We start from the raw sequence: 111,707 nt of genomic DNA on the forward strand, positions 1-111,707 counted from the left end.
AATCGGAAACCTCCGTGTTGGCTCCGCCCATGACGCCGGCGATGCCGATTGCCCCGGAGCGGTCGGTGATCAGGAGGTCCTCGACGTCGAGCGCACGCACTTTGCCGTCAAGGGTGGTGATCTTCTCCCCTGCCACGGCGCGGCGGACCACGATGTCACCGGAGAGCTTGTCGAGGTCGTAGCAGTGGTTCGGCTGTCCGAGCTCGAGCATCGCGTAGTTGGAAATGTCCACGGGCAGCGAAATGGAGCGGATGCCGGCCAAACGGAGCCGGGAAACCATCCACGGCGGAGTGGGCCGGGTGGCGTCGACTCCGCGGACCGTACGGGCCACGAAGCGGTCGCAACCGGGCTTGCCGTAAATCGGAGCGTCGTCGTTGAGCTTGACGCCGTAACCGCCGGAGAGTGCCGCAGGGGCATTGACCTTGGCGGCCGGATCCGTGAAGACAGTTCCGGTGGCGTGGGCGTATTCGCGGGCGACGCCACGGATCGAGAACGCATAGCCGCGGTCCGGGGTGACGTTGATTTCGGCGGCTTCGTCGTAGAGGCCCAGCAACGTCATGGCGTCAGTGCCGACCTCGGGATCCAGGCCGATGCGGGAGAGCACCAAGATGCCGTCGTGGTCCTCGCCGATGCCGAGCTCGCGTACCGAGGCGATCATGCCCGCGGACAGGTGCCCGTAGGTCTTGCGTGCGGAAATGTGGAAGTTCCCAGGCAGTACGGCGCCCGGAAGGGTAACGACTACCTTGTCTCCCTCGACGAAGTTGTGGGCACCGCAAATGATGCCCTGCACGCCGGAGGGGTGGATGCCCTCACCGGTGAGGGTCTGCTCCTGCCCCTCGGGGACCACGCGGACCTGGCACCAATTGATGGTCTTGCCGTTGCTCTGCGGTTCCTTGACCAGGCTCAGGACCTGGCCCACCACGACGGGACCCTTGAGTTCGTCCGTGGGGCGGTGGACGGCTTCTTCTTCAAAACCGACTTTGACGAGTTCCGCCATGACGTCTTCGGCCGTGGCGTCGGCCGGAACCTGCGCGAATTCACGCAACCAGGAAAGTGGGATACGCACTGTTAGATCTCCATCCCGAAGTGCTCGCTGAAACGTACATCGCCTTCGATCATGTCGCGCATGTCGCCGACCTCGTTGCGGAACATGAGCGTGCGCTCGATGCCCATGCCGAAGGCAAAACCTGAATACTCGTCCGGGTCGATGCCCGCAGCGCGCAGGACGTTGGGATTGACCATGCCGCAGCCGCCCCATTCGATCCAACGGGGGCCGCCCTTGGCGCCGGGGTGCCAAATGTCCAGCTCCGCCGACGGCTCCGTGAACGGGAAATAGTTGGGACGCAGGCGAATTTGCGCCTCGTCACCGAACATCTGCCGTGCGAAGTGCTCCAAAGTGCCGCGGAGGTCCGCCATGCTCAGCTTCTTGTCGATGGCCAGGCCCTCGAACTGATGGAACACGGGCGTGTGGGTGGCATCGAGTTCGTCGGTGCGGAACACTTTGCCCGGGCACAGCACGTAGATGGGCACGTCGCGCTCCAGCATGGAACGGACTTGCACCGGGGATGTGTGCGTGCGCATGAGCAGGTGCGCCTCGGGAGGTTCCACGAAGAAGGTGTCCTGCATTTCGCGGGCAGGGTGGTCCGGCTTGAAATTGAGGGCGTCGAAGTTGAACCACTCGGATTCGACCTCCGGGCCCTCTGCGATTTCCCAGCCCATGCCGACGAAAATGTCCGCCACGCGATCCTGCAGCGTGGACAGGGGGTGGCGGGCACCGGCGCGGCGTCGCCTCGGTGCTGCCGTGACGTCGACCGTTTCCTCCACGAGGATACGGGCGTCGTTTTCGGCTTCGAGCACAGCGGTCCGTGCTGCGAGCGCCTGGTTGACGCGCCCCCGCGACGAGCCCATGAGCTTGCCGGCAGCGGCCTTCTGCTCCTTGGCCAGGCCACCGATTTCGCGGTTGGCAAGGCTCAAGGGCGACTTCTCGCCGGTGTGCGCCAAGCGGACGGCCTTGAGTTCTTCGAGGGAGGATGCAGCGGCAATCGCGGCGACTGCTTCCTCAACGGCAGCGGTGATGGCGGCTTCATCCAGGGGGTTCGGGATGGCAGCGCCCGGCAAAGTGTCAGTCATCTACTGTTCTTAGCTACGAGTCGGAAATGGTCTTCACCCGGCGGGGCCATGGCAAAGGCAGGAGCAATGCTCGCCAGACGCGTCCGGCGGGCACTAACCCCCAGTCTAGTTGAAGGCTTCGGTCCGGATTTAACCCGTGACGCCGCCCTGGCGCCCGGGACTAGCATGGCCTCATGACACCGGTCCGCACCATTCCTGCTAGTGGATGGCTCCCGCGGACAGCTTCGCGTCTACGGGAGTCTCGAGAGCGGTACGCACGACGACGGCGATCCCCTCGCCCATCTCCCGCGCGGCCATGGACGGTGCGGCACTCCCCCGGGGCAGTTGGGCTTCGTCGTAGGGAACGTGAATGAAGCCGCCGCGGGCGTGTGCCGCGACGGCGGCACCTGAGAGTTCGTGCATCAGGGCATAGAACACGTGGTTGCATACATAGGTTCCAGCCGTCTGTGAGACCTCCGCGCGGATTCCCGCGATCTGCAACGCTCTGAGCGCGGACTTCACCGGCAGGGTACTGAAGTACGCCGCAGGACCTGCCGGAAAGACAGGTTCGTCGATGGGCCGGTTTCCCGCATTGTCCGGAATTCTGGCGTCATCGCAGTTGATGGCCACCCTCTCCAAGGAGAGCCGATCGCGGCCGCCGGCAAGCCCGGCGCAGATGACCAGCTCCGGACGCAGCCGCCCGATGGCCTCCCGCAGAACGGCAGCGGATTCACCGAAAACACAGGGCAGCTCGAGCGCCTCCACCTCACATCCTTCAGCGCGCAAAATTTCCCGCGCCACCAGGACGGCGGTCCACGAAGGATTGCTGGAGTCGCCACCGAAAGGCTCGAATCCTGTCAGCAGAATCATGAACCCACCCTAGCAACAGCTGACCCGGCGTCCAGGTCCCAGCTCCGATCTTTCGGCAGGCCTTGACAACCGTTCGAACATATATTCGAATGGAGGCCATGAGATGGGACGCACAGGCACTTTCACCACAACGTGGTCCGGCACCCGGAGACAACAGCAACAGCGTCCTGTCCGGAGCCGCCCCAGCTCCGGACGCCCTGCTGCCGCTGGCCGGGCTTGTGCGTTCCGTCTCAACCCCCGAATTCTCCGGAGTCACCTTTCATGAGGTCACCGCCAAATCGGTGCTCAACAAGGTGGCGTCCGGTTCCCAAATGCCCTTCGAATGGACCGTCAACCCATACCGCGGATGCAGCCATGCCTGCGTCTACTGCTTCGCCCGCAAGAGCCACACCTATCTGGAGTTCGACTCCGGACACGATTTCGATTCCCAGGTGATAGTGAAGATCAACGCGGCAGAAGTCTTGAGCAAGGAACTCTCCAAGCCGTCTTGGGGGCACAATCATGTCGCCCTGGGCACCAACACAGATCCATACCAGCGGGCCGAGGGCCGTTACCAGCTGATGCCTGGCATCATCCGCGCGCTGGCTGATTCCGGCACGCCATTCTCCATCCTCACCAAGGGAACCCTGCTTGGCCGCGATATCCCACTACTCAAGCACGCTTCCAGCCAGGTACCCGTGGATTTGGGCATCTCCTTGGCCATGACAGACGAAACCCTCGCCTTGGCTGTCGAACCGGGGACTCCGGCACCCCGCGCCCGGCTCAAACTCATCCGCCGGCTGCGCGAGGCAGGCCTGCCCTGCGGAGTCATGGCCATGCCCATCCTGCCTTGGCTGACGGACAGCGATGACGCCTTGGAGTCGCTCTTCACGGCCCTGTCCGGGGCTGGTGCCACGGGAGTGACTGCCGGGGCGTTGTACCTGAAGCCGGGCACCCGCGAATGGTTCATGCAGTGGCTGGCGGCCAACCACCCCGGCCTCGTGGGCAAGTATCGGCGTCTCTACGGCCAGGGCTCGTATGCCTCGAAGGAATACAGGACCTGGCTGAGCGGCCGCATCAACTACTTCAAGGCCAGCCACGGCTTTTCAGGCAGCAACGGTTTCAGCCACAGGAACGCCGCTACAGGCAAGGAAGCGGCTGCTTCCCTCCCACCGGCTGGCCAGTCAACGCTTTTCTAGCCAAGCAGCCCTGAATCCGCCCGTTCCAGCAGGGCCCGGACAATCGGCAGGTCAGCGGGAATCCAGGGCAACGCGAACGCCTCGTCGCCGCTACCAAGCGGGACCCAGCGAAGTTCATCGTGGTCCTGGAGCGGACGCGGTTCGCCGTCGAGCAATTCAGCGAACCACACCCTCATGACGGCACGCTCGTTCAAAGGCCACCCGGCATCGTCGTCCGCCACCACTTCGGCCCCGAGCCGGACTGTGATCCCGAGTTCTTCGATCAATTCCCGGTGCAGCGCGTCTTCGAAGGACTCTCCGGCTTCGAGTTTGCCGCCCGGGAACTCCCACATTCCGGCGAATTGCGGTGGAGCGCTGCGCCTGGCGACCAGCAACCGGCTCGGGTTTTCAAGGGAATCGACGACGGCGGCGCCCGCCACACTTATCAGTCCAGTCACCGCAACAGTCTATTGGCCGCGGGTCGAGGGATCCTGCCTATGGAAGTTGTCACATGCAGGGACATTCGCCGGAGTCTCCCACTAAGCTTGAAAGTCGGATTTAATCCCGTTCGTGCGGCCTCCCGCTCACCCCCAGAAACAGGACAATGACCACCACTGCAGTCAACAAGACCTCCAAAAAGACCGGAAGCCGCCACGTGGCCCTGGCCATCTTTGCCCTCGCCATGGGTGGATTCGCCATAGGGACCACGGAATTCACCATGATGGGCTTGCTCAAGGAGATCGAGCAGGGACTCAACATCAGCACTCCCGAGGCCGGGAACCTGATTTCCGCCTACGCTTTGGGTGTGGTGGTGGGCGCACCGATCTTCGCGGCGCTGGGCGCCCGGCTCCCCCGCAAGCAACTTGCCTTGGGACTCATGTTGTTCCTGTCCATAGCGAACCTGACGTCCTTCATTGCACCGGACTACGGAACCATGGTGATCACGAGGTTTGCCTCCGGACTGCCCCATGGTGCCTTCTTCGGGATTGCTGCCGTCATCGCAGCGAGCCTGGTTGCCCCCACCAAGCGGGGCTGGGCGATTTCGATGGTCATGGGCGGGCTCACTATCGCCAACGTTATCGGCGTTCCCGCTGCCACCTGGCTTGGTCAGACCTTCGGTTGGCGCTTGCTCTTCGTGGTGGTGGGCATCATCGGCTTGGCCACCAGTGTGCTGCTGTGGAAGTTCGTCCCCTTTGAGCCCGCACACCCCGAGGCGAGCATTCGCCGGGAACTTGGCGCCCTCAAACGCATCCAAGTCTGGCTGGCACTGCTGATCGGAATCATCGGTTTTGGCGGCTTCTTCGCCACCTATACGTACATCGCCCACACCATGACATCCGTGGCCGGCATCCCGCAGTCGCTGATACCCCTGGTAGTGGCCCTCTACGGACTCGGTATGGTGGCGGGAAATATCCTGGGCGGCCGGATCGCCGACAAATCCGTCATGGGAACCATCTACCGCGTCCTTCCGGCAATCGCGCTGGCCTTGGTGGTCTACGCCATCGCGGCCCAGTGGGCGTGGTCGGCATTCATCATGGTGTTCATCGTGGGCGGCATCGGTTCCATGCTCATTCCGCCCTTGCAGACCCGGCTCCTCGACGCTTCGCCCGACGCACCGTCTCTGGCTTCTTCGCTCAACCATTCCGCGCTCAACATCGCGAACGCCCTTGGCGCGTTCCTCGGCGGCGTGGTCATCGCATGGGGTTGGGGCTACGTGGCCCCCGCCCTCGTTGGCGCCGTCCTGGCAGTTCTGGGCCTCGGCGTCGCCGGCGTCAGTGGCTGGTTGGAACACAAGAAGCCGCTGGCTGCATAGGCCGCGGAACTGCCTAAACCTGGACCCGCTCCACGTCCGGTTCAAGGTAGATGACCCGGGCAATCGGCACGGCGGCGCGGATCCTGAGTTCGGCGTCGTCAATCGCCTTGGCGATAGCCTGGCCGGTATCAGCTGCGCCCACACTGATCTTCGCCGCAACCAGCAACTCTTCCGGGCCCAGGTGCATGGTCTTGAGGTGGATGATGCGCGTGCCATCGGACTCAATGGCTTCCGTGATGCGTGCGTTGTCCTCTTTGGTGGCGGATTCACCAAGCAGCAAGGACTTGGTTTCCACCGCGAGCACCACGGCGATTGCCACAAGAAGCAGCCCGATCATCCCTGTGCCCGCCGCGTCCCACAAGCCGTTGCCCGTGATGAGGGTCAGGCTGACACCGAACAGCGCGAAGACGAGGCCCAGGAGGGCTCCGAAATCCTCCAAGAGGATCACGGGCAATTCCGGTTGCTTGGCATTACGGATGAACTTGATCCAGCTCTGGTTGCCACGCAAAGGATTGGACTCCTGGATTGCGGTGCGGAAAGAGAACGACTCCGCCACGATCGCACTGAGCAGCACAGCCAGCGGCACCCACCAGAAATCGCCTTCAATGGCATGCGGGTGCTGGAACTTCTCCCAGGATTCGTAGAGCGCGAAAAGGCCGCCAACGCTGAACAGCACGATCGAAACGATAAAGGCGTATATGTAACGCTCACGGCCATAGCCAAACGGGTGTTCGGGACTCGCCGCCCGTTGTGCCCGCTTCCCGCCAAGCAGCAGGAGCAACTGGTTGCCGGAGTCGGCCACGGAGTGGATCGCCTCGGCCAACATGGACGATGACATGGTCAGGACGAATGCGACGAACTTGAGCACAGCGATCGCCAGGTTGGCACCCAATGCCGCCACGATTGCCTTGCTACCGCCATTTGCAGCCACGAAAGCTCCACCTCTTCTTCGGTTCAGGGATGTGAGTGAATTGCAGGAACGGACCGCGGCGTCACCTTCCTGCAAGCAATACCGTACCTTGGCGAAATTGTCAGGAAGCCTGCTGGGAGCGTGCGCTGGCGTAGAGGCAGACAGTAGCGGCTGTGCCGAGGTTCAAGCTTTCAGCCGAGCCGTAGACGGGTACCGCAACACGATGGTCTGCGAGTGCCAGTTCGGAGTCTGAAAGTCCTTGTGCTTCGTTGCCGAACAACCAGGCCGTCGGGGCCTCGAGTGCGTAGTCAGAGGGAGCCACCGACGCACCTAGACGGCGTGCGGCGTTCTCATCCTGAAGCTTGTCCAGATTGAGGGTGCCGTAACCGTCCGCCGCCAGGATCCCGATGCCGCGCTCCTTGCAGAGGGCAACGAGTTCCTCCACGTCGGCACCCAAGACAACCGGCAAATGGAAGAGGGAGCCCGCGGTGGACCGCACTGCCTTGGGGTTGTAAATATCCACGCTGGAGGCCGTCAGGACCACAGCATCCGCCCCGGCAGCGTCGGCGGCCCTCAGCACTGTTCCCGCGTTGCCAGGATCCCGCACCTGGCACATGACGGCGATCAGCCGCGGTCCGGCGTCGAGCACCGATTCAAGGCTCACGTCCACAAAACTGCAGACGGCCACAATGCCCTGGGGATTCACGGTGTCCGCCATGGCGGCCAGGACATCGTCATTCGCCAGCCGCAAGGCAACGCCATCGGCGAGCTCGGCCAGTTCAGGGAGTCGGTCCAGGCAGCTTTCGCTTGCGTAAAGTTCGTGCACGACGCCGGGTGCCCCCGCCGTCGTCCGCTCACGATGCAGGACCAGTGCTTCCCGAACAGCTTGGGGGCCTTCAGCGAGGAACCTGCCCCGCTTTAAACGGGCCGGGCGCCCTGCAAGCTTTGCGACATCCCTGACCCGATCAGCTCGGGGGTTGGACATCGGAAGTTCTTGCGGGCGCCCGGTTTCGTTCATATAAAGAACTTTAGTGGCTATTGCCACTGTCCCTTGAACTGCGGTTACGCGTACTACTCAGCAGCCTCAACGGCCGGCTTCTTCGCAGCCTTGGCCTTGGGAGCCTTGGCAGCGGATTCGTCCTCGGAAACGGAAGCCTTGACGGCCGGAGCAGCCTTGGCAGCCGCAGAAGTCTTTGCAGCAGCCTTCGGAGCAGCTTCGGCCTTGGCGGCCGGAGCGGAGGTGTCGGCAGGCAGGGAGTCCTTGGCGACCTTGACCAACGCGGCAAAAGCGTTGGCGTCAGAAACGGCCAGCTCTGCCAGCATGCGGCGGTCAACCTCAACCTCAGCGGCCTTCAGGCCCTGAATGAGGCGGTTGTAGGTCAGGCCGTTGGCGCGGGATGCAGCGTTGATGCGCTGGATCCAGAGGCGACGGAAGTCGCCCTTCTTCTTGCGGCGGTCGCCGTAGCTGTACACAAACGAGTGCAGCAGCTGCTCTTTTGCCTTGCGGTACAAGCGAGACCGCTGACCGCGGTAACCCTTGGCCCGTTCAAGGACAACCCGACGCTTCTTGTGGGCGTTTACCGCCCGCTTCACACGTGCCACGTGCGTACTCCTTCAAAATTCTTATCCCAAGCTGCTACTGCCGGAAACCCGGCCGGCCTGAGAAGGCTTTGGTGTAGTCGGCGGCTACCGGATGGCAGCAACCAGAAAACTTGGAACTTAGATGCCGAGCATCTTCCTGATGACCTTGGCATCGCCCTTGAAGACGATCTTGTCGCCGGCAAGGCGACGGGTCAGGGTGGAGGACTTGTGCTCCAGGTAGTGGCGGCGGTTTGCCTGCTGACGCTTCAGCTTGCCGGTACCGGTCAGCTTGAAGCGCTTCTTAGCACCACTGTGGGTCTTCATCTTCGGCATGGGAACCGATCTCCTTACGTATCCGCAGACTGGGTCTGCAGTTCTTTCGTGCAACCACCCCATAGGAGGTGACCGCTGCTTTCGTGCCGGGCGGAGGGGATGCCTCCTGCGGCGTGACTAGTTGGTCTTGCGTGCCGCAGGCTTGGGAGCAGCCTTGGGGGCTGCCGGTCGAGCTGCAGGCTTCGGAATCGCAGGCTTGGCCATCGGTTTCGGCACCGGTGTAGCGGCAGGCTTGGGGGCAGCCGGTACAACAGGCTTCGAAGCTGCCTGCTCAGGAGCTTTCGCCGGAGCCGGGGCCTTTGCTGGCGCCGGTGCCCTTGTTGGCGCCGGTGCGGCAACCGGAGCTGCTTCAACTGCCGGAGCCTCTACGACTGCCGGAGCCTCTTCCACGACTGGAGCCTCTTCGACAACCAGTGTCTCTTCAACAGCAACCGCTTCCTCAACAACAGGAGCAGCCTCTTCAGCTTCGGCAACCTCGGCCTCAACGGATTCCGGCGCGGTTTCCATTGCCACCGTGTCCTCGGCCTGGTTTTCCTCTACCTGGGTCAGGAGTTCCGCCGGAACCAGGTCCGCGAGGGACTGCGTCAAGGGAGCATCCTCGCCTGAGAGGTCGATCCTGCCAGCGGCCTTGGCTTCATTCTGAGCCTTGGCTTCTGCGCGCTGCGCCGCACGGCGGGCCTCGGCCTTTGCCTCGGCTTTGTTCTTCAGCGGGCCGATCACCATGACCATGTTGCGGCCATCGATGCGCGGGCTGGACTCAATCACGCCAACTTCGGCAACGTCCTCGGCAAAGCGCTGCAACAGGCGGATGCCCATTTCGGGGCGCTGCTGCTCACGTCCGCGGAACTGGATCATGGCCTTCACCTTGTCACCGGCGCCCAGGAAACGAAGCGCGTGGCCGCGCTTGGTCTCGTAGTCGTGGGTATCGATCTTCAGGCGGAAGCGGATTTCCTTCAGAACCGTGTTGGTCTGGTTCTTGCGGGCCTCACGGGCTTTGACAGCGGCTTCGTACTTGTACTTGCCGAAGTCCATCAGCTTGCACACCGGAGGCTTGGCCTGCGGTGCAACTTCAACGAGATCCAGATCAGCCTCGGCAGCAAGACGCAGAGCGTCCTCGATACGGACGATTCCAACCTGTTCGCCGGCAGGGCCGACCAAACGCACCTCGGGGACGCGGATACGCTCATTGATTCTTGGCTCGCTAATGTCAAAGCTCCTGTTGTTGTGATGAGTATTCCACCGGCAAATAGGGAAGGCCCCCAATTGCTGGCGCAATCGAAGGCCTCGAAAGATCGGATACAGCCCCTCGATAGAGGCGTTCGCACCGTCCAAGGCTTACCTTGAACGGTGTCCGACCAGGTACCCGGCAACTTACATCCCCGAAGGGAAACGGCTGACGCGGGTGGGAGAGAACTCCGCTTGCAAACTGAAAACCAATTCTACAGAAATCGTCCGCCAACCGCACATTAACGATGGGTGGCCGAATACTGCGTGAGCCATAGAAAAATGGCGACTTCCAGTCGGTCTGTGACAAGCTTACCAGCATGAGCACTTCAGACAGCAATTCCCTCGACCACGAGCCCACTGGTACTGACGCCGGAGTAAGCCAGCAGATCCGCGACATTTCGGAAGTTCCGGCCGTTGAGGTCATCACCACCGGCGCCGTTCACCTCATGAGCGCAGCGGCTGTCAAAGTGGGCTTGGCCGACGACCCCGAGGCTGAGGAACTCAAGGACCTGGACGAAGCCCGCAAACTGATCACTGCCTTGGCCGGGCTGGTTACGGCCGCCGCACCGGAAATCGGTTCACAGCATGCCGGCCCCTTGCGCGATGGCCTGCGTTCCCTCCAGCTCGCATTCCGCGAAGCTTCGCTGATCCCGGACGAGCCAGGCAAGGGCCCGGGCGAAAAGTTCACCGGCCCGGTCAACTGACCCGGACCCACTTGTTTGACCGCGACGGCGGGCTGGCCTTCCCGGCCAGCCCGCCGTCGTCGTATCCTGGCGGTTTAGGCGAGGCAGCCCCGTTAGCGGCGCAACTCAGTTAGCGGGATCCCCCGCGCCGGCCTGGGCGATGGTCATGATCCTGCGCCGACGCAGCTGGAGGAACAGCCCGGCAAGGCACAGCACCACTCCCGCTGTTCCGATGGCGACGAAGCCAGCCCACGGTCCCACCCCGTCGATAAAAAGCCCGGCGACCGGCGAACCGAAGGCCACGCCCGCAGTCAAGGCCGAGCCATACCAGCCCATTGCCTCGCCGCGCCGGTCCTCATCCACGATGTCTGCGACCTTTTCAGAAGCTGCGGACAGCACCGGCGCGCAAAGCAGACCCGGCAGAAGGGACAACAAGGCAAGGGTCCACGTGTCCCCGGCGAAGCCCATCGGAATGGTCAGGGCCGCCATGCCCAGCAGGAGCAGGATCGGTGAGACGGGCCGGTGCATCGCTCCGTAAATGAGTCCGCCGACTACCGATGAGGCGCACCAAAAGAAGAAAACAATTCCGATCTCGCTCTCGTGCCCACCGCGCTGCAATACCGCCACGATTCCGACGTCGGTTCCGCTCAGGACCATGCCCGATCCTGCGGCAACGGCGAACACCGCGGCCACTGCCGCAGTGAACCATGTGAAGTTCCTCGCCATCTTTCCCCGCAATCCGGAAGGCTGGGAAACCGCCTGGGCCATCTCCGAAGCAGCCTCCTGGAGATGGGCTGGAGCCGATGCCACAACGGCAGCTTCGGCGGCGTGGAGCTCGTCGGCGTCGCGGTCAGCCGTTTGGCTGGCATCCAGGACATCATCGCTGCGGGTGGGCGGGTTGAACCACAGAAGGAAAAGCCCGGCGGCCGACGTGCAGACGCCCACGATGGTCAGGCCCAGGACGGTGAACCCGCTCGTGGCCACAACCGCGCCCACTGCGGGGCCGATCATGAAGACCACTTCGGTGGCAATCGAGTCCAAGGCGTACGCGGAACGCCGTTGCTCACCATCTACCAGGACGCCGAGCGACTGGCGGATGACACTGAAGATCGGCAGCGTCAGCAGGCCGCCGACAAAGACGAGCGGCAGGATCCATTCGTAGCTCACGTGCGGGACAACGGACCAAATGACCAGCTCCGAGACCACGGAAGGGATGAGCGCCTTGCGCAGGCCGACAGTGTCCACGCGGCGGCCTCGCCACGGAGCGCCAATCGCAATCCCGATGGTGAATACCGCGGCGGCAGCACCGGCGGCAGCGTAACCCTTGCCCAAGGTCAGCACGATGTGCAGGGTGAGCAGAACCCCTGCTGCCGAGTGCGGTATTCGGGCAACCATGCCCACCAGCAGGAGACGCCGCACGGACGTGATGGACAGCATCTCCCGGTAGAGAGAGAAATTCACGAGCTACATCCCCTGTTCTGCCGACGGCAGGACAAGGACGTTCCCCCTGTGCCTTCGGCTACTGTGCCGCCCGCTGCAAGCTGACTTCGATCGAGTCAACCCGCTCGGCGAACAATTCGTTCTGCGCCCAACGCCCGTTCAGTCCGGAGACCAGATCCTGGATCGCAGCGGCATCCAGGCCGTCTTCGAGGTACAGCACCACGCGCAGTTCGGGTCCCGGCCCCCCGCCGGCCATGGTCAAACCATCGGCCGTAAGCGAAGCTACCCCGGCACCTGGCCGGATCTCGAGGCGCCGCACTGCCGGGTACGTCCCGGCCAAGGAATTGAGAGCAGACTCCAGTTCATCATCAAGGTACGACGGCGTCCAGTCGCGCTGTTGTGCCAGTGACCACATGGCGGGCCGGCGCACCACGAAGGTAACATCCGCGCCGGGATCCAAGACGAGCAGCTGGGCTCCCTCCGAGACGGCAGAGAGTGCTGCCCGGGCTGCATATACAGCCACCGGACGGGCCTGCGGGTGCCAGGCTTCCAGTGCGGCGGCCGACGTGAAGACAGGCATGGCCGTGCGGCCATCCGGCGCCTTCAGTGTCACGAGCGCCATGTCGGCCTGCTTGTCCGCGTGGAGACCACCCACGCCCTCGGCTTCCTCAGCGAGCTGGGCCACCACCGGGACAAAGACCCTGGCCGTTGCCAACGAAGCCACCACACCTGCTTCGCTTCCTGTGCCGGCAAGGAGGGCCGAGACTGCGGCGAGGTACCCGGCGTCGGCGGTTCCGTCGTCGTCCTCGAAATTGTGGATCTTGGCGGCATCACCGCCCAGGTTCCGGCCCGCCCAGGGCTGGCCGGCAGAGTCGCCTGCTCCCCCGGCGCCCGCGAGGGCAGCCGCGATGTGCCCGGGCAATTGCCGGGCGGCCGGGGTTGAACCCTTGCTGGCAACCGGGGACTGTGGATCCTGGGACATCAGCGGCGGCCGGCGACGTCCAGCGCTTCCGGGAGCGTGAAAGCACCGGCATACAGCGCCTTGCCAACGATCGCTCCTTCAACGCCGAGCGGCACCAGCTCCCGCAGGATCCGCAGGTCTTCCAAGCTCGAGATGCCGCCGGACGCAACCACCGGCTTGCCCGTCTTTTCCACCATCTGGCGCAAGAGTTCGACGTTGGGGCCCTGAAGCGTTCCGTCTTTCGTGACGTCGGTGACCACGTAGCGGGCGCAGCCGGCGTCCTCAAGGCGTGCCAGCACCTCCCACAGATCTCCGCCTTCTTTGGTCCAGCCGCGGCCCGCGAGCGTTGTGCCGCGGACGTCGAGCCCGACGGCGATCTTGTCACCGAAGCGGTCGATGGCCCGGCGGGTCCATTCCGGGTTCTCCAAAGCGGCGGTACCGAGGTTCACGCGGGCGACGCCGAGCTCGAGCGCACGCTCGAGGGATTCGTCGTCGCGCAGTCCGCCAGACAGCTCCACTTTGACGTTCAGCTGCGAGACGACCTCACTGATGAGCTCAGCGTTGTTGCCGCGGCCAAAAGCGGCGTCCAGGTCCACCATGTGCACCCAGTCGGCACCGGCGTTCTGCCAGTTCAGGGCTGCTTCCAGCGGGGTGCCGTAACTGGTCTCCGAGCCCGCTTCTCCCTGAAGGAGGCGGACGGCCTGGCCTTCCACTATGTCGACGGCGGGCAGGAGTTCCAGAACGGGCAGTTCGGAGGCGGTGGTCATTGAAGTCCTCGGTGTTGTGGGGACGGGCGTCAGTTGCCCGGCAGGTTATTTGGCAGGCGCAGTTATTTGGCAGGCAGGGTGAAGAGGTAGGCCGCCAGCAGTGCCAGACCGGCCAGGACATAGAACGAAATGGAAACCCAGGCAGGGCGTTTTTGCTGACGGAAGGAGATTCCTCCGCCCACCAGCAAACCGGCCAGGCCCATGAAAATGATTGACCACATGTCAGGCAGTTGTGCCCGTCTCGGGTGCCGGAGAGTGCGGACGCAGGCTCTCGACCCAGTTGCGCAGGAGCCGGGCTCCGGCGTCGCCGGACTTCTCCGGGTGGAATTGGGTGGCGCACAGAGGACCGTTTTCCACGGCGGCGATGAACGGGGCGCCGTGTTCGGACCAAGTCACCTTCGGCGGCGCCATGCGGGGCTGGATGACGTCGAATTCCCACTTCTGCACGCCATAGGAGTGCACAAAGTAGAACCGTTCGTGCTCGACGCCGGCGAACAGCTTTGAGCCTTCCGGCACGTCCACGGTGTTCCAGCCCATGTGGGGGACAACGGGTGCAGGGAGGAGTTCCACCTTGCCGGGCCACTCGCCCATGCCTTCGGCCTCCGTTCCGTGCTCCACGCCCGCCTCGAACAGGACCTGGAGCCCAACGCAGATGCCCAGGACGGGCCGGCCACCGGCAATACGACGACCGATCATCCTGATGGCATCCACAGCCTTGAGTTCGCGCATCACCGTTTCGAAGGCGCCCACGCCCGGAACCAACAGGCCGTCGGCGTTCAGGACGTCTTCAGGCTTGGCGCTCAGCGTGACATCCGCGCCTGCACGTTCAAGCGCCCGAACGGCAGAGCGGACATTTCCCGATCCATAGTCCAGGACAGTTACTGTCGGCTTTCCCTCAGGCGAGACAATGCGGCTTGCAGCCTTCGGGTCCACTATGGCGCCATCCTTGAGGATCTGCCCACTCACAAGGCGCCCTTGGTGGACGGAATGCCTTCGACCCTGGGATCGGACTCGACGGCGGAACGGAGTGCACGTGCGAAGGCCTTGAACTGGGCCTCCACAATGTGGTGCGGGTCCCGGCCGGCCAGCACGTTCATGTGGAGGCAGATGCCGGCGTGCAGGGTGATCGCCTCAAAGACGTGGCGCGTCAGCGAACCGGTGAAGTGTCCACCGATCAGGTGGTATTCCTGGCCAGCGGGCTCCCCACCGTGGACCAGGTAAGGACGCCCGGAAACGTCGACGACGGCGTGGGCCAGTGCTTCATCCAACGGAACGGTTGCCTCACCGAAGCGGCGGATGCCGGCCTTGTTGCCCAGCGCGGTGCGCAGCACCTCACCGAAGGTGATGGCAACGTCTTCCACCGTGTGGTGCGCGTCGATGTGGGTGTCCCCAGTGGCCTTGACGGTCATGTCGATGAGCGAATGCTTGCAGAGCGCCGTCAGCATGTGGTCGTAGAACGGCACCGTGGTGCTGATGTCCGAGACCCCGGTGCCGTCGAGATTGATTTCAACCAGGACCGAGGACTCACTGGTGGTGCGTTCCATGCGTGCTGTCCGGGCGGCCGCCGTGCTGGCGCCGTTTTCGCTCATTGAGATGTCCTTAGGAGGAAGGAGTGGTGGGACTGGTTCAAGTCTAGGCCGATGCGGCGACTTGGCCGTCCAGCAAGGCTTCGAGCGCCTCAAGGAAGGCAGTGGTCTCCGGCTCGGTACCGGCCGTGACCCGGAGGTGGCCCGGTATGCCGACATCACGGATGAGGACTCCACGATCCAGCAAGCCTTGCCACAAGGCGTGCGGGTTCTTGAGCCCGCCGAAGAATACGTAGTTGGAATCCGAAGCGGCGGGCTTGAGCCCCATCCGGGTCAACTCGTTCACTATGCGGTCCCGCTGGATCTTGATGTCTTCGACGTCCGCCATGAGGGCCTCGCGGTGCCGCAGTGCGGCCAGCGCGGTTGCTTGGGTGATCGCCGAGAGGTGATATGGGAGGCGGACCAAGCGGATCGCGTCGGCAACCTCGGGGGCCGCCGCCATGTAGCCGATGCGAGCACCAGCAAGGGCGAAGGCTTTGCTCATGGTCCGGGAAACGATGAGACGCTCACGGCCGGGGAGGAGCGTCAGCGCGCTCGGAGTGTTGTCGTGGGCGAACTCGTGGTAGGCCTCGTCCACTATCACAATCGCCTGGCTTGCTTCTCCGGCCTCGTAGACGGCCTCGACGACGTCAAGGCCAAGCCCCGTGCCGGTGGGGTTGTTCGGAGAACACAGGAACACGACGTTCGGCTGGATCTCGCGAACCTGTGCGGCGGCGGAGGCTGCGTCAAGGCCATAGTCTTCAGCCCGAACCCCGGCGATGTATGCGGTGTCCGTCCCGCTGGCGAGCAAGGGGTACATGGAGTACGTGGGCGGGAAGCCAAGAGCGGTGCGTCCAGGGCCGCCGAAGGCCTGGAGGATCTGCTGCAGAACCTCGTTGGAGCCGTTCGCCGCCCAGATGTTCTCTGCAGCCATTCCGTGACCCAGGTACTCGGCCAGGGCCTCACGCAATTCGGTGAACTCGCGGTCCGGGTAGCGGTTCAGTCCCGTGGCGGCCGCCGCCACGGCTTCGGTGATGGCCGCTTGGACATCCGCGGGCACGCCATGGGTGTTTTCATTGACGTTGAGCAAAATCGGAACATCAAGCTGCGGCGCGCCATAGGGGCTCAGGCCGCGGAGGTTGGTCCGGAGGGGAAGTCGGTCAAGTCGCTCAAGCTGGTCACTCACCATGACAGTTTAAGGTGCGGCGACTGATGCCCTGAAACTGTGACGGCCCGGCGCACGTTCAGAGGTCCCGTCAGCCCGGCCGAAGTTGCGGTTAACCCGGCCGAAGTTGCGGTTAGGTGGCAGGAATGAACAGTTGCTGGCCCGGCACGATGTGACCGTCCTGCAGGTTGTTCAGCTGGATAATTTCGGCAACGACGTCGCGCGGATCCCGGGAAGGTGCGGCCGTTCCGGCAATCCCCCACAATGACTGGCCCATTTGCACCGTGACGCTCGTACTGGAGGTGGGCTGCAGCTCGGTGGCTGAATCAGCGGCCTTGGCTGGCGAATTCAGAAATCCCGCCAGGCTCAGCAGCGCTGCAACCAAGAGCATTGCTGGAACACCGAAGAAGACCATGCGGCCCCGGCGCGTCAAGCGAAGCCGGCCCGGTGCCGTACGGCGGCCGGATGTGTGGTTGATGGTGATAGCGGACATGAGCTGAGCCCTTCTGAACAATGCCGCGTTCCGGAATCTCTGGAGTGCGGCTGCCAATTCTTGCCTTCAGTCAGTGCTTACAGGGCGGTTGTTCGTTCATGTCTTCGAACGATTCGAACGAACACCTGGACCCGCTGCACTTTTATAGAATATATATTCGAACCTTGCTATGACATTTTTAGCACTTATCAACGAACGATGTCGAGACTCGCTAGAACAAATGTTTGATAAACGCCTGTGCCTGCCCTACGTTTGAGTGAAGAAGCAAGCACTGAATCAGTGCAACAGGAGGGTCTGACATTTCAGGCCAACAGTCCCGGCAATCGCACTCAGCGCAGATCGGGCGGAACGGAAGGGCGTTGGCGAACATGGCAGCGAAAGCCACTGGCAGCGGATCGGCCTCACCGCGGAGCCAGCAGCCGCAGAAGGCTCCCAAGAGCCTGACTGTCCGCCAAAAGAAGATCCTGGAGACCATCCAGCGTTCAGTGAACGATCACGGCTACCCGCCGTCCATGCGCGAAATCGGGGACACTGTTGGCCTGGCCAGCTTGTCCAGCGTCACGCACCAGTTGTCGCAGCTCGAAAAGCTCGGCTATCTTCGTCGCGATCCCAAGCGTCCGCGGGCGATGGAAGTCCTCATGCCATTGACCTTGGATGGCGGCTCTGTCATACCGGGCGTTGAAGCGCCGTCGAAACTCCGCAGCGCCGGCGGCTTGGCCGTCACCGAGCTTGCCAGTGCCAGCGATACGGCCATGGTGCCCCTCGTTGGCCGCATCGCCGCTGGTGGACCCATCTTGGCGGATCAGACAGTTGAGGACGTCCTGCCACTGCCCCGCCAGTTGGTAGGCCATGGCGAGCTCTTCATGCTGAAGGTCGCCGGTGATTCCATGATCGACGCCGCAATCTGCGACGGAGACTGGGTAGTAGTACGGCGCCAGAATGATGCGATCAACGGCGACATCGTGGCAGCTCTCCTGGACGACGAAGCCACCGTCAAGACCTTCCGTCAGCGTGACGGCCACACGTGGCTGCTCCCCCAGAACACTCAGTACGAACCCATTCTGGGCGACCACGCCACGATCATGGGCAAGGTCGTCTCAGTGCTGCGCTCACTTTAAGACGCGCCCACTTTGGGTGCGCCCACTTCCAAGACATCCGCTTCAGGCCTTGGCGGACTCGGCGTAAAGCCGTTCGAGCGCGCCCCGTACAACCGTGCGGTCCGTGGTGGCCCAGAAGGGCGGCAAGGATGCCCGGAGGAAGTTACCGTAACGCTCGGTCGAAAGCCGTGAATCAAGTACTGCCACCACGCCTTTGTCACCGTTCGAACGGATGAGACGGCCGGCGCCCTGGGCAAGCCGGATGGCCGCGTGTGTGGCAGACACCGCCATGAAACCATTGCCTCCGGCCTGCGCTACGGCGCGGGACCGTGCTGTCATCAGGGGATCGTCCGGACGCGGGAACGGGATCCGGTCAATGACCACCAACCGACATGAACCGCCCGGAACGTCGACGCCTTGCCAAAGGGACATGGTGCCGAACAGGCAAGTGTCATCCTCCTCGGCAAACTGCCGCACCAGGGCGGCCATGGTCGACTCACCCTGGCACAGGATCTCGACATCCAGGCGTGAACGCATCGCGTCCGCGGCTTCCTCCGCCGCCCGTCGGGAAGAAAAGAGGCACAAGGCTCCGCCGTGGGAGGCCTTGATGAGCTCTTCGAGTTCGTCTAGCGCCTCGGGCGAGGTGCCGCGTCCGGGCTTTGGCAGGTGCCTGGCAACGTACAGCATGCCCTGCTTGGGGTAATCGAACGGCGAGCCGACGTCCACGCCAGTCCAGCTCGGAGCGCCTTGCCCGGTCAGTCCCAGTCCTCCCGCGGTGGCCTCGAAAGCGGAACCAATAGCCAAGGTGGCCGAGGTCAACACGACGGTATGGCCCGCGAAGAGCCCTTCCCGGAGGCGGCCTGCCACGCTGAGGGGAGCGATGTTAATGAGCGCAGGCGAATCCTCGTCAGGCGCCGTGTAGCCCTGCTGCGGGTCAAATGTACTGTTCCGGGATAGCCACACGACTTCCTTGTTTTCCCTCGCGGAGAGCAGCCTCTCGCACAGTTCCAGGATCAACATCAGCCGTGAGCGCGCGAGCTGGCGTCCGCCGTCCACCGCGTTGGACGAATCCCCTTTCGAATCGGAAAGCGCCGCCCGGCAGGCCTCCCGGAGCTGGTCCACGCAATCAAGTTGTTCGTCGTTGAGCCCATTGGGCAGGAGACCGGAAGCCGCGCCGGCAATTGCAAGCTCCAGGCGGTCCGCTGCGGCGTTCAGTGCGTCCACGGTGATGGCGGTGTGTTTGCGGGCACTGGAGGCGGCAGCATGGATCATTGCCACGGACAGCTGCCCCGAAACTGCACCAGTGACGCGGTCCTGGAGTTCGTGGGCCTCGTCGACCACCACGACGTCGTACTCAGGCAGCACGGCCAGGCCTTCGAAAGCGCTGACGGCGAGCATCGCGTGGTTGGTGACTACGACGTCGGACTCCGCGGCGCGGTGGCGGGCCAGCTCGCTGAAGCATTCCTCCGCCATCGGACACCTCTGCGCCCCGAGGCACTCCATGGACGTGACGGATACCTGGCGCCAGGCCCGGTCCGTCACGCCCGGCATGAGCTCGTCGCGATCCCCGGTTATGGTCTTCCCTGCCCACTCCCGCAGCCTCAGCACTTCCTTGCCGAGCTGAGACGAGGGCCCGCCGATCGCGGCCGCGACATGGGGAACGCTGGTGTCCTCGCCGAGGGAGAACAATTGCCCTTCGGCAGGTTCCTCGCTGGGAAATCCGCCCTCCAACTTGTGCCTGCACACATAGTTGGCCCGGCCCTTGACCAACGCGATGCTGACCGGCCGCTCCAGCTCTGGATTGATGGTTTCCAAAAGCCGCGGCAGGTCCCGGCCCACGATCTGCGTCTGAAGGGCGAGGGTGGCCGTGGACACGAGTGCGGGCTTATTGCTCTCCATCGCGTGCGCGATCAAGGGAATCAAGTACGCGAGGGACTTGCCTGTGCCCGTTCCTGCCTGCACCAGAAGGTGCTCACCGGTCTCGATCGCCCGAGCCACGTGTTTGGCCATCTGGTGCTGGCCGGCGCGGTTTTGGCCACCCATACCGGCGACGGCTTTGTCCAGGAGTTCAAGGGCGGTCCGTTCACGCACGGTTTCGCCGCGTTCCCCCGCTTCCGGATCAACCATTGCTGACGAACGACTCCAACTCGGCGGCCAGGTTCTCATGGACCATGGCCACCACTCGGGTGCCTTCTTCCTCATGCTCAAGGCTCAGGATTTCGGCATCGGTGTTGTGCAGCTTGTTGATGAGCTCCCCACGGTTGTACGGAATCAGAACCTCAAGGCGCACACCGGGACGCGGAATGGCCGTGCTGATGGCGCCAAGAAGCTCAGCGATGCCCTGTCCTGTGCGGGTGGACACCACCACATGGCGTGGTTCTTTCTGCTTGAGCCTCTCGACAACAAACGGATCGGCGACGTCTGCCTTGTTCAAGACGATGATTTCCGGGATTTTCCGGGCATCCACTTCGCTGAAGACCGTACGGACGGCCGCGATCTGGCCCTCCGGATCCGGGTGCGAGGCGTCCACGACATGGAGGATCAGATCGGCGTCGGCTACCTCTTCCAGCGTGGAGCGGAACGCCTCAACGAGTTGGGTGGGCATCGAACGCACGAAGCCCACCGTGTCCGATAGCGTGTAGCCGATCCCGTCCGGGGTCTGGGCTTTGCGGACCGTTGGATCCAGCGTGGCGAACAGGGCGTTCTCCACGAGGACGCCCGCGTCCGTCAGGCGGTTGAGGAGGGAGGACTTTCCCGCGTTGGTGTAGCCGGCGATGGCGACCGAAGGAACGGCATTACGACGGCGGTTGGCCCGCTTGGTCTCACGGGCCGGCTTCATCGCGGCGATTTCACGCCGCAGCTTGGCCATCCGCGTGCGGATTCGACGACGGTCCAGTTCGATCTTGGTTTCACCGGGACCTCGCGAACCCATGCCTGCTCCGGCACCGCCCACCTGGCCACCGGCCTGGCGGGACATGGAATCGCCCCAGCCACGCAGGCGCGGCAACAGGTATTCCAGCTGCGCCAGTTCGACTTGGGCCTTGCCCTCGCGGCTCTTCGCATGCTGCGCGAAAATATCGAGGATCAACGTGGTGCGGTCCACCACCTTGACCTTGACGATGTCCTCCAGGCCGCGCCGCTGGGACGGCGCCAATTCGGCGTCGACCACCACCGTGTCCGCGCCGGTGGACGACACGATGTCCTTGAGCTCCAGGGCCTTGCCTGAGCCAAGGAAGGTGCCAGGGTCCGGCTTCATGCGCCGCTGGACGATCCCATCCAGGACTTCCGAACCAGCAGTCTCGGCCAGCGCCGCGAGTTCCCTCAATGAGTTCTCGGCGTCGGCCAGGGTGCCTTCGGTCCAGAGGCCGGCCAGCACCACGCGTTCAAGGCGCAGCTGCCGATATTCGACTTCAGTGACATCTTCGAGTTCCGTGGACAGACCCGCAGTGCGGCCCAAGGCCCGGCGCTCAGCCAGATCCTCTTGATCGCCGTCGTAGATGCTGTGTTCCTCGTCCAGCCGGGAAATCGCCTGGGCCTTGCCAAACACGCCCCTGGGTTCGTCGCGTTCCTGCACTATGGCCGGTGCGTCCTTGGAGAGAATCCGGTCGATGACAGCCTGGATTTCTTCAGGACTCATGTCCTGGGCGTCGGAATCGGGTCCGGTGTTCTTCTGCGTGGTCATGGTCTCCTTTAGGGGTTCGGCATTTCCAGAATAGTGCCGATTCGGGTCTTGTGGCGCGGAATTCGCGCAGGGCTGATGCCTGGCAAGGCTCTGCCGATGGCCGGAGCTCTCCATCCGGGACGGCGTACGCGGATTGCGTGCACTGAACCCGGGGCGGGAAGGGGACGATCTGCTGAGTGTCCAGACGTCAATAGGGAAGGTCTGGAACGGACTTGCCAAGGCGGAATGGCGCTGCAAATGAAGCAGGCCTGCGTCGCGGGCGGTGCCGACTACTCAAAGATCAAGAACATGCGCACCAGACTATCAGGCAATGTCAAGCTCGGCTTGCGCGCCCCGCGGTTTCCCTTGCCCGCTGCTGGCCACTAATCTGGCAAGCTATGGAGTCTGCACACTATTTCAGCGCACAGCCCGCGGGGCCGTTCACCCGCAAGCCCCTCACGGTGGAACTGGCCGGCGCGACCCGCCGGCTCCAGACATCAGGCGGCATCTTTAGCCCCGACGGGATCGACAAGGGAACAGCGATCCTGCTCTCGGAGGTTCCACCCCCTGCCCCGCAGGGAAACCTGTTGGACATCGGCTGTGGCTGGGGACCCATCGCGTTGACCATGGGGCTCATGGCTCCGCACGCGCGCGTCCACGCGGTTGATGTCAACGAACGCTGCATCACTCTGACAAACGAGAACGCAGCCCTGCTGGACCTCCGGAACGTTACCGCCAGCCTGCCGGACGAAGTCGACCCCGCGGTGACGTTTGACACCATCTGGTCCAACCCGCCCATCCGTATCGGCAAGGATGAACTTCACAATCTGCTGCTTACGTGGCTGCCGCGGCTTGCGCCGGGTGGAAACGCATGGCTCGTGGTCCAGAAAAACCTCGGCGCGGATTCACTTCAGCGTTGGCTTGCCGACACTCTCGACGGTTCTTTCTCCGTCTCCCGGGAAAGTACGTCGAAATCCTTCCGCATCCTGCGAATCAGGAAAGCGTCCCGCTAGCAACAATTACGGCGGGGCCGCTGAGCTCCACGTGTTCCCGTCCGCCCGTGCCCGGGAAGAACCGCACCTCGACGACGCCGCCCGGCACGTTGACACGCCACGTGTCGGGAGCGCCTTCCCCGGCCCAGTGGCGGATTGCGACGGCGGCCGCGCAGGCACCCGTGCCGCACGACTGAGTTTCGCCGACGCCCCTCTCGTGGACCCGCATGGTGATGTTGCCTATCCCGTCGTGCACGAGAGGCTCTGCGGGAACCACGAATTCGACATTGGTACCGTTGGCCGGCTTGGGATCCACAACGGGTGCCTTGAAGAGCTGCGTTGCCTTGAGCTCCGATAGCTCGGCGAGTGCCACCACCGTGTGCGGGTTGCCCATGCTGACCGACAGGGCCGGCCGGGCAACTTCCAATCCGTCGGCACTGACGAGGGAGTCCATGGCCTTGCTGGTGGCATCCTGCGGGAAGATGAACTCCCAAGGGCCCATGTCAACCGCGTAACCGTCAGCTGTGCGGACGATCTTTTTGATGCCGCCGCGGGTTCCGATCGTCAAGGACTGACCAGCGTTGAGAGCGACAAAACCCTGCTCGACGAGGAAATGGACGAATACGCGGACGCCGTTGCCGCACATTTCGGACAGCGAGCCGTCGCCGTTGCGGTAGTCCATGAACCATTCGGCGTCAGGGTCTGCGTCGAGGAGCTGGCGGCCTTCAGCGAGGAAACGCGACGGGACGGCGCGGATGAGCCCATCCCCACCCACGCCCAAGTGGCGGTCACAAAGGGCTGCAACCTGCTCCGGAGAGATTTGGTGCGCGTCCTCGGGGTCCGCGATCAGGACGAAATCGTTGCCTGTACCGTGTCCCTTGGAAAAGGCCAATCCGTGCAGGCCGGAGGCGGGTACGGCACCGCCGGCAGCGGCGGGCTGCGGGGCGGAAAATGAAAGGGTTTCGTCCATGGATCAAGGCTACCTGTACCGCGGGTTGCGCTTAAATCGCTGATGCCTGGCTTGCGCAGATTTCTGCGGCCTTGGCCACCAAGTCGGGGGCCTGCCAGTCAATCCAGTGGATCCGGGGGTCGGCACGGAACCAGGTGAGCTGGCGGCGGGCGAATTGACGTGTGGCCACGATGGTCTCTTCGGCCGCCGTGGCCGTGTCCGACTCGCCGTCGAGAACCTTGAGGAACTGGGCGTAGCCGAGCGCACGCGAGGCCGTCTTGCCTCGCCGCAGCCCGGCGGCGTCCAGCCGCGAAACCTCCTCGAGAAGTCCAGCGTCGACCATCCGGTGGACCCGCTCGGCGAGCCGATCGCGCAGTACGTCCCGATCGACGTCGAGCCCTATCTGCACGGCCGGCTGAAAGTACTGGCGCTGCGGCATGAATGAGCTGAAGGGGCGTCCGGTGAGTTCGAAGACTTCAAGGGCCCGGATGACGCGGCGCGCGTCGCCGAGCCTGCCCGCGGAAACGGGATCGACACGTTCCAAGCGCTCCTGGAGGACAGGGAGACCTGATGTTTCGTGCTCCTGCTCCAGCCGTTGCCTGACGTCGGGATCCGTGCCCGGGAATTCCAGCACGTCGAGCGCTGCCCGAACGTAAAGTCCTGAACCGCCAACCAGGATGGCCCGCTTGCCGCGGCTATGAATGTCGCGAATAACGGACCGGCATTCGGACTGGAAATCGGAAACGCTGGCTTCCTGGGTCACGTCCATGGTGTCCAGGAGGTGGTGGGGCACTCCCCTGCGTTCCGCGACACTGATCTTGGCCGTGCCGATGTCCATGCCCCGGTAAAACTGCATGGCATCGGCGTTGATGACCTCGCCGTCAAGCTCCAGGGCGAGGGCGACGCCAAGATCGGACTTGCCAGACCCTGTAGGCCCGACGACCGCGATCACGGGCGGCTTCGGATCAGCTGATCCGGCCGATTCTTCTGTCATCTCCAGCTAGCCGCGCCGCACCGGCAGCGACGGCATGCCGAGGGAGACACCCCTTGCACCCGAGGACCCGGCACCAGGCGCTGGAGCACCGCACGAATCGGCCTGCGAGCGGTCCCAGGCGTCCCCCGCACGCGAGCGCCTCAGGCTGTAATCCGCCGTCGTGGCCGGGTCTGAAACGAGGTGGAAGGCTGCTGCCTCGGTGATGGTCACCGTGACAAAATCGCCTGGCCGTGGTGCCTCCGCTCCCTCCGGGACGGAGAAGTGCACCAACCGTTGGTCCCGGGAGCGGCCGGACAAGCGGTGCGTTTCCTCGGCCTTGCGACCTGACTGGGCCGTGACGAGGAGCTCAACCCGCCGCCCAAGCTGCTTCGCGTTCTCCTCGGCTGCGATGCGGTCCTGGAGGTCCGTCAGGCGCTCGTAGCGTTCCTGGACAACCGCCTTGGGCAGCTGGTCCGGAAGGTCCGCGGCCGGGGTGCCCGGGCGCTTGGAGTACTGGAAGGTGAACGCCGAGGCGAAGCGCGACTTCTCGACGACGTCAAGCGTCGCTTGGAAGTCCTCTTCAGTCTCGCCGGGGAAGCCCACGATGATATCGGTGGTGATCGCGGCATTCGGGATCTTGTCCCGGACCTTGTCAAGGATGCCCAGGAACTTGGTGGAGCGGTAGGAACGGCGCATGTCCTTGAGCACCTTGTCCGATCCGGACTGCAGAGGCATGTGCAACTGCGGCATGACATTGGGGGTCTCGGCCATCGCGTCGATGACGTCGTCGGTGAAGGCAGCCGGGTGCGGGCTCGTAAAGCGCACGCGCTCAAGGCCTTCGATGTCTCCACAAGCGCGGAGCAACTTGGAAAAGGCCAGGCGGTCACCGAATTCCACGCCGTAGGAGTTCACATTCTGGCCGAGCAGTGTGACCTCGACGGCGCCGTCGTCCACCAGCGCCTGGATTTCAGCAAGGATCTCCCCAGGACGACGGTCCTTCTCCTTGCCACGCAGCGATGGGACGATGCAGAACGTACAGGTGTTGTTGCAGCCCACGGAAATGGAAACCCAACCCGAGTACACCGAGTCGCGCTTGGTGGGAAGGGTGGACGGGAAGACGTCCAACGATTCCAGGATCTCCAACTGGGCCTCGTTGTTGTGGCGGGCCCGGTCCAGCAATGCCGGGAGCGCGCCCACGTTGTGGGTACCGAACACGGCATCCACCCAGGGAGCCTTGCGCACGATCGTCTCGCGGTCCTTCTGCGCCAAGCATCCGCCCACCGCGATCTGCATCCCGGGGTTCGCCGCCTTGACCTGCTTGAGCTCTCCGAGGTTGCCGTAGAGCTTGTTGTCGGCGTTCTCGCGGACTGCGCAGGTGTTGAAGACCACGACGTCGGCGACGCCGTCGTGGACCGGCACGTAACCTGCATCTTCGAGAAGTCCGGCCATGCGCTCAGAGTCATGGACATTCATCTGGCAACCGAAGGTGCGGACCTGGTAAGTGCGCTGCGCCTCGCGGGCGGGCGCGGCGTCGCTCACAGGGGACGGGCTGGGCTGCTCAAGGGAGGCTGGTGCTGGTGCTACGGAAGGGGAACTCACCAATCTAGGGTAGCCCCTCGGACTAGTACCAGTTGAAGCCCATCTCGTGCTGCCACGCGTTACAGGGAGAACCGTAGCGGTCGCGGATGTAGCCAAGTCCCCAATCGATCTGGGTCCGGTAGTTGCTGAGCCAGTCGCTGCCCGCGGAATAGTACTTGTCCGGCGGCAGCGCCTGCGCAACGCCGTAGGCACCACTGCTTGGATTAGTGGCATCTGTCATCCAGCTTGATTCCTGGGTCCATAGCTGGGAAAGGCACTGCATTTGTTCCTGGCTCCAGCCATAGGCGCCGAGCCGCGAGGAAGCATACTGACGAGCCCCTGCCGGATCATTGACGACGCTTCCCCCGCCACCGCCCCGGGACCCGGAACCGGTCCCGCCGCCAACTCCGCCGAGTCCGCTGCTGATGGGCGGCAGGGCCGGCTGAGCCTGCTGGGCTTGCCTGTTGGCTTCCGCTGCGGCGGCTTCCGCTTGACGCTGTGCTGCCTGCCTCTTGGCCTCCTGCGCTGCCTGATAGGCGGCCAGCGCCACTTGGCCATCTTGGTACTTTTGCGCAACGGCCGCGGAAGTGGAGGTCAAGGACGCGAGCTGGGCAACGAGGGTCGTACGCTGGCCCTCCGTGGCGGCGACACTGTCTTCGGCAGCGCGCCTGGCAGACTCGGCGGCCTGCGCCTTTGCCGCGGCGTCGCTGTCCAACTGTGCCAGGACGTCCCGGGCAGCTCGCTCCTGGGCCGTTGCGGCCGCAGATGCTTGGGCCGCGCTGAGGGCATCTGCGTGGAGTTTCGCCGTACGATCCAAAACCCGGTTGAGCAGAGCGTAACTCTGGAGGTTGTCAGGTTCGACGGCGGCATTCGCGAGGGACCACGGGCCGGGATCAAAGCCGCCAGACTCGTATGCCTTCACCACAAGGGATGAGGTGGCCTTCTTCAAGGAATCCGATTTGGCCCTGGCCTGCTGAGACGCCTCAACCAGCTTCTGGGTCACTTCCTGCTGATGCACCAGAGCCTCATGGGCCTTGGCGTACTCGGTTCCCGCTTTGATGGCGGCTGCACCAAGTTCCCCGGACTTCTGCTGCAGGCCCACCAGCAATTGGTTGATGCGCGCCACTTCGGCACTCGCGGCCGCCTCATTTCCCTGGGCTTGTTGTACCTCCGCCCAACTGGGATAGCCCGAGGGCGGAGCGTCGTCGGCCGAGGCTGGGACTGCTTGGAGCAATGACGACACAAGCAAAGGCACAACGACTGCCGAAAGCCGCCACGGCAACGGTTTCATTGGATCTGACCTGCCTCCGAATCGGAACACTAGTCCAGAACCTTAGCCGACGGTCACCAAAGCTGATACCCAACGTCACCGCCGGGCAGGATACTCACAGGTAGCTCTCAGTGTGCCCGGGCTCCCCGTCTAAGTGATCTGGTCCGTCTCCGGGCCGCTGGTTTCCCAGCCATTACCGAGCTCCGATTCGCCGGTCAAGGCTTCGTCCAGGACCTCGCCAACGATCCGGAAAGCCGCTGATGGTTGGTAGCCTTTTCGGGCGAGCATCGCGGCAAGGCGACGGGTCTGTTTATCGCGTTCGGCCCTGTCCGAGAGGTCGACGCCGGCCCTCAGCCGGCGCGCGACCAGATCCTTGGCCGCGTTCCGCTCGTCGTCATCGCTCAGTTGCGCCAAGGCAACCTCAGCCGTCTCAGCGTCGATTCCTTTGTCCGCCAACTCACGCCGCAAGGCACCCCGGGCAAGCTTCCTGGACTGGGCACGGCTGCGAACCCACATCTCAGCGAAGTCAGCGTCATCGATGAGCCGGACTTCCTCGAAACGGTCCAATACGGCTTCGGACACATCTTCCGGCACATTCCGCTCAGCCAGCTTGCGCGCAAGCTGGAGCCTGCTCTTGGGCGAGTTGGTCAGTTGGCGGAGCACAATGGCCCTGGCCACCGCTTCCGGATTTGCATCAGGGTCCGCCGCCACGGACGAATCCGCGGACGGACCCCACGACCGTGCGGCACCTGAGGATTGCGTGGAGCCTGGGGATCCCACGGAGCCTGAGGACCGTCTGGACCCTGACGACTCTGACGGCTCTGACGACCTTGCGGAGCCCGTGGACCGTGAATGCCCTTGGCGCTTAGCCGTCAACGGCCTTCAGCTTCGGAGATTTCTCGGCTTCGGCAGGCTTGACTACTCCGACACCAAGCTTTTCCTTGATGAGCCGCTCGAGGTCCGCGGCCAGCTCCGGGTTATCCCGCAGGAAGCGGCGGGAGTTCTCCATACCCTGCCCCAGCTGGTCACCGTCATAGGTGAACCATGAACCGGATTTCTTGATGATGCCGTGCTCGACGCCCATATCGATGATGCCGCCCTCACGGGAAATGCCCTGGCCATAAATGATGTCGAACTCAGCGATCTTGAATGGCGGAGCCATCTTGTTTTTGACGATCTTGGCCTTGGTGCGGTTACCTACCGAATCCGCACCTTCCTTGAGCGTCTGGATGCGGCGGACGTCGATGCGGATGGAGGCATAGAACTTCAGGGCCTTACCACCTGTAGTGGTCTCCGGGGAGCCGAAGAATACGCCGATCTTCTCACGGAGCTGGTTGATGAAAATGGCGGTCGTCTTGGTCTGGCTCAGCCGGCCGGTGATCTTACGGAGGGCCTGGCTCATAAGACGGGCTTGAAGGCCGACGTGGGAGTCGCCCATTTCGCCTTCGATTTCCGCGCGGGGAACCAATGCGGCGACGGAGTCGATCACGATGACGTCCAAGGAGCCGGAGCCGATCAGCATGTCCATGATCTCGAGCGCCTGCTCACCGGTATCCGGCTGCGAAACCAAGAGCGCGTCGGTGTCGACGCCCAGTTTCGCCGCGTATTCCGGATCGAGGGCGTGCTCGGCGTCGATGAAGGCTGCGATGCCTCCCTGACGCTGCGCGTTGGCCACAGCGTGGAGCGCGACGGTGGTCTTACCCGAGGATTCCGGGCCGTAAATTTCAACGACACGGCCACGAGGCAGGCCACCAATGCCAAGAGCGACATCCAGGGCGATGGAGCCGGTCGGAATGACCTCGATGGGCGCCCGGACTTCGTCACCCAGGCGCATGACCGAGCCCTTGCCGAATTGCTTGTCAATCTGGGCAAGCGCTGCCTCGAGCGCCTTCTCGCGATCCTGATTTGCCGCCATGGTTCACACCTCTGATGCTTTCTCGCTGTGGACTGGCCTGAACGGCCGCTTTCCTGTCTCATCCGACGCTAGTACGAGCCGCTGACAATTTTGCGTGCGACTTCGTCTATGTGGAAAACCACAGGATTCGAATGATGCGAAAACCGGTCCGCTAGGGTCAATTTTCCTCTGAAAGGAGCATAGCCTCATCCGAACAGATATTCGAACAAATTTGTTGGCGTGTCCCCCCGGAACTGGAAGTCAGAACGTCCCTGAGCCCTTGTCGGCCGGCTTGACGTCCCTGCCGAGCCGTCGCTCCGGCGGAACGTCCTGGACGTCGCACAAGGCAAGCCAGACGTCGCGGGGGCTGTAGCCGGCAGCCAAGGCGTCGTTTGCCGTACGGCCGCCGACGCCGGCCAATACAAGGGAGCTGCTGAGGACCCGGGAGTAGCCAGCCCCGAATTCATCGTCCATCAGCCGCCAGAAGTCACTGATCCGCACCAATAGAGTCTCTCACGGGACCGGACTCTAGAATGGTTGTCATGAGCAACACTCCCGATGACGCACCGGAAATGGTGGAGGCAGGCGACAATGTCGACGCCGCCCTCCAGCAGGTGGAACACCAGCTGAGCATGTTCTGGCGACGCGCACGATCGCTGTCCCATCAGTTATCTCGGCAGGTCCATCCCGACATGGAACCAGCTGCTTACGGACTGCTGTCGATCATCCGGAAAGAGGGCCCGATTCGCCTGACGGAGCTCGCCTCGTGCATCGGCGTCGGGAAACCGTCGGTGAGCCGCCAGATCGCGTTCCTCGAGAGCATCGGCATGGTCTACAAAGAGGCCGATCCCCAGGATGGCCGTGCACAGTCGATCCGGCTCACCCCTAAGGGCGAAGAAAAGATGCACCAGGTCCAGGACGCACGCCGGCAGGTATTCCGGGAACGGCTGGGTGAGTGGCCGCTGGAGGAAATCCAGACGCTGGCAGACTACATTGAGCGGCTCAACGCAGCTTACGGCGAGGGAATCGGCAAGGACTGACCCAGAGCCACACAGGCCCAAGAAGGAGGACCTCCAACTGGAGGCCCTCCTTCTTTACTTCAAGTATTCGGCTATGTCTCCCCGCACGGGATCCCGGGCGACCGGGCATGAACGTGCTGGATCGCGCTCCGGTAACGGCTTACCGGAGCGCAGGGTCCGTCTAGCGGGCTCCGGAGAGCATGCCCTGGGTGAAGTCACCGTTCAATTCGGCGCTGAGCTCACGGTCGAGATCGCGGCCATAACGCTGGGCGAATTCCTGCGGGACGGTGTCCGGAACAGCGACGCCTTCGGCGACGGCAACCCGGTCACTGACTTCGCGGAGCATGCCGGACAACGGAACGTCCAAGGCCGAGCAGATTGAGGACAGCAACTCTGAGGATGCTTCCTTCTGACCACGCTCAACTTCGCTCAGGTAGCCAAGGGAAACGCGGGCGCTGTGCGAGACTTCGCGGAGCGTACGGCCCTGACGCTGGCGGACATCGCGCAGAACATCACCGATTTCGTGACGCAGTACAACCATTTTGCGCTCCTTCTGTTCGCTCGGTGCCTTCTCGGCCAAGCCCACATCCTTCCAGCGGACAACGCCGTTTACGGATACGGGCTGCTTAACCATCTGTATCGCCTTGCTCCCTCGTGAGTCCGGTTCACCGCTCAGGTGCACCGGTTGTTTCTACATCCTAGGCGCCTCGGCCATTCCGAGGCGACACAATGTAACAACTATTGAGCCTCGGTTTTTGTTCCCGGCTACTTTACGCGTGGTAGGTCGGTGCGGACAAGGCACTCCAGCAAGCGCTCCAGCGCGGCCACATTTGCCTGCGCGCGGATGGCTGGGCGATCCCCGTGGAAGGAGTAGGCGTGCGCCGTAGTTCCGCTCGACGTCGCGACGCCGATGAAGACGGTTCCCACCGGTTTTCCGTCGTGCGGCAAGGGCCCGGCAACCCCCGTTGTGGACACTCCGACGTCGGCTCCGCATGCGCGCCTGACGCCGTCGGCCATGGCCACCGCCACCGCGGCGTCGACGGATCCGACCGCGGAGAGCAGCTCCGCCGGGACCCCCAGAACCGCCGCCTTCACTGAATTCTGATACGCGACCACGCCGCCCTGGAGCATGCCTGAGGCGCCCGGTGTATCAGCGAGGGTCGCAGCAACCAGGCCGGCGGTCAGCGATTCCGCGGTAGCCACCGTAAGGCCCCGCTCGATGGCGAGGGTGACGGCGGTCGCCGCCACCTCGTCAGCGGTCCGGCTCATGCAGCCCGCCTACCTGCGGCGCGGAGCTTGACGGCCTCGATGACGTACTCGACGCCGGTCCACACCGTGATGGCGAGGGCGACGAGCATGACCCAGAAGGCAAGGCTCCCGAGCCATGGCGCAAAGGAATACAACGGCAGGATGTAAAGGAAGATCGCCACGGTCTGGATGACGGTCTTAAGCTTGCCGCCACGCGAAGCTGGCATGACACCGTAGCGGATGACAAAGAAGCGCAGGGCGGTGATCCCCCATTCGCGCACGAGGATGAGGATGGTAATCCACCAAGGCAGCTCCCCCAGGGCTGACAGAAGAACCAGTGCGGATCCAATGAGCAGCTTGTCCGCAATGGGGTCGGCTATCTTACCGAAGTTGGTGACGAGGTTGCGGCTCCGGGCGATGTCGCCGTCGAGCTTGTCCGTGTAGATGGCCACAGCGAAGGCGACCACGGCGGCCCAGCGCCAGATGCCGTGCTGGCTGTTGTCCGCGAGGAGAAACCAAACGAAGAACGGGACCAGGACAATTCGAAGCATCGTCAGGATGTTTGGCAGGTTCCAGATGTCCGATCCGTTGGAACCGGCTTTGCTGCCCTCGGATGTAGTCACTCCCCTAGGCTACCGCCCGGTCAGCGACCAGGCGTCCTCGCCGCCGCCGTCCTCGTCATCGGAACTGTCTGCCCCGTCGTGGTATTCCGTCACCTGCTTGCGGCGTTCGAGATCGGCGGCGACCAGGTCTTCGGCATAGCCTCCGACGGCGATGTTCGCGTTCGCGTTGTCGCTGAGGGCAGCGGTGTGCGCATCGGGCGTAGCTGGCGCCTCCTGGCCCTTCATGGCTGCCAGCACGGGAGCGAGGTCGTCCGGCTTGACCAGGACATCGCGGGCTTTGGAGCCTTCCGACGGCCCCACGACCCCGCGCGATTCCAGCAGGTCCATGAGGCGGCCAGCCTTCGCGAAGCCGACGCGGAGCTTGCGCTGCAGCATCGACGTGGAGCCGAACTGCGTGGTGACCACGAGTTCCGTAGCCTGCAGCAGGACTTCGAGATCGTCTCCGATGTCGTCGTCGATCTGCTTCTTCTGCGCCTCGGGCGCGACGTCGTCCCGGTAGACGGCCTTGAGCTGGCCCTTGACGTGCTCCACCACCCGGTGGATTTCGGATTCGGTGACCCACGCGCCCTGCACACGCATCGCCTTGGAGGCGCCCATGGGGAGGAAGAGCGCGTCACCTTGGCCAATGAGCTTCTCCGCGCCGGGCTGGTCCAGGACCACGCGGGAGTCGGTGACAGAGGACGTGGCAAAGGCCATGCGGGAAGGAACGTTGGCCTTGATCAGGCCCGTCACAACGTCCACCGAAGGACGCTGGGTCGCCAGAACCAAGTGGATACCGGCGGCGCGGGCAAGCTGGGTAATTCGGACGATGCAGTCTTCGACGTCCCGCGGGGCCACCATCATGAGGTCGGCGAGTTCGTCCACGATCACCAGCAGGTAGGGGTACGGCTTGATGACGCGCTTGGAATCAACCGGCGGAACCACCTTCCCGGCGCGGACGGCCTTGTTGAAGTCATCGATGTGCTTGAAACCATAGTTGGCAAGATCGTCATAGCGGGCGTCCATTTCGCGGACCACCCATTGCAGCGCCTCAGCAGCTTTCTTGGGGTTGGTGATGATCGGAGTGATCAAGTGTGGAACGCCCTCGTAGGCGGTGAGTTCCACGCGTTTGGGGTCCACCATGACCATGCGGACCTCGTCCGGCGTGGCCCGCATGAGGATGGACGTAATCATCGAGTTCACGAAGGACGACTTACCGGCACCTGTGGCACCTGCCACGAGCAAGTGAGGCATCTTGGCGAGGTTTGCGACGACGTAACCGCCCTCGACGTCCTTGCCGACGCCCATCACCATGGGATGGTCTGTGCGCCTCGCGTTTTGGCTACGCAGGACATCGCCGAGGGACACGGTCTCGCGGTCCGTATTGGGGATCTCGATGCCGATTGCTGACTTGCCGGGGATCGGGCTGAGGATACGGACATCGCTTGACGCCACCGCGTAGGAAATGTTCTTGGACAGGGCCGTCACGCGCTCCACCTTGGTGCCCGGCGCAAGTTCAATCTCGTAGCGGGTCACGGTAGGGCCACGGCTGAAGCCGGTGACCGTGGCGTCCACGTTGAACTGCTGCATGGTGTCCGTCAAGGCAGCCACCACGGCGTCGTTCGCTTCCGTGCGTTCCTTCGGGATAGAACCAGGAGTCAGGTTGTCCGACGACGGCAGCGTGTAGGTCACGTCGCCGGCGAGCGAAAGTTGTTCGGTGCGCTGCGGGATTGGCGTCGGGGGCGGCGGCGGACTGACAGGCGCCGAAGGCACAATGACGGGGGGCAAGGCCGGCGCGACCACGGGGATCGCTTCTGTGGCGTTTTCCGCATCTGCCTTCGGGCAGCTTCCAAGTCCCTGCGCGGCCTTGATCTTCTCGACGGCGATTTCGGCCTGGGTGGGGCGGCGCACCCCGGGCGGCACGGAAGGCGCGCCCTTCGCTGGAGGGGCGTCGTCGTCGACTATTGCGTGCTCGAACGCCTCATCGCCGACATAGCCTTCAAGCCCGGTGTCGTCGTGGTCCCTGCCGAAGAAGCGCTTGCGGCGTTTCTTCTTCGGCTCCACGGCCGCCACGTTTTCGTGGAGGTAACTGCGATCGTGCGAATCGCCGTGTCCGGCGTCGGCATCCACCAGGTCGACGCCCATCAGGTGCTCGTACGCGCCGCGGATACGTCGGGGAATGGCGCCGAAAGGCGTGGCCGTGACAATGAGGAGGGAGACGAACGCCAAGGCGCCGTAGACGATGACCGGTACTGCGGGATGGATGGCGGCAAGCGGCGACGCCGCGAGGAAGCCGAGCATTCCCCCGGCTCGCCGGAGACCGTCGAAGCCATCAGCGACGGTCGGCTGGCCCCCGATGATGTGGGCCAAACCCGTCCCGGCGAAGGTCATGATCAGGAAGCCTATGCCCACGCGGTTGTTGCCGCGGCTGTCCCACGGCTGCCGGAAGAGGCGGAATGCGCAGACGAAAAGCATGAGCGGCAGAATCAGGGACACCCAGCCGAAGGTCCCGTTCACGATGCCATAGACGACGTCCGGGAACCAGCCTTTGAAGCCCCACCAGGCGAAGGTCGCGATGAAGACACCGAGCGCCAGGTTGAAAAGCGCGGCGCCGTCCCGGCGGTCCGAAGGATCAAGGTCGCTGACGTCGTGGCCGATCCGGCGAATGCCTGCACCCACCACGTGCCCGATTCCCAGCCATGCTCCAGCAAACGCACGCAGGATCCAGGGTTGCTGGGGTTCGACGACGGCAGCCTGCTTGCCGCGGGCCGTCGCTGTGCCGCTCCTGCCGGACTTGGCCGGGGCCCGGCCGCTGCCCGAGCCGCCGGATTTGTTATTGGAGCTGCCTCTAGGCGCGGAGGTAGTACGAGTCGCCATGTCCGCCACGCTACCCCAGTCCGTGCGGAATCCCGCGGATTTCAGGGGCGCGGAGGAACCATGTTGCCCCTGTTGAACAATCAGCGGGCTCGGTGTCACCCCGATCTGGCCCGAACACACGAACGGCCCGGTTCGTAAGAACCGGGCCGTTCGGAGACTGGCTCCGGGGGTCCGTGCTGGGCATGCCTCTAGAAGCTATGCCTCGAGAAGCTAGGCCTCCAATACCAACGGGATGATCATGGGCCGCCGGCGAAGCTTGCGGTTGACCCACGTGCCGATCACGCGACGGACCACTTGCTGCAGCTGATGGTTGGTGTGGTCCGCGTGGTGGAGCACTGCGTCTTCAAGGGCCGCGTTGATCTTGGGGATGATCTCATCGAACACCGAATCGTCCTCGGCCACGCCGCGGGCGTGGATCTCCGGGCCTGAGACAATCTTGCCGGTTGTGCGGTTGATCACGGTGATGACGGAGATGAAGCCCTCGTCGCCGAGGATCCTCCGGTCCTTGAGGTCGGCGTCGGTGATTTCACCCACGCTGGAGCCGTCAACGTACACGAAGCCCACTTCAACTTGGCCCACCACGTTGGCCTTGTGGTCTCTGAGGTCGATGACCGTGCCGTTATCGCTGAGGATCACGCGGTCCGAGGGGACGCCGGAGTCCTCCGCCAGGTTGCCGTTGGCGATGAGGTGGCGGGTTTCGCCGTGCACGGGCATGGCGTTCAGCGGTTTGAGGATGTTGTAGCAGTAGAGCAGTTCGCCCGCGGCTGCGTGGCCGGAAACGTGCACCTTGGCGTTGCCCTTGTGGACGACGTCGGCGCCGAGTTTGAGCAGCCCGTTGATGATCCGGTAGACGGCATTCTCGTTGCCCGGGATGAGGCTTGAGGCCAGAATGACTGTGTCGCCCTGTCCGACCACTACACGGTGGTCGCCATTGGCCATGCGGGACAGCGCTGCCATGGGCTCGCCCTGGGAGCCCGTGGACATCAGGACTACGCGGTGGTCGGCCAATTTTTCGATGTTCTTGATGTCCACGAGGATTCCCGGTGGGACGTCAAGGTAGCCCAGCTTTGCCGCGATGGCCATATTGCGCACCATCGACCGGCCCACAAAGGCGACGTTGCGGCCGTGCTTGGCGGCGGCGTCGAGGACCTGCTGGACACGGTGAACGTGTGAGGAGAAGGACGCAACGATGATGCGCTTTTTGGCCTGGCCGAACAGACGGTCCAGCGTGGGACCGATTTCCTTCTCGGCCGTGGTGAAGCCTGGGACATCCGCGTTGGTGGAGTCGGCCATGAACAGGTCCACTCCTTCTTCGCCGAGGCGGGCGAAGTGGCGCAGGTCCGTGATGCGGCCATCCAGGGGCAGCTGGTCCATCTTGAAGTCGCCTGTGTGCAGCACATTGCCGCCTGCGGTTCGGATGAAGACAGCCAAGGCGTCCGGAATCGAGTGGTTGACTGCAACGAATTCACATTCGAACGGCCCGAACTGCTCCACTTGCCCTTCGGCAACCGTGAGCGTGTACGGCTTGATCCGGTGTTCCTGGAGCTTGGCCTCAATGAGGGCAAGCGTCAGCTGGGAACCGACCAAGGGCAAGTCCGGGCGCAGGCGCAGAAGGTACGGCACAGCGCCGATGTGGTCTTCGTGGCCGTGCGTCAGGACGATGGCAACGACGTCGTCGAGCCTGTCCTCGATGTACGAGAAATCGGGCAGGATGAGGTCAACACCTGGCTGTGTCTCTTCAGGGAAGAGCACGCCGCAGTCGACAACCAGCAACTTGCCGTTGATTTCGAAAACGGCCATGTTGCGGCCAATCTCCCCGAGCCCCCCAAGGGGCACAATCCGGAGTGTTCCCTGCGGAAGTTTGGGCGGGGTGGCAAGTCCGGGAAGGGCGGTTTGGGTCATAGTGGGCTACTTTCCGGCGGAATCCTTCTAGACAGTGAAGTCCATTCCAGCTTCCGCCAAGTCCTCGCGGATGGTTGCGATCTCGGCGGCGTCCGGCTCCACGAGGGGCAAACGGACAACCGAGTTGGGCAGGACTCCCTGCCATTTAAGAATTTGTTTGGCGGCGACAGCGCCTTGGACCCGGGTCATGGTTGCACGGACCACAGGCTCCAGTTCGAAATTGATCTTGCGCGCCGTGCCGAGGTCGTTCGCATTGATGGCGTCGACCAGCTCGCGGAATCGGCGGGTGACGACGTGCGTCGTGACGCCTACCAGGCCGACTGCGCCCAGGGCCATCCACTGGAGAGTCAGGCCATCGTCCCCCGAGTAGAAAAGGAGGTCGGTTTCGGCCATGACGCGCGTTGCGGCGGCGAAATCGGCTTTGGCATCCTTGACCGCAACGATGTTGGGGTGGGCGGCAAGACCGATCATGGTCTCTGGTGCGATCTGAATGGAAGAACGCCCGGGAATGTCGTACAACATGACGGGCAGCTCGGTGGCCGACGCAATGGTCTCGAAGTGGGCCCGGACGCCGGCCTGGCTCGGCTTGTTGTAGTACGGCGTGACGATCAGGAGGCCGTCGACGCCGAGTTTCGCGGCTTCCTGGGAGAGGTGCACAGAGTGTGCGGTGTCATTGGTCCCGGTTCCCGCGATGATTGCGGCGCGACCGCCGACGGCTTCCTTCACGGCGCGGAACATGCCGAGGTTTTCAGCATCCGTGAGCGTTGACGTCTCTCCGGTTGTTCCCGTGACAACGAGGCCATCGCAGCCGTCGTCGACCAGCTTGACTGCCAGTTCCGCTGCCTGCTTGTAATCGACTTCGCCGCCCTTGGTGAACGGGGTGACCATGGCGGTCAGAAGGGTACCGAGAGCAGGAACGTTCGCACGAGAGTCAGACATATGAAAAACGTTACCCTGTCAGCTGCAGGATAGGAGAATGGCGGCGTCGTGATTGTCGTCAAATTCAGCGAAATGGGAGCTAGGCCTCAAGCCGAAGCGTCGCGATGGCGATTGCCGAACGTCGCTGGGCTTTCCGGATTCTTCCCCTCGGGCTTCGCAGCCGTCTCCGGCGAGCAATACCGGGCAACCGCCGATTCCCGCATGCGGTCCGCCCACGCACAAAGCCGCTGGGCGGCACGCACGTAGTCGAACAGTTCAACAGGGGTCAACGATTCGAGGTCAGTCTCCGCAAGCCGCCTGGCAAGCTCGGCTCCCGGTTGCTGATCGCCCAGAACGGTTCCCTCGCGCCGCCACTGCACATCTTCCGGTGGCTCCCCCGCGACGAGTTGCCGGAAGAGGAAATCGACGACGCCCGGGCTCATCGCCTTCATAGGCCCGTCCAGGCCTTGGGGGTACGCGTTCGGCCGCTTCGAAGGATCGTTCATGCAGCCATGGTATTCGAACATATATTCGAATACAAGATTCTTCCGTCCGGACCGACCGCGGCTACTGCTCCGCCGCGGCGGGCTGGGCGCGGAAGAGGCGTACGGCGTCGCGCATCGATTCCCTGGCACGCTTGCGGTCGCCGGCGGCATCGTAGGCGCAGCTAAGCCGGAACCAGGAGCGCCAGTCCTCGGGCGCGGCCTCGGCCTCCACGCGGTACTTCTCGAACTCGGCGTCCGCAGCGGCGCGGACGATGCGCCCACCGGGCGTACGCGGCAGGTTGTCCACCGGCAGGCCGCCCTCGGCTTCGAGCACCTTGGCCATTTTCTCGGTGCGGGCGCCAAAGAGCAGTTCGCGGACCATCGCCCAGGCTCCGATGATGGGGAGCACCAGGTAGGCCGCGCCGATTCCCTTGGCTACCAGGTTCTGGTCGCTGAGCAGCAGGATCGAACGCTGGAAGGTGACCACCAGGTAGAGAACCAGCAGCAGCGTGACAGCACCCACCCAGATCTTGGTGCGGTTCTTCCTGAATGCGTTCCAGAGCGATCCCATGCGCCTACAGCCCCAAGTCCAGGTAGCCGTCCAGGCCGACTGTCAGCCCGGGGTGGGCCGCAACGTTGCGCAGTCCCAGCAGCACGCCGGGCATGAAGGAAGCCCTGTCGAAGGAATCGTGGCGGATGGTCAGTTGCTCCCCCGGACCACCGAGCAGCACTTCCTGATGCGCCACGAGCCCGCGCAGGCGGACGCTGTGGACGCGGACACCGTCCACGTCGCAACCGCGCGCACCGTCGAGGGCAGTGGCCGTAGCGTCTGGGCTGACCGGGACGCCGGCTTCTTCGCGGGTGGCCGCAATGAGCTGGGCCGTACGGACGGCCGTGCCCGAAGGCGCGTCCACCTTGTTCGGGTGGTGAAGCTCGACGATCTCGACCGATTCAAAATATTTGGAGGCTTTGGCCGCGAACGCGGAGGCGAGGACGGAACCGAGGGCGAAGTTCGGTGCGATCAGGACCCCTGAGCCGGGGTTCGCGGCAAGCAACTCCCGCAAGGCGGCAAGCCGTGCGGCGTCCCAGCCGGTGGTGCCGACAACAGCGTGCATACCGTGCTCCACGGCGAAACGGACGTTAGCTTCGGTGCTGTCCGGAACGGTGAGGTCCACAACATACTTGGCACCGGCGTCGAGCAGTGCATCAAGGGAATCGCCGCGTCCGAGTGCCGCGACAAGCTTCATGTCTGCGGCTGCCTCCACCGCCTTGACGGCTTCGATACCCATGCGCCCGTGGGCGCCCAGCACGGCAACAGCAAGTTGTTCGGTCATGCCCTTAACCCTACCGGGCGGAGCGCGCCGGAATTTTCGATGGTGGCTGCCCCATCGCGGGGTCGCCGGGAAGCGCAGCTACTCCCCTGCCCCGACCCACTCGACCGTGCCGTCGCTGAAGAACTGTTCCTTCCAGATGGGCACCTGCGCCTTGATCCTGTCCACAAGCTCCGAGCACACAGCGAAGGCTTGTCCGCGGTGTGCAGCGGCAACCGCGCAAACGAGCGCAGGTTCGCCAACCTCAAGCATGCCGATCCGGTGGGCCGCCCAAATGCGGACAGGTTGGGCAGCCTCTCCCGAGTGCTCCGCCACGAGCTGCGCCACGACGTCGGCCATGACCTGATGGGCAGTGGGATGGGCGCTGTAGCTGAGCCTGTCCACGGGCTTGCCGCCGTCGTGGTTGCGGACCACGCCGCTGAAGCTCACCACCGCTCCCGCCGTGTCGGATTCCACGGCTGCGATGGCTTGATCCACGGAAATCGCTTCAGCGCTGAGGATCGCGCTGACTACTTCGAAGTCGGTTTCAGTGGTCATGGTTTCCCTCCAACTGATCGCACAGGTGGGCGATGACGGGATCAAGGACGGCAAGCCCGTCCATCACGCCCTTCGGCGAACCCGGCAGATTCACGATGAACGTCTTGCCTGCAGTGCCCGCATGCCCCCGGCTCAACATGGCCATAGGCGTTTTGGCCGCTCCGGCGCGGCGGATGCCCTCCATGAGCCCTGGTATTTCGCGATCCAGCAAAGGCAGGGTGACTTCGGGAGTGCGATCGTCGGGGCTGAGGCCCGTGCCGCCGCTGGTAATCACGACGGCGGGTTCCTGGGTCAGCAGGGCACGGATGGCGGCACCGACCGGCTCACCGTCCGGGACCACCATGACGGGGAAGGTCTCGTAGCCGTGTTCGACCAACCAATCAAGGATCACGGGGCCGCTCTTGTCCTCGTAGATTCCTGCCGCGGCGCGGTTGGACGCGATGACAACGCCGGCCTTCCGCGGGCCGCGCTGGGGTTCGCAGGCGCTCATGCGCGTGACCCCTCACTGGGCGTTCCGGACGAGTTTGGAAGGGCCCAGTCGCCGCTCTTTCCGCCACTCTTGGCGAGCACCTGGATGCCGCTGATCACGGCATGTTTGTCCACGGCCTTGATCATGTCGTAGACGCTGAGCGCGGCCACGGATGCCGCAGTCAATGCTTCCATCTCCACGCCGGTGACGCCCCTGGTCTTGACCGTCGCGAGCACCGCCACTGTGTCCGGACCGAGTTCGAAGTCCACGGTGACCTTGGAAATCGGCAGCGGGTGGCACAGCGGGATGAGTTCGGGGGTCTTCTTGGCCGCCATGATCCCGGCAACGCGCGCCACGGCCAGGGCGTCCCCCTTGGGAAGCTCACCGGCGCCGAGCAGGGCAAGGACCTCGGAGGTGCTGTGGACGGTGGCGGTGGCGGTAGCCTCGCGGGTGGTCACGGCTTTCTCGGAGACATCGACCATTTGGGCCGTTCCGTCCTGGCGCAGATGCGTAAGGCCGCCAACCATGCCGGCGGAGTCTGAAGTGTCATTCACAACATCCATACTTCCACTTCCGCCCCGGCGTCGAGTTCCGTTACGTCCGCCGGAACCTGGACCAGCGCGTTCGAGTTGGCCAGCGCATGGATGAGATGGGAACCGACGCCGCCCTCCAGCCGGACTGTTCCACCCGGAAGCAGGGTTCCGCGGCGCACCTGGTGCTTTCCCGCGGGAGAGGTAAGCGACTCAGTAAGGCGCGCCTGCAGGCTCGGCCGCAGTGCCGGGATTCCCACGACGGCGGCGAGCGCGGGGCGAAGGAACATTTCGAAGGACACAAGGCAGCTCACCGGGTTGCCGGGAAAACCGAGGAGAGGCACGCCGTCGAACGTTCCGATCCCTTGGGGGCCGCCGGGCTGCATGGCCACGGACACGAATTCGACCGATTGGCCATTCATGGCCTGCCTCACCACTTCGTAGGCGCCCTTGCTGACTCCCCCTGTGGTCACGATGAGGTCGATTGCTCCGAGGTGGGCGTGCAGGAGTTCTTTCAGGGCAGCAGGATCGTCACCGCTGATTCCCGTCCGCGTAACCCGGAGACCGGATTGCACCATGGCGGCTTCCAGCAGGGTTCCGTTGGAATCGTAGATCTTGCCCTCCGGCAGGGACGTGCCGGGTTCCACGACTTCATCGCCCGTAGTCACCAGGAGCACGCGCACCGGCGTGCGGACCTCGACGGCGGTCATTCCCAAGGCCGCGAGCAGCCCCAACTGCCCGGGCCCAAGGACAGTTCCGGCCCGCAAGGCAACGGTCCCCTCGGTGATGTCGCTCCCGGCGTCGCGGACGAACGTTCCCAGCTCGGTTGTCGGGAGGCGGACGGTTGCTGCCACCCCGGGCGCGGGGAAGACATCAGGCACAGCCTGTTCGATGGGCACGACGGCGTCGGCACCCTCGGGCATCATGGCGCCGGTCATGATGGGGGCCGCGGTGCCGGGCACTAGCCGCGCCGGGAACGCGCCCGCCGGAACTGGATCCACGACTGTCAGCTCCGCTCCGACGTCGCTCCCTGAGTGAGGTGCGAGGTCCGCCGAGCGAACGGCAAATCCGTCCATCTGGGAGTTGGCGAACGGCGGCAGGCTGAGCGGCGCCAGGACATCATTGGCGAGGACGCGGCCGAGCGCAGCCATCAAGGGCAACTCTTCCGTGCTTCCTTGGCGCGCAAGGCCAGACAGAAGCTCCTTGACAGCTTCGCGGTGGGCTGCGACGGATCTGGCCACGGTGTTCCTCCCGATTGTTTTCGCTCAGACCTACACAGCCTAGTGTCAGTTGACGGTGATCCGGATGGTGTGGAATCCAGTGGCCCCGTCGGGAGCCACGGGAGTGCGGGCTTCGGGCTGGGGTGTGCCGGTAGCATCGGTGGCACGGACCTGGACCTCATGGCCTCCAACACCCAATTCAAGGCCTAGCTGCCACTGGTACCACGTGTCCGTGGAGATTCCCGGTGCGAGCTTGGCTTCCTGCCAATTGCCCCGGTCTACCCGTACCTCCACCTTGGCGACACCGCGGTGTTGAGCCCAGGCGACCCCGCCGAGCTGGATCATTCCGGCCTTGACCGAGTGGCCATCCCGCGGCACGTCGATGCGGGACTGCGTCTTGATGGGTCCATGATCGCTCCAGCCGCGCGGTGTCCAGTAGCCCTGGTCGTCCGCGAAGCGGGTGACTTTCAGCTCCGTCAGCCATTTGGTAGCCGAGACATATCCATAAAGGCCGGGCACGATCATGCGGACCGGGAAGCCGTGTTCCAGCGGCAAGGGTTCACCATTCATTCCGACGGCGAGGATGGCGTCCCGATTGTCGGTGAGCGCTTCGAGGGGAGTTCCGGCAGTCCAGCCGTCGGTGCTGCGGGACAGCACCATGTCCGCACCGGGTTTGGGCCCGGCCATGGCCAGGAGCTCGCGGACGGGCCAGCCCAGCCAGAGGGCATTACCGATCAGGCCTCCGCCGACCTCGTTGGATACACAGGCGATGGTCACGTGGCGCTCGATCATCGGTTTGCTCAACAAGGTGGCGAAATCCAGCTGGACTTCGCGCTCCACCAAACCCGTCACCTTGAGGATCCACTCCGGTGGATTCACGGCCGGGGGAATCAGGGCGGTGTCGATCCGGTAGAAGTCGGGGGTCGGGGTGACGAGCGGTTGGAGTCCCGCCAAGGTGAGCGCTGCGCCGTCGGGGATCTTCTGGGCCGGCGTCGCCGGCGCTGGCAGGGCAACCCCGCGGCGGAAATCGGAAACCACGGATCCTGCCCTGCGCGCCACGGTCGTCACGATTCCCGCAACCACGGCTGCTACCGCCGTTCCGCCCAACAATTGCACGAAGCTCCGGCGCGCCAATGGCATGTCGCTGGCCTCCGGTCCGGGGCGCCAGGTTTCGAGCCGTTGGGTTAGGAGGCGGAGGAACAGCATGGTGACCATCGTGGCTACGACCGGCGCGATGGCCGCGGTGGGCGCCGCCTGGGCGCGGGTCAAAACGGCAGCCAATCCGGCGGCTCCGGCGAGCAACGCGAGCACGAGCCCCGCTCCCTTTCGCCGATACTCCAGGAAGCCGGCAAGCGCAGCAAGGACCAACGTCACCAGTGCGATGCTGACGATCAGGGCGATTTTGTCCGCGGTGCCGAAAAGGCTGACGGCCAGTTCCTTGGCCCAACCCGGTACGGCGTCGATCACCACACCACCAAGTGCTGTGACGGGTGAGACGGTCGGGCTCAGGAAACCGGCCAACAACTCTCCGGCGGCCACCCCGAGCCCGATGGCCACCACGCCGCATGCTGCAGCCCAACGGACCGCCGTCCTAGTACTGGGTTTCTCTGCCTTCGGAGTGGTCCTGCTCATGACTTGCCTGCCTGTTTGGTGCCCGCTGACGGAATTGTCTCAGCGGGAGCTGCTTCTATCGGGTATGCGCCGGCGTCGGATGCGGCTGCTTGTGCTCCCGAGGGGAGGCGCAGAGTGAACCTGCAACCCTCCCCGGTATTCGCCACGGTGACGCTGCCGCCATGGGCCTTGACGATGCCTGCCACCATGCTGAGGCCCACACCGGCTCCGCTGTAGCGCGGTTGTCCTGCTTCGAACCGCATTCCTGCGTTCCTGGAGCGGTCCTTTTGCCATCCGGTTTCAAAAACGTGTGCGAGATCTTCGTCGTCGATGCCCCCGCAACTGTCCGCGACGTCGACGACGGCGTCGCTTCCTTCGCGTCCGACGCTAACCCGGACCTCGCCGTCGGGCCGGCTGTAGACGATGGCGTTCAGGAGCACGTTGCGGACGGCCCTGCCCAAGCTGGGCCCATCCGCGACAGCCATGCACTCCCGGTCGCCACCGCCGTCGAGCTGGATGCCGCGTTGCGCGGCAAGCGGGGCAAGATCGGCGATGGCGTCGCTCACCAGGTCGTAGAGGTCCAGGGCTTCCGCGCTCAGACGGAGCGTTCCCGCCTGGATTTTGGACAGTTCAAGGAGGTCGTTGACCATCACCGCCATTTGATCCGTCTGCCCGATGATCTTGCGATAGTAGGCGGGAACGTCGGCCACCATGCCGTCTTCCAGTGCTTCGGCCATGGCCCGCATGCTCGCCAGGGGAGTCCGGAGGTCGTGCGAGATCCAGGAGACCAGTTCACGGCGGGCAGTTTCGACGGCCACTTCCCGCCTCCGGGATTCCTCCAGTTTGAGGCTGCTCGCTTCGAGTTCCTGGGCGAGCTGGGCCAGCTCGGAGCCCATGGCCGGCGCGGTTCGCCGCGATGCCGACGGTGGCAGGACTGATCCGTCGAGGGCTTCGCCGCTGCCGAGGCGGCGCGTGGCGGCCACGAGCCGGATGACGTTGCGGGAGACGCCGGCGCCAAGGACCAGGGAGATGGCAATTGCCACGGCTGAGGCCACCGCGAGGATGTACCACATGACTTCGAGGTCCCTGGTCGAAATGAACATGGCGTTGAACGCGCTCACCATTCCGGCCACGAGAACGCCAACGGTGGCGACCACCACGAGACAGATCTGCACCAGGATCGAGGCGCCGCGCAGGAAACGCAGTAAGGCAAGGGTCAAGGTGCCGATGGAGACAGCCCATAGGAGCATCAAGGCCAGGATCGTGAACATTTCAGATGCCTGCATGTCCGCCTTCCTTGGCGTCGAAGCGGTAACCGACTCCCCAGACAGTCTTGAGAAGCACCGGGGTTGTGGGGTTGTCCTCGATCTTTTCGCGCAAACGGCGTACATGTACCGTCACGGTGGACAGATCCCCGAAGTCCCAGCCCCACACCGCCTTGATGAGGTCCTCACGGCTGAATACCTGGTTGGGCCGGCGGAGCAGGAAAGCCAGCAAATCGAATTCGCGCACCGTCAACGTCAGTGGCTTTCCATCATGGAGCACCGTGCGCGAGGCCGGATCCAATTCGAAGCCGGCAAGTTCCACGGGAGGTTCCGGGCTGAATTCCTTGATGCTCCGGCGCAACACGGATTTCACCCGGAGAACCAGTTCGCGCGGTGAGAAGGGCTTGGTGACGTAGTCGTCCGCTCCGGTTTCCAGCCCCAGGATGCGGTCGTCCTCCGTGCCGAGGGCGGTGACCATGATGATGGGAACGCTCATGGCCAGCCGCAACCTGCGGCACACTTCCACCCCGTCGAGTCCAGGCAGCATGCGGTCCAGGATGACTAGATCAGGTCGCCTGGCAGCTGCGAGGCTCAGGGCTGTGAAGCCGTCGCCCGCGAGATCGACCTGGAAGCCTGCCTGGACCAGATAGTCCCGGACGACGTCGGCGATGGTCTGTTCGTCTTCGACCAAGAGAATGCGGCGGTTGCCAGGTTCGGCAGCGTGCGGGGCGGGCTGCATGTTCACACCTTCAGCATAGATTCGCAATGTGCCCGTGGTGCCTGATCCGGCCGCCCGTGGGCCAACCGTACGTATTCCGTAAGAACTCACGCTTTGCGCTGCCTTTCACGGCGAGCGGCCGACGAACATGACCAGTGGGCGATATCACGCTTGGGCCCTGCCTGGCGTAGCCTGAATCCATGAGTGTTCAGCTAGGCATGCCGTTGCCCGCTTCGGGCGATGGGACAGGGAGCAACGTGTCCGCGCCCCCGCCGCGCCCTGCCGGAACCCCTGTGGGCCTGTTCGATCGCTACGGACGCCGGGCCACTGACATGCGCCTGTCCTTGACTGACAAATGCAACCTCCGGTGCACGTATTGCATGCCCGCCGAAGGGCTCGAATGGTTGTCCAAACAGGCCGTCATGACCGCCGTCGAGATCGTCCGGATAGTGCGGATCGGCGTGGAACAACTCGGGGTCCGCGAACTGCGCCTTACCGGCGGCGAGCCCCTGGTGCGTGCTGACCTCTTGGACATCATCTCCGCCCTCCGGAAGGCACACCCTGATCTGCCGATCTCGATGACGACCAACGGCGTCGGCCTGGACAAGAAGGCGGCCGCGCTCAAGGAAGCCGGGCTCACACGCATCAACGTCTCCCTCGATTCCCTGCACGAAGAGACATTCGCCAAGCTAACCCGGCGCCCCTTCCTCGACAAGGTGCTTGCAGGCGTGGATGCCGCCTGGGCCGCGGGCCTGGGACCGGTCAAGATCAACGCCGTGCTCATGCGGGGAATCAACGACGCCGAGTCCCCGGACCTCCTGGCCTGGGCTTTGGACCGCCGCTATGAGCTGCGCTTCATCGAGCAAATGCCGCTGGACGCCGATCACGGTTGGACCCGGCGGAACATGATCACCGCCGCAGAGATCCGCGAACTGCTCTCCCGGGACTTCGTGCTCAGTCCGGACCCTCGCGAACGCGACGGCGCACCTGCCGAACGATTCGAAGTACGACGCCGGGACCCGGCATCGGCCGAAGCCAACGGAGCGGTTCTGGGCACCGTCGGTATTATCGCCTCGGTCACTGAGCCGTTCTGTTCCGATTGCCGGCGTACAAGGATCACCGCCGAAGGCAAGATCATGAGCTGCCTGTTCTCCCGCGAAGAATTCGATCTCCTCGGCTTGCTCCGGCAAGGGGCCAGCGACGACGAACTCGCCCAACGCTGGCAGGACGCCATGTGGCTCAAACCCAAGGCGCACGGCATGGACCACACCGGCCTCGGCGCACCCGACTTCATCCAGCCGGACCGCAGCATGAGCGCCATCGGAGGCTGAAACTGTGCTTGTACGTTACTTCGCTGCCGCACGCGCCGCAGCAGGCGTCGAAGAGGAACACCACGATCTTCCGGAAGGAACCAGCTTGGACGGGCTCATCGCCGCCCTGCTGGCCGTCGAACGTCCGGAACCTCCGGCAGGGACGCCCACCCTGGCCCGGATTATTTCCCGCAGTAGCTTCCTGCGCAATGAAGTAGCGGTCCGGGACCGTTCGGCCGCCCTCGGTGCGGACGACGTCGTCGACGTCCTTCCGCCGTTTGCCGGGGGCTGAGCCGACCCAGGCCGAAGGGTGGTTACCCAGGCCTAAGGAGCCTACGCTGTGCCTATCCGCGCAACAGCAAAGGAACAGCCATGTACACCCTCCAGATCGAACACGCCGTGAACGACTTCGCCGCATGGAAGCAGTCATTCGACTCGGACCCGGCAGATCGTGCTGGCTCCGGAGTTGTTTCCTACAGGGTCTTCAGGCCCGTGGACGATTCGCAGCGCGTCCTGATCGAGCTTGATTTCGCCGAGCGGGAGCAAGTTGAATCAATGTTGAACACTTTGCGGACAAAGGTGTGGAGCGGCCCTGGACGGCCAACCTCGCTCGACGGCGCGCCAACCACCCGGATCGTGGAATCCGTGGAGGCCAGGACGCTCTGACTGCTGTACCTGCTGGACTGTACTTGCTGGACGTCGGCCTTAGACCCGCCTGCAGACCGAGATCATGAACGGGCTGAATGTCGCGGCGTCGCCGAGCCGGAGTTCGGCCATGTGCGTCAGCACCCCGCCATCCACTTTGAAGGTGTGTCTCGCGGTCCCGCGAGGGCTACGCCGCTCAAGCCTCAGCATGCCGTCCTGCCAGTGGCCACGGGCCGGTGCTTCCGGCGGCCGGCCCATGCTGTCCACGTAGTACCACAGGGTGTCTCCATGGTCCGGGTCAACCGTGAACACACCGTGCCCCTCGAAGTGCGTACCGTCAGGCTCGACGTGCCGGTAGCTCTGCACCAGGGCGTATCCTCCGGCCGCGCGTGCGAAGGTGACCTCGGCGTCGGCGGTCCGGGCCGGGCCCCACGGAGAAGCGGCAAGCTCGGTGCTCCCCCGCCAATGCCCCAGGAACGCCTCCAGCGCAGTGTTTGCATGACTCTTCAATGGCTCGTTCATGGTGACTCCTGCGCATCGACGATGGATACGTCACCATCATGTTCCCGATCGAGCAGGCGCGTCCAGCCTTCCCACGGGACATGCCCCCTGTTCCAAGCCAGGAACGGACATACCAGGGTTATGTCCACTCCTAGGCTCCAGCGGAGGGCATGTCCCACTGGTGTATCCGACGTCCCCACGGGACATGCCCCCTGTTCCAAGCCAGGAATGGACATATCAGCCATGCAGGGGCGGCTTCGCTCGTCCCGCCGTGGAACGGGAAAATTCGCCCGGAAGCTTCCTTTGGGTTCCAGCCGTCTTGTTCCGGAGGTAGCGCGGGCTGATACTGCTGCTGTGTTCCGGAAACGACCCTGCTAACTCTGTGGTGCCGCGAGCCCGCATATCAGCCTGGTGGTGGAGAGCCCGTTTCCGCGGGGACCGTGGAATGTTGCCATCAGCACGGGCGTCAGAATTCTGCTTCTTTTGCTCTCCTTTCCGGTCCATGCTTCCTGCTCAACGACGGCAAAACGGATGGTGAAGCGATGGATGTTCTCTATCAACGATGTGCGGGACTGGATGTTTCCAAGCGGGACGCGAAGGCCTGCGTGCGCATCACGAGCGAGGGCGGCAGAACGACCCAGGAGATCACGACCTGGACGGCCATGACGAACGAGGTCAACCGGCTGGCCGAATACTTGCTGGACCAGGGCGTGGCCCTGATCGTGATGGAGGCGACCGGGGATTACTGGCGCCAGTTCTACTTCCTGCTCGAAGACAAAGGACTGAACGTTCAGCTGGTGCATGCCAGAGAGGCAAGGAACCTGCCCGGACGCAAAACCGATGTTTCGGACTCGGCCTGGCTGGCACAGCTTGGCGCGCACGGCCTCCTGCACGGCTGCCTGGTCCCACCGGAAAACATCCGCCAGCTTCGCGATTTGACGCGGACGCGCTCCGCCATCACCGACGAGAGGTCCAGGGAAGTCCAGCGGCTGGAGAAGATGCTGGAAGACTCCGGAATCAAGCTCTCCTCGATCGCAACAGACATCACCGGCGCCTCCGGCAGGGCAATGCTCCAGGCCCTGATTGAGGGCCAGAACGACCCGGCAGCGCTGGCCGATCTCGCGAAACGGAGCATGCGACGGAAGATCCCCGCGCTGACGGAGGCGCTGACGGGCCGCTTCAACGCCCACCACGCGTTCATGGCCCGGCTGTTCCTGAACCGGATCGATGCCCACAGCAAGGACATCGCCACCCTCGACGCGCGGATCGATGAGCTCATGCAGCCTTTTAGCGCTGCCCGGGAACTGCTGGCGACAATCCCGGGCATCAGCAGCCGAACCGCCGAGGTCATCATCGCCGAAACCGGGGCGGACATGTCCGTTTTCCCCACGGCCGGGCACCTGGCATCCTGGGCCGGCACCGCGCCGGGGGCCAACGAATCCGCCGGGCGGGTCAAATCGACCAAGACCAGGCCCGGGAACCGCTACCTGAAACGGGTCCTGGGCACGGCCGCAATGACGGTGGCCCGATCACAGACCACCTATCTCGGCGCGAAATACAGGCGCATCAAGTCCCGGCGCGGGCCAATGAAAGCACTCGTCGCCGTCGAGCATTCCATGCTCATCGCCATCTGGCACATGCTCAACACCGGCGAATGCTACGCCGATCCGGGCCCGGACTACTACACCCGGCGCCAGCCCCTACGCAGCAAGGAAAGAGCCATCCAACAACTCGAAAGTCTCGGCTACCAGGTCACCCTCGAACCGCTCCAGCACACCGCATAACCCGCACGCTGCCGCCCCCTGGGACCACAGCCGCGACCACACAATTTTCGCGTCAGGGATATGTCCATTCCTAGGCTCCAACGAGGGGCATGTCCCTTAGAGGCCGAAAGTCTCCGTCTCCTCGAAAGGCCCGACGACCGTCACCGTGCGTGGGGCAGCGGCGAGCACGACGGCGAGCTCCTGCACTTGCTCGGCGGTGACGGCTTTGATGCGGCGAAGTGTTTCGTCAATGTCCTGGAATTCGCCGGAGACTAGTTCGGCACGGCCAAGTCGGGACATTCGGGAACCTGTGTCCTCAAGGGCCAGGACGATTCCGCCGCACAATTGGCCTACGGCCTTGCGCAATTCCTCGTCCGTGATCCCGTCAGCAGCAAGTTTGTCGAGTTCAGCGCCCAGAAGTTCCAGAACCTGTTTGACCTTCGACGGCGTGCAGCCGGCGTACATGCCGAAGTAGCCTGCGTCCGCGTAGGCGGAGGCAAAGGAGTAGGTGGAATATACGAGGCCGCGTTTTTCGCGGATCTCCTGGAAGAGCCGCGAGGACATCCCGCCACCCAAGACTGCGTTCAGGACGCTCATGACAAAGCGACGGTCATCGGTGGCAACGATCGAGGGGCAGCCCATGATGATATTGGCCTGCTCCACGGGGCGCTTGACCACATGGAGCCCGGAGGTACCCGTGATATCCGCACCTGCGGTGGAACGGCGATCAACCGGCGCGGCGCCGTCTTTCAGCTCCCAGCCGGCCGTCCGCAACGCATCGAGCACCAGCCCGCAAACGACGTCGTGATCCAACCCGCCTGCTGCGGTGATGACGATTTCGTCAGGCCGGTAGAAGCGGCGGTAGTGCTCCCACACGGAAGCGCGGGACACCGCCTTGATGGCAGCCGGGGTGCCGCCGATCGGGCGTCCCAGCGGGTGAATGCCGAGTACCGCGGCCACGAATTTTTCGTGGGCCACATCGGTGGGGTCATCGCTGTCCATGGCGATTTCTTCAAGGATCACGTCGCGTTCCTGCTCGAGTTCCGCCGGATCCAGCACCGCGCCGGTAATCATGTCGGCGATGACGTCGATGGCCATGGGCAGGTCGGTATCCAGTACCCGCGCAAAGTAGCAAGTGCTTTCCTTGGCTGTGGCCGCGTTCGATTCACCGCCCACCTCGTCAAAAGCAGAAGCGATCTCGAGGGCCGTACGCCGCCTGGTCCCCTTGAACAAGAGATGTTCCAGGAAGTGGGTGGAGCCGTGCTGGCCGTCTGCCTCGTCGCGGGAACCGACCCCCACCCAGAATCCGATGGTTGCCGAGCGCTGCCCGGGCATGGCCTCGGTGAGCACGCGAACGCCCCCCGGTAGCACCGAACGCCGGACAACGGAGCCACCTTCGGTGCCATGGATCAGTTCGCCGCCGGGCACGGTCTGCGCCAGAGGGAGGGGTACGACAGTCATCAAGACCTTTCAGTTCTGTGGGAAATCGCGGGTGCCAAATCTGGCTGCAATCGTACCAGCGGGCACATCGCCCTTGGGCGGGAATTCGTTGTTAAACCGGGCAGGACCGGTGGACATGTCCACCGGTCCTGCCCGTGCAGTGCCGGTTCAGGCTACTCTGCGGATACTTCAGCTTCTTCGGCGGGAGCTTCCTCAGAGGCGGCGCCTTCTTCCTCGGCCACAACCGGGGAGAGCGAGAGCTTGCCGCGGTCATCGATCTTGGTGATCTCGACCTGGATTTTCTGTCCCACGGAGACGACGTCGTCGACGTTGTCCACGCGCTTGCCGCTGGCCAGCTTGCGCAGCTCGGAGATGTGCAGCAGACCGTCCTTGCCCGGGGTCAGGGAAACGAACGCGCCAAAGGTGGTGGTCTTGACGACCGTGCCCAGGTAACGCTCACCGATTTCCGGGATCTGCGGGTTGGCAATGGCGTTGATCGCGGCGCGTGCTGCCTCGGCAGACGGACCGTTGGTGGCGCCGATGTAGACAGTGCCGTCGTCCTCGATGGAGATGTCGGCGCCGGTGTCTTCCTGGATCTGGTTGATCATCTTGCCCTTGGGGCCGATGACCTCGCCGATCTTGTCAACGGGAATGTTGACGGCGATCACGCGCGGTGCGAACTCGGAGAGCTCGTCCGGGGTATCGATGGCGGCGTTGATGACATCCAGGATGTGCAGGCGGGCTTCGCGTGCCTGCTTCAGGGCGGCGGCCAATACCGATGCCGGGATGCCGTCGAGCTTGGTGTCCAGCTGGATAGCCGTCACGAACTCAGAGGTACCGGCAACCTTGAAGTCCATGTCGCCGAAAGCGTCTTCGGCACCGAGGATGTCGGTCAGGGCCGCGTAGCGGGTCTGACCGTCAACCTGGTCGGAAACCAGGCCCATGGCGATACCGGCAACAGCTGCCTTCAGCGGCACACCTGCGTTGAGCAGGGACAGTGTGGAGGCACAAACGGAACCCATCGACGTCGAACCGTTGGAGCTGAGGGCCTCAGACACCTGGCGGATGGCGTACGGGAATTCCTCGCGGGACGGCAGCACCGGCATGATGGCGCGCTCTGCAAGGGCGCCGTGACCGATCTCGCGGCGCTTCGGGGAGCCGACGCGCCCGGTCTCGCCCGTGGAGTACGGCGGGAAGTTGTAGTTGTGCATGTAGCGCTTGCGCGTGACGGGAGACAGCGAGTCGATCTGCTGTTCCATCTTGAGCATGTTCAGCGTGGTGACACCCATGATCTGGGTTTCGCCGCGTTCGAAGATGGCGGAACCGTGAACGCGGGGCAGGACCTCTACCTCGGCAGTCAGCTGGCGGATGTCCGTCAGGCCACGGCCGTCGATGCGGATCTGGTCCTTGAGGATGCGCTGGCGCACAACCTGCTTGGTCAGCGAGCGGAAGGCTGCGGACAGCTCCTTCTCGCGGCCTTCGAACTGGCCGACGAGGGCGCCAAGGACTTCGTCCTTGAGCTCGTCGGAGGCGTTGTCGCGGTCCTGCTTGTCGGCGATCTGGAAGACAGCAGCAAGCTTTTCGGCGGCTGCGGCTTCGACAGCGGCGTAGACGTCGTCCTGGTAGTCCAGGAAGATCGGGAACTCAACCGTGGGCTTGGCGGCGCGGGCAGCCAGGTCGGCCTGGGCCTCGCACAGGGCCTTGATGAACGGCTTGGCAGCTTCGAGACCCTCGGAAACAACTTCTTCGGTGGGAGCGGTAGCGCCCTGTTCCTTGATGAGGTTCCAGGAGTTGTCCGTGGCTTCGGCTTCAACCATCATGATGGCGACGTCGTCACCGGCAATGCGTCCGGCGACAACCATGTTGAAGACGGCGTTTTCGAGCTGGGAGTGCTTCGGGAAGGCAACCCACTGCGAACCCTGTTCGTCGGCGACGAGGGCAACGCGGACGCCGCCGATCGGGCCGGAGAACGGGAGGCCGGAGAGCTGGGTGGACATGGACGAGGCGTTGATGGCCACGACGTCGTAGAGCTCGTCCGGGTTGATCGCCAGGACGGTGACCACGATCTGGACCTCGTTGCGCAGGCCCTTGACGAAAGCTGGGCGCAGGGGGCGGTCCATGAGGCGGCAAGCCAGGATGGCTTCGGTGGACGGGCGGCCTTCACGGCGGAAGAACGAGCCCGGGATGCGGCCGGCGGCGTACATGCGCTCTTCGACGTCGACGGTCAGCGGGAAGAAGTCGAAGCCTTCACGCGGGGACTTGCCCGCGGTGGTTGCGGACAGCAGGGCGGTGTCTTCGTCGATGTAGACCATCGCTGCGCCGGCTGCCTGCTTGGCAAGGCGGCCGGTTTCGAAGCGGATAACACGCCTGCCGAAGCGGCCATTGTCGATGTTGGCTTCTGAGAACTGGATTTCGGGACCCTCCATTGAGAGTCACCTCCGTTTCTTGGTTTAGCGGAAGTTCGTCCGCATCGACCCAGGCCAGCGTCTGTTCCTGGCCTGTACGACACCCGGTCATCGATCGAGACCCACGGGCTACGCCTTCATCACAGAAGGCTGTTCCCGGGGATCACTACCGAGGACCGCGAATGCGCGATGCGGTTGAACTCCTGTTAAGTGTTGGATTTAGTTATGGAGAAAAGGCGGCCCGGTCCGCGGAGGATCGGGCCGCCCGAAGTCAAACTAGCGGCGCAGGCCGAGGCGCTCGATGAGCGCACGGTAGCGGGCAATGTCAGTCTTCTTGAGGTAGCCCAGCATGCGTTTGCGACGACCAACCATAGCCAGCAGACCGCGCTGGGTGTGGAAGTCGTGCTTGTGCTCCTTCATGTGCTCAGTCAGATCCTTGATCCGCTGAGTCAGGACTGCAATCTGGACCTCCGGCGAACCAGTGTCGCCCTTGGACGTTGCGTATGCCTCGATGATGGACTGCTTAACAGCGGCTTCAAGTGCCACGTGAACTCCTAGAGTTGTGCCGTGCGTCCCGATTCAGCGCCTCGCTGCCGGGTTGTGATGTGCCAATGACCGCACACAAAACAGGTCCAGCCGCCACGGACTGCAGCCGGATCCATCCCTCAGTTTACCGGCAGCCTGGCAATCTTGTCGAAAGCTGCCGTCTGACCCTCCTCAAAGACAGGTTCCGGTCACTGCCCGATCTCAGTACGGACGGCAAACAGCTCGGGGAAGAACGTCAGGTCAAGTGCCTTCTGGAGGAATGAAACTCCGCTTGAACCTCCGGTTCCGGTCTTCATGCCGATGGTCCGCTGGACAGTGCGCAAATGCCTGAAGCGCCACAGTTGGAAGTTGTCCTCAAGGTCCACCAGTTCCTCGCAGGCCTCGTAGGCCGCCCAGTTGTCTGCGGCATGTTCATAGATGTGCTTGAAGAGCGGCAAGAGCTCAGGGGCGAACTGGTGGGCCTGGGAGACGTCCCGGTCCAGGACGGACTCCGGAACGTCGTAGCCATGGCGGTGAAGGTAGGCCAGGAATTCGTCGTAGATACTGGGCGCGTGCAGGAGCTCCTCCAGCATGGCCTTCGATTCTGGATCCGAATCGAACACCGGCAGAATCTTGGCGTTCTTATTGCCAAGGATGAACTCGACGGCGCGGTACTGGCTCGACTGGAAGCCGGAGGCGTTCCCCAGGAAACCGCGGAACTGCGAGTATTCCGTGGGAGTCAGGGTGGCCAGCACCGACCATTGCTCGGTGAGGGTCTTCTGGATGTGCTTGACCCTTGCGATGCCCTTGAGCGCGGAGCCAAGATCGTCCTGGCGCAGCCACGTCGCGGCGCTGCGGAGCTCGTGGAGGACCAGTTTCAGCCAAAGCTCTGTGGTCTGGTGCTGGATGATGAACAAGAGTTCGTCATGGTGCTCCGGCTGGCTGACAGGTTGCTGCGCGCTGAGCAACAAGGGAAGCTGCAGGTAGGAGCCGTAGCTCATGCGTGAGCTGAAGTCCTTGACGATGCCTTCGTCGAGTGGCCGGGTGTTCTTCTCAACGCTCACGCTACATGCCCTCCGAATCCCTGCTAACGCATGGGCCTACTTGTTCAGCAAAACATCGTGGGCCTGGATGACGTCAAGCCGCATCTGATCAACAAGCGCCTCAGGTCCACGGTATGCCACCATGCCCCGCAGCCGCGCGGTAAATTCCACCACGACTGTCTGTCCATAGAGGTTGAAGTCCTCCACGGCCTCTTCCGGGCGGTCGATGACGTGGGCTTCCACCTGGCGGCTCACACCGTCGAAGGTGGGGTTGGAACCCACGGAAATCGCGGCGGGCCAGCGGGTTCCGGACCCGTCGATCAGCCAGCCTGCGTAGATTCCATCCGCGGGCACGTAGCCCGTGGCGCCATGGTCAAGGTTTGCCGTGGGAAAGCCAAGGGCGCGTCCGCGAGCGGCGCCGTGGACCACTTCGCCCCGCATGCGGTGCGGGCGACCAAGTACCGCGGCCGCGGTCTCGACGTCGCCCTCGGCAAGGGCTTCACGCACCCAGGTGGAGGAACAGCGGCGGTCCGTGCCGCCGTCGTCGTGGACTGGAAACCCCTCCGCGCCGAACTCGTTGACTACGTGGACGCCGAATCCCAGGTCCTTGCCCAATTCCTGCATGGTGCCGACGTCGCCGGAATTGCCCGCACCGAAACGAAGATCGTGGCCCACCACGACGTGCGCTGCGTGAAGCCCGTCGAGCAGGACGGTGCCGACGAATTCCTCGGGCGTCATACCTGCCAGCGCGAGGTTGTATTTCATGACCAGGACGGCGTCCACGCCCGCGTCGGCCAGCGCATCGAGCTTGTCCTGCAGCCCCATGATGAGCTCCGGTGCCGAATCGGGCCGGTGGACCAGGGCGGGGTGCGGATCGAAAGTCACGACGACGGACCGCGCACCTTGCTGCTCAGAAGTGCGCAGAAGCTGCGTCAGCACCTGCTGGTGTCCACGATGGACGCCGTCAAAGTTCCCGATGGTAACGACGCTGGGACCGAAATCCTCGGGGACCTCGGTGGGATCGTTCCAGATGTGGACCATCAACCTCGCCTTTTACTGCTGGTATTCACTATGCCCGGCGGCCTGGTCCGGCGCCGGAATTCTCTAAGGTTACCTGCTGTCCCGAGCTCTCCTGCCCGGGAACCGGGGCCCGCCCTGCCTACTCCGGAAGCCGTGCCGGGCGTCGCCGGTAGAGCCAGAGCAAGCCCAGGACCGGCAGGATCAGCGGCACAAAGCCGTATCCGCGGCCGAACAGGGACCAGACGGTGTCGTGCGGGAAAGCCACCGGATCGAAAAGGCTGATGGCACCAACCACGATCACGCCAAGCATTTCCACGAGGACTGCCGCCAAGGACACCTTGAACCAGGTGCGGCCCGGCTTGGCGAGGGAGACCGTGGCCACGACATACACCACAGCCGCGAAAGCCGAGAGGATATGGGCCAGCGGAGCATCCGAGAACTTGGTCAGGATCTGGTATCCGGCACGGGCCGTCGCCGAGATCGCGAAAACCGCATAGACCGCAATCAGCAGCCTCCCGGGACCGGTGTTGCGGGTGTCCCGGTTCTTCTTCTGGGTGGTCTCAACAGTCACTTCGTGTGCTTCTTCCAATGTCAGTACCAGATCTGGTTCATGCGGGCCGCCATGACCAATGCGGTGACGCCCACGGCGCCCATGACGAAATTGCTCCAACGGGTCCGCTCCAGGATGGACCAATACACGGCCACGATGGGAAGCATGAGTGCGGTGATGATGTAGCCCCAGAACTCCCAGGGCTCCCCCGCAATCTTTTCACCCGTCGCCACGCGGATGATCGATCCCACAAGATAGACCAGCAGGACGAGTTCGACGGCGGCCACGGACAGAATCGTGACGTCATTAGGGGCCTTTTTCATCAGGCCCGCCACGACGCAGATGATCGTGGACAGCAGCCCGACGACGAGAACAGCGTAAAAGTATCCGTCCATGGCTAGTGTGCCTGCTTTTCGTTGTCCGGTGCGAACACCAGCACAGGCTTGGCGAAACTCCCCGCGTCGGCCAGCAACGCCACCAGTTCTCCAGACGGGGTGAACGCGGCAGCGGGGTTCTCGGCGGTGGCAGCCTCCGCCGTGCCCGCATTTGGCCCGGCGGCGATCCTGCGGCCAAAGGAAATTTCGGTGGTTTCGGCGTCGCTCAGCTCCCGGTTCGGCATGAGCGCGCGGGCAGCGGCAGACATTTCGAGGACTTCCAGTTCCTCGGCGAGCTGTTCGAGGGTGCGGGCCTGCTCAAGGGAGTAAGGCCCCACTTGTGTGCGGCGCAGGGCTGTGAGGTGTCCGCCCACGCCGAGGGCCTCGCCAAGGTCGCGTGCCAGCGCGCGGATGTACGTACCGGAGGAGCACTCAACGGTGACATCGACGTCCACTACCCTGCCGTCGTCGATCCTGCGGATGGCATGGATCTCGAAACGGTGGATGGTCACGGCGCGGGCCGCGAGCTTGACCTCTTCACCCGAACGGACACGCGCGTAGGACCGTTCGCCGTTGACCTTGATGGCGCTGACGCTGCTGGGAACCTGCTGGATATCTCCGGTGAGCCGGGCGACGCCGGAACGGATGGCCTCTTCGGTGACCCCGGCGGCACTACGGCTCGCGGTGATGTCGCCTTCGGCGTCGTCGGTGATGGTGGATTCGCCGAGCCGGATGGTGGCGGAGTACGTCTTGGAAGTGCCTACGATGTACGTCAACAATCGTGTTGCCTTGTTGATCCCGAGCACCAGGACACCGGTGGCCATGGGGTCCAAGGTTCCTGCATGGCCTACTTTCCGGGTACCGGCCAGTCGCCGCATCCGTCCAACCACATCGTGGCTGGTCCATCCTTGCGGCTTGTCAACGATTACCAGTCCAGAAAGCACGCCTCCCAGTATATCCGCGCCAGGGCATGCATCCTGCGGGGCAGCGTCCCGGAACGGTCCGGCGCCGCGGCTAAGATGGCTCCCATGCCAGAGCTTGCCGCACACGTCCGCGAAGTCCCCGTGAACCAGATCCGCGAGATCACCGAGGCCGCTTGGGCGACTCCCGGGGCGATTGTCCTCAGCATCGGCGAGCCCGGCTTTGCGCTGCCCCGGCACATCCTGGACGCAGGGATCGCTTGCCTGGACAGGGACGAGACCAACTACACCCCCAATGCCGGGATCCCTGCCCTGCGGGAAGCCTTCGCCGACCGATTCCGCGCCCACCACAAGGTGGACGTCGGCACGGAGCGTGTGTACGTAGTGGACGGGGCCCAACAGGGCCTCCACTTCGCCATGAGCCTGCTCCTCTCCCCCGGCGACGAGATCCTGATACCGAATCCTGGCTATCCCACCTTTGCCATGACCGGCCACCTGCTGAATGCCGTCCCGGTGCGGTATCCGCTCTATCCGGAGCACGAGTTCCAGCCGCGCATCGAGGACATCGAGGCACTGATCACGCCACGCACCAAGGTGTTGGTCCTGAATTCGCCGTCCAATCCTTTGGGCGCGGTGATCGGCGAGGAAACAACGCGCCAGCTCGTGGAATTGGCCGTCAAACACGATCTGTGGATCATTTCGGATGAATGCTACGAATCCTTCACGTTCGATGTTCCGCACACGAGTCCGGCCCGCTTCGACAGCACTGTTCCCGGCGAAGCGCGGGTCTTCACGTCCCTGACCTTGTCCAAAACCTACGGACTGACGGGACTGCGCATCGGCGCGCTGATTTGCCCGCCGGGCCTGGAGCGGACGATGAACAACGTCATGGAGGCAATCGTTTCCTGTGTGGCTTCGCCTTCCCAGTACGCCGCAGTCGCGGCGCTGAGCGGCCCGCAGGACTATGTGGACACGGCACGGGAGCACTATCGCTCCAACCGGGATGCCGCTTCAGCCGTGCTGGCGGAGAAGGGCATTCCCTTCCTGGGCGCCCAAGGAGCTTTCTACCTATGGGCCGACGTCTCGCACGTTAGCAACGGAAACGTGCGGGCCTGGGTTCGTGCGTTCCTCGCGGAGTTCGGAGTGGCCGTGGCGCCGGGTACCGCGTTCGGTTCCATCGGCGAAGGGTGGATCAGGATCGCGCTGTGCGGCGATCACCAGCAGTTGCTCGACGGCGTCAGACGGCTCCCAGCGCGGTCTTGAGACCCGGCGGCTTGGCCGTTGGCGAAGTCCGGCTCAGTATTTGGTCCGGTTCTTGTGCCCGCGCCATGCATCGAAAGGAGCCTCGGACGCCGGAACCTCCGCGTGGTGGACGGGCATCAGTTCCGGGCGGATGCCGTTGAAGTACTCGTAGAAGACCGCGTCGTCGAAGCCGGCGGCCGCGGCCCCGTGCCGGTCCGCTGCAAAGTAGACCCGGCTTACCCGGCCCCATAAGGCCGCCGATAGGCACAAAGGGCACGGTTCGCAGCTTGAATAGAGCACGGAGCCGCTGAGATCGAAGCTTCCAAGTTCAGACGCCGCCCGCCGGATCGCGACCACTTCGGCGTGCGCTGTGGGGTCGTTGTCGCGGGTGACCCGGTTGACGCCGTCATGGAGCCGTCCGTCCGGGGTGACCACGACGGCGCCGAAAGGGCCACCGCCGTCGGCCACGTTTTGCACTGCGAGCCGCAGGGCGTATTCAAGGTAATTCTCGGGACTCTGAGCTGCATCGTGCGCCGCCATGCTCCGATCTTAGCCATGGCCCGGCCCTTTGACCCGACTTTTCTCGGTTAAACAAACAGGACCGGATCGGTAGTCGCCAGGACTGCCGGATCCGGCCCCGCTGAGGAACTCGGTGGACTACTTGCCGCCGTCTTCGTCGATGTCTTCATCGGCGCGGAGGTCGATGTCTTCTTCGTCAAAATCGTCTTCGTCGATGTCCGCATCCTGCGGGGCATCGCTCTTGTACGGATCTGCGTCGCCTGCGTGCTTGGCGCCCGCGGCCAGCGCGGCCACCTCGGCGTCGCGCTCCTTGGCGGTGCGCAGCAGCTGCTCAAGGTTCGACGCGTTGACCGGGATAAGGTCAGCGACGAACTCCAGGGTAGGAGTCAGGCGCACGGTAATATTGCGGCCCACTTCCTGACGCAAAACACCCTTGGCCTTCTCCAACGCCCTGACAGCATCAGAATGAGCGGCCTCGTCACCGAAGACGGTGTAATACACGGTGGCGTGCTGAAGATCGTTGGTGACGCGGGCATCCGTGATGGTGATGCCCTCAACCCGAGGATCCTTGATCCGCCGGCCCAGTGCCTCAGCAACAACAACCTTAATCCGCTGCGCCAACTTGGCAGCGCGTGCCGGATCAGCCATTTCTACTCCTAAAATTTGCGTACGACGGCGCGGTGCCAGCTGGCTTTTGTGTTGAGTCTGCTGCCACGCACCTGAGGTGAGTCTATGACGATGCCGGAGAGTTGTGGGGGCGCCCGGGAGTGGCATCGGGCCTACCGGAGCTGGGCGGCTCAGGATCGTAGATCCCGAGCCGCCCAGCGTAGGGGCGGGGCGCCCCCACAATTCGGAGGCTCCCCGCTCAGAGCGAACGCCTAGGCGCGCGGCTTCTCGCGCATCTCGAAGGTCTCGATGATGTCACCTTCGTTGATGTCGTTGTACGAGCCAAGACCGATACCACACTCGAAGTCCGTGCGGACCTCGGTGGCGTCGTCCTTGAAGCGCTTGAGCGTCTCAACGGTGAGGTTGTCGCCGATGACCTTGCCATCGCGGCTGACGCGTGCCTTCGTGTTACGGCGGATGATGCCCGAGCGGACGATGGAACCGGCGATGTTTCCGAACTTGGAAGAACGGAAGACTTCGCGGACCTCGGCGGTACCGAGCTGGACTTCCTCGTACTCCGGCTTGAGCATGCCCTTGAGGGCCAGCTCGATGTCATCGATTGCCGAATAGATGACGGAGTAGAAGCGCATGTCCACGCCTTCACGATCGGCAAGGTCGGCCACGCGCTCGGCGGGCTTGACGTTGAAGCCGATGATGATGGCGTTGTCCACCGTGGCGAGGTTGACGTCGTTCTGCGTGATGGCACCCACACCGCGGTGGATGACCCGCAGCTGAACGTCCTCGTCGCCGACGTCGATCTTGAGCAGGGCGTCTTCGAGGGCTTCGACGGCACCGGAAACGTCACCCTTGAGGATGAGGTTGAGGGTGTCGATCTTGCCTTCGGCCACGGCCTTGTCGAAGTCCTCGAGGCTGATGCGCTTGCGGCGCTTGGCCAGTGCCGCGTTGCGGTCGGCTGCTTCACGCTTTTCAGCGATCTGGCGGGCCGTACGCTCGTCGGAGGTCACCAGGAAGGTGTCACCTGCGCGCGGTACGTTGGACAGGCCAAGGACCTGGACCGGACGGGACGGAAGCGCGATGTCGAGGGCGTTGCCGTCTTCATCGAACATGGCACGGACGCGGCCGTGGGCCGTACCGGCCACGATCGTGTCACCGACGGCCAGGGTACCGGACTGGACCAGGACGGTGGCCACGGAACCGCGGCCCTTGTCCAGGTTCGCTTCGATGGCAATGCCTCGAGCGTCCTTGTCCGGGTTGGCGCGCAGGTCCAGGGCGGCGTCTGCGGTCAGCAGGACGGCGTCGATCAGTTCGTCGATGTTGATGTTCTGGCGGGCAGAAACCTCAACGAACATGGTGTCGCCACCGTATTCTTCGGGAACCAGACCGTACTCGGTGAGCTGGCCCTTGACCTTGTCCGGGTTCGCACCTTCCTTGTCGATCTTGTTGACCGCGACGACGATCGGCACGTTGGCCGCCTGTGCGTGGTTGAGTGCTTCCACCGTCTGCGGCATGACGCCGTCGTCGGCTGCGACAACCAGGATGGCGATGTCGGTGACCTTGGCACCACGGGCACGCATGGCGGTGAACGCCTCGTGGCCGGGGGTGTCAATGAAGGTGATGTCGCGCGGAGTGCCTTCGTGGATATGGCTGATCTGGTAGGCACCGATGTGCTGCGTGATGCCGCCGTGTTCGCCTGCAACCACGTTGGTCTTCCGGATGGCATCGAGCAGTCGGGTCTTACCGTGGTCAACGTGACCCATGACAGTGACAACCGGGGGACGCGGTTCGAGGACGTCGTCGCCTTCGGCTTCCAGCTCTGCATCGAGGTCGATGTCGAAGGAGTCGAGGAGCTCGCGCTCTTCGTCTTCCGGAGAGACAACCTGGACCTTGTAGCCGAGTTCAGCGCCGAGCAGGCCGAAGGTGTCTTCGTCCAGCGACTGCGTAGCCGTTGCCATTTCGCCAAGGTGGAACAGAACGGTCACCAGCGCGGCGGGGTTCGCCTCGATCTTGTCGGCAAAGTCCGTAATGGACGAGCCACGACGGAGCCGGACCACGGTGTTGCCGTCGCCGCGGGGTACGGATACCCCACCCAGCGACGGAGCACTCATCTGCTCCAGTTCCTGACGCTTTGCACGCTTCGACTTGCGCTGCTTGCCGCGTCCTGCGCCACCCTTGCCGAAGGCACCCTGGGTGCCGCCACGTCCGCGGCCACCCTTGCCGAAGCCACCGCCGGCGGGAGCTCCGCCACCAGTGCCTGCGCCAGGAGCGCCACCCGGACGGCCGGGGCCGCCACCGGGACGGCCAGCGCCACCCGGACGGCCTGCGCCACCGGGAGCGGGGCGCTCGGTACGGTTGGGCATCATGCCCGGGGTAGGACGGTTTCCTGCAGGTCCACCTGCGGGACGCGGAGCACCCGCACGGGGAGCACCCGGGCGCGGTGCACCGGGACGCGGTCCACCGGCACCGGCTGCGGGACGGGGACCGCCTGCGCCGGCCGCGGGACGCGGACCACCGGGACGTTCGCCTTCAGTGCGACCACCGCCAGCACGGGGCATTCCCTGCGAAGTCGCAAAGGGGTTGTTGCCCGGACGAGGAGGACGCTCGCCGTCGCCACGGCCGCGGGGCATGCCCTGCGAAGTCGCGAACGGGTTGTTGCCCGGACGGGGACCGCCGGGGCGCGGAGCCTGACCACCGGAACGCGCCGGGGCCGGAGCTTCGGCCTTGGGCGCCGGACGGGCGCCCGGCTTGGCGAAAACAGGGCTAGCGGTAGCTGCGGGAGCCGCAGGCGCTGCCGGGGCGGGGGTCTCAGCCTTGGGAGCGGGAACCGGAGCCTTGGGCGCTGCGGGGCCCGGAGCGGGGCGTGATGCTGCGGGTGCAGCAGGGGCAGCGGGTGCTTTGGGGGCTGCAACGGAAGCCGTTGCCGAGGCAGCGGCCTTTGCAGCGCCGGCACCCGGGTAGGCGTCGCGAAGCTTCTTCACGACGGGGGCCTCAATGGTTGAAGAGGCGGAACGAACGAATTCGCCCAGTTCCTGCAGTTTTGTCACTGCATCTTTGGAAGTAATACCGAGCTCTTTAGCAAGCTCATGTACGCGGACCTTGGCCACATTTCTCCTGTCTCGGTCCGCACCGAGCCAGGCACGAACCGTCTACTTCTTACTGCGGGCCCCAGCCGCGAACGCGGCGGAAAGGCCCTGTGCTGAGCGCAACAAAGTTGTCATCGTTGCGCACTCATCGCTGGGAACTCATCGGGTTTCCATCAGTTTTCTGACCCGCTTTCAGGTTTGGACGGTTTTCCTGCTTTCACGGGGGTGTCCGCAGGGGGCATGACTGCCGCTAGGTAGCGTTCGACGGCGGTGACTTCACTGGCGCCCGCGAGGGCCCTTGCGAAAGCACGCCGTTTGATTGCCAGCGTCAGGCATGTGTTGCTGGGGTGCAGCCACGCACCCCGGCCAGCCATCCGGCGTCGTTCATCCACCAGGACGACGGGTGACCCGCCGCCTTCGGCGACGAGCCGGATCAACTCACTCCGGCTGCCTTGTTTCCGGCATCCGATGCAGGTACGCACAGGCTCGCGCCTGGTGTGAAGCAGTTCAGCCACTGGGTGTATCAACCTGCCTCAGTGTCTTTCCTGCCTTTGCGGTTCTGCTTTCCTTGGCGCTCGCCCCCGCCTTGTTGAGATTGTTGGCTCCACAAGTCACGAGCACGCCAAAGCGCACGGACACCGGACATAGGCCCGGTTCCATTTAGTCTAAGCCCCCGGAGGCCCGGCCACCGAATCCTATGGCGCAAGGATCCGGGCGTGGGCGCCTCTGGGCGGGTTTAGTTGCCCTTGGCCGGCGCGGCGTCGGAGACGATGTCGATGCGCCAGCCGGTGAGCTTGGCGGCAAGGCGAGCGTTCTGGCCTTCTTTGCCAATGGCAAGGGACAGTTGATAGTCGGGAACAACCACGCGTGCGGACCGAGTGGCCTCGTCGGTGATGGTGACCGAATTCACGCGGGACGGCGAGAGGGAGTTGGCGATGAACGTCGCCGGATCTTCGCTGAAGTCGACTATGTCGATCTTTTCGTCGTTGAGTTCGGTCATGACTGCGCGCACGCGCGAACCCATTTCACCGATGCAAGCGCCCTTGGCGTTGATGCCGGGGGTGTTCGCCTTGACAGCCATCTTGGTCCGGTGCCCGGCCTCGCGTGCCAGCGCGACAATCTCGACCGAACGGTCCGCGATTTCCGGTACTTCCAGTTCGAAAAGCTTCCGGACGAGGCCCGGGTGTGAACGCGAGAGCGTGATGGAAGGTCCCTTGGCGCCGCGGTGGACATCCACCACAAAGGCGCGCAGGCGGTTGCCGTGGGTGTACTTCTCCCCCGGCACCTGCTCGGGCGGCGGCAGCAGGGCTTCCACGGAACCGAGGTTCACTTGGATCATGTGCGGGTTGGTGCCCTGCTGGATCAGGCCAGCCACGAGTTCACCCTCACGGCCCTTGAATTCGCCCAGGACGTTGTCGTCTTCAACATCGCGCAACCGCTGCAGGATGATTTGCCGTGCCGTGCTCGCCGCGATGCGGCCGAACCCCGCGGGGGTGTCCTCGAACTCGCCGATGGCTTCGCCGTCGTCGTCGATTTCCGTAGCCCAAATGGTCACGTGTCCGCTCTTGCGGTCAAGCTCTGCGCGGGCCTTCTCGAAAGCGCCCGGCGTCTTGTGATACGCCACCAAGAGCGCCTGCTCGATGGTGGGGATCAGGAGGTCCAGCGGGATTTCACGCTCACGCTCCAGGAGTCTCAGCGCACTCATGTCAATATCCATTAGGCCTCCTCGGAAGGTCCGTTGTGCTCGTCTTCCAGCCCGGCCTCGTGGAGGTGGCTGAACTCTATCTCGACTTTTCCTTGGCGGATCCTGTCGAAAGGAATCTTCACGGGGTCGCCCTGTTTGGGCTTCATCCCCTTCTTGACCTCTTGCTCGGGAATCAGTGTGACGCCGTCGTCGTCGACGGACTGGATCCGGCCCGTCAAGTTGTCGCCCTGGATCACGTTGATCTTGGCCATGCGTCCGCGGGCGCGGTGCCAGTGGCGTGGTTCCGTGAGCGGCCGTCCGACGCCGGGCGAGGAGACCTCAAGGTCGTAAGGGCGGGCGTCAGTATTGGGATCGTTGTCCAGAATGTCCGACAGGGCCCTGGAGACGTCCGCGATGACGTCCAGGCTGACGCCGCCGGTCTCTTCCTGGGGCAAGTCGATGATCACGTGGACTACCCGGTGCGAACCGGCAACCTGGATGGCAACATCCTCAAGGTAGAGCCGGCTTGCCAGGACGGCAGGCTCCAGAAGGGCCCTCAGCCTGCTCTCCTCCGGGTTGCGGACCTCGTGTTGTGGTGGATTCGTTGGATCCATTCCAGCCTGGTCTGTTGAAGTCGTGGCTTCCGAATGACTCACTGGCCAGCCGCCTCCCGATAGATGATGTTGTGACTACTAGCTTAACGATATTTGCGGCGCCGTGGTGCACGCCGGTGGTGCGATCGCGCTCATAGCCCCCGAAAATGAGTGGTCACCCGGTGTGCGCCCAGGCGTACTGGCATCAGATTGCCCGCGAGCGTGACACCATTGTCTGTTGTGAACCACGAGACTGCTGAAAAACCACGAAGCCACGGCTGGACGAGAGCCCTCCTTCTGGCTTTGCTGGCAGTCCTCGTGGTGGGAGTCGGAGCCGTGCTCGTTCCCCGCGACGCCCGAAAACCGCAAGCCGTGCCGTTTTCCGAAACCGCCCGTTCCGAAGCCCTCTCCGCGACCGAGGCGCTCCTGGACAGCGCCTCCCTGCTGGAGGGCACGACGCCGGGTAGCGCCGCAGCGGGAGAGGCGTCCGGTGGCAGTGGACTGGCGGACTCTGTGACGTTGCTGACAAGTCAGGCGCGGGCCTTGCTGCCCCCTTCCGGACAGCCAGCGTCGTCGGCTTCCCGCACCCCTGGTGGGGCGTCCCCAAGTCCTGCTGCCACCCCGGACCGCCCGACTCGGACCGCCTTCGTCTCAGCACTCTCCTCGAGCGCTTCCCGTCGCTTGGCGGACGCCGCACAGGCCGACGGCGGCACCGCGCGGCTGCTTGCCGCCGTCGGGACCTCCCAACTGCTTGAGTCATCCAGACTGGCCACAATCTGGGGTCTGCCGGTACCGGCAGCCACCGCCGGGGCGGGTCCCGCCCCGGCGGTGGCCCCGAGCTGCCCAGCTTTGCCCGGAATGTCAGCTACTGCGGCACCGACACCCGGGACAGCTTCATCCCAGGCCGATCTCCCCGCTGCCGTTGCCGCCGTCGTCAGCTCCGAACAAGAAGCGATCTACGCCTACCAGGTGGCCCTGACAAAGCTGGACGCGAAGGCATCTGCGACCGCTGCCACGTGGCTGGCCCGCCATCAAGAGCTGCTCCGCGGAGCGGAGGCCCAAGGCAGGCTGCACTGCGTTGCCACCCCGCCGCGGGAAGCCGGCTACCGCCTGCCTGCCAGCTTCGCCACCAAACCCGGGGCCGCACTGGGAGGCATGGAGGCCAGCTCACTGACCGCTTATGCCGACCTCGTGGCATTGTCAGAGGGTGAGACGCGGCAATGGGCCATCGACGGACTGGTCGATGCCGCCAAGCGCAGCCAGGCTTGGGGCATGCCTGTTGGACCTTTCCCCGGACTTTCGATCGATAACTCCGCCCTGCCTCCGCTTCCATCGAGCGCGCCGGCTCCGTAGGAAAGCCTTTCTTTGCTGGCGGCTGCGGCCCCCAAGTGCTTGGCTTGTTCCATGGCTTCTACAGAAACTGCAGCGCTGCACGAAAACGAACCACACGACAACGACCTCGCCCACCGGCTCAACTGGCTCCGGGCAGGAGTCCTTGGCGCCAACGACGGAATCGTCTCCGTTGCCGCGATCGTGGTGGGCGTCGCTGGAGCAACGACCAGCACCGGCGCCATCCTCGCAGCCGGCGCAGCCGGACTCGTAGGTGGCGCAGTGTCCATGGCACTGGGCGAGTACGTGTCCGTCAGCAGCCAAAGCGACAGTCAAAAGGCACTCATTGAGAAGGAGCGCCGGGAGCTGGCCGAGCAGCCTGACGAGGAGCTTGCCGAACTCACTGCGATCTACGAAGCCAAGGGCCTGCGGCCTGAAACCGCGCGGAAAGTGGCCGTCGAGTTGACGGAGCACGACGCCTTGGCCGCTCACCTCTCCGCCGAACTGAACATCGACGAAGACGACATCGTCAGCCCATGGCATGCGGCCTTCGCCTCGGCGATTTCCTTCACTTTGGGCGCGGTGCTGCCCCTGCTCGCGATCTTGCTCCCGCCCCCGGGGCTGCGTGTGCCACTGACCTTCATTTCCGTCTTGCTCGCGCTGGCAATTACAGGAGCCCTCGGAGCCTGGATCGGTGGCAGCTCGAAGACCCGGGCCGCCGTGCGCGTCGTCATCGGCGGAGCCCTGGCCCTCGCTGCGACGTTCTTCATCGGAAGCCTCCTGGGCTCTACCGGAGTGGTCTGAACCTCTCCAGGACCGGCTTGGGTAGGCTGGCGGTGATGACTACCTTCGTTTCCATCCCTGGCGATCTCCAGGCTCGCTACTCCAGAACAGCGGAGGGGCGGGCATGGCTCTCAGGGCTGCCTGGATTGATCAACAGCAGCTTGGAGCGTTGGCGGTTGTCCGTTGACCTGGAACCCGGGGTGGAACCATGGAACGGCCACGGCGGCATCGTCATTCCGGTCATCTACAACGGCGCCCGTTCAGTGCTCAAAATAGCGTTCCCGCACGCGGAGGCACTTGTTGAACGGCATGCGCTGGCCCTCTGGGGCGGTACTGGAGCGGTAAAGCTGTACGACGCCGATGTTGCGTCCTGCGCGATGGTACTGGAGCGGCTCGACGCTGACCGCTGGCTGTACAGCGCCCCGATGGACGAAGCCCGCGACGTGTGGGGAACGCTCCTGAGGGAACTCAGCATCGAACCGGACGAGCGGCCCGAGTGGAAAGCGTTCGAGCACATCGCGGCACGGGCCGAGCGCTGGAGCGATGAGTTACCCGCGGACTGGGAGCAACTCGGCAGACCCTTCCCCCGCTGGCTCCTGGAAGCCGCGCTTGAGGTGTGCCAGACGCGGGGCGCTGTTGGACGCCGCGCAGGCAGGGACGTCCTGGTGCATTGCGATCTGCATTTCATGAACATCCTCCCGCATCCCGACGGCCACCAGTCCGTCAGGAAACGCAGATACGTGGCCATCGATCCGCAGCCGATGGTCGGGGAGGCAGAATTCGCCGTCGCCCCGATCCTGTGGAACCGTATCCGCGATCTCTCCAGAACGGCTCCGGAACTTGCGCTCCTTGAGCGCTGCGCAGATTTCAGCAGCGCGGCTGGTCTGGACGGCGAAGCAGCCCGGGAATGGAGCCTGGTCCGCGAGGTCGAAAACGCCCTGTGGTATGCCGGAAAGCCACGGCATGAAGGCGATCTGGCCCGCTCCTTGTGGGTTGCCAGCACCCTCGCGGGGCGGCCCCTGGACGGACTACCCGCCGCGCACGACCTGCCGGAACCCGGACTGGCTGGATCCGATTAGGGTTTTGCGGCTCATGAGGGCTCTGGGCCAAGCCACTCGGCTCACGCGGGCTATCGCCGCGGGGAACCAGCGGTTACTTGGCGAAGTAGTCGTTCCAGACGTCCATGCTGAGTTTGATGATCAACGCGCCAACCACGATCAGGAACACCACGCGCACAAAGCCACTACCCTGTTTCACGGCGGTCCGGGCGCCCAGGTACCCGCCGGCCATGTTGGACAGCCCCAGCACGGCACCGACGCCCCACAGCAATGATCCGTGCGGCAGGAAGAACAAGAGCGCCCCGGCGTTGGTGGCCATGTTGACGATCTTCGCCTTGGCGCTGGCCTCAAGGAAGGCATAGCCCATGGCGGAAACGAGGGCAATCACCAGGAACGAGCCAGTCCCGGGGCCGATCAGGCCGTCGTAGAATCCGATCACGGCACCGATGGCGCAGGCCACGACATAGTGCCTGTGGCCGTCGTGGCGCAGGGCGGTCAGCTCTCCCGCGTTGGGGCGCAGCGCTGTGAAGAGCGCGACGGCGATCAGCGCCACCACGATGATGGGTTTGAACACACTGGCGGGAAGGTTTGCGGCCAGGACGGCTCCGCCGAAGCTGCCGGCGAGGGCAATCACCGCCATGGGTATGGCCGTCTTGAGGTCAGGGCCAACCCGACGGTAATAGGTGGCGGCACTGGTTGTTGTGCCGAAGATAGAGCCCATCTTGTTGGTGGCCAACGCCTGGACCGGGGTGATCCCCGGAACCAGGAGCAAGGCGGGGAGCTGGATCAGTCCCCCGCCACCCACCACTGCGTCTATCCAACCGGCTGCGAATCCAGCCACCACGATCATGATGAGCGTGGTGAGCTGAACCGACTCGAAGCCGGAGATCACTTCTGGCGTACGGCGTTGACCACGTAGTCGGCAGCCTTCTCGACCGCCACGTTTTCGGCCTCACCGGTGCGACGGTCCTTGATCTCCACAACACCGTCTACCAAGCCACGGCCGACTGCCACGATGGTGGGTACGCCCACCAGCTCCGCGTCACCGAACTTCACGCCTGGGGAAACCTTGGGGCGGTCGTCGTAAATCACGTCGAGGCCGGCAGCCTCGAGTTCGGCCGAGAGCTTCTCGGCTGCTGCGAAGATTTCCTCACCGCGTCCGACGGCGACCACGTGGACGTCCGCCGGGGCTACCGAGCGCGGCCAAATCAAGCCACGGTCGTCGTTGTTGGCCTCGGCCAGCGCAGCCACGGCTCGGGTCACGCCGACACCATAGGAGCCCATGGTGACCACCACCTGCTTGCCGTTCTGGTCCAGGACTTTCAGGTCCAGGGCCTCGGCGTACTTGCGGCCGAGCTGGAAGATGTGTCCCATTTCGATGCCGCGTGCGGTCTCCAAGGGGCCGGAGCCGTCCGGGGCTTCGTCTCCGGCGCGGACTTCGGTGCACTCGATGACCCCGTCCCAGGCGAAGTCGCGGCCGGCCACGAGACCGAAGACGTGCTTGCCGTCCTGGTTCGCTCCGGTGACCCAGCTGGTGCCGGAGACGATCCGAGGATCCACCAGGAAGAGCAGCTTGGACGTGCCTTCGAGTCCCAGTACGGCTTCTCCGAGGGCCAGTCCGGGCCCAATGTAGCCCTTGACGAGTTCCGGGATCTTCTTGAGGTCTTCCTCGTTGGCCGCTTCCAGTCCGATCTCTCCGGCGATAGGCAGGAAGGAACCGATATTGGCTTCGACGCGCTTGAGGTCCACGCCGCGGTCGCCGGGAACACCGATGACCACAATCTGGCGCTCGCCCGTGGGCAGCGTTACGGCGAGGACCACGTTCTTGAGGGTGTCCGCGGCAGTCCAAGCGCCGCCATCGGAATCGCTGCGGGGAGCGAGCTGGTTGGCAGCTGTCACGAGGGTTTCGATGGTGGGCGTGTCCGGAGTGTCCAGGACGCGTGCAGCGGGAGCGTTGCTGAAGTCGATCTCTGCCGGGACCACCGTGGTCACAGCTTCGACGTTGGCGGCGTAGCCGCCAGCCGAGCGCACGAAGGTGTCCTCGCCGATCTCGGTAGGGTGCAGGAATTCTTCGCTCTTGGATCCGCCCATGGCGCCCGCCGTCGCGGCAACAGGGATCACCTCGAGTCCCAGGCGCTCGAAGATTTTCAGGTACGCGCCGCGGTGGGCGGCGTAACTGGCGTCCAGGCCGGCGTCGTCGACGTCGAAGGAGTAGGAGTCCTTCATGATGAATTCGCGGCCGCGGAGGAGGCCTGCCCGGGGGCGTGCTTCGTCGCGGTACTTGTTCTGGATCTGGTACAGGCTCAACGGCAGGTCCTTGTACGAGGAGTACAAGTCCTTGACCAGGAGGGTGAACATTTCCTCGTGCGTGGGGGCGAGCAGGTAGTCGGCACCCTTGCGGTCCTGGAGGCGGAACAGCCCCTCGCCGTATTCGGTCCAGCGGTTGGTGGCTTCGTAGGGTTCGCGTGGCAGCAGCGCCGGGAAGGCGACTTCCTGGGCGCCAATGGCGGCCATTTCCTCGCGGATGATTGCCTCGACCTTGCGCAGGACGCTCAATCCCAAAGGCAGCCACGTGTAGATGCCCGGTGCGGCCCGGCGGATGTAGCCGGCGCGGACTAGGAGCCTATGGCTGGCGACTTCGGCGTCGACGGGATCTTCACGCAGGGTGCGCAGGAATAGCTGGGAGAGGCGAAGGACCACGGGTCAGAATCCGTTTCTATGGCAAGAGCTGACAAAATCTACTGCGTACTAATCTACCGGCTCACAGCCGGGCCACTCGCCCGGCCCCTCCCCCGGGCCCCTTCCCGAAAGCAGAATCCTGCCCAACGCAGATGAGCCACGCCATGGTGGTTGGAAGCCCCTGGCCGCTGTGCGGTTGGTCATCCTGCCATGGCGTGGCTCAGCGGCTGATAGGCCGCAGGCGCTGTCTTGGAGGCTTAGTCGGACTTGCCGAATGCCTTCGAAAGATCAACGCTTACAGCCATTTGTTTGTGTTTCCTCCCTGAAACCATCCGCGCCCCAACGACACGGGTGGTCTGAACATATGTGATCGCGGACACTTTATTCAAGGGCTTGGACTTATCAATATTTGTTGACCGAGATTGGTACCGGGTCTACCTTTTATTCATCACCTGATGAATAAATACTCCGGAGGCGACGATGTCCCACAGCACATCAGGAAATACCACCCCAGACATGCCCCCGGCGGTCAAGGCGGAGGGCCTGCACGTCACCCGTGGCCACAAGAAGATCTTGCGCGGCCTGGACTTCGCTATCGAGCCAGGCCGGATCACCGGCCTGCTCGGCCCCTCCGGGAGCGGCAAGACAACCCTCATGCGCGGAATCGTCGGAGTCCAACGGCTCACTTCAGGATCCATAGAGGTGCTGGGCCGCCCGGCCGGCACACCATCGTTGAGGCACGACGTCGGGTACGTCACCCAGGCGCCGAGTGTCTACACGGACCTCAGCGTCGAAGCGAACGTCAGGTATTTCGGAGCCATGCACAGCGCCTCGGCCGCGGACACTGCGGAGGCGATTGCCGCCGTCGGGCTCGAAGCACTGGCACGGCGGAAGACTGCGGACCTGTCCGGCGGTGAATTCAGCCGGGTCTCGTTGGCATGCGCGCTCGTCTCGCACCCGCAGCTGTTGGTCCTCGACGAACCGACGGTTGGCCTGGATCCGGTACTGCGCGCCGAACTGTGGGAACGGTTTGCCGCGATGGCCGAATCCGGCACCACCCTGCTGGTGTCCAGCCACGTTATGGAGGAAGCCTCGCACTGTTCGTCCCTGCTCTTGCTTCGCGAAGGCCTGCTGCTGGCGCAACTCAGCCCGGCCGAACTCAGCGAACGTGGCCACAGCAACGACCTGGAAAAGGCCTTCCTGCACATCATCCAGGAAACGAGCGCCGATTCGAACCGCCGGAGTGCTAATGAAAGCCAGGTGACGTCATGAATCCGCGGATGATGTTTGCCACTACCAGGCGGGTTTTGGAACAACTTCGGCATGACCACCGCAGCGTCGCGCTCATCATGGTGGTTCCCGCCCTGCTGCTCACCGCCGTCTACTATCTCTTCGAGAACGAAACCTTGCCGCCCGGACTCCCCCGGACCTTTGACCGTGTGGGACTCATGATGCTGGCCATCTTCCCGTTCGTGGTGATGTTCCTGGTCACGTCGATCACGATGTTGAGGGAAAGGACCTCGGGGACGCTGGAACGGCTCCTGACGACGCCCATCCACAAGGCCGATCTCCTGTTCGGCTACGCGTTGGCGTTCTCGATCATGGCGGCCCTGCAATCGCTTGTAGCCACCGCCGTGGCCTATTGGATCTTCAATCTGGATATCAAGGGGAGTCCCGGTTATGTGGTGTTGATCGCCGTCATCAACGCCGTGCTGGGAGTCGCCCTGGGCCTGCTGTGCTCGGCCTTTGCCCGGACCGAATTCCAAGCAGTCCAGTTCATGCCAGTAGTGGTGATCCCGCAGATCCTGTTGTGCGGGCTCTTCGTCGCCCGGGACCACATGAACGGCCTTCTGGAGGGCATTTCGAACGCTCTGCCGCTGACGTTTTCGGTTGATGCGCTCCAGCAGATCGCCGGCAACGCCGAGGCGACCCAGGCCATGTGGCAGGATGCAGGGATCATGGCGGCGATTGTGGTGGGAGTTTTGGTCCTGGCCTCGTTTACCCTCCGACGGCGGACCTCATGAGCGGCGCGTTGCCTCCCCTGCGGCGGGGACGCCGCGGCGGCGGCAGCGATTCGCGCGAACTGATCCTGGCCACTGCGCGCCGGCTCTTCGCCGAGCATGGTTTCGACGGCACAAGCCTTCGGCAAGTGGCCCGCGAAGCAGAGATGGACCCGGCCATGGTCCACCATTTCTTCAAGGGGAAGGACGAACTCTTCGCCCAGAGCGTCGAGCTCCCGGCCGATCCTGCGGAGGTGCTTGCCGGCGTCGAATCACTGGATCCGGCGCAGCGTTCGGAGACGATTGTCCGTGCCGTGTTGCGGTTGTGGGAAGGCCCGGCACAGCACGGACTCGTGGCGTTCGTCAGGGGAACCATTGGCTCCAAAGCCAAGACCGCCTTGATGCGGGAGATGGTTGCCCGGACCATCCTCTCCAGGATCACTTCCGGACTTTCCGGCTCCCCCGATGAGACGAGGATGCGCGGAAACCTTGTTGCCACGCAGATGGTGGGGCTCATGCTGATGCGTTACGTAGTCCGGCTCGAACCACTGGCTTCGGCCTCTCAGGACGAGGTGGTGCGGCTCGTGGCGCCGAACGTCCAGCACTACCTCACAGGCGAGCTCACTCCGCCCAACTAGCTCGCATTTGTTGTCGTTATGAGCCCTCAAAACGACAACAAATGCGGGGGCCCACGCCGCCAGGGTTCCCTGGCCGAGCTTGCGAGGCGAGGGCGGCGGTGGGGACAGTTGGGCCGGTGTGCAGCGTTGGTCAGTACAGAACGGTAGCGAAGGTTCCGAGGCGTTGGAAACCGACCCGCTCATACGTAGCGCGCGCCCTGGTGTTGTATTCGTTGACGTAAAGGCTGGTGATTGGCGCGAACTTCTGGGCCAGGACAACCACGCCCGCCATGTAGCCGGCACTGAGTCCTTGGCCGCGGAACTCGGGGTTCATCCAGACGCCCTGGACCTGGGTTGCCTGGGCTGTGACGGCACCGAGTTCGGCTTTGAACTTCACGGTTCCACCGTCGATGTGCACCAAGGAATGGCCTTGCCGGATCAGCCCGGCCACCCGGCGGCTGTAAAAGTCTTCGCTCCCCAGAAAGGGCGAATAACCCACTTCTTCTTCGAACATGGCTGCACAAGCGGGCAGGATGCGGTCAAAGTCCGCGATGTCTCCAAAACAGAGTTCCGGGTTGGCTTGGACAGCGGGTGGGCCCGATATTGCCAAAAGCGGCTGGTCGGCACGGACCTCATGGGCGAAATGACCCAGTTGCTCCAACCGGGAGTGAAGTGCCAACACCGACTCCGCGGGCCCGAAGATGGAGGCATAGCGACGGCCCGCCCGGTGCGCAGCTGAGGCCACGCGGGCAGCCACTTCCGGGTCGAGCTGCACCGGAACCAGATTGGCACCGGCCCAGCAGGCACCCACCAAGGTGTCGCCGTCGAACACTCCGAACACGCTCGCGCCGCCGGAAGTAGGGGCGGCGCTCCCCGACGAGTCAAGGTGCGCCAAAATGAAGACGTTCGCTACTGCGTCTTCCATCGCGAGCGCGCGAAGAGACCGGGTGTCGGCGGCGCCGAGCACCCGGACGGAAATCCCATCGGCGCCAGCCTCGTTACGAGACGCTAACCACGGGGCTACCCTTGACAGCATCTTCGCCATCGGCCTCCCCCATCTCTTCAGCGATACGCATGGCCTCTTCGATCAGTGTCTCAACAATCTGGCTCTCGGGAACAGTCTTGATGACTTCACCCTTCACAAAGATCTGCCCCTTGCCGTTTCCGGAAGCAACGCCCAGATCGGCTTCGCGAGCCTCACCCGGACCGTTCACGACGCAACCCATGACGGCGACGCGAAGCGGAATCTCCATTCCTTCAAGTCCGGCAGTGACCTGCTCGGCGAGCGTGTAGACGTCCACCTGGGCGCGTCCGCACGAGGGGCAGGAGACGATTTCCAACTTGCGCGGGCGCAGGTTGAGGGACTGCAGGATCTGGTTGCCTACCTTGATTTCCTCAACGGGCGGCGCAGACAGGGACACGCGGATCGTGTCGCCAATGCCGCGGGACAGAAGTGCACCGAAGGCCGTTGCGGACTTGATGGTCCCCTGGAACGCCGGGCCGGCCTCGGTCACCCCAAGGTGCAGGGGCCAGTCGCCCTTTTCGGCAAGCATCTCGTAGGCCGCCACCATGATCACGGGGTCGTTGTGCTTGACCGAGATCTTGAAATCGTGGAAGCCGTGTTCTTCGAACAGGGAGGCTTCCCAAACTGCCGATTCCACGAGGGCTTCCGGTGTGGCCTTGCCGTACTTCTTCAGGATGCCGGGCTCCAGGGATCCTGCGTTGACGCCGATCCGGATGGAAGTCCCGTGGTCCTTGGCGGCCCTGGCGATTTCCTTCACCTGGTCGTCGAACTTGCGGATGTTGCCCGGATTGACCCGTACCGCGGCGCAACCGGCCTCGATCGCGGCGAAGACGTATTTGGGCTGGAAGTGGATGTCCGCGATGACCGGGATCTGCGACTTGCGGGCAATGATCGGCAGCGCCTCGGCGTCATCCGCCGAAGGGCAAGCGACACGCACGATGTCACAGCCGGACGCCGTCAGCTCCGCGATCTGTTGCAGCGTGGCGTTGATGTCCGTGGTGGGGGTGGTGGTCATCGATTGAACGCTGATGGGTGAATCGGAGCCGACGCCCACCGAACCCACCTTGATCTGGCGGGTCTTGCGGCGGGGCGCGAGAACGGGGGGCGGGGCTGATGGCATTCCCAGGCTGACCGAGGTCACGTGGACTCCTTGGGTTGAAGTGGGTGGATCGTGGGGTTGGGTTCCGGGCCCCGTCCGGTCAAGCGGCTAGGAAGCGTGGGCGGAGAGCACTCCGATAATGGGATTCCACTCCGACGTCCGGATGCCTGCAATCCCTTGTACGGCGGCGAAGGGGTCCGTTTTCAGCGTGGCGTTCAGCTCGGACTCGTCTGCGGCTTTGAGCAGCAAAAGCGCCCCCGCACCGTCGGCGTAAGGGCCACTCGCCAGCAAGGTCCCCTGCTCGGCAAGGCCGGCGAGCCAGGCGCGGTGGGCGGTGCGGTTCGCGTCGCGCACCTCAGCGGACTCGGCGTCGTACACGTACTCAACAGCGAAAACAGTCATATGGATAGCCTATCCCCCCAGTACAGTTCAGAGGCCAGCCCAATCCGGGGCGTCCACCGCGCGCTCCGGCACCTGCAAGATCAGCCAAAGATATTGACGGGCTTGACGATGTCGGCGTAGATCAGCAGCGCCCCCATGGCCATCAGCACGCTGGCCACGACATACGTCAGCGGCAGGAGCTTGGCGATGTCGAAAGCGCCGGGATCCGGCTTGCCGCGCAGCTTGGCGATCCGACGCCGGGCTCCCTCATAGAGCGCGCCGGCCACATGTCCGCCGTCGAGCGGCAACAGCGGAACCAGGTTGAAGACGGCGAGCGCGAAGTTCAGTCCCGCTAGCAGTCCAACGAGCGCTCCGACGCGCGATTGCAGCGGAACCTGATCCATGGCAGCGACTTCACCGGCTACCCGGCCGACTCCCACCACACTGATGGGACCGTTCGGATCGCGCGGCTCAGAGCTGAAGGCCGCCTGCGCCACGCCGACCACCCTGGCGGGCAAGTTGAGGATGACTCCGGCGATTTGCTTGATGTTCTCGCCAGCCATCGGAAGAACGGTCGACGCCGGCTGGGGCACCATGGCGTTCTGGGCACCGATGCCGAGGAACCCGACTTCCTCATACAGCGGCTTGCCGTCCGCGCCTTTGGCCTGCTGACCGTTGTCTCCAATGACAGGGCGAGCGGAAAGGACCGGGGTTACTTGGGAGGTGACGCTCTTGCCGTCACGCTCCACGGTGATTTGGACGGCCTTGCCGGCGGAAGCCCGGATCCAGCTGCTCATTTCAGCCCAGCTGGTGACAGTCTTCCCGTCGAAGCTGGTGACAACGTCGTTGGGTTGGAGCTTGGCGACCGCCGCCGGGGTCAGCTGGCAGTTCGGCGAATTGGGATCAACGGTCTCTCCCGCTTTCACCTGGCACTTGGACACATTGGCAATGGTGGTAGTGGCGGTGGATACACCGAAGCCCATGAGCAACACCGCGGTCAGCACAAGGCCAATGAGCAGGTTCATCGCCGGGCCGCCCAGCATGATGATGATCTTTTTCCAGACCGGCAGCCTGTAGAAGACCCTGTTCTCATCACCCGGGCCGACGTCCTCATGGGCCGCGGACCGGGCCTCGGTGGCAAGGGTTTGGAACATGCCGGTGCTGGACGGACGCACGCTGCCATCGTCCTGGTTGGGCGGGTACATGCCGATCATGGAGACGTAGCCGCCGAGCGAAATGGCCTTGAAACCGTATTCGGTCTCGCCTTTCCGGGTGGACCAGAGTGTAGGACCGAAACCGATCATGTACTTCGTGACGCGCACTTTGAAAAGCTTGGCGGGCACGAGATGCCCCACCTCGTGCAGCGCGATGGAGACGGCCACGCCGATCGCGACGAAGACGACTCCGAGAATGAACAGGATAACGGGATTCATGCCTTAAGTACTGCTTCCTAAAAGGTGCTGCTGGCTAAACGATCGTGGGTGCGCGTGCGTGCCCATCTCTCAGCATCCAACACCGAGTCCACCGTCAGCTCCAAGGATCCTGAATGTTCGCTGAGGACGGACTCCACCGTGTCCACAATATCCGTGAACCGGATCCTGCCGGCATGGAAGGCTTCAACGGCTTCCTCGTTGGCCGCGTTGAAGACAGCCGGGAAAGTACTGCCTTGCTTCGCGGCGTCCTTGGCCAGTTCCACCGCGGGGAATGCTACCGAGTCAAGGGGTTCGAACGTCCAACTGGTGGCCTGGGTCCAGTCGCAGGCCTTGGCGGCTCGGGGCACGCGGTCCGGCCACCCCAGTCCAAGGGCGATGGGCAGCCGCATGTCCGGCGGCGAAGCCTGGGCGATGATGGAGCCATCCACGAACTCCACCATGGAGTGCACCACTGACTGCGGGTGCACCACGACCTCGATCCTGTCCAAAGGGACACCGAACAGAAGATGCGCTTCGATGACTTCCAGGCCTTTGTTGACCAGGCTGGCTGAGTTGGTGGTGACCATCAGGCCCATATCCCACGTGGGGTGGGCAAGAGCCTCGGCCGGCGTAACGTCGCGGAGTTGCTCGCGGTTCCGGCCCCGGAACGGACCGCCGGAAGCTGTCAGGATGAGTTTTTCAACCTCGTTGTCAGCTCCCGCGCGGAGGCACTGGGCAATGGCCGAGTGTTCGGAATCCACGGGTACGATCTGGTCAACGGCTGCCGCGGCCTTCACAAGAGCACCGCCCACAATCAGGGATTCCTTGTTGGCCAAAGCGAGGGTGGCGCCGGACTTGAGCGCCGCCAGCGTGGGGGCCAAGCCGATGGAACCCGTGATGCCGTTGAGTACGACGTCCGCCTCGATCGCGGCAATCTTGGTGGACGCGTCTGGCCCTGTGATGATCGCCGGATCATAGTTCCTGAGTCCGGCGGCCGAGGCGGCAGCGCCGATGAGTTTCTGGAGTTCATGGGCGTCGCCGTAGGCGATGCCGACTGCCTGGGCCTTGGTGTGGACGGCCTGCTGCGCGATCAGTTCCAGGTTGCCGCCACCTGCGCTCAGTGCCACGACCTCGAACAGGTGGGGAGCGGCGTCGACCACCTCAATCGCCTGTGTGCCAATGGAACCAGTGGACCCGAGGAGAATGATCTTGCGCGGCTGCATTGCTTAAGTATCCCGCACCCCAGGCGTAGCGTTGGTTTGTGGACTGGGTCTCGTGGTTCGAGGCGCCGGACTATGAATTCGCCCGGCAGGTGCTCCAGCGCGGCACGGCCGCGCTCTACTTCATCGCGTTTCTGTCCAGCCTCAACCAATTCCCGGCGCTCCTCGGTGAACATGGGCTTCTTCCTGTCCCGCGGTACGTGGACGGTCACAGGATCTTGCGCCGGCCCAGCCTTTTCCGGTGGAAGTATTCGGACTCCTTGCTCCGCGCAGTCTGCGGCACCGGACTCGCCATTTCCTTGACGCTCGTGGGCGGGCTGCCGCAGCTTGGCCCACCGTGGCTTCCGCTGGCCGCGTTCCTGGCTCTGTGGCTGCTCTACATGTCGATCGTGAACGTTGGCCAGACCTTCTACGGCTTCGGCTGGGAGATGCTGCTGCTCGAAATGGGATTCACGGTTGCATTCCTCGGTTCGGACCAGACTCCCCCGCCTAAGACCATCCTCGTGCTGCTCGTGTGGCTGTTGTTCAGGCTGGAGTTCGGCGCAGGCATGATCAAGATCCATGGCGGAAGCGAGTGGCGTGATTTAACCGCCCTGTACTACCACCACGAGACGCAGCCAATGCCCGGACCGTTGAGCCGCCAAGCGCACCTCCTGCCCAAGCCCCTTCACCGCGTGGAAGTGCTCGGCAACCACTTCGCCCAACTCGTGGTGCCGTTCTTCCTGTTCGCTCCACAGCCGCTGGCCAGCATTGCCGCCGGAATCGTCGTCTTCACGCAGCTTTGGCTTGTGGGGAGCGGGAACTTCGCGTGGCTCAACTGGTCCGCGATCGTGCTTGCCTTCGCTGCAGTGAGCGATCCCGCGGCGCATGTAGTGCTGCCGTCCATTCCACAGCAGCGCAACCCGGCCGCCGCAGCGGTTCCGCAGACTCCGGTGTGGTGGCTCGCCGTCGTACTCGCGGTGACTGTGCTCCTCCTGGTGCTCAGCTATTGGCCCATCCGCAACCTGCTCTCGCGGGAGCAGCTCATGAACGCCAGCTTCAACCGCTGGCAGTTGGTCAACACCTACGGAGCGTTCGGTACGGTCACGCGGCACCGGGTGGAAATCGTGGTGGAGGGCACTCAGGCGGACGTTCCCGTCGATGCGGCCGATTGGCGCGAATACGGCTTCAAGGGCAAACCCGGCGACGTCCGCCGACTGCCCCGCCAGTGGGCACCGTACCACCTGCGCCTCGACTGGTTGATGTGGTTCCTGCCCTTGCGCACCGTCCACGAGGAGTGGTTCTACGCGTTTCTCGGGAAACTGCTCGACGCCGACCGGCCCACCTTGCGCTTGTTGCGCCAGGACCCGTTCGACGGGGCACGGCCACGTTGGGTGCGGGTGCGCAGCTTCCTCTACCGCTTCGCCACGAGGGCCGAGTTCCGCGAAACGGGCCAGCGTTGGATCCGGATGGAACTCTACGAGGTCATTGCCCCCTTGGGCCATCCGCCGTCGCGGCGGCGCGGACGCTAGGACTGGGCCTTCAGGACAGCCGTGCCCTGTGCAGCGTCGATTCAGCGTGTTTGAGGATAGGACCGTCCACCATCTTGCCCTTGTACTGGAATACCCCGGTACCGGCCGCAGACGCGGCTTCAAGCAACTCCCGGGCCGCAGCCACTGCGTCCGGCGAGGGTGCGTAGGCTTCGCGGACAACGGCAACCTGGTTAGGGTGGATGCAGGCCTTGGCTCCGAATCCGCTGGCCACGGCGTCTGCGGATTCCACGGCCAATCCGGCAAGATCGGGGATGTCGACGTAGACCGAATCGATGGCTTCCTTGCCCGCAGCCTTGGCGGCGAGCAGCACCGCGGAACGGGAATGCATGGCGACCGCCCGGTAGCCGCCGTCGTCCTTGCGGCTGGAGGTGCCGCCCATGGAGGCGATCAGGTCCTCGGCACCCCACATGAGCCCGACGACGTTGGGGGCCTGGGCGATCTCACTCGCGTTGAGGATCCCCTTGGCCGTTTCGCACAGCGCGATGACATGGTACCCCTCGAGCGCCTTCAGCTGTTCGCCGGACTCGGCCTTGGCCAGCATCACGGTGCGATACGGCGTGTGCGTGAGACAGTGCATGTCCTTCTCGAAGTCCGGGGTGCCCACCGGGTTGACGCGCACAATCGTGCGGCTGGGGTCGAGTTCGGCGGTTTCGCCACCCGAGCCAAGCTGCGCGAGGATGGCGCCCCGGGCGCGTTTCTTGTCCGCGGGGGCGACCGCGTCCTCGAGGTCCACGATCACGGCGTCGGAACGCTCGGCGGCCTTTTGGTACCGTTCCGGGCGGTCGGCGGGGCAGAAAAGTAGTGCGGGGCCCATCGTGAAGGTCATGTATTGATTGTCCCCCGTTGCGCCTCGAGATGCGCGGTCCGGGTCCACATGAGGCAAGCCCTCGTGGCCAAGGCCACAACCGTTCCGTCTTGGTTGCGGCCGGTGTGCTGCATGGTCACGACGCCCTGCCCGGGACGCGACGACGACGCCCGCTTCCCGGTCACGACAGTCTCGGTGTAGAGGGTGTCGCCGTGGTAGAGCGGGTGCGGAAAAGAGACGTCCGTGAGGCCAAGCTGGGCAATGATGGTGCCTTGGGTCAGCTGCGTGACGGACTGCCCCACCATGGTGGACAACGTGAACATCGAGTTCATGAGCCGTTGGCCGAATGGTTGGGTGGCACTCCAGGCCGCGTCCAAATGGAGGGCTTGGGTATTCATGGTCAGTGTGGTGAACAATACGTTGTCCGTTTCCGTGACGGTCCGGCCGGGCCGATGGGCGTAAACAACGTCTTCCTCGAGCTCGTCGAAGTAGAGCCCCCGCTGCTCAATAATTCGGGGTCCAGCCTTGCCCGGGGTTTCAGGGCTCGCTGTCATACAGTCAGCTCCTGGTCTTCTTCGAAAAGCTCGACGCCGGTCGCGGCCGCAACATCCTCTGCAGACACATTCGGCGCCAACTCGCGCAGGACCAGCCTCGATGCCCCACCCTCGGACACCACGTCAATCACGGCGAGATCGGTGATGATCCGGTCCACGCAGCCTTTCCCCGTCACCGGCAACGAGCATTCCTTGACGATTTTGGGCTTGCCGTTGCGGTCCACGTGCTCCATCATCACGATCACCCGCTTCGCGCCGAACACGAGATCCATGGCGCCGCCCATGCCCTTGACCATCTTTCCCGGGATCATCCAATTGGCAAGGTCCCCGTTGGCCGCAACCTCCATGGCGCCCAGCACGGCCACGTCCACATGGCCGCCACGGATCATGCCGAACGATGTTGCCGAGTCGAAGAACGCTGCGCCCGCATTGACGGTGACCGTTTCCTTGCCTGCGTTGATCAGGTCCGGGTCCACTTGATCGTCAGCGGGATAGGGGCCGACGCCCAGGATGCCGTTCTCGGAATGCAGGATCACTTCGACCCCGTCAGGGATGTAGTTGGGAATCAGGGTAGGCATGCCGATCCCCAGGTTGACGTACTGACCGTTGCTGAGCTCGCGGGCCACGCGGGCGGCCAGTTCGTTCCGCGTCCAGCCCTTGCCTTCGTGATGTTCAACGTTGGCCCTGCGGTACTCGTGCCTGACCGCCTCGGGACGCGGCGGCACATCCTGGGTGATGTTCGATTCCATGGCTACGCTCCTGCCTCATCGGTAGTGCCGGCAGCTTCGGTAGTGCCCGCAGCAGATGCCGGAGTCAACGCAACTGTCCGCTTTTCGATGCGCTTCTCCGTGTCCGGTGCAAGCACGACCCGCTGCACGAAGATGCCCGGAGTGTGGATGTTCTGCGGATCGAGTTCGCCTGGCTCCACGAGCTCCTCTACCTCGGCGATGGTGATCCGGGCAGCCATGGCGCACAACGGATTGAAGTTCATGGCCGTCGCGTGGAAGACGAGGTTCCCGTGACGGTCGCCCTTCCAGGCATGGACCAGTCCGAAATCGGGCGTCAGGGATTCCTCCAGGACATAGTCCGCGCCGTTGAAAGTTCGCACTTCCTTGGGCGCGGAAGCGATCGCAACATTGCCGTCGGCGTCGTACTTTTGCGGAAGGCCGCCCTCCGAGACCTGGGTCCCGACGCCGGCCGCCGTGAAGAACGCGGGGATGCCGGCGCCTCCGGCGCGCAGTTTCTCAGCGAGGGTTCCTTGCGGGGTGAGAACCACCTCAAGCTCGCCGGCCAGGTACTGCCGCGCGAACTCCTTGTTCTCGCCAACATAGGAACTGATGGTCCGGCGGATGCGCCCGTCCTTGAGCAAAATACCCAGGCCCCAGTCGTCCACGCCGCAGTTGTTGCTGACCGTTTCAAGGTTCTTGGTGCCTTGATCGTGGAGCGCATCGATCAGCGCCACGGGGATACCGCACAAGCCGAATCCGCCGACGGCGAGCGAGGCACCGTCGTGGATGTCCTTCACCGCTTCCGCGGCGCTGGCAACAACTTTGTCGATCATCGTTTACCTTCCCTGACGGTTAAAGGCCCAGCTCGCGGGCGATGAGCATCAACTGGACCTCGGTGGTGCCTTCCCCGACTTCCAGGATCTTGGAGTCGCGGTAGTGCCGTGCCACCGTGAATTCGTTGATGAAGCCATAGCCACCAAACACCTGGGTGGCGTCCCGTGCGTTGTCCATGGCTGCCTCGCCTGCGACCATCTTAGCGATGGCCGCTTCGGTCTTGAACGGCTTGCCGGCCAGCATCCTCGCGGCCGCATCGTAGTAGGCCAGGCGTGCCGTGTGGGCCCGTGCCTGCATGCGGGCGATCTTGAACTGAATGGCCTGGTACTTGCCGATGTGGTGCCCGAAAGCCATACGTTCCTTGGCGTATTTCACGGACAATTCGACGCAGCCCTGTGCCGCGCCGGTGGCGAGCGCGGCGATGGCGATACGGCCTTCGTCCAGGATGGACAGGAAGTTGGCGTAACCCCGCCCCTGGACACCGAGCAGGTTCTCTTCGGGCACGCGGACGTTGTTCAGCGTGAGCGGGTGGGTGTCGGAGGCATTCCAGCCCACCTTGTTGTAGGCCTTTTCCGCGGTGAAACCGGGCGTGTCGGTGGGAACAAGAATGGTGGAGATTTCCTTCTTGATGCTCCCGTCCTTGCGTTCATGCTGTCCGGTGACGGCGGTGACGGTGACCAGGCGTGTGATGTCCGTCCCGGAGTTGGTGATGAACTCCTTGTTGCCGTTGATGACCCAGCGGCCGTCCTCAAGGTGTGCGTTCGTCTTGGTGCCGCCTGCGTCTGAGCCAGCCTCCGGCTCTGTCAGGCCGAACCCGGCGAGCGCTTCGGCGGAGGTCAGCTGCGGCAGCCACTGTTCCTTTTGCGCCTGTGTACCGAAGCGGTACACAGGCATGGCGCCCAAGGATACGCCTGCTTCAAGGGTGATCGCCACGGACTGGTCCACCCGGCCCAGCTGTTCCAGCGCGAGCGCGAGGGCAAAGTAGTCCCCGCCCATGCCGCCGAACTCTTCAGGGAAGGGCAGGCCGAAGAGACCCATCTCGCCCATCTGCTTGACGACTTCATAGGGGAAGCTGTGTTCCTCGTCGTGCTTGGTGGACACCGGGGCCACTACCTCGTCGGCGAATTCCCGGACGGAGTTGCTCAGGTCCTGGTATTCCTCGCTGAGTTCAAAACTTGCCATGGCTAGACTTCCTCGTCTTTCTGGTTTTCTGTCGGTTCCCCCGTTGGGCCCGGGGTGGGTTCTTCAGTGGCTTCTGCCGCCACGTGGATGGTGGCGAGGACTTGGTCGGCCTTGACGAGGTCCCCGGTTTTGCTGCTGAGGTGCACGGTGCCGGACACAGAGGCCAGCAATTGGTGTTCCATCTTCATCGCTTCCACGGCAAGGAGGACCTGGCCGGTTTCGACGTGATCGCCGTTGTGCACCGAAACGGAGACGACGGTTCCCGGCATGGGAGACCGGACTTCGGGATCCGCGGCGCCTTCTTCGCGCTGAATGCCCGCGAGGATGCGTGCGAGCCGGGCCTCGCGGTCCAGGATCTCCAGCCGGCAAGACCAGCCGTCGCTGCCGAGCCAGAGTTCGCGTGACTCGCGCCCCGGAGCAGGCGAGCCGTGTGCGAAACGGTGCTCGACGCCGTCGAGCACTAGCGCGGCTTGTTCCGCGGATCCCGTCCGCATCTCTGCAGTGTGCACGACGCCGCCATCCACGCGCGCCGTGATGATCGAACCGTTCCCGGTGAGCGCAACAGTGGCCAGGCGGGCGTCGGGAAGTCCGATGGTGGTCTTCCACGGTGCGGGAGCGCCGACTCGCCAGCCATCGGCGGTGTTCCAGGGCGATTTCGCCCCGACAGGTGCCGGGACCTGTCGGCTCAGCAGCTCCGAACGGCTGAGGATCGCTGCGGCGATCAACTCCACGTCCGTGACCTGACGGAACTCCAGCCCCTCCAGCTTTCGCTCGATCAAGCCGGTGTCAAGGCGCCCGGCGCGGACGTCGTCGTCGTTGATCAGGAGCCGCAGGTACTCAACGTTGGTGTGCACACCCAGCAGGGTGTAGTCCCCCAGTGCGTGGTCAAGTGTGTCCAGTGCCGCCTTGCGATCCGGTCCCCAGGCGACGACCTTCGCCAGCATGGGATCGTAGTCGCCGGTGATGGACAGTCCCGGCAGCATGGCGGAGTCAACGCGGACATGGGGATCGTCGCCGGCCCGTTCCCGGAGCGTCACGATCTCGCCGATCGACGGCATGAAACCGCGTTCGGGTACCTCAGCGTAGACGCGTGCCTCTATCGCATGGCCCTCAAGCACGACGTCGGCCTGCGCCACCGTGAGGACCTCGCCTGCGGCGATGCGCACTTGCCATTCGACAAGGTCGACGCCGGTCACCATTTCCGTGACAGGGTGTTCCACTTGGAGGCGGGTGTTCATCTCCATGAAGAAGAAGTGCTCCGGATCCTTGTCCGAGACAAGGAACTCGACCGTTCCCGCACCGCTGTACTTGACGCTTCGGGCGGCCTGGCAGGCGGCCTCACCGATCCGCGCCCGGACTTCGGCACCATTCGCCAGGGACTCCAGCAAGGGGGACGGCGCCTCCTCGATGACTTTCTGGTGGCGGCGCTGAAGCGAACATTCGCGCTCGCCAAGGTGAATGACGTTGCCATGGTTGTCGGCAAGGACCTGGACCTCGATGTGCCGGGGCGCCTGGATGAGCCGCTCCAGGAACAGGGTGTCATCACCGAAGGCGCTCGCCGCCACGCGGCGGGCGGTCAGCAGCGTGGCCGCCATATCCTCTAGCCGCTCCACGATGTGCATCCCTTTGCCGCCCCCACCGGCCGAGGGCTTGATGAGCAGGGGGAAGCCGACGCCGGGCGCCGCCTTGATCAGTTCCGCATCGCTCAGGCCCGGTTCGGCGATGCCCGGAACGCAGGGGACGCCATAGGACATGACGTGGTTCTTGGAACGGATCTTGTCTCCCATGATCTCGATGGCGTCAATGCCGGGGCCGATGAACGCGATCCCTGCGGCGTCCAAGGCCTTGGCGAACTCCTCGTTTTCGGCCAGGAATCCGTATCCGGGGTGGACGGCTTGGGCACCGCTTTGCAGGCAGGCCTCGATGATGGCGTCTATCCGCAGGTAGCTGTCCGCCGCCGCGGCTGTGCCGATCCGGACGGCAGTGTCCGCTTCGCGCACGTGCCGCGCCCCGGCGTCGGCGTCTGAATAGACCGCCACCGAGCTGATGCCCATGGCCTTGAGGGAGCGGATGACGCGGCACGCGATCTCGCCGCGGTTGGCGACAAGGACGGTGTCGAAAGAATTGATTGTCACGGGGTCACATCCGGAAGAGGCCGAAGGAGGTTTCCGGCAAGGGTTGGCGGGACACGGTATCAAGGGCCATACCGAGGACGCGCCGGGTGTCGGCCGGGTCGATGATGCCGTCGTCCCAGAGCCGGGCGGTGGAGTAATAAGGGCTGCCTTGGTCCTCGTATTGCTGCTTGATGGGGGCCTTGAAGGCTTCCTCGTCCTCGTCAGACCATTCCTCACCGCGGGCCTCGTACTGGTCCCGCTTGACGGTGGCCAGCACGCTAGAGGCTTGGTTCCCGCCCATGACGGAAATACGGGACGCGGGCCACATCCACAGGAAGCGCGGCGAGTAGGCTCGGCCGCACATCGAGTAGTTTCCGGCGCCGAAGGAACCGCCGATCACCACGGTCAGCTTGGGGACGCGTGCGGTGGCGACGGCGGTGACCATCTTGGCGCCGTTCTTGGCGATGCCGCCCTGCTCGTAGTCCTTGCCCACCATGAAGCCGGAGAGGTTCTGCAGGAAGATCAACGGGATGCCGCGCTGATCGCAGAGCTCAATGAAGTGCGCGCCCTTGAGGGAGGACTCGCTGAACAGCACCCCATTGTTGGCCACGATGCCCACAGGGTGGCCGTGCAGCTTCGCGAACCCCGTGACCAGGGTGGTGCCGTAGTTCTTCTTGAATTCATGGAACCTGGAGCCATCCACCAGACGGGCGATGACTTCGCGGACGTCATACTGCGCGTTGACGTCAGTGGGAACGGCACCATAGATCTCGCCCGGATCAACAACAGGCTCGACGGCGGCGTCCACGTCCCATGCCGGGGCGGCCGGCTTGGGCAGCGTGGAGACGATGTCACGGACGATCTGCAGGGCATGCTCATCGTTTTCCGCCAGATGGTCAGTCACACCCGAAATCCTGGAGTGCACGTCTCCGCCTCCGAGTTCCTCCGCCGTGACGATCTCGCCGATGGCGGCCTTCACGAGGGGCGGCCCGCCCAGGAAGATGGTGCCCTGGTTGCGGACAATGACCGTCTCGTCGCTCATGGCCGGGACATAAGCGCCCCCGGCGGTGCAAGACCCCATGACCGAGGCGATCTGCGGGATCTTCGCGGCAGACATCTTCGCCTGGTTGAAGAAGATCCGGCCAAAGTGCTCCTTGTCCGGGAACACCTCGTCCTGCTTGGGCAGGAACGCTCCCCCGGAATCGACGAGGTAGACGCACGGCAGTCTGTTCTCCAGGGCTATTTCCTGGGCCCGGAGGTGCTTCTTCACCGTCATGGGGTAATACGTCCCGCCCTTGACCGTGGCGTCGTTGGAAACCACCATCACCTGGCGGCCATGGACCAAGCCGATCCCCGCGATCACGCCGGCGCCGGGCGAATCATCGTTGTACATCCCGTTGGCCGCCAACGGAGCGATCTCCAGGAACGGACTGCCCTCGTCCAACAGGTAGTTGATGCGCTCGCGCGGCAAGAGCTTCCCCCGGGAGATGTGCCGCTCGCGCGATTTCTCCGGTCCACCGAGGGCGGCCACAGCAAGTCGCTTCTTCAACTCCTGCACCAGGGACTGCTGCGCCTCCGCGTTGGCCGCGAACTGGTCGCTGCTGGTATCCAGCTGGCTGGCGAGTGTCTCCATCGACTGCGTCCCATCCCGGCCAAAAGGCCATCTCAGTTAGTACCGCATAACTGGAATTTAGGTTAGTCTCTATTAACTGTGTTGTCCATCACCTCGACGCCGAACTCGGTTCCGGCATCAGGTTGAATGTGACGCTTGCAATAAGGAGGAATTGTGGTCACCTTCCAGCGGAGCCCGCAGCAGGACGGCCCTGCCCAGCGGAGCCCCAAGCAAGACAGCCAGACCCAGAGAAGCCAAGCCAAGGAGACGCGGCGAAAGGCGCTCCTGACCGCCGCAGCCGGGTTGTTCGCCGCAGACGGCTTCAACCGCGTATCGCTGGAGGACCTGGGAGCCGCCGCAGGAGTCAGCGGACCGGCCGTGTACCGGCATTTCCCCGGAAAACAGGCCGTCCTTGCCGAGCTGCTGCTGAGCGTGAGCCGCAATCTGCTCGACGGCGGCCACGGCGTGGTGTCCGAGGCCCCCGACGCCGAAACCGCGTTGCGCGGGCTGGTGGAATTCCATGTTGACTTCGCCCTCAGCAATCCCGATGTCATCCGGGTCCAGGACCGCGATTTCAGCAACCTCAGCGATGCCGACCAAGCCGAGGTCCGTACCCTGCAGCGTAACTACGTGGAACTGTGGGTGGGAGTGCTCGGCGAATTGCATCCGGACACGGATCCTGCCGAACTGCGGGTACGGGCACACGCAGCCTTCGGCTTAATCAACTCGACTCCCCACTCCGTCCGGCACCACGGTCGCCGGATGGCGGTCAAGAGCGCCCGGCCCATCCTCGAACGGATGGCACTGGCGGCACTGACCGTTCGATAGTCGACGCTCGCTCACTTTTGGGGCGTTTCTACCGGACGCTCCTGCACTTGTCCGACGGCGAGACGGCAGTTGTGCAGGAGCGTCAAGCATTTTGGGCCCAAAAGTGAGCGAGCGTTGCGCGAACATCGTGCTTGCACGGATCGGTGTGCGCGCGGAACCGTCGAAACGACCGCGATGGCTAGATCATCGTCATGACTGTTGCCGGATCGGACAGGATCGCGCCCAGGTCGGCCAGGAATTTCGAGCCCTGCTCGCCGTCCACCAACCGGTGGTCGAAGGATAGGCTCAGGGACATCACCTGGCGCACCGCGAGTTCGTCGTTGTGCACCCAAGGAGCCTTCCGCACCGATCCCAGCGCCACGATGGCAGCCTCGCCCGGGTTCAAGATGGGAGTTCCTGCGTCGATCCCGAAGACACCGATGTTCGTGATCGAGATGGTCCCGCCCGTGAGATCCGCCGGAGAGGACTTTCCCGAGCGTGCCGTGTCCGTGAGCTCGGACAACGCGGTGGACAGTTCCAGCAGCGTCATCTTGTCCGCGTCTTTGATGTTGGGAACAGTCAGTCCCCGCGGCGTGGCTGCCGCGATACCCAGGTTCACGTAATTGAACTGCACGATCTCCTGTGCGGCCTCGTCCCAGCGGGAGTTCAGCGTCGGGTTCCTTCGCAGGGCAATAAGCACAGCCTTGGCCGCGATGGTCAACGGCGTCAGCTTGTACCCGGCAAATTCGCGGCTGGCTTTTAGCCGCGTCAGCAGTTCCATGGTGGGCGTGACGTCAATGGTCAGGAACTCCGTCACATGTGGCGCCGTGAATGCACTTTGCACCATGGCGGCGGCCGTGAATTTGCGAACTCCCTTGATGGGCGTGCGAGTCTCGCGTTCACCGGAAACCCCGACGGCGAACCCGGCAGTCGGGGCGGTCGGAGCACCGACGCGGCCCAATATCTGGACCTGTGGCCCAGCCGCGAAGTCCTGTACATCCGAACGGGTGATGAGCCCCGCCGGCCCGGTTCCCTTCACCAGCTCAAGGTCAATTCCAAGATCCCTGGCCAACTTGCGGACCGGAGGGGTGGACCGCGGCCGCTCTTGTTCGGCAGTCGGCTCGCTTGGAACCGCGAGCGGTGTGGTGGGTTCGACGGCGGGAACCAATTCCCGGACCGGCTCGCGTTCGGCGACGCCTCCGTCAAAGCCTCGCTGGCGTCGCGCCGGGCGTCCGGACCTTTCGACGACTGCGCCATAGCCCACGAGGTTCGGCTCACGTTTCGCCGTGGCCTCCACCGGGCCGCCCGCGGGGGCGACCCCACCGGAAGTGCCCGCATCGGAACCTGCAACACCTGAAGGCGAGGCTCCGGCGTCGTCGACTTCAAAGGAGACGATCGGCATACCGACCTCCACAACCGAACCGGCCTGCTCGTGCAGGACGGCTACGGTTCCCGCGAAAGGCGAGGGAAGCTCAACCACGGCCTTGGCCGTTTCCACCTCCGCAATAACCTGGTTCAAGGTCACGGTGTCCCCCACCCCAACCTTCCAGCTGAGAATTTCCGACTCGGTGAGTCCCTCGCCGAGGTCCGGCAGCCTGAATTCCTTGATCATCGTGGCGCTCATCCTTCCAGGCCGCTCAGGGAGTTACCGCGGCCAAGCGCCCGGTCCACGCCGTCAAGGATCCTGTCCAGGTCCGGCAGATGATGCATCTCAAGCTTTGAGTACGGGTACGGGATGTCGAACCCCGTGATCCGGACTGGCGCCGATTCAAGGTAGTTGAAGCAGCGCTCGGTGATGCTCGCGGCGATTTCCGCGCCGAGTCCGCCGGACTGAGCAGCCTCATGGGTGATGACCAGCCGGCCGGTCTTGCGGACGGACGCCTCCACTGCCGGGAAGTCGATCGGAGCCAGCGAGCGCAGGTCGATGACCTCCACGGAGATTCCTTCGTCGGAGGCGGCCATGGCCGCGTCACTGGCGGTCTTCACGAGCGGGCCATAAGCCACCAAGGTGACGTCGCTGCCTGGGGAGACCACCCTGGCCTTTTCCATGGACAGCGCAGTGGAAAGATCTGCCGTCTCGTCCACTTCACCCTTGTCGTGGTAGCGGCGCTTGGGCTCGAAGTACAGCACCGGATCGTCCGAGGCGATGGCCTGCTGGATCATGGTGTAGGCATCCTGCGGGTTGGAGACGCTGATGACGCGCAGTCCCGAGGTGTGGGTGAAGTAGGCCTCCGGGGATTCGGAGTGGTGCTCGGGTGAGCCGATCCCGCCACCGAAAGGCACTCGGATGGTGATGGGCATCTTCACGCGGCCCTGTGTCCGGTAGTGCATCTTGGCGACCTGGCTGACGATCTGGTCGAATGCCGGGTAGATGAAGCCGTCGAATTGGATTTCGCAGACCGGACGGTAGCCGCGGTAGGCCAGCCCGACAGCCGTGCCGATGATCGCGGATTCGGCCAAGGGGGTGTCAACTACCCGGTGCTTCCCGAAGTCCTTCTGGAGGCCGTCGGTCACCCGGAAAACGCCGCCGAGCGCACCGATGTCCTCGCCCATGAGGACAACTTTGGGATCGCTTTCGAGGGACTTGCGGAGGCCGGCGTTGATGGCGCGGGCGAATGTCAGCTTGCTCATCAGAGTGCACCTTCCTGGGTGGATCCGCTGAAGCTTTCCAGATAGCGGGAGTAGTGGTCCTTCTGGCGTTCGATCCAGGAGTTGGGCGTGCTGTAGACGTGGTTGAAGAGGTCCAGCGGCACGGGATCCGGCATGTTGATGACACCTGCCCGCAGGCTCCTGGCCACCTCGTCCGCTTTGGCCTGGGTCCTGGCTTCGACTTCTTCGGTCAGCAGGCCCTTGGTGCGAAGCAGCGCCTTGAGGCGGGCAATTGGGTCCTTGGCCGCCCAGTCCTCAAGCTCATTGGCGTCGCGGTAGCGGGTGGGGTCGTCCGCCGTCGTGTGCGGGCCCATGCGATAAGTCACTGCTTCAATGAACGTAGGTCCGCCGCCCTTCCGGGCCCGGTCCAGCGCAATTCGGGTGACAGCCAAAACAGCCAGGACGTCGTTCCCGTCGACCCGCATGCTCGGGATTCCGAAGCCTGACGCACGGTCGGCGATCTGGATGTGCGACTGAATCCGGACGGGCTCGGAGATGGCCCAATGGTTGTTCTGGCAGATAAAGACCACGGGCACTTGGAAGCTCGCCGCAAAGACCATTGCCTCGTTGACGTCACCCTCGCTCGTCGCACCGTCGCCGAAGAATGCAACCGCCACGGAATCGGCGCCATCGTGCTGGATGCCCATGGCGTAGCCGGTTGCGTGCAATGACTGCGAGCCGATGATGATCTGCTGGGTGGCAATGTTGTGGCGGTACGGGTCCCAGCCGGAGGACGCATTGCCGCGCCAGGCACGGACCAGGTCCGTCGGCTCCACGCCGCGGCAGTAGGCCACGCCATTGTCCCGGTAGCTGGGGAAGACGAAGTCGTCATCCCGGAGGGCCCTGCCCGAACCGATTTGCGATGCTTCCTGCCCCAGCAGCGGCGGCCACAAGGCCAACTCGCCCTGACGCTGCAAGGCAGTGGCCTCAGCGTCGATGCGGCGGATCACTGTCATGTCCTCATACAGCGAGCACAACTGCTCGTCGGTGACATCGCTGACCCAGAGATCGAACTCCGGGTGGCTGATGCGTTCCCCCTCGGGGGAAATCAGTTGGACCAGGTTTCCGCCGGTCCGACGAGGGTTTTCTGCACTGATTCCGGGATTCGGAGCCTTGTAGGCGTCCTGGCCGGCTTTGTCCGTCAACACAGTTGATCGCACCTTTCAGCTCGTGCTCGCAGGCCTGGGATGGACTTGTGATCCAGCCGCGGGCCAGCATCCTGGCGTCTTCGCCTGGATTAATTGTGACCCTACTCACAATGCTCATTGGGTACAACCACCGTTGAAAATTCTGCGCATTCTGCCCTGTCTTGGCCGCTGACACCGTGCTAACGTTGCGCATTATGCAAGCTTTGGATGGCACAGACACCCGCCTGCTTTCGGCCATGGCAAAGGACCCCCGCGGCACAGTGGTGGCCTTGGCGCAGAAGCTGGGACTATCACGGAATACAGTCCAGGCACGGATGGCCCAACTCGAGAAGAAGCACGCGTTCCTCTCCTTCGAACGGCGCATCAACCCTGCTGCCCTCGGCTATCCGCTCATGGCGTTCATCTCCGTACACGTGCAGCAGCGGAAGCTCGGACAGCTCGCCTTGGAACTCGCCGAAATCCCGGAAATTCTGGAGGGGTACGGGCTCACCGGATCGGCTGACCTCTTGTTGCGGGTTGTAGCGCTCGACGCCGAGGACCTGTTCCGGATCAACGGCAAGATCCTGGCGTGCGACGGCGTGGAACGAACCGATACCGCGATGTCCATGGGCGAATTGATTCCGTTCCGGGTGCAGCCGTTGCTGAACCGCACAACAAAGGCGACGCTCCGCACCAACTGAGCGCCGAAAAAATTGTCACCACCCACCCATCCATGGCGCCGCAGCGACGTCCATAGGACCGACCACCGGAGCGTCCATCACCCTGTTTTCGTGTTTCGCGGAAATGGGGGCCGGCCTCGTGGAGCTTTCCATCTCATCAAGCTCCATTTCGAGCCGGGGGCCCCTGCTGTGGGCGGGCGGAATCTTCGCGGTCTGGGGCCTGGCCCTGCTCGCGGGATCGATCGCGAGCTTGCAACGCGGACGGCTCCGGTTCCGTAAAGCGACAACCATCGGACTCATCGCGGCCGTGGTGGTCCACGTAGCCGTGCTAGTGGCCGGAGTGGCTCAAAGATTGCTCGACGGCGGGCATCTGGCTGCTCTCTTCCTGGTCCTCATGGCGCTGGGATCGTCAGCTTGGCTGGCCCGGAGGTACCGCGACGACGCCGGCGGAACGGCAGTGGCTCCCCCGCGGACCGGTGCGCTTGTGGGGGCAGCCTTTGCCGCCGCCGTCGTGGTCGCAGCAGCGACGACGCCGGGGCTGGCCGCCTCGGTGGCCGGCCAGCATGCCGTCCCGCACGGATCGCACTCGATACCGAGCGGGCACAACCACTAACCCTCCCCAGCGAACCGACAGCAGAAATCCCTCCCACACCAAAGCGTGGGAGGGATTCCTGCTTTCTTGGGCCTACAGGAAATTCCTAGTGATTCACCGCTTTCTCGGCTCCGATGCCGGTCAGTGACCGGACCTCCATCTCGGCTTGTTTCGCCGCGTCTTCACGCCTCTTGTCCAGCATGGTACCGAGCCAACCAAGCAGGAACGCGAGCGGAATTGACACGATTCCGGGGTTGCTCAGCGGGAAGATCGCGAAGTTGGCGCCCGGGATCATGGACGTCTTGGCACCGGAAACCACCGGCGACAAAGCGATCAGGATGACGGCCGCCGCGAGGCCGCCATACATGCTCCAGGTCGCTCCCTGGGTAGTGAACTTCTTCCAGAACAGGGAGTAGACGATGGTCGGCAGATTAGCCGATGCCGCCACCGCGAAGGCGAGCGCCACGAGGAAGGCGACATTCTGGCCGTTGGCGAAAATCCCGCCGAGGATCGCCAGGACCCCGATGACCACCACGGTCCGCCGGGCCACTTTGACCTCAGTCACGGCGTCGGCCTTGCCCTTGGAAATGACGTTCGCATAGATGTCGTGGGCGAACGACGCCGCAGCCGTGATGGTCAAGCCCGCGACCACAGCAAGGATGGTGGCGAACGCGACGGCGGAGATGAAGCCCAGCAGCAGCGGTCCGCCCAGGTGGAACGCGAGGAGCGGTGCGGCGGAGTTGACGCCTCCCGGGGCGGACTTGATGGTGTCGGCTCCAACGAGTGCCGCAGCGCCGTAGCCGAGGACGAGCGTAAACAGGTAGAACAATCCGATCAGCCAGATGGACCAGACCACCGACTTACGGGCTTCCTTGGCGGTGGGCACCGTGTAGAAGCGCATCAGCACGTGCGGCAAGGCGGCCGTGCCGAGGACCAGGGCCAAACCAAGGGACAGGAAGTCCAGCTTGGAGGTCTCGGTCTTGCCGTACTGCAGGCCGGGGTTCAGCACGTTGGGGTTCTTGGCGGCATCCGCGGCAGCGCCCAACAGGTTGGACGGGTTGAAGCCGTAGATGGACAGTACCCAAAGCGTCATGACAGCTGCACCGCAAATCAACAGCACGGCCTTGATGATCTGCACCCAGGTGGTGCCCTTCATTCCGCCGATGAGCACGTACATGATCATGAGGGCGCCGACGACGACAATCACCAAGGCTTGCCCGCCCCAATCGCTGATGCCCAGGAGCAAGGAAATCAGGCTTCCGGCGCCGGCCATCTGTGCCAGCAGGTAGAAGAAGCAGACGGCCATGGTGGACAGGGCCGCGGCGATCCGCACCGGGCGCTGGCGCAGCCGGAACGAGAGTACATCGGCCATGGTGAACTTGCCCGTGTTGCGCAATAGTTCCGCAACAAGCAGCAATGCCACGAGCCACGCGACAAGGAATCCGATGGAGTACAGGAAGCCGTCGTAGCCGTTGACGGCGATTGCTCCGGTGATCCCGAGGAAAGAAGCAGCGGAGAGGTAGTCGCCGGCGATCGCGGTTCCGTTCTGCGAACCGGTGAAGGATCGCCCGGCGGCGTAGTAGTCGGCAGCCGTCTTGTTGTTCCGGCTGGCCCGGAGCACGATCACCATGGTGACCAGGACGAACAGTGCGAAGATGCCCATGTTCAACAGTGTGGTGTCCTTCAGCGCGGCAACGTTGACCATGGGGACCATGCCCGTCATTTTGCTGCCCCACTTACCGGGCTTGCGCCCTTATCGAATTCATGGCCTTCGATCTCATTCCGGATTTCTGTGGCGATGGGGTCCAGCTTCCGGTTGGCATAGTGGACGTACCAGGCAGTAATTCCGAAGGTGGTGACGAATTGCAGCAGGCCTAGGACCAAGCCCACGTTGATGTTGCCCCACAGCTTGATGGACATAAAGCCCACGGCGTAGTCAGCCAGCAGGACATATGCGAAGTACCAAAGCAGGAACGCGATGGCCATAGGAAAGACAAAACTGCGGTGGCGCCTGCGGAGCTCCTGAAATTGCGCCGTTTGCTGGACTTCCTGGAAATCGACGGACGCTGCAGCGTCCGGGGTCTGGGCCTCGTTACCCATGGTTTCCTCCTGGTTGTGATTGTCTACATGGACCACACACTCCTAGCCAATGTGACTCGAATTACTATTCACCGGGAGCCCGCAACACTCCAGATCCATAGCACAGGGCGTCGCCCAGCGGACAGGTTGCTGCGCCGAACGGCACTGCTCGTGTCGGGCGGTTCGCTAGTCTTGCTCCATGCCGGATTCCCCGCTCGTCACTGCCGCCGCGATTGCCGTCATCGTCCTTGCCGTGGCCGTCGTCGTCGGAGTGGGCCTCAAGGTGATCCGTTCCTTTCGCGAGTTGGGCACGGACGCCGAGAGGGCCACCTACCAAACCCTGCACGCGGCGTCGCGCGCGGGGCAGCACCTGCGCACGGGACTCCACGCGGCGGGAGCGGCCAAGGCGAGCAGGCAATTGCGTTCCTTGCTTGGCTGCGACGCCCTGGCCATCACGGATACTGAGTCGGTCCTGGCCTGGGACGGCGCAGCGGAAGAACTGAAAGCTGCCTTGATGGGCCTCGCCGCAGGAGTGCTCGCCGATGGGCGGACGGTGGTTGTGTCCGCGTCGCGCGAGCTGAATGCCGTGATCGCGCCGATCCGGGCCGGGAACCGCGTGGTGGGAGCCGTCGCCGCCTTTGCTCCGCAAGCCGGCGCGGGGCTGGTCCGTGCAACCAGTGAACTGGCGGACTGGGTGGCCGTGCAGGTGGAACTCGCCGAGCTGGATGCTTCCCGTATCTTGCTGATGGAAGCCGAAGTCCGGGCCCTGCGCGCGCAGATCAGCCCCCACTTCATCTACAACTCCCTCAACGCCATTGCCTCGTTCATCAACACCGATCCCGCCAGGGCCAGGGAGCTCGTGGTGGAGTTCGCGGACTTCACCCGGTACTCCTTCCGGCGCCACGGCGATTTCACCACCCTGGCCGAGGAACTTCGTAGCATCGACCGCTACCTGCTGTTGGAGAAAGCGCGCTTCGGGGACCGGGTTCAGGTGAGCCTCAGGATCGCGCCGGAAGTCCTGAGCACCGTGATTCCCTTCCTGAGCCTGCAACCGCTAGTCGAAAACGCGGTGCGCCACGGGCTTGAAGCGAAGGAAGGACCGGGTCACATCACCATCTGTGCCAACGATTCCGGAGCCTTCGCCGAAGTCACCATCGAGGACGACGGCGTGGGCATCGATCCGGAACACCTGCGCTCCGTGCTGGCAGGCCACGCCGACGGCGACCACGTTGGACTACGGAACGTCGATGCCCGCCTCCGGCAGGTCTATGGGGACGAACACGGCCTGGTCATCGAGACCGCACCGGGCGAAGGCACCCTCATCACCATGCGCGTGCCAAAGTCCCAACCGAGCCATCACGCCTGAGGCTAATCTATAACCATGATCAACGTACTCGTCGCCGACGACGAGCTCCCCGCCGTTGAAGAGCTCGCCTTCCTGCTGGGGAAGGACGAGCGCATCGGTACCATCCACCGCGCGTCCTCGGGCGCCGAAGCCCTCCGCGCCCTCGAAGCCGAATCCGTGGACGCTGTCTTCCTGGACATCCATATGCCCGCGCTTTCCGGTTTGGACATTGCCCGTGCCATCTCGCGCAGCGCCCGCCCTCCCGCCGTCGTCTTCGTCACCGCCGACGAAGACTGCGCACTCGAAGCGTTCGAACTGGCCGCCGTCGACTATCTGCTCAAGCCGGTCCGTGCAGAGCGCCTGGCCCGGTCCATCGGCCGGATCAGCGACCTCATGAAGGACGGCAGCAAGGTCCCGGAGATGATCACCGTTGACCAGGGCGGGACCACGCGGATGATCCGGCGGGACGACGTCAGCTACGTCCAGGCCCAGGGCGATTACGCCCGATTGCACACCGCGGAGGCGAGCTACTTGATCCGGGTACCGCTGAACGACCTCGAACAGCAATGGGCGGAAGCCGGATTTATCCGCATCCATCGCTCGTATCTGATGTCCCTCAATCACGTGGGACACATGAAATTGGCCGCGGCACGGCCCAGTGTCACGGTGGCCGGGGCCGAACTGCCAATCAGCCGCAGGCACCTTCCAGCCGTGCGGGACAAGCTCGAGGCCACTCGGATCCGGCCGCAAGGATGACCCGGGTCAGGGTCACCGCCCCGCAGTCCGCAGCGAAGGTAACTCCTACGCGTCCGTACCATTCGCGCGAGGCGGCCGAAGACTCGGACGTCGGGCAGGTCTTCGTCAGGTCCCTGATCCGTTCGCAATTGCGCCTTGCGGTGGTGGTGGCTTCGGGTTTCCTTCTGGTGCTGGCCGCCTACGGCTTCATGGTGGCGCTGGTCCCAGACCTCGCGCAAATGCGGGTTCTCGGCATCCCCGTCAATTGGATCATCCTCGGAGTAGCGCTCTACCCGGTGATCGGACTGAGTGCGTGGCTGTACAACCGATCAGCAGCAAGGAACGAAGCCCGCTACCGCGATCTTGTGGAGGAGAAGTGAATCCTGCCGTCGGCCTGGCGGCCTTTGTGGGCGTGGCACTCGCGACGGCGGCGATCGGCTTCTACGGCCTGCGCATTTCGCGCACCACGGGCGACTTCTACGTGGCGTCACGCACTGTGCGGCCTTGGTGGAACGCCTCAGCGATCGGCGGTGAATACCTGTCCGCAGCGAGCTTCCTGGGCGTCGCGGGGCTGATCCTGTTGACCGGAACAGACGCCCTCTGGTTCCCGGTAGGCTACACCGCCGGCTACCTCATGCTGTTGCTGTTTGTCGCCGCTCCCTTGCGCCGATCAGGCGCCTACACGATCCCGGATTTCACGGAAGCCCGGCTGCAGTCCAAAGCCGTCCGCCGCGTCACGAGCCTCGTGGTGGTGGCTGTCGGATGGCTCTACATCGTGCCGCAGCTGCACGGCGCCGGGCTCACCATCCGGATCAGCACGGGTTTGCCTTCCTGGGTAGGCTCCATCGCCGTCATCGTGGTGGTCTGCCTGACTGTGGTGGCCGGTGGCATGCGCTCCATCACCTTCGTCCAGGCGTTCCAGTACTGGCTCAAACTGACGGCTTTGGCTGTCCCGGTGGTGTTCCTGTTGATGCATCAGGCCGACGCCGGCATGCCAGTCCTGGCAGAGGCATCCAGCAATCCCACGGGCCTACCTTCGGCAGGGCTTTATCAGACCGTCTCGCTCCTGGTGGCACTGCTCTTCGGAACACTGGGACTCCCCCACGTCCTGGTCCGCTTCTATACCAACCCTGACGGTCAATCGGCTCGCCGGACAACCCTCATTGTTCTGGGCCTGCTGTCTGTCTTCTATTTGTTCCCGACGGCGTCCGGCCTCCTGGGCAGGGTCTTCGCACCCGAGCTTGCGCGCAACGGACAACCCGATGCCTTGGTCCTCCTTCTGCCCGGAAAGCTGCTGGGCGGCGTCCCTGGCGATCTGCTCTCGGCACTGGTCGTCGCCGGAGCGTTTGCGGCGTTCCTCTCGACGACGTCAGGACTGGTGGTTTCGCTAGCTGGCGTCATCAGCCAGGACCTTCTGGGCGGGAGCGTGCGCGGATTCCGGGTCGCAGCACTCCTGGCCGCCGTCGTCCCCTTGTCCTTTGCATTCACCACGGATTCGACGGCCCTGGCCGGCAGCGTGGGGCTGGTCTTCGCCTTCACTGCGTCCACTATCTGTCCCGTCCTCCTGCTGGGCATTTGGTGGCGTGGCCTGAGCGACACGGGCGCGATTGCCGGCATGTTGACCGGAGCCGTCCTCTGCGGGGGTGCGCTGGTGGCGAGCACATTCATGGGTTCGTCCGTTGCGCCCAGCTGGCTTGCCCAGCCTGCGGCTTGGACCGTGCCAGCCGCGTTTGGTGTGATGGTACTGGTCTCGCGGGCAACAAAACACCGGATTCCGGGGACTGTGACCCGGCTGATGACCCGGCTTCACGTCCCGGAACGGCCGCTTGCCTCGGAACGGCCCTTGGCAACGAAACGGCCCTTGGCCACGAAACGCCAGCTCCGCTGAGGGCGGACGGTTTGCGTCCAAGGATGCCGGCTTGCGTCCGGGCCTTGTCGTTCGACGTTAGTCGATAGCGGCCATGAGTTCGACAACCCGGTCCAAGAACGCATCAACCTGGGCCTCTTCGTAGCCGTCGTGCCCTCTCGCCTCGGAGAACGCGGCGCGTCGGACGTTGTCGACGCTGAGCGGTTTGTCATTCTCCAGGTAACCGATCAGGGAAACGCACAAGGCGTCGACCTCGGCGATGTTGTAGCTGCGCGCACGCTTTTTCTCGGGACGGCGGAAGCGTTGGCCGTCTGGTCGGTGCAGACGGCCTCGCAACACTCCGGAGAGTTTGCCGATCTTCAGCAGCCAGGCTTCCTCGCCCTCTGCCGCTATCAGCTCGTCACGTTCCCGGCGGGCGAAGGCATCTTCGAGGCGGTCCAGCGCGGCGTCCACAGCGGTGGCGTCGTAGCCGCCCTTGACGGGGTCGAAGGAAACGGCGCGGACATCGCTGCTGCCGACTCTTACCGCTGCCTCGGCCCTGTTTTCAAACGACATCCGGGCGCGCTGGAAGAACTGGTCTACTTGCTTCGCGTTGTAGCCGTACTTGCTACGCTCCACGCGCTCAAATGCTGCGGGGATCTGGCGACGAATGTCCACTGCCACTGCTTTCCTTCTGGGTGGTTTTCAGGCGCCGCTCAACAGCGCGAAAAGAATAAATGCTGCCGGTGCAGCGAAGACGATCGAGTCGAGGCGGTCCATGATCCCGCCGTGCCCGGGCAGGATGCTGCTCATGTCCTTGACGCCCAGCTCCCGTTTGACCATGGATTCGGCGAGGTCACCGGCGGTGGCCGCGGCCACCATGCCGACGGCCAGCACCACGCCGACCCACCAGGGCCTACCAAGCACGAAAACACTGGCCAGTATCCCGATGACCATGGCTCCTGCCACCGAGCCTCCGAAACCTTCCCAGGACTTCTTGGGGCTGATCTTGGGAGCCATCGGGTGCCTGCCGAACAACGAGCCGACGAGGTATCCAAAAGTGTCGTTGGACACCACCAGCAACAGCATGACGGCAATCTGCCAGGCACCTGCCGGAACCTGTCCAGCGGGCCAGAGTCCCGCCGTCGTCGCTCCCCCGCTGGTGTGGAGGGGCAAGATGGCAAAGCTTATCAGGAAAGGCACCCAGGCAAGGGTGAAAATTCCGGCAAAGACGCTACGGGGAGCGCCAGCGGCGCTTTCAAGGGAGCGCCAGAGGAGGACGGCCGCGCTGCTGAGCAGCATGGCAAAGAGCAGGCTCTCAGGGCCACCGAAGTAGGCCGCCAGCGGCATCGCCACAGTGCCGGTCATCACGGGGGTAATCGGCATCCGGGTTCCCTGGCCTTCGAGCGCGCGGAAAATCTCCCACACACCGAGAACCGCAAAAGCGGTGGTCAGGAGGACGAACCCCAACGGCAGGAACAGCAGCCCGCCGAGAACGGCAAAGAGCATGGCAAGCCCGACGCCGATGGCGGCCGGAAGATTCCTTCCCGCCTTGGGCGTCGGGTTCCCCCGTAGGCGCCTGGCGCGCGTGGGGATTCCCTGCGCGGGCGCCGGCTCAGCCTCGCTCATCAGACCTCGAGCAGCTCGGCTTCCTTGCGCTTGAGGAGCTCGTCGATGCCGTCGACGTGGGCCTTGGTGATCGCGTCGAGTTCCTTTTCGCCACGGGCGCCCTCGTCTTCGCCGGCTTCGCCATCCTTGACGAGCTTGTCCAAGGAGTCCTTGGCCTTGCGTCGGATGCTTCGGATGCTGACCTTTGCGTCCTCACCCTTGCCTTTGACGATCTTGACGTATTCCTTGCGGCGTTCCTGGGTCAGCTCCGGGATGGTGATCCGGATGACATTGCCGTCGTTGGACGGGTTCGCGCCCACCTCCGAATCGCTCAGGGCCCTTTCGATGTCGCGCATGGCGGTCTTGTCGTAAGGGGTAATGAGGATGGTCCTGGCGTCCGGAATGGCGAAAGAAGCCAACTGCTGCAGCGGCGTTGGGGTGCCGTAGTATTCGACGATCACCTTGCTGTAGAGACCGGGGTTGGCACGGCCGGTACGGATCGTCGCGAAATCCTCTTTGGCTACCTCGACCGCCTTGTCCATCTTTTCGCCGGCTTCGAGCAAGGTTTCCTCGATCATGATTTCTCCTCAGAAATAGTCGCGCCCCGTTCCACGGGCCGCGATGCACAGTAAATTTCCGCCCCTGCGGGCGGAAGAGTCCTAGAAATATCCTAGCCCTTGCTAGGGAGTGACCAGGGTGCCCAGTTTTTCGCCGAGGATGGCCCGGGTGACGTTCCCTTCGCCTTCCATACCGAAGACCACCATGGACAAATCGTTGTCCTTGCACATGGTCATAGCGGTCTGGTCCATCACGCGGATGTCACGGCGCAGGGCCTCGTCATAGCTGAGGCTTTCAAGCTTCTCAGCCGCAGGATCCTTCTTGGGATCTGCCGTGTACACGCCATCCACACCGCTCTTCGCCATCAGGACGACGTCGGCATGTACTTCGAGCGCACGCTGGGCCGCGACGGTGTCGGTGGAGAAATATGGAAGTCCGGCGCCTGCGCCGAAAATGACCACGCGGCCCTTCTCCATGTGGCGGATAGCCCGCCGCGGGATGTAGGCCTCGGCCACCTGGCCCATGGTGATGGCGCTCTGGACGCGGGTCTCGACGCCCGCTTGCTCCAGGAAATCCTGCAGCGCCAAGCAGTTCATCACGGTGCCCAGCATGCCCATGTAGTCGGCGCGGGAGCGGTCCATGCCGCTCTGCGACAGTTCGGCGCCGCGGAAGAAGTTGCCACCGCCTACCACGATTGCCACCTCGACTTCGGAAACGGCTGCGGCGATCTGCTTAGCGATAGCGCGGACGGTCTCCGGGTCTACACCGAGCTTTCCGCCGCCGATGACCTCGCCGGACAGCTTCAGCAGCACCCGGCGGCGGGTCTTCCCGGGCTGGATTGCAGTGTTCTCGGTTTCCATGGTGCCTTCCCGTTTGTGGACTCTGGCTAGATTATCTTGCTGTGGGCCGGGCAGAAAGCCACCGACTGTAGATGCACGCGGTGCGTGCCTGCCGTTGCATGCAAAAGGGGCGGCCACCGCAGTGACCACCCCTTTTGAAGTCTTACTAGTTTCCTACCCGGAAACGAGCGACTGCGGTTGCCTTGACGCCGGCCTCTTCGAGAACCTGGGCAACGGTCTTCTTGGAGTCCTTGGCGAATGCCTGGTCCAGGAGAACCTCACCCTTGTAGAAGCCCGTCACGCGGCCTTCCACGATCTTGGTGAGAGCGGCTTCCGGCTTGCCTTCAGCCTTGGCGGTCTCTTCCGCGATGCGGCGCTCGGACTCGACCAGTTCGGCCGGGACGTCTTCGCGGCTCAAGTAGTTCGGAGCCATGGCTGCAACGTGGACGGCAACGTCGTGAGCTGCTGTAGCAGCGGCGTCGCCCTCGCCCTCAACGGCGAACAGGACGCCGACCTGGGCCGGGAGGTCCTTGGAGGTCTTGTGCAGGTAAGCGTCAACCGTGCCGCCTTCAATGCGGGCGATGCGGCGGACGACGACCTTCTCGCCGAGGACTGCGCCTTCTTCGACGACAACCTCGGAAAGGGGCTTGCCGTCGACGTCGATTGCCAGCAGGGTCTCGAGGTCCGCAGCACCGGACTCGACAGCGACGGCCAGGACCTTGTCAGCCAGCTGGATGAACTTGTCAGCCTTGGCGACGAAGTCGGTCTCGCAGTTGACCTCGATCATTACGCCGACGCCGCCGGTGACCTTGGCTGCAACCAGGCCTTCAGCCGTGGAGCGGCCTTCACGCTTGGTAGCGCCCTTGAGGCCCTTGATGCGGATGATCTCGATTGCCTTCTCGGCGTCGCCGTTGGCCTCGTCAAGAGCCTTCTTGACGTCCATCATGCCGGCGCCGGTGCGCTCGCGCAGGGCCTTGATGTCAGCAGCAGTGTAGTTCGCCATGTGAACCCCTCTGTCTAGAAATTTATGTGTTTACGGACTGACAGGACGGCAGCCCACCTAGTGGGCCGCCATCCTGTCAGTAGCTCCCCGCACCGATATGAGGCGCAGGAAAGATCCGGATTTACTTGTCTGCTTCGGCTTCGCCGGCAGCAGCTTCGGTGGCCTCGGCGGCCGGGGCTTCAGCGGCTTCAGCAGCTGGGGCTTCAGCAACCGGGGCTTCGGTTGCCGGAGCTTCGGTTGCCGGAGCTTCGGTTGCCGGAGCTTCAGCAGCTTCGGACTTGCTGCCTTCGAGGAGCTCGCGCTCCCACTCAGCCAGCGGCTCTTCCGGAGCCTCTGCAGCACCGGTTGCGCGCTGGTTACGGGCGATGAGGCCCTCAGCAACAGCGTCAGCAACCACTCGGGTCAGCAGGTTTACGGAGCGGATGGCGTCGTCGTTACCCGGAATCGGGAAATCAACTTCGTCGGGGTCGCAGTTGGTGTCCAGGATGGCAACAACCGGGATGTTGAGCTTCTTGGCTTCGTCAACGGCAAGGTGTTCCTTCTTCGTGTCAACAACCCACAGAACGGAAGGAGCCTTGGTCAGGTTGCGGATACCACCCAGGTTGGTTTCCAGCTTGGTGAGTTCACGCTTGAGGAGCAGGAGCTCCTTCTTGGTGTAGCCGGAGCCTGCAACGTCCTCGAAGTTGATCTCTTCGAGTTCCTTCATGCGCTGGATGCGCTTGGCAACGGTCTGGAAGTTGGTAAGCATGCCGCCCAACCAACGCTGGTTGACATACGGCTGGCCAACGCGGGTAGCCTGCTCAGAAATTGCTTCCTGGGCCTGCTTCTTGGTGCCGACGAACAGGACGGTGCCGCCGTGGGCGACAGTAGCCTTGACGAACTCGAAAGCGCGGTCGATGTAGGACAGCGACTGCTGAAGGTCAATGATGTAGATGCCGTTGCGCTCCGTGAAGATGAATCGCTTCATCTTCGGGTTCCAACGACGGGTCTGGTGTCCAAAGTGGACGCCGCTGTCAAGCAGCTGGCGCATAGTTACGACGGGCATGCCGACGCTCCTTCCGGCAGGTCATTCATGAGAGCGCCACACGGGCCGCTCTTACCCTGCCAATAGTTGACGGTTAGTTAGCCGAACCCGAACGGGCCCTGGCTCCTGGCATCCATTGCACATCTCATCCGGCCAAAGACTCGCCGGACCGCAAGAGGCACAATCCTCCGCAGCGTTGAATCCGCAAGGATTCGCAGTTGGAGGGGTGGATACGCGTAGTCAGCCTGGAGCCCCCGCGCAACTGAATGAGAGGCGCTTCTGAACAAGCTTGAGGGCACAGCAAACTGCTCCACCAAGTGTACTACAGCGCCCCCACCCTCTTGACCGCAATTGCACGGAGTTCAGGCACCGCATTCCAGCGTTTCCTCGTCGGGTTTTCCACATAGTCAGTCTTGCGGCTTCCGAGACTCACCAGGCTGACGAAGGCTTGTTCCATGAGAACGGCAAATCTTCTGGTCCTTCTACCCTTGGTACTGGTTTTGGGCGCGGCGCCCGCCGCTTCCGCCCCGGGATCCGGCGCAACCGCCGCCGGTCCCCGCCCGGACTGGGCGTGGCCGCTCTCCCCCAAACCCGCCGTCGTGCGTAGTTTCGACCCTCCGGACAAACCCTGGCAAAGCGGGCACCGCGGTGTAGACCTGCAAGCAGCCGGCGACGGCGTCCCGGTCACCGCTCCTGCCGAGGGCACCGTGAGTTTCGCAGGCGTCGTGGTGGACAGGCCTGTGATCGTGATCGACCACGGCGACGGGCTCCGCAGCAGCTTTGAACCCGTGATGAGCGAACTCAAAGAGGGCGCCACCGTGATCAAGGGCCGGGCAATCGGTATGGTCGCCGCCGGTCACTGTTCCGAATCACCTTGCGTCCACTGGGGTGTGCGGCGCGGGGAGGACTACGTCAACCCGCTTGCGTTCGTCATGGACCTTCGCCCGTCCGTGTTGCTGCCCCTGGAGTCATTGCCGCTAAGCCGGGGCATGGCTTCCCCGGCCGGGGACCGCACGGAGGATCCGCCTTCCCGTCTGGATCGTCGTGCGGCGAGCGGGCGCCTGGACGATGGCGGAAATCCCCGTGATGGCCCGCCCCGTGACGAGGGTGTTGATTTCGTGGGTGCCTTCGTAGGAGTAGATTGCCTCGGCGTCGGCGAAGATCTTGGCCATCTCAAAGTCCGTGACAATGCCGTTGCCGCCCAGGATGCCGCGGCCCAGGGCAACGCTTTCGCGCATGCGGGCCGTGGTGAAGGCTTTCGCCAGCGCGGATTGCTCGTCCTTGGCCACCCCGGCATCCTCAAGCTGCGCGAGCCGGACCATCATGCCCATGGAGCTGACAGTGTTGCCCAGGATCTGAACGAGTTGCTGCTGCACCAATTGGAACGAAGCCAGGGGGCGCCCAAATTGGAAACGCTCTACCGCGTACCGGCGGGCGACGTCGAATGCTGCAAGCTGCTGGCCCACCGCCTGCCAGGCCACCGAAAGCCGTGTGACTTTGAGGACCTTGTTGGTATCCCTGAAGCTGTCGGCATTGGCCAGTTTGAAGAAGTCGGGAATCACGACATTTTCGAGAGTGACATCGGCGTTCTGGACTGTTCGCAGCGAAATCTTGTTCTCGATCTTAGTGGCCTTGAATCCCTGGAGGCTCGTGTCCACCATGAAGCCTTTGACCTGGTTATCGGCGAGATCGCGGGCAAAGATCACCACCCAGTCGGAAAACGTGGCATTGCCGATCCAGCGCTTGGCTCCGTTGAGGATCCAGTTCTCGCCCTCGCGGCGAGCGGTGGTCCGGGTGCCGCCCGCGACGTCCGAACCGCCCAGCGGTTCCGTCAGCCCAAAAGCTCCGATCTTTTTGAGGGAGTAGATGTCCGGCAGCCAAGCGTCCTGCTGCGCCTGGGACGCCAGAGCCTCGATGGACCCTGTGAATAAACCGTCGTGGACGCCCATGAACGTGGCAATTGAGGCATCCGCTCGGGTTGCCTCCGCATGGACGAGGCCTGCAAACACATTGGAATAGCCTTGCCGCCTCACGGGACTCACGAGGTCGATCTCAGCCAGTTTGGGGATCAGCTCCATGGGGAACTCTGCACGGTTCCAGCAATCGACAGCAATCGGTTTGACCTCACGGGAGAGGAAAGCCCGGATTTCGGCAAGCCGGTCTTGTTCCTTGCCCGTGAGCAATTGCTCAAAGCCATAGAAGTCGCCGTCGGCGTACGGGAGATTCTCGAGGTCGATTGCTGCCTTGGACATAGCGCTCCTTCGCGTAAGTTACTGGGCAGTAACTTACGGCAATGACAGCCCTCCACACAAGCAACCAGGCACACTTACGAATAGCGGACGGCTTCTTGCGTAGCGTCATGGTCCGAAGCAGAAAGAGGTGCTGTTAACCTTCGGGTCTCCGGGCGTTTGCTCTTTGCACGGCTCACTCCCAGACCGCTTCCATAGGTTGGCAGGGACATCGTTTCCCCAATCTAAGGACGATTTTCAATGCCTGTTACACCCAACAAGCTCAAGCGGACCTCGATGGTATTGGTGGGAGCCGCAGTAGCTGCATCCACTCTTGCCTCCGTTGCCCTGCCGGCATCCGCTGCAGACGAGGGCGAAGCACACGCCCCGGCCGCCGGATTCACCGTGAAGACCTTTTCCCCGGTCGGCACCGAGTCAGCACCTGACGACATCACGCGGATGGGCGATTCCGTATACGTCTCGTTCCAGAACGGCGTTGGCCCCTTGGGTGAGGCCTCCGCAAACGGCGCCACAGCCAGCACCGTTCAGCAGTTCAGCCTCGACGGGAAGCCCGGCAAGTCCTGGCAAGTCACGGGCAAGGTTGATGGCCTTACAGCCGATCCGGAACATCACCGACTCCTCCTCACCGCCAACGAGGACGGCAACTCGAGCTTCTCAACCCTCAGCCCGGACCAGGCGAAGCCGCTGACCACGTACACGTATTCGGGCCTCACCCACGGCGGCGGAACCGATGCGGTATCCGTCGTCAACGGGAAGATTCTCGTCAGCGCCTCGGCTCCTGCAGACACTTCGGGTCCCGCCGCCTATTCCGTGGCGCTGGAAGGCACCACGGCCAAGCTGACTCCCCTTTTCGGCGACAGCGCCACGGCTACCGCAGCCAATGGTCCCCAGGCTGGAAAGACAACCACGCTCGGCCTTACGGACCCGGACTCCAACACCCAGGTTCCGGCCGCTGCTCCGCGGTTCAAGAACTCGTTCATGCTTGACGCGCAGGCGGACCAGCAGTTGATCTTCGCTTCCAACCCGGGTAGCGGCAAGCAGGCTCTCCAGGTACTGTCGGTTGCCCAGCCGCTGGATGACACGGTGTTCGCGGCACACTCCAATCAGACTCTCCTGGTCACGGACCCGAAGGACAACAACGTCTTCTCCATCACTGGCCCGTTCAAGGCCGGCGAAGCCGTTTCCACGGTGGTACCTGACGCGGGCCCCGCCTACCTGGCAAACCTGGACCTGGGCACCGGAGCTCTCGCCCCGATCAAGGAACTTGCCTCCATCCGGCCCAAGGGATTGATGTTCACGGGCGGCGCCGAGGACAACTCGCACGACGGCCAGCGCTCCGAGTAACGGTCACATTCAGAAGAGCCCCTGACTGCGTTTCCGCAGGTCAGGGGCTTCTTTTGGGTAGGGCTAGCCGCCCCTCGCGTGTATACAGGGCCAGCTGAGCTCGAAGCCATGCGTCGATGTTTTCAAGTGAAGCTCGTGCCATCGGCGTCGCGTGTCCGGTGAAGCCGTGAGGGATGCGGGATAAATGCGCAGATCGACCTTGACACCGGCGTCCTTCAGCCGTGTGGCCATGGCGAGATTGTCTTCCAGAAGGATGTCGTCGCTGCCGATCACCATCAGGATCGGCGGTAAGCCCGCGAGCTCGGCGAAGAGCGGTGAGAGGTCGGGGTTGGCGCGATCAGGAGTGGTTCCCGCATAGGGCGTAGAAGGCGCGGGATTCATCGACGAATAGCCACAGTTCGTGACCGATCAGGGAGGCTTATTCGAAGCTCACGGGATAACTCTAGTATGCGTACCCTGCGCGCGAAGAAGGCAGCCCGCCGTGGCGCGTTCGGCCCGGTAGGAGCAGTATGGAGGGATGAACGCTCCCAGCGCCGATAGTCCGGCGCAGGGTGGCTCCATTGGTTTCGGGGCCCGCCTGCACCCGTGGAGCCGTTATGTGGCCTTGGGTGATTCGTTCACCGAGGGAGTAGGAGATCCGGAGCCTCGCAACCCAGGGGGCCTGCGAGGCTGGGCGGACCGGGTCGCGGAAGAATTGAGCGCCGGACACGAAGATTTCGCTTACGCGAATCTGGCGGTCCGTGGACGGTTGCTCCGTCAGATCCTGGATGAGCAGGCAGGCCCCGCACTGGCCCTGCAACCGGATCTGATCACTCTCAATGCCGGAGGCAATGACCTGATCTTCCGCAGAAGCGACCCCGACAAACTCGCCATCCGGATGGACGCCGGCGTGGAACTCCTGGCCTCCACCGGCGCAACGGTTGTGCTGTTCGCAGGCCCGGACTGGGGCGCTACGCCCGTGCTGGGACGGACTCGCGCCAAGGTCGCCATTTTCAACGAGAACCTGCGCACCATCGCTGCACGCCACGATGCGGTAATCGCCGATCTCTGGGCTCTGCGTCAACTCACCCACCCACGAATGTGGGATCCGGACCGGCTGCACTTCTCCCCCTTGGGCCAGCACACCATTGCCATCATGGTGCTCGATACCCTCAACGTCATGCACAGCCTGGAACCGATGACACCGAAAGACCTTCCCGGGCGCACCTGGCGCGAAGCAAGGACCGATGACATTGTTTGGGCACGCGAGCACTTGTTCCCATGGGTCCTGCAACGCCTCAAACAAAGAATCTCCGACGACGGGCGGCACGCAAAGCGGCCAGATCCGGGCCCCGTGTTTGGCGCCTGGATGCCGCCCGGGACCTTCGTCGGAAACAATCCGCAAAACCAATAGCAATCCCTCAGGGACCAGCACAAGGGCGCGATCTTTCATCTACAACGACGCTTCTGCGGCCAAAAAGTTGCCATAAAAGACGGTGGCCGCACGATCCAAGTTGTATCGTTTCGCGTAGTACCTGAAACGGAGTAGACAATGGCCCGAAATAAGACAGAAGTTTCCTGGGCTGATCCGGCGCTGCTGATCCTCACAAGCCTGGCGGGCGGCCCTAAACATGGCTACGCGATCATCCAGGACACCGAGGAACAGGCAGGGATAACGCTCGGGCCGGGAACGCTCTACGGGGCGTTGGCTCGTTTGGAAGAACGCGGCCACATCCGCGCACTGCCCGGTGAGGACCGCCGCCGTCCTTATGAGCTCACGGCCAGCGGCTCGGCCGTGCTGGCTCAGCGGCTGAGGGCG

Annotated in this window: 113 protein-coding genes and 1 pseudogene (2 of these 114 cut by a window edge); 30 read left to right on the forward strand and 84 right to left on the reverse strand. The window is 63.8% G+C overall.

The window, feature by feature from the left end:
* The 3 genes from pheT to pcp form a co-directional block, all read right to left on the reverse strand.
* On the reverse strand, positions 1–1,066 hold the beginning of the coding sequence (gene pheT, locus AC3ANQ_RS15220; RefSeq protein WP_488301812.1) for a phenylalanine--tRNA ligase subunit beta. The gene continues 1,484 nt to the left of window position 1, outside the view; the window shows 1,066 of its 2,550 coding nt (coding positions 1–1,066); it begins with the start codon at positions 1,064–1,066; its stop codon lies beyond the left edge, outside the window.
* A 2-nt stretch (positions 1,067–1,068) separates the two neighbouring features.
* Positions 1,069–2,130 carry a phenylalanine--tRNA ligase subunit alpha gene (pheS, locus tag AC3ANQ_RS15225; protein ID WP_265978332.1) on the reverse strand — a complete coding sequence of 354 codons (1,062 nt, stop codon included), beginning with the start codon at positions 2,128–2,130 and terminating at the stop codon, positions 1,069–1,071.
* A 198-nt stretch (positions 2,131–2,328) separates the two neighbouring features.
* A complete protein-coding gene (pcp, locus tag AC3ANQ_RS15230) occupies positions 2,329–2,979 on the reverse strand; it encodes a pyroglutamyl-peptidase I (RefSeq protein WP_488301813.1) in 651 nt (216 codons plus the stop codon).
* A gap of 98 nt (positions 2,980–3,077) precedes the next feature.
* On the opposite strand from pcp, the gene AC3ANQ_RS15235 reads away from it, so the two are divergent.
* Entirely contained in the window at positions 3,078–4,157 is a 1,080-nt protein-coding gene (locus AC3ANQ_RS15235; protein WP_488301814.1) for an Rv2578c family radical SAM protein, read from the forward strand.
* On the opposite strand, the gene AC3ANQ_RS15240 is transcribed toward AC3ANQ_RS15235, so the two are convergent.
* Entirely contained in the window at positions 4,154–4,594 is a 441-nt protein-coding gene (locus AC3ANQ_RS15240) for a (deoxy)nucleoside triphosphate pyrophosphohydrolase (protein ID WP_488301815.1), read from the reverse strand. The two genes, AC3ANQ_RS15235 and AC3ANQ_RS15240, sit on opposite strands and share 4 nt — an antisense overlap.
* Positions 4,595–4,740: 146 nt before the next feature.
* Here AC3ANQ_RS15240 and AC3ANQ_RS15245 point away from each other — a divergent pair, with 146 nt between their 5' ends.
* Complete coding sequence (locus AC3ANQ_RS15245; protein WP_488301816.1) at positions 4,741–5,949, forward strand: MFS transporter; 1,209 nt, start codon at positions 4,741–4,743, stop codon at positions 5,947–5,949.
* Between the two features lie 13 nt (positions 5,950–5,962).
* On the opposite strand, the gene AC3ANQ_RS15250 is transcribed toward AC3ANQ_RS15245, so the two are convergent.
* The 5 genes from AC3ANQ_RS15250 to infC all read right to left on the reverse strand — a co-directional run bounded on the left by AC3ANQ_RS15250 (position 5,963) and on the right by infC (position 9,937).
* Positions 5,963–6,880 carry a cation diffusion facilitator family transporter gene (locus AC3ANQ_RS15250; RefSeq protein WP_488301817.1) on the reverse strand — a complete coding sequence of 306 codons (918 nt, stop codon included), beginning with the start codon at positions 6,878–6,880 and terminating at the stop codon, positions 5,963–5,965.
* A gap of 100 nt (positions 6,881–6,980) precedes the next feature.
* On the reverse strand, positions 6,981–7,877 hold the full coding sequence (locus AC3ANQ_RS15255) for a TrmH family RNA methyltransferase (RefSeq protein ID WP_488301818.1): 897 nt from the start codon (positions 7,875–7,877) through the stop codon (positions 6,981–6,983).
* A 53-nt stretch (positions 7,878–7,930) separates the two neighbouring features.
* Entirely contained in the window at positions 7,931–8,461 is a 531-nt protein-coding gene (rplT, locus tag AC3ANQ_RS15260; RefSeq protein ID WP_488301819.1) for a 50S ribosomal protein L20, read from the reverse strand.
* A gap of 117 nt (positions 8,462–8,578) precedes the next feature.
* Entirely contained in the window at positions 8,579–8,773 is a 195-nt protein-coding gene (gene rpmI / locus AC3ANQ_RS15265; RefSeq protein ID WP_265978344.1) for a 50S ribosomal protein L35, read from the reverse strand.
* Positions 8,774–8,890: 117 nt separating this feature from the next.
* Positions 8,891–9,937 (reverse strand): translation initiation factor IF-3, encoded by a 1,047-nt coding sequence (infC, locus tag AC3ANQ_RS15270; RefSeq protein WP_488301820.1) that lies wholly within the window; start codon positions 9,935–9,937, stop codon positions 8,891–8,893.
* Between the two features lie 380 nt (positions 9,938–10,317).
* Between infC and AC3ANQ_RS15275 the strand changes: the two genes are divergently transcribed.
* Complete coding sequence (locus AC3ANQ_RS15275) at positions 10,318–10,704, forward strand: DUF1844 domain-containing protein (protein WP_488301821.1); 387 nt, start codon at positions 10,318–10,320, stop codon at positions 10,702–10,704.
* A 105-nt stretch (positions 10,705–10,809) separates the two neighbouring features.
* Here AC3ANQ_RS15275 and AC3ANQ_RS15280 read toward each other — a convergent pair whose 3' ends face one another.
* From AC3ANQ_RS15280 to AC3ANQ_RS15315, 8 genes are all read right to left on the reverse strand, one after another.
* Positions 10,810–12,144, reverse strand: coding sequence for an MFS transporter (locus tag AC3ANQ_RS15280; protein ID WP_488301822.1), 1,335 nt, complete (start codon positions 12,142–12,144; stop codon positions 10,810–10,812).
* A gap of 58 nt (positions 12,145–12,202) precedes the next feature.
* Positions 12,203–13,105, reverse strand: coding sequence for an SseB family protein (locus AC3ANQ_RS15285; RefSeq protein WP_488301823.1), 903 nt, complete (start codon positions 13,103–13,105; stop codon positions 12,203–12,205).
* Positions 13,105–13,851, reverse strand: coding sequence for a bifunctional 1-(5-phosphoribosyl)-5-((5-phosphoribosylamino)methylideneamino)imidazole-4-carboxamide isomerase/phosphoribosylanthranilate isomerase PriA (priA, locus tag AC3ANQ_RS15290; protein WP_488301824.1), 747 nt, complete (start codon positions 13,849–13,851; stop codon positions 13,105–13,107). The genes AC3ANQ_RS15285 and priA overlap by 1 nt, the downstream gene beginning before the upstream one ends.
* Positions 13,852–13,913: 62 nt before the next feature.
* Entirely contained in the window at positions 13,914–14,072 is a 159-nt protein-coding gene (locus AC3ANQ_RS15295; protein ID WP_488301825.1) for a hypothetical protein, read from the reverse strand.
* Position 14,073: 1 nt separating this feature from the next.
* A complete protein-coding gene (hisH, locus tag AC3ANQ_RS15300; protein ID WP_488301826.1) occupies positions 14,074–14,817 on the reverse strand; it encodes an imidazole glycerol phosphate synthase subunit HisH in 744 nt (247 codons plus the stop codon).
* Positions 14,814–15,440, reverse strand: coding sequence for an imidazoleglycerol-phosphate dehydratase HisB (hisB, locus tag AC3ANQ_RS15305; RefSeq protein ID WP_488301827.1), 627 nt, complete (start codon positions 15,438–15,440; stop codon positions 14,814–14,816). Before hisB ends, hisH begins: the two co-directional genes overlap by 4 nt.
* Before the next feature lie 43 nt (positions 15,441–15,483).
* Positions 15,484–16,602: a histidinol-phosphate transaminase gene (locus AC3ANQ_RS15310; RefSeq protein WP_488301828.1), complete on the reverse strand. Its 1,119-nt coding sequence runs from the start codon at positions 16,600–16,602 to the stop codon at positions 15,484–15,486.
* Between the two features lie 112 nt (positions 16,603–16,714).
* Positions 16,715–17,074: a LysM peptidoglycan-binding domain-containing protein gene (locus AC3ANQ_RS15315; RefSeq protein ID WP_488301829.1), complete on the reverse strand. Its 360-nt coding sequence runs from the start codon at positions 17,072–17,074 to the stop codon at positions 16,715–16,717.
* A 368-nt stretch (positions 17,075–17,442) separates the two neighbouring features.
* Here AC3ANQ_RS15315 and lexA point away from each other — a divergent pair, with 368 nt between their 5' ends.
* Positions 17,443–18,192 carry a transcriptional repressor LexA gene (gene lexA, locus AC3ANQ_RS15320; protein ID WP_488301830.1) on the forward strand — a complete coding sequence of 250 codons (750 nt, stop codon included), beginning with the start codon at positions 17,443–17,445 and terminating at the stop codon, positions 18,190–18,192.
* Positions 18,193–18,234: 42 nt separating this feature from the next.
* On the opposite strand, the gene AC3ANQ_RS15325 is transcribed toward lexA, so the two are convergent.
* Positions 18,235–20,298 carry an ATP-dependent DNA helicase gene (locus AC3ANQ_RS15325; RefSeq protein ID WP_488301831.1) on the reverse strand — a complete coding sequence of 688 codons (2,064 nt, stop codon included), beginning with the start codon at positions 20,296–20,298 and terminating at the stop codon, positions 18,235–18,237.
* Complete coding sequence (gene hflX, locus AC3ANQ_RS15330) at positions 20,291–21,853, reverse strand: GTPase HflX (RefSeq protein WP_488301832.1); 1,563 nt, start codon at positions 21,851–21,853, stop codon at positions 20,291–20,293. The genes AC3ANQ_RS15325 and hflX overlap by 8 nt, the downstream gene beginning before the upstream one ends.
* 225 nt (positions 21,854–22,078) lie before the next feature.
* Here hflX and AC3ANQ_RS15335 point away from each other — a divergent pair, with 225 nt between their 5' ends.
* Positions 22,079–22,219 (forward strand): hypothetical protein, encoded by a 141-nt coding sequence (locus tag AC3ANQ_RS15335; RefSeq protein ID WP_488301833.1) that lies wholly within the window; start codon positions 22,079–22,081, stop codon positions 22,217–22,219.
* 11 nt (positions 22,220–22,230) lie between these two features.
* A complete protein-coding gene (locus AC3ANQ_RS15340) occupies positions 22,231–22,845 on the forward strand; it encodes a class I SAM-dependent methyltransferase (RefSeq protein WP_488301834.1) in 615 nt (204 codons plus the stop codon).
* On the opposite strand, the gene dapF is transcribed toward AC3ANQ_RS15340, so the two are convergent.
* From dapF to AC3ANQ_RS15375, 7 genes are all read right to left on the reverse strand, one after another.
* Positions 22,826–23,794, reverse strand: coding sequence for a diaminopimelate epimerase (dapF, locus tag AC3ANQ_RS15345; protein WP_488301835.1), 969 nt, complete (start codon positions 23,792–23,794; stop codon positions 22,826–22,828). The genes AC3ANQ_RS15340 and dapF overlap by 20 nt on opposite strands.
* A gap of 31 nt (positions 23,795–23,825) precedes the next feature.
* On the reverse strand, positions 23,826–24,767 hold the full coding sequence (gene miaA, locus AC3ANQ_RS15350) for a tRNA (adenosine(37)-N6)-dimethylallyltransferase MiaA (protein WP_488301836.1): 942 nt from the start codon (positions 24,765–24,767) through the stop codon (positions 23,826–23,828).
* A gap of 6 nt (positions 24,768–24,773) precedes the next feature.
* A complete protein-coding gene (gene miaB / locus AC3ANQ_RS15355) occupies positions 24,774–26,285 on the reverse strand; it encodes a tRNA (N6-isopentenyl adenosine(37)-C2)-methylthiotransferase MiaB (RefSeq protein WP_488305341.1) in 1,512 nt (503 codons plus the stop codon).
* 82 nt (positions 26,286–26,367) lie between these two features.
* Positions 26,368–27,615: an aggregation-promoting factor C-terminal-like domain-containing protein gene (locus AC3ANQ_RS15360; protein ID WP_488301837.1), complete on the reverse strand. Its 1,248-nt coding sequence runs from the start codon at positions 27,613–27,615 to the stop codon at positions 26,368–26,370.
* A gap of 129 nt (positions 27,616–27,744) precedes the next feature.
* On the reverse strand, positions 27,745–28,305 hold the full coding sequence (locus AC3ANQ_RS15365) for a regulatory protein RecX (protein WP_488301838.1): 561 nt from the start codon (positions 28,303–28,305) through the stop codon (positions 27,745–27,747).
* A 154-nt stretch (positions 28,306–28,459) separates the two neighbouring features.
* Positions 28,460–29,509, reverse strand: a complete 1,050-nt coding sequence (gene recA, locus AC3ANQ_RS15370; protein ID WP_234753124.1) for a recombinase RecA — start codon at positions 29,507–29,509, stop codon at positions 28,460–28,462.
* A gap of 240 nt (positions 29,510–29,749) precedes the next feature.
* Positions 29,750–29,989 carry a DUF3046 domain-containing protein gene (locus AC3ANQ_RS15375; RefSeq protein WP_234753123.1) on the reverse strand — a complete coding sequence of 80 codons (240 nt, stop codon included), beginning with the start codon at positions 29,987–29,989 and terminating at the stop codon, positions 29,750–29,752.
* Between the two features lie 41 nt (positions 29,990–30,030).
* Between AC3ANQ_RS15375 and AC3ANQ_RS15380 the strand changes: the two genes are divergently transcribed.
* A complete protein-coding gene (locus AC3ANQ_RS15380) occupies positions 30,031–30,528 on the forward strand; it encodes a MarR family winged helix-turn-helix transcriptional regulator (protein ID WP_184735788.1) in 498 nt (165 codons plus the stop codon).
* Between the two features lie 160 nt (positions 30,529–30,688).
* Here AC3ANQ_RS15380 and AC3ANQ_RS15385 read toward each other — a convergent pair whose 3' ends face one another.
* From AC3ANQ_RS15385 to AC3ANQ_RS15460, 16 genes are all read right to left on the reverse strand, one after another.
* Positions 30,689–31,141 carry a helix-turn-helix domain-containing protein gene (locus AC3ANQ_RS15385; RefSeq protein WP_265978371.1) on the reverse strand — a complete coding sequence of 151 codons (453 nt, stop codon included), beginning with the start codon at positions 31,139–31,141 and terminating at the stop codon, positions 30,689–30,691.
* 131 nt (positions 31,142–31,272) lie between these two features.
* Entirely contained in the window at positions 31,273–31,776 is a 504-nt protein-coding gene (locus AC3ANQ_RS15390) for a CinA family protein (protein ID WP_488301839.1), read from the reverse strand.
* Positions 31,773–32,378 carry a CDP-diacylglycerol--glycerol-3-phosphate 3-phosphatidyltransferase gene (pgsA, locus tag AC3ANQ_RS15395; protein WP_488301840.1) on the reverse strand — a complete coding sequence of 202 codons (606 nt, stop codon included), beginning with the start codon at positions 32,376–32,378 and terminating at the stop codon, positions 31,773–31,775. The genes AC3ANQ_RS15390 and pgsA overlap by 4 nt, the downstream gene beginning before the upstream one ends.
* Before the next feature lie 9 nt (positions 32,379–32,387).
* On the reverse strand, positions 32,388–35,234 hold the full coding sequence (locus AC3ANQ_RS15400) for an FtsK/SpoIIIE family DNA translocase (RefSeq protein ID WP_488301841.1): 2,847 nt from the start codon (positions 35,232–35,234) through the stop codon (positions 32,388–32,390).
* 210 nt (positions 35,235–35,444) lie between these two features.
* A complete protein-coding gene (locus tag AC3ANQ_RS15405; RefSeq protein ID WP_488301842.1) occupies positions 35,445–37,136 on the reverse strand; it encodes a ribonuclease J in 1,692 nt (563 codons plus the stop codon).
* Positions 37,137–37,163: 27 nt separating this feature from the next.
* Positions 37,164–38,075, reverse strand: coding sequence for a 4-hydroxy-tetrahydrodipicolinate synthase (dapA, locus tag AC3ANQ_RS15410; RefSeq protein WP_488301843.1), 912 nt, complete (start codon positions 38,073–38,075; stop codon positions 37,164–37,166).
* A gap of 86 nt (positions 38,076–38,161) precedes the next feature.
* A complete protein-coding gene (locus tag AC3ANQ_RS15415) occupies positions 38,162–38,560 on the reverse strand; it encodes a hypothetical protein (protein ID WP_488301844.1) in 399 nt (132 codons plus the stop codon).
* Between the two features lie 61 nt (positions 38,561–38,621).
* The gene (locus AC3ANQ_RS15420; protein WP_488301845.1) at positions 38,622–39,110 is read right to left on the reverse strand and encodes a hypothetical protein; all 489 of its coding nucleotides are present in this window, start codon (positions 39,108–39,110) and stop codon (positions 38,622–38,624) included.
* 4 nt (positions 39,111–39,114) lie between these two features.
* On the reverse strand, positions 39,115–39,873 hold the full coding sequence (dapB, locus tag AC3ANQ_RS15425; RefSeq protein ID WP_488301846.1) for a 4-hydroxy-tetrahydrodipicolinate reductase: 759 nt from the start codon (positions 39,871–39,873) through the stop codon (positions 39,115–39,117).
* A 78-nt stretch (positions 39,874–39,951) separates the two neighbouring features.
* Positions 39,952–40,407: a molybdenum cofactor biosynthesis protein MoaE gene (locus AC3ANQ_RS15430; protein WP_488301847.1), complete on the reverse strand. Its 456-nt coding sequence runs from the start codon at positions 40,405–40,407 to the stop codon at positions 39,952–39,954.
* Positions 40,397–40,897 (reverse strand): MogA/MoaB family molybdenum cofactor biosynthesis protein, encoded by a 501-nt coding sequence (locus AC3ANQ_RS15435; protein WP_488301848.1) that lies wholly within the window; start codon positions 40,895–40,897, stop codon positions 40,397–40,399. Before AC3ANQ_RS15435 ends, AC3ANQ_RS15430 begins: the two co-directional genes overlap by 11 nt.
* Entirely contained in the window at positions 40,894–41,439 is a 546-nt protein-coding gene (moaC, locus tag AC3ANQ_RS15440; RefSeq protein WP_488301849.1) for a cyclic pyranopterin monophosphate synthase MoaC, read from the reverse strand. The genes AC3ANQ_RS15435 and moaC overlap by 4 nt, the downstream gene beginning before the upstream one ends.
* Complete coding sequence (locus AC3ANQ_RS15445) at positions 41,427–42,647, reverse strand: molybdopterin molybdotransferase MoeA (RefSeq protein ID WP_488301850.1); 1,221 nt, start codon at positions 42,645–42,647, stop codon at positions 41,427–41,429. Before AC3ANQ_RS15445 ends, moaC begins: the two co-directional genes overlap by 13 nt.
* A gap of 45 nt (positions 42,648–42,692) precedes the next feature.
* Complete coding sequence (locus AC3ANQ_RS15450; protein WP_488301851.1) at positions 42,693–44,258, reverse strand: molybdopterin-dependent oxidoreductase; 1,566 nt, start codon at positions 44,256–44,258, stop codon at positions 42,693–42,695.
* Positions 44,255–45,523 (reverse strand): sensor histidine kinase, encoded by a 1,269-nt coding sequence (locus tag AC3ANQ_RS15455; protein ID WP_488301852.1) that lies wholly within the window; start codon positions 45,521–45,523, stop codon positions 44,255–44,257. Before AC3ANQ_RS15455 ends, AC3ANQ_RS15450 begins: the two co-directional genes overlap by 4 nt.
* Positions 45,510–46,241: a response regulator transcription factor gene (locus AC3ANQ_RS15460; RefSeq protein ID WP_395802949.1), complete on the reverse strand. Its 732-nt coding sequence runs from the start codon at positions 46,239–46,241 to the stop codon at positions 45,510–45,512. The genes AC3ANQ_RS15455 and AC3ANQ_RS15460 overlap by 14 nt, the downstream gene beginning before the upstream one ends.
* Before the next feature lie 179 nt (positions 46,242–46,420).
* On the opposite strand from AC3ANQ_RS15460, the gene moaA reads away from it, so the two are divergent.
* The 3 genes from moaA to AC3ANQ_RS15475 all read left to right on the forward strand — a co-directional run bounded on the left by moaA (position 46,421) and on the right by AC3ANQ_RS15475 (position 48,196).
* Positions 46,421–47,551, forward strand: a complete 1,131-nt coding sequence (moaA, locus tag AC3ANQ_RS15465; RefSeq protein ID WP_488301853.1) for a GTP 3',8-cyclase MoaA — start codon at positions 46,421–46,423, stop codon at positions 47,549–47,551.
* Positions 47,552–47,555: 4 nt separating this feature from the next.
* Positions 47,556–47,822 (forward strand): MoaD/ThiS family protein, encoded by a 267-nt coding sequence (locus AC3ANQ_RS15470; RefSeq protein WP_488301854.1) that lies wholly within the window; start codon positions 47,556–47,558, stop codon positions 47,820–47,822.
* A gap of 80 nt (positions 47,823–47,902) precedes the next feature.
* Positions 47,903–48,196: a hypothetical protein gene (locus tag AC3ANQ_RS15475; protein WP_488301855.1), complete on the forward strand. Its 294-nt coding sequence runs from the start codon at positions 47,903–47,905 to the stop codon at positions 48,194–48,196.
* Between the two features lie 39 nt (positions 48,197–48,235).
* Here AC3ANQ_RS15475 and AC3ANQ_RS15480 read toward each other — a convergent pair whose 3' ends face one another.
* Positions 48,236–48,697, reverse strand: a complete 462-nt coding sequence (locus AC3ANQ_RS15480) for a DUF1579 family protein (RefSeq protein WP_488301856.1) — start codon at positions 48,695–48,697, stop codon at positions 48,236–48,238.
* 521 nt (positions 48,698–49,218) lie between these two features.
* On the opposite strand from AC3ANQ_RS15480, the gene AC3ANQ_RS15485 reads away from it, so the two are divergent.
* Entirely contained in the window at positions 49,219–50,460 is a 1,242-nt protein-coding gene (locus AC3ANQ_RS15485; protein WP_488301857.1) for an IS110 family RNA-guided transposase, read from the forward strand.
* A gap of 96 nt (positions 50,461–50,556) precedes the next feature.
* Here AC3ANQ_RS15485 and AC3ANQ_RS15490 read toward each other — a convergent pair whose 3' ends face one another.
* The 8 genes from AC3ANQ_RS15490 to truB all read right to left on the reverse strand — a co-directional run bounded on the left by AC3ANQ_RS15490 (position 50,557) and on the right by truB (position 58,740).
* The gene (locus AC3ANQ_RS15490) at positions 50,557–51,900 is read right to left on the reverse strand and encodes a M16 family metallopeptidase (protein WP_488301858.1); all 1,344 of its coding nucleotides are present in this window, start codon (positions 51,898–51,900) and stop codon (positions 50,557–50,559) included.
* A 152-nt stretch (positions 51,901–52,052) separates the two neighbouring features.
* Positions 52,053–54,305 carry a polyribonucleotide nucleotidyltransferase gene (locus AC3ANQ_RS15495; RefSeq protein ID WP_488301859.1) on the reverse strand — a complete coding sequence of 751 codons (2,253 nt, stop codon included), beginning with the start codon at positions 54,303–54,305 and terminating at the stop codon, positions 52,053–52,055.
* A gap of 255 nt (positions 54,306–54,560) precedes the next feature.
* Positions 54,561–54,830, reverse strand: a complete 270-nt coding sequence (gene rpsO / locus AC3ANQ_RS15500; protein ID WP_028266602.1) for a 30S ribosomal protein S15 — start codon at positions 54,828–54,830, stop codon at positions 54,561–54,563.
* 188 nt (positions 54,831–55,018) lie between these two features.
* The gene (kynA, locus tag AC3ANQ_RS15505; RefSeq protein ID WP_488301860.1) at positions 55,019–55,873 is read right to left on the reverse strand and encodes a tryptophan 2,3-dioxygenase; all 855 of its coding nucleotides are present in this window, start codon (positions 55,871–55,873) and stop codon (positions 55,019–55,021) included.
* A gap of 36 nt (positions 55,874–55,909) precedes the next feature.
* Positions 55,910–56,893, reverse strand: coding sequence for a bifunctional riboflavin kinase/FAD synthetase (locus AC3ANQ_RS15510; RefSeq protein ID WP_488301861.1), 984 nt, complete (start codon positions 56,891–56,893; stop codon positions 55,910–55,912).
* A gap of 118 nt (positions 56,894–57,011) precedes the next feature.
* Positions 57,012–57,461: a hypothetical protein gene (locus AC3ANQ_RS15515; RefSeq protein WP_395801761.1), complete on the reverse strand. Its 450-nt coding sequence runs from the start codon at positions 57,459–57,461 to the stop codon at positions 57,012–57,014.
* Between the two features lie 2 nt (positions 57,462–57,463).
* Complete coding sequence (locus AC3ANQ_RS15520; protein ID WP_488301862.1) at positions 57,464–57,817, reverse strand: hypothetical protein; 354 nt, start codon at positions 57,815–57,817, stop codon at positions 57,464–57,466.
* 2 nt (positions 57,818–57,819) lie between these two features.
* Complete coding sequence (truB, locus tag AC3ANQ_RS15525) at positions 57,820–58,740, reverse strand: tRNA pseudouridine(55) synthase TruB (RefSeq protein ID WP_488301863.1); 921 nt, start codon at positions 58,738–58,740, stop codon at positions 57,820–57,822.
* Positions 58,741–58,824: 84 nt separating this feature from the next.
* Between truB and AC3ANQ_RS15530 the strand changes: the two genes are divergently transcribed.
* Positions 58,825–59,979 carry a pyridoxal phosphate-dependent aminotransferase gene (locus AC3ANQ_RS15530; RefSeq protein WP_488301864.1) on the forward strand — a complete coding sequence of 385 codons (1,155 nt, stop codon included), beginning with the start codon at positions 58,825–58,827 and terminating at the stop codon, positions 59,977–59,979.
* A gap of 33 nt (positions 59,980–60,012) precedes the next feature.
* Here AC3ANQ_RS15530 and AC3ANQ_RS15535 read toward each other — a convergent pair whose 3' ends face one another.
* The 6 genes from AC3ANQ_RS15535 to AC3ANQ_RS15560 form a co-directional block, all read right to left on the reverse strand.
* Entirely contained in the window at positions 60,013–60,498 is a 486-nt protein-coding gene (locus AC3ANQ_RS15535) for a nucleoside deaminase (protein WP_268023144.1), read from the reverse strand.
* Positions 60,499–60,615: 117 nt separating this feature from the next.
* Positions 60,616–61,125, reverse strand: coding sequence for a 30S ribosome-binding factor RbfA (gene rbfA, locus AC3ANQ_RS15540; protein WP_265978418.1), 510 nt, complete (start codon positions 61,123–61,125; stop codon positions 60,616–60,618).
* A gap of 230 nt (positions 61,126–61,355) precedes the next feature.
* A complete protein-coding gene (gene infB / locus AC3ANQ_RS15545; protein ID WP_488301865.1) occupies positions 61,356–64,205 on the reverse strand; it encodes a translation initiation factor IF-2 in 2,850 nt (949 codons plus the stop codon).
* A gap of 152 nt (positions 64,206–64,357) precedes the next feature.
* On the reverse strand, positions 64,358–64,699 hold the full coding sequence (locus AC3ANQ_RS15550) for a YlxR family protein (RefSeq protein ID WP_488301866.1): 342 nt from the start codon (positions 64,697–64,699) through the stop codon (positions 64,358–64,360).
* 221 nt (positions 64,700–64,920) lie between these two features.
* Positions 64,921–65,901 (reverse strand): transcription termination factor NusA, encoded by a 981-nt coding sequence (gene nusA / locus AC3ANQ_RS15555; RefSeq protein ID WP_488301867.1) that lies wholly within the window; start codon positions 65,899–65,901, stop codon positions 64,921–64,923.
* Complete coding sequence (locus tag AC3ANQ_RS15560; protein ID WP_488301868.1) at positions 65,901–66,524, reverse strand: ribosome maturation factor RimP; 624 nt, start codon at positions 66,522–66,524, stop codon at positions 65,901–65,903. Before AC3ANQ_RS15560 ends, nusA begins: the two co-directional genes overlap by 1 nt.
* Positions 66,525–66,701: 177 nt before the next feature.
* Here AC3ANQ_RS15560 and AC3ANQ_RS15565 point away from each other — a divergent pair, with 177 nt between their 5' ends.
* From AC3ANQ_RS15565 to AC3ANQ_RS15575, 3 genes are read left to right on the forward strand one after another with little or no spacing between them, the layout of a single operon-like run.
* Positions 66,702–67,814 (forward strand): DUF4439 domain-containing protein, encoded by a 1,113-nt coding sequence (locus AC3ANQ_RS15565; protein WP_488305342.1) that lies wholly within the window; start codon positions 66,702–66,704, stop codon positions 67,812–67,814.
* A 51-nt stretch (positions 67,815–67,865) separates the two neighbouring features.
* Positions 67,866–68,594, forward strand: a complete 729-nt coding sequence (locus AC3ANQ_RS15570) for a VIT1/CCC1 transporter family protein (protein WP_488301869.1) — start codon at positions 67,866–67,868, stop codon at positions 68,592–68,594.
* A 35-nt stretch (positions 68,595–68,629) separates the two neighbouring features.
* Complete coding sequence (locus AC3ANQ_RS15575; protein ID WP_488301870.1) at positions 68,630–69,652, forward strand: aminoglycoside phosphotransferase family protein; 1,023 nt, start codon at positions 68,630–68,632, stop codon at positions 69,650–69,652.
* A gap of 73 nt (positions 69,653–69,725) precedes the next feature.
* Here AC3ANQ_RS15575 and AC3ANQ_RS15580 read toward each other — a convergent pair whose 3' ends face one another.
* Positions 69,726–70,523 (reverse strand): sulfite exporter TauE/SafE family protein, encoded by a 798-nt coding sequence (locus tag AC3ANQ_RS15580; RefSeq protein ID WP_488301871.1) that lies wholly within the window; start codon positions 70,521–70,523, stop codon positions 69,726–69,728.
* Entirely contained in the window at positions 70,520–72,331 is a 1,812-nt protein-coding gene (locus AC3ANQ_RS15585) for a proline--tRNA ligase (protein ID WP_488301872.1), read from the reverse strand. The genes AC3ANQ_RS15580 and AC3ANQ_RS15585 overlap by 4 nt, the downstream gene beginning before the upstream one ends.
* A gap of 459 nt (positions 72,332–72,790) precedes the next feature.
* On the opposite strand from AC3ANQ_RS15585, the gene AC3ANQ_RS15590 reads away from it, so the two are divergent.
* Genes AC3ANQ_RS15590 through AC3ANQ_RS15600 form a run of 3 tightly spaced genes read left to right on the forward strand, consistent with a single transcriptional unit; the run spans position 72,791 to position 74,948 of the window.
* Entirely contained in the window at positions 72,791–73,582 is a 792-nt protein-coding gene (locus AC3ANQ_RS15590; RefSeq protein WP_488301873.1) for an ABC transporter ATP-binding protein, read from the forward strand.
* An 8-nt stretch (positions 73,583–73,590) separates the two neighbouring features.
* Entirely contained in the window at positions 73,591–74,334 is a 744-nt protein-coding gene (locus AC3ANQ_RS15595) for an ABC transporter permease (RefSeq protein ID WP_488301874.1), read from the forward strand.
* The gene (locus tag AC3ANQ_RS15600; protein WP_488301875.1) at positions 74,331–74,948 is read left to right on the forward strand and encodes a TetR/AcrR family transcriptional regulator; all 618 of its coding nucleotides are present in this window, start codon (positions 74,331–74,333) and stop codon (positions 74,946–74,948) included. The genes AC3ANQ_RS15595 and AC3ANQ_RS15600 overlap by 4 nt, the downstream gene beginning before the upstream one ends.
* 130 nt (positions 74,949–75,078) lie before the next feature.
* Here the strand turns inward: AC3ANQ_RS15600 and AC3ANQ_RS15605 are convergent, their stop codons facing one another.
* The 5 genes from AC3ANQ_RS15605 to dxr all read right to left on the reverse strand — a co-directional run bounded on the left by AC3ANQ_RS15605 (position 75,079) and on the right by dxr (position 80,066).
* Positions 75,079–75,963 carry a GNAT family N-acetyltransferase gene (locus AC3ANQ_RS15605; protein WP_488305343.1) on the reverse strand — a complete coding sequence of 295 codons (885 nt, stop codon included), beginning with the start codon at positions 75,961–75,963 and terminating at the stop codon, positions 75,079–75,081.
* Positions 75,926–77,092, reverse strand: coding sequence for a flavodoxin-dependent (E)-4-hydroxy-3-methylbut-2-enyl-diphosphate synthase (gene ispG / locus AC3ANQ_RS15610; RefSeq protein WP_078026403.1), 1,167 nt, complete (start codon positions 77,090–77,092; stop codon positions 75,926–75,928). Before ispG ends, AC3ANQ_RS15605 begins: the two co-directional genes overlap by 38 nt.
* A gap of 66 nt (positions 77,093–77,158) precedes the next feature.
* Positions 77,159–77,452, reverse strand: coding sequence for a YciI family protein (locus tag AC3ANQ_RS15615; RefSeq protein WP_488301876.1), 294 nt, complete (start codon positions 77,450–77,452; stop codon positions 77,159–77,161).
* Positions 77,453–77,532: 80 nt separating this feature from the next.
* Positions 77,533–78,864, reverse strand: a complete 1,332-nt coding sequence (locus AC3ANQ_RS15620; RefSeq protein ID WP_488301877.1) for a M50 family metallopeptidase — start codon at positions 78,862–78,864, stop codon at positions 77,533–77,535.
* Positions 78,865–78,881: 17 nt separating this feature from the next.
* On the reverse strand, positions 78,882–80,066 hold the full coding sequence (gene dxr, locus AC3ANQ_RS15625) for a 1-deoxy-D-xylulose-5-phosphate reductoisomerase (RefSeq protein ID WP_488301878.1): 1,185 nt from the start codon (positions 80,064–80,066) through the stop codon (positions 78,882–78,884).
* A 38-nt stretch (positions 80,067–80,104) separates the two neighbouring features.
* On the opposite strand from dxr, the gene AC3ANQ_RS15630 reads away from it, so the two are divergent.
* Positions 80,105–81,574 carry a lipase maturation factor family protein gene (locus AC3ANQ_RS15630; RefSeq protein ID WP_488301879.1) on the forward strand — a complete coding sequence of 490 codons (1,470 nt, stop codon included), beginning with the start codon at positions 80,105–80,107 and terminating at the stop codon, positions 81,572–81,574.
* A gap of 10 nt (positions 81,575–81,584) precedes the next feature.
* On the opposite strand, the gene AC3ANQ_RS15635 is transcribed toward AC3ANQ_RS15630, so the two are convergent.
* From AC3ANQ_RS15635 to AC3ANQ_RS15665, 7 genes are read right to left on the reverse strand one after another with little or no spacing between them, the layout of a single operon-like run.
* Entirely contained in the window at positions 81,585–82,421 is an 837-nt protein-coding gene (locus tag AC3ANQ_RS15635; protein WP_488301880.1) for an HpcH/HpaI aldolase/citrate lyase family protein, read from the reverse strand.
* Positions 82,418–82,954: a MaoC family dehydratase gene (locus AC3ANQ_RS15640; RefSeq protein WP_488301881.1), complete on the reverse strand. Its 537-nt coding sequence runs from the start codon at positions 82,952–82,954 to the stop codon at positions 82,418–82,420. Before AC3ANQ_RS15640 ends, AC3ANQ_RS15635 begins: the two co-directional genes overlap by 4 nt.
* Positions 82,951–83,703, reverse strand: coding sequence for a CoA transferase subunit B (locus tag AC3ANQ_RS15645; RefSeq protein ID WP_488301882.1), 753 nt, complete (start codon positions 83,701–83,703; stop codon positions 82,951–82,953). The genes AC3ANQ_RS15640 and AC3ANQ_RS15645 overlap by 4 nt, the downstream gene beginning before the upstream one ends.
* A 2-nt stretch (positions 83,704–83,705) precedes the next feature.
* Positions 83,706–84,515: a CoA transferase subunit A gene (locus AC3ANQ_RS15650; protein WP_488301883.1), complete on the reverse strand. Its 810-nt coding sequence runs from the start codon at positions 84,513–84,515 to the stop codon at positions 83,706–83,708.
* Between the two features lie 19 nt (positions 84,516–84,534).
* On the reverse strand, positions 84,535–85,698 hold the full coding sequence (locus AC3ANQ_RS15655) for an acyl-CoA dehydrogenase family protein (RefSeq protein WP_268023187.1): 1,164 nt from the start codon (positions 85,696–85,698) through the stop codon (positions 84,535–84,537).
* A 2-nt stretch (positions 85,699–85,700) separates the two neighbouring features.
* A complete protein-coding gene (locus AC3ANQ_RS15660; protein WP_488301884.1) occupies positions 85,701–87,833 on the reverse strand; it encodes an acetyl/propionyl/methylcrotonyl-CoA carboxylase subunit alpha in 2,133 nt (710 codons plus the stop codon).
* Positions 87,834–87,837: 4 nt separating this feature from the next.
* Positions 87,838–89,445: a carboxyl transferase domain-containing protein gene (locus tag AC3ANQ_RS15665; RefSeq protein ID WP_488301885.1), complete on the reverse strand. Its 1,608-nt coding sequence runs from the start codon at positions 89,443–89,445 to the stop codon at positions 87,838–87,840.
* Between the two features lie 153 nt (positions 89,446–89,598).
* Between AC3ANQ_RS15665 and AC3ANQ_RS15670 the strand changes: the two genes are divergently transcribed.
* The gene (locus AC3ANQ_RS15670; RefSeq protein ID WP_488301886.1) at positions 89,599–90,252 is read left to right on the forward strand and encodes an SACE_7040 family transcriptional regulator; all 654 of its coding nucleotides are present in this window, start codon (positions 89,599–89,601) and stop codon (positions 90,250–90,252) included.
* Between the two features lie 178 nt (positions 90,253–90,430).
* On the opposite strand, the gene AC3ANQ_RS15675 is transcribed toward AC3ANQ_RS15670, so the two are convergent.
* The 3 genes from AC3ANQ_RS15675 to pdhA are packed head-to-tail and all read right to left on the reverse strand — an operon-like array spanning position 90,431 to position 94,028.
* Entirely contained in the window at positions 90,431–91,855 is a 1,425-nt protein-coding gene (locus AC3ANQ_RS15675; RefSeq protein WP_488301887.1) for a dihydrolipoamide acetyltransferase family protein, read from the reverse strand.
* Positions 91,852–92,862, reverse strand: a complete 1,011-nt coding sequence (locus AC3ANQ_RS15680; protein WP_488301888.1) for an alpha-ketoacid dehydrogenase subunit beta — start codon at positions 92,860–92,862, stop codon at positions 91,852–91,854. The genes AC3ANQ_RS15675 and AC3ANQ_RS15680 overlap by 4 nt, the downstream gene beginning before the upstream one ends.
* Complete coding sequence (pdhA, locus tag AC3ANQ_RS15685; RefSeq protein ID WP_488301889.1) at positions 92,862–94,028, reverse strand: pyruvate dehydrogenase (acetyl-transferring) E1 component subunit alpha; 1,167 nt, start codon at positions 94,026–94,028, stop codon at positions 92,862–92,864. The genes AC3ANQ_RS15680 and pdhA overlap by 1 nt, the downstream gene beginning before the upstream one ends.
* A gap of 194 nt (positions 94,029–94,222) precedes the next feature.
* Here pdhA and AC3ANQ_RS15690 point away from each other — a divergent pair, with 194 nt between their 5' ends.
* The gene (locus tag AC3ANQ_RS15690; protein WP_488301890.1) at positions 94,223–94,708 is read left to right on the forward strand and encodes an Lrp/AsnC family transcriptional regulator; all 486 of its coding nucleotides are present in this window, start codon (positions 94,223–94,225) and stop codon (positions 94,706–94,708) included.
* Positions 94,709–94,826: 118 nt separating this feature from the next.
* Positions 94,827–95,300, forward strand: coding sequence for a hypothetical protein (locus tag AC3ANQ_RS15695; protein ID WP_488301891.1), 474 nt, complete (start codon positions 94,827–94,829; stop codon positions 95,298–95,300).
* A gap of 85 nt (positions 95,301–95,385) precedes the next feature.
* Here AC3ANQ_RS15695 and AC3ANQ_RS15700 read toward each other — a convergent pair whose 3' ends face one another.
* Positions 95,386–97,002: a solute symporter family protein gene (locus tag AC3ANQ_RS15700; protein WP_488301892.1), complete on the reverse strand. Its 1,617-nt coding sequence runs from the start codon at positions 97,000–97,002 to the stop codon at positions 95,386–95,388.
* A complete protein-coding gene (locus tag AC3ANQ_RS15705; RefSeq protein ID WP_488301893.1) occupies positions 96,999–97,379 on the reverse strand; it encodes a DUF485 domain-containing protein in 381 nt (126 codons plus the stop codon). Before AC3ANQ_RS15705 ends, AC3ANQ_RS15700 begins: the two co-directional genes overlap by 4 nt.
* Before the next feature lie 178 nt (positions 97,380–97,557).
* Here AC3ANQ_RS15705 and AC3ANQ_RS15710 point away from each other — a divergent pair, with 178 nt between their 5' ends.
* From AC3ANQ_RS15710 to AC3ANQ_RS15725, 4 genes are read left to right on the forward strand one after another with little or no spacing between them, the layout of a single operon-like run.
* Positions 97,558–98,724, forward strand: coding sequence for a sensor histidine kinase (locus tag AC3ANQ_RS15710; RefSeq protein ID WP_488301894.1), 1,167 nt, complete (start codon positions 97,558–97,560; stop codon positions 98,722–98,724).
* A gap of 15 nt (positions 98,725–98,739) precedes the next feature.
* Positions 98,740–99,459 carry a LytR/AlgR family response regulator transcription factor gene (locus AC3ANQ_RS15715; RefSeq protein WP_488301895.1) on the forward strand — a complete coding sequence of 240 codons (720 nt, stop codon included), beginning with the start codon at positions 98,740–98,742 and terminating at the stop codon, positions 99,457–99,459.
* Positions 99,456–99,818: a DUF485 domain-containing protein gene (locus AC3ANQ_RS15720; RefSeq protein ID WP_488301896.1), complete on the forward strand. Its 363-nt coding sequence runs from the start codon at positions 99,456–99,458 to the stop codon at positions 99,816–99,818. The genes AC3ANQ_RS15715 and AC3ANQ_RS15720 overlap by 4 nt, the downstream gene beginning before the upstream one ends.
* A complete protein-coding gene (locus AC3ANQ_RS15725) occupies positions 99,815–101,326 on the forward strand; it encodes a sodium/solute symporter (RefSeq protein ID WP_488301897.1) in 1,512 nt (503 codons plus the stop codon). The genes AC3ANQ_RS15720 and AC3ANQ_RS15725 overlap by 4 nt, the downstream gene beginning before the upstream one ends.
* Before the next feature lie 57 nt (positions 101,327–101,383).
* Here the strand turns inward: AC3ANQ_RS15725 and AC3ANQ_RS15730 are convergent, their stop codons facing one another.
* The 6 genes from AC3ANQ_RS15730 to rpsB all read right to left on the reverse strand — a co-directional run bounded on the left by AC3ANQ_RS15730 (position 101,384) and on the right by rpsB (position 106,337).
* Positions 101,384–101,968, reverse strand: coding sequence for a DivIVA domain-containing protein (locus AC3ANQ_RS15730; protein WP_488301898.1), 585 nt, complete (start codon positions 101,966–101,968; stop codon positions 101,384–101,386).
* Positions 101,969–101,989: 21 nt separating this feature from the next.
* Positions 101,990–102,913, reverse strand: a complete 924-nt coding sequence (locus AC3ANQ_RS15735) for a phosphatidate cytidylyltransferase (RefSeq protein ID WP_488301899.1) — start codon at positions 102,911–102,913, stop codon at positions 101,990–101,992.
* On the reverse strand, positions 102,913–103,470 hold the full coding sequence (frr, locus tag AC3ANQ_RS15740) for a ribosome recycling factor (protein ID WP_395801716.1): 558 nt from the start codon (positions 103,468–103,470) through the stop codon (positions 102,913–102,915). The genes AC3ANQ_RS15735 and frr overlap by 1 nt, the downstream gene beginning before the upstream one ends.
* A gap of 102 nt (positions 103,471–103,572) precedes the next feature.
* Positions 103,573–104,310, reverse strand: coding sequence for a UMP kinase (gene pyrH, locus AC3ANQ_RS15745; RefSeq protein ID WP_488301900.1), 738 nt, complete (start codon positions 104,308–104,310; stop codon positions 103,573–103,575).
* 145 nt (positions 104,311–104,455) lie between these two features.
* On the reverse strand, positions 104,456–105,292 hold the full coding sequence (tsf, locus tag AC3ANQ_RS15750) for a translation elongation factor Ts (RefSeq protein WP_234753056.1): 837 nt from the start codon (positions 105,290–105,292) through the stop codon (positions 104,456–104,458).
* Positions 105,293–105,413: 121 nt separating this feature from the next.
* Positions 105,414–106,337 carry a 30S ribosomal protein S2 gene (rpsB, locus tag AC3ANQ_RS15755; protein ID WP_488301901.1) on the reverse strand — a complete coding sequence of 308 codons (924 nt, stop codon included), beginning with the start codon at positions 106,335–106,337 and terminating at the stop codon, positions 105,414–105,416.
* 434 nt (positions 106,338–106,771) lie between these two features.
* Between rpsB and AC3ANQ_RS15760 the strand changes: the two are divergent.
* Positions 106,772–107,224 (forward strand): annotated as a pseudogene (locus AC3ANQ_RS15760) (M23 family metallopeptidase); the annotation flags it as partial.
* A gap of 69 nt (positions 107,225–107,293) precedes the next feature.
* Here the strand turns inward: AC3ANQ_RS15760 and AC3ANQ_RS15765 are convergent.
* Entirely contained in the window at positions 107,294–108,568 is a 1,275-nt protein-coding gene (locus AC3ANQ_RS15765) for an acyl-CoA dehydrogenase family protein (RefSeq protein WP_488301902.1), read from the reverse strand.
* A 237-nt stretch (positions 108,569–108,805) separates the two neighbouring features.
* Between AC3ANQ_RS15765 and AC3ANQ_RS15770 the strand changes: the two genes are divergently transcribed.
* Positions 108,806–109,909 (forward strand): hypothetical protein, encoded by a 1,104-nt coding sequence (locus tag AC3ANQ_RS15770; protein WP_488301903.1) that lies wholly within the window; start codon positions 108,806–108,808, stop codon positions 109,907–109,909.
* Between the two features lie 63 nt (positions 109,910–109,972).
* On the opposite strand, the gene AC3ANQ_RS15775 is transcribed toward AC3ANQ_RS15770, so the two are convergent.
* On the reverse strand, positions 109,973–110,290 hold the full coding sequence (locus AC3ANQ_RS15775; RefSeq protein WP_488301904.1) for an alpha/beta hydrolase: 318 nt from the start codon (positions 110,288–110,290) through the stop codon (positions 109,973–109,975).
* Positions 110,291–110,426: 136 nt separating this feature from the next.
* On the opposite strand from AC3ANQ_RS15775, the gene AC3ANQ_RS15780 reads away from it, so the two are divergent.
* Both AC3ANQ_RS15780 and AC3ANQ_RS15785 read left to right on the forward strand, forming a co-directional pair.
* Positions 110,427–111,302 carry an SGNH/GDSL hydrolase family protein gene (locus AC3ANQ_RS15780; RefSeq protein WP_488301905.1) on the forward strand — a complete coding sequence of 292 codons (876 nt, stop codon included), beginning with the start codon at positions 110,427–110,429 and terminating at the stop codon, positions 111,300–111,302.
* A gap of 138 nt (positions 111,303–111,440) precedes the next feature.
* Positions 111,441–111,707 carry the 5' portion of a PadR family transcriptional regulator gene (locus AC3ANQ_RS15785; protein ID WP_488301906.1) on the forward strand. It continues 54 nt past the right edge of the window, so the window shows 267 of its 321 coding nt (coding positions 1–267); the start codon lies at positions 111,441–111,443; its stop codon lies beyond the right edge, outside the window.

The organism is Arthrobacter sp. DMZ02-1R (genome assembly GCF_057747935.1).

Excerpts from the sequence above, each read along its gene's own strand:
- pheS (WP_265978332.1), bottom strand. The coding sequence starts at position 2,130 with ATGACTGACACTTTGCCGGGCGCTGCCATCCCGAACCCCCTGGATGAA.
- pcp (WP_488301813.1), bottom strand. The coding sequence starts at position 2,979 with ATGATTCTGCTGACAGGATTCGAGCCTTTCGGTGGCGACTCCAGCAAT.
- AC3ANQ_RS15235 (WP_488301814.1), top strand. The coding sequence starts at position 3,078 with ATGAGATGGGACGCACAGGCACTTTCACCACAACGTGGTCCGGCACCC.
- AC3ANQ_RS15245 (WP_488301816.1), top strand. The coding sequence starts at position 4,741 with ATGACCACCACTGCAGTCAACAAGACCTCCAAAAAGACCGGAAGCCGC.
- AC3ANQ_RS15255 (WP_488301818.1), bottom strand. The coding sequence starts at position 7,877 with ATGAACGAAACCGGGCGCCCGCAAGAACTTCCGATGTCCAACCCCCGA.
- rpmI (WP_265978344.1), bottom strand. The coding sequence starts at position 8,773 with ATGCCGAAGATGAAGACCCACAGTGGTGCTAAGAAGCGCTTCAAGCTG.
- AC3ANQ_RS15275 (WP_488301821.1), top strand. The coding sequence starts at position 10,318 with ATGAGCACTTCAGACAGCAATTCCCTCGACCACGAGCCCACTGGTACT.
- AC3ANQ_RS15285 (WP_488301823.1), bottom strand. The coding sequence starts at position 13,105 with ATGTCCCAGGATCCACAGTCCCCGGTTGCCAGCAAGGGTTCAACCCCG.
- priA (WP_488301824.1), bottom strand. The coding sequence starts at position 13,851 with ATGACCACCGCCTCCGAACTGCCCGTTCTGGAACTCCTGCCCGCCGTC.
- AC3ANQ_RS15295 (WP_488301825.1), bottom strand. The coding sequence starts at position 14,072 with ATGTGGTCAATCATTTTCATGGGCCTGGCCGGTTTGCTGGTGGGCGGA.
- hisB (WP_488301827.1), bottom strand. The coding sequence starts at position 15,440 with ATGAGCGAAAACGGCGCCAGCACGGCGGCCGCCCGGACAGCACGCATG.
- AC3ANQ_RS15315 (WP_488301829.1), bottom strand. The coding sequence starts at position 17,074 with ATGTCCGCTATCACCATCAACCACACATCCGGCCGCCGTACGGCACCG.
- lexA (WP_488301830.1), top strand. The coding sequence starts at position 17,443 with ATGGCAGCGAAAGCCACTGGCAGCGGATCGGCCTCACCGCGGAGCCAG.
- AC3ANQ_RS15325 (WP_488301831.1), bottom strand. The coding sequence starts at position 20,298 with ATGGTTGATCCGGAAGCGGGGGAACGCGGCGAAACCGTGCGTGAACGG.
- hflX (WP_488301832.1), bottom strand. The coding sequence starts at position 21,853 with ATGACCACGCAGAAGAACACCGGACCCGATTCCGACGCCCAGGACATG.
- AC3ANQ_RS15335 (WP_488301833.1), top strand. The coding sequence starts at position 22,079 with ATGGCGCTGCAAATGAAGCAGGCCTGCGTCGCGGGCGGTGCCGACTAC.
- AC3ANQ_RS15340 (WP_488301834.1), top strand. The coding sequence starts at position 22,231 with ATGGAGTCTGCACACTATTTCAGCGCACAGCCCGCGGGGCCGTTCACC.
- dapF (WP_488301835.1), bottom strand. The coding sequence starts at position 23,794 with ATGGACGAAACCCTTTCATTTTCCGCCCCGCAGCCCGCCGCTGCCGGC.
- miaA (WP_488301836.1), bottom strand. The coding sequence starts at position 24,767 with ATGACAGAAGAATCGGCCGGATCAGCTGATCCGAAGCCGCCCGTGATC.
- AC3ANQ_RS15360 (WP_488301837.1), bottom strand. The coding sequence starts at position 27,615 with ATGAAACCGTTGCCGTGGCGGCTTTCGGCAGTCGTTGTGCCTTTGCTT.
- recA (WP_234753124.1), bottom strand. The coding sequence starts at position 29,509 with ATGGCGGCAAATCAGGATCGCGAGAAGGCGCTCGAGGCAGCGCTTGCC.
- AC3ANQ_RS15380 (WP_184735788.1), top strand. The coding sequence starts at position 30,031 with ATGAGCAACACTCCCGATGACGCACCGGAAATGGTGGAGGCAGGCGAC.
- AC3ANQ_RS15385 (WP_265978371.1), bottom strand. The coding sequence starts at position 31,141 with ATGGTTAAGCAGCCCGTATCCGTAAACGGCGTTGTCCGCTGGAAGGAT.
- AC3ANQ_RS15390 (WP_488301839.1), bottom strand. The coding sequence starts at position 31,776 with ATGAGCCGGACCGCTGACGAGGTGGCGGCGACCGCCGTCACCCTCGCC.
- AC3ANQ_RS15400 (WP_488301841.1), bottom strand. The coding sequence starts at position 35,234 with ATGGCGACTCGTACTACCTCCGCGCCTAGAGGCAGCTCCAATAACAAA.
- AC3ANQ_RS15405 (WP_488301842.1), bottom strand. The coding sequence starts at position 37,136 with ATGACCCAAACCGCCCTTCCCGGACTTGCCACCCCGCCCAAACTTCCG.
- dapA (WP_488301843.1), bottom strand. The coding sequence starts at position 38,075 with ATGTCTGACTCTCGTGCGAACGTTCCTGCTCTCGGTACCCTTCTGACC.
- AC3ANQ_RS15415 (WP_488301844.1), bottom strand. The coding sequence starts at position 38,560 with ATGAACGATCCTTCGAAGCGGCCGAACGCGTACCCCCAAGGCCTGGAC.
- AC3ANQ_RS15420 (WP_488301845.1), bottom strand. The coding sequence starts at position 39,110 with ATGGGATCGCTCTGGAACGCATTCAGGAAGAACCGCACCAAGATCTGG.
- dapB (WP_488301846.1), bottom strand. The coding sequence starts at position 39,873 with ATGACCGAACAACTTGCTGTTGCCGTGCTGGGCGCCCACGGGCGCATG.
- AC3ANQ_RS15430 (WP_488301847.1), bottom strand. The coding sequence starts at position 40,407 with ATGACCACTGAAACCGACTTCGAAGTAGTCAGCGCGATCCTCAGCGCT.
- AC3ANQ_RS15435 (WP_488301848.1), bottom strand. The coding sequence starts at position 40,897 with ATGAGCGCCTGCGAACCCCAGCGCGGCCCGCGGAAGGCCGGCGTTGTC.
- moaC (WP_488301849.1), bottom strand. The coding sequence starts at position 41,439 with ATGGATGTTGTGAATGACACTTCAGACTCCGCCGGCATGGTTGGCGGC.
- AC3ANQ_RS15450 (WP_488301851.1), bottom strand. The coding sequence starts at position 44,258 with ATGAGCAGGACCACTCCGAAGGCAGAGAAACCCAGTACTAGGACGGCG.
- AC3ANQ_RS15455 (WP_488301852.1), bottom strand. The coding sequence starts at position 45,523 with ATGCAGGCATCTGAAATGTTCACGATCCTGGCCTTGATGCTCCTATGG.
- AC3ANQ_RS15460 (WP_395802949.1), bottom strand. The coding sequence starts at position 46,241 with ATGCAGCCCGCCCCGCACGCTGCCGAACCTGGCAACCGCCGCATTCTC.
- moaA (WP_488301853.1), top strand. The coding sequence starts at position 46,421 with ATGAGTGTTCAGCTAGGCATGCCGTTGCCCGCTTCGGGCGATGGGACA.
- AC3ANQ_RS15475 (WP_488301855.1), top strand. The coding sequence starts at position 47,903 with ATGTACACCCTCCAGATCGAACACGCCGTGAACGACTTCGCCGCATGG.
- AC3ANQ_RS15480 (WP_488301856.1), bottom strand. The coding sequence starts at position 48,697 with ATGAACGAGCCATTGAAGAGTCATGCAAACACTGCGCTGGAGGCGTTC.
- AC3ANQ_RS15485 (WP_488301857.1), top strand. The coding sequence starts at position 49,219 with ATGGATGTTCTCTATCAACGATGTGCGGGACTGGATGTTTCCAAGCGG.
- AC3ANQ_RS15490 (WP_488301858.1), bottom strand. The coding sequence starts at position 51,900 with ATGACTGTCGTACCCCTCCCTCTGGCGCAGACCGTGCCCGGCGGCGAA.
- AC3ANQ_RS15495 (WP_488301859.1), bottom strand. The coding sequence starts at position 54,305 with ATGGAGGGTCCCGAAATCCAGTTCTCAGAAGCCAACATCGACAATGGC.
- AC3ANQ_RS15510 (WP_488301861.1), bottom strand. The coding sequence starts at position 56,893 with ATGGTCCACATCTGGAACGATCCCACCGAGGTCCCCGAGGATTTCGGT.
- AC3ANQ_RS15520 (WP_488301862.1), bottom strand. The coding sequence starts at position 57,817 with ATGGACGGATACTTTTACGCTGTTCTCGTCGTCGGGCTGCTGTCCACG.
- AC3ANQ_RS15530 (WP_488301864.1), top strand. The coding sequence starts at position 58,825 with ATGCCAGAGCTTGCCGCACACGTCCGCGAAGTCCCCGTGAACCAGATC.
- AC3ANQ_RS15535 (WP_268023144.1), bottom strand. The coding sequence starts at position 60,498 with ATGGCGGCGCACGATGCAGCTCAGAGTCCCGAGAATTACCTTGAATAC.
- rbfA (WP_265978418.1), bottom strand. The coding sequence starts at position 61,125 with ATGGCTGATCCGGCACGCGCTGCCAAGTTGGCGCAGCGGATTAAGGTT.
- nusA (WP_488301867.1), bottom strand. The coding sequence starts at position 65,901 with ATGGATATTGACATGAGTGCGCTGAGACTCCTGGAGCGTGAGCGTGAA.
- AC3ANQ_RS15570 (WP_488301869.1), top strand. The coding sequence starts at position 67,866 with ATGGCTTCTACAGAAACTGCAGCGCTGCACGAAAACGAACCACACGAC.
- AC3ANQ_RS15575 (WP_488301870.1), top strand. The coding sequence starts at position 68,630 with ATGACTACCTTCGTTTCCATCCCTGGCGATCTCCAGGCTCGCTACTCC.
- AC3ANQ_RS15590 (WP_488301873.1), top strand. The coding sequence starts at position 72,791 with ATGTCCCACAGCACATCAGGAAATACCACCCCAGACATGCCCCCGGCG.
- AC3ANQ_RS15595 (WP_488301874.1), top strand. The coding sequence starts at position 73,591 with ATGATGTTTGCCACTACCAGGCGGGTTTTGGAACAACTTCGGCATGAC.
- AC3ANQ_RS15600 (WP_488301875.1), top strand. The coding sequence starts at position 74,331 with ATGAGCGGCGCGTTGCCTCCCCTGCGGCGGGGACGCCGCGGCGGCGGC.
- AC3ANQ_RS15605 (WP_488305343.1), bottom strand. The coding sequence starts at position 75,963 with ATGCTGTCAAGGGTAGCCCCGTGGTTAGCGTCTCGTAACGAGGCTGGC.
- AC3ANQ_RS15615 (WP_488301876.1), bottom strand. The coding sequence starts at position 77,452 with ATGACTGTTTTCGCTGTTGAGTACGTGTACGACGCCGAGTCCGCTGAG.
- AC3ANQ_RS15620 (WP_488301877.1), bottom strand. The coding sequence starts at position 78,864 with ATGAATCCCGTTATCCTGTTCATTCTCGGAGTCGTCTTCGTCGCGATC.
- dxr (WP_488301878.1), bottom strand. The coding sequence starts at position 80,066 with ATGCAGCCGCGCAAGATCATTCTCCTCGGGTCCACTGGTTCCATTGGC.
- AC3ANQ_RS15635 (WP_488301880.1), bottom strand. The coding sequence starts at position 82,421 with ATGACCTTCACGATGGGCCCCGCACTACTTTTCTGCCCCGCCGACCGC.
- AC3ANQ_RS15640 (WP_488301881.1), bottom strand. The coding sequence starts at position 82,954 with ATGACAGCGAGCCCTGAAACCCCGGGCAAGGCTGGACCCCGAATTATT.
- AC3ANQ_RS15645 (WP_488301882.1), bottom strand. The coding sequence starts at position 83,703 with ATGGAATCGAACATCACCCAGGATGTGCCGCCGCGTCCCGAGGCGGTC.
- AC3ANQ_RS15650 (WP_488301883.1), bottom strand. The coding sequence starts at position 84,515 with ATGATCGACAAAGTTGTTGCCAGCGCCGCGGAAGCGGTGAAGGACATC.
- AC3ANQ_RS15655 (WP_268023187.1), bottom strand. The coding sequence starts at position 85,698 with ATGGCAAGTTTTGAACTCAGCGAGGAATACCAGGACCTGAGCAACTCC.
- AC3ANQ_RS15665 (WP_488301885.1), bottom strand. The coding sequence starts at position 89,445 with ATGGAGACACTCGCCAGCCAGCTGGATACCAGCAGCGACCAGTTCGCG.
- AC3ANQ_RS15675 (WP_488301887.1), bottom strand. The coding sequence starts at position 91,855 with ATGAGCGCCACGATGATCAAGGAATTCAGGCTGCCGGACCTCGGCGAG.
- AC3ANQ_RS15680 (WP_488301888.1), bottom strand. The coding sequence starts at position 92,862 with ATGAGCAAGCTGACATTCGCCCGCGCCATCAACGCCGGCCTCCGCAAG.
- AC3ANQ_RS15690 (WP_488301890.1), top strand. The coding sequence starts at position 94,223 with ATGCAAGCTTTGGATGGCACAGACACCCGCCTGCTTTCGGCCATGGCA.
- AC3ANQ_RS15700 (WP_488301892.1), bottom strand. The coding sequence starts at position 97,002 with ATGACGGGCATGGTCCCCATGGTCAACGTTGCCGCGCTGAAGGACACC.
- AC3ANQ_RS15705 (WP_488301893.1), bottom strand. The coding sequence starts at position 97,379 with ATGGGTAACGAGGCCCAGACCCCGGACGCTGCAGCGTCCGTCGATTTC.
- AC3ANQ_RS15710 (WP_488301894.1), top strand. The coding sequence starts at position 97,558 with ATGCCGGATTCCCCGCTCGTCACTGCCGCCGCGATTGCCGTCATCGTC.
- AC3ANQ_RS15715 (WP_488301895.1), top strand. The coding sequence starts at position 98,740 with ATGATCAACGTACTCGTCGCCGACGACGAGCTCCCCGCCGTTGAAGAG.
- AC3ANQ_RS15720 (WP_488301896.1), top strand. The coding sequence starts at position 99,456 with ATGACCCGGGTCAGGGTCACCGCCCCGCAGTCCGCAGCGAAGGTAACT.
- AC3ANQ_RS15735 (WP_488301899.1), bottom strand. The coding sequence starts at position 102,913 with ATGAGCGAGGCTGAGCCGGCGCCCGCGCAGGGAATCCCCACGCGCGCC.
- frr (WP_395801716.1), bottom strand. The coding sequence starts at position 103,470 with ATGATCGAGGAAACCTTGCTCGAAGCCGGCGAAAAGATGGACAAGGCG.
- pyrH (WP_488301900.1), bottom strand. The coding sequence starts at position 104,310 with ATGGAAACCGAGAACACTGCAATCCAGCCCGGGAAGACCCGCCGCCGG.
- tsf (WP_234753056.1), bottom strand. The coding sequence starts at position 105,292 with ATGGCGAACTACACTGCTGCTGACATCAAGGCCCTGCGCGAGCGCACC.
- rpsB (WP_488301901.1), bottom strand. The coding sequence starts at position 106,337 with ATGCCCGTCGTAACTATGCGCCAGCTGCTTGACAGCGGCGTCCACTTT.
- AC3ANQ_RS15765 (WP_488301902.1), bottom strand. The coding sequence starts at position 108,568 with ATGTCCAAGGCAGCAATCGACCTCGAGAATCTCCCGTACGCCGACGGC.
- AC3ANQ_RS15770 (WP_488301903.1), top strand. The coding sequence starts at position 108,806 with ATGCCTGTTACACCCAACAAGCTCAAGCGGACCTCGATGGTATTGGTG.
- AC3ANQ_RS15775 (WP_488301904.1), bottom strand. The coding sequence starts at position 110,290 with ATGAATCCCGCGCCTTCTACGCCCTATGCGGGAACCACTCCTGATCGC.
- AC3ANQ_RS15780 (WP_488301905.1), top strand. The coding sequence starts at position 110,427 with ATGAACGCTCCCAGCGCCGATAGTCCGGCGCAGGGTGGCTCCATTGGT.